Below are 109,931 nucleotides of genomic sequence, written 5' to 3' on the forward strand. Positions count from 1 at the left end.
CAGGAAGATCGCCGAGAACGACTTCGGCGCTCTGGGCGACATCTCGACGCTGGCCGATCCTTCGGTGGTGGACGACCTCATCGAAAACAGGATGAACAAAGGATGAGCCGCACCGAAGACGCCCCGGTCATGATCCTGCTCGGCCCGCCGGGGGCCGGCAAGGGCACCCAGGCGCGGATGCTGGAAGAGGAAGAGGGCCTCGTCCAGCTCTCGACCGGCGACATGCTGCGCGCCGCGGTGGCGCAGGGCACCGCGGCGGGCCTTGCCGCGCAGGCGGTGATGGCGGCGGGCGGGCTGGTCCCGGACGAGATCGTGCTGGCGATCCTGCAAGAGCGCATGGCCGCGCCCGACAGCGCGAAGGGGATCATCCTCGACGGTTTCCCGCGCACCGAAGGGCAGGCGGCGGCGCTGGATGCGCTGCTGGCAAGCGCCGGGCGGCGGGTGACGGCGGCGGTGAGCCTTGAGGTCGACGACGAGGCGATGGTGGGCCGGGTCTCGGGCCGCTTCACCTGCGGGAGTTGCGGCGAGGGGTATCACGACGAGTTCAGAAAGCCCGCGCAGCCGGGCAGCTGCGACAGATGCGGCGGCACCGAGATGAAACGCCGGGCCGACGACAACGCCGTAACGGTGCGCGAAAGGCTGAAAGCCTACCACGCCCAGACCGCGCCTCTGATCAGATGGTACGAGGAAAAAGGCGTGCTGGAGCGGATCGACGCGATGGCCCCCATCGCCGAGGTCCGCGAGGCGCTCGGCCGGATCACCCGGGGCGTAACCGCCTGAAACGAAACCTTCCGGGGCGGCAGCAAAAGCCCCGGGCGGAAGAGACTGACATGAGGCGCAAAAGGTGCGCGCACAGACCGGAGCCGCCGGCAGCCAGAAAGCCGCCCGGGACGGGGCGGCTTCCGGTCCTGAGCCCGCGCCTCAGTTCACCTGATCGAGCGCCGCATCCATCCGCTCACGCGCTTTCTTCGGCATTTTCAGCGCCTTGAGTTCATCGACATTGGCCGGAGCCTCGCCGACCTGCACCGCCATCACCATGCCCATGGCGAAATGCGGGGTGCATTTGACGCCGTAGATGCCGGGCTCGGTCACGGTCAGCGAGAATTCCTCGTTGATCTTGCTTTTGAAGGCTTCGACGCCATCGGGCAGCATCTCCTTGATCGCCTCGACGTTGTGGCTCTTGTCAGTGGGGATGAAGTGGATCACGTCACCGGGTTCGGCCTTCACGAAATTGGGCTCGAACACCATGGTGCCGGCCTCGCCCTTGTTCATCATATGCACCTCATGCTCGGCGGCAAAGACGGGGGCGGTGAAGGCGAGCGCCAGAACGGATGCGGCCGCAAGCAGGGACATGGATTTCATTTCGGTTCTCTCCTGAGTCGCGGGCCTGTCGCGGCCCGTTGAGAGTGGGAATAGCGCCGGAGCGCCGCGCATTCCTTGAGCAAGGTCAAACAGCGGCAGGAAATCCTCTCTGTCGGACACAGGTTTGTGAGGACGGGGCAGAGGCCGGGTCGCGCGCGCCGCCAGAGCCATGCTGCACGGGGGCGGGGCACGATGTTTCGTCCGGGCACCTGGCCTCCCTTCCTGGGTGCATTCGCGGAACTTACGCGGCTATTCACAGGTTCCGGGCGGATGCCCAATACCGGGGTGCGGGGCTCTGACCGGATGATGCAATCTGTGGCAGCAGCCTGGCTTTCCGGTTGGCGGCGCTTTTCGGATCGCCATGGGTCGGCTTCGGCCGGATGATCGGCTGACCCTCGCGCCCTGCCACAAGGAACCAGCGTTTGAGTATCCCGGGTGCGCCGTGATCGCAGGCGCGCAGTTTCTTGCGTCTGACCTTGTGTCGGGCCTTCTTCAGGCGCCTGATCCGGAGCTCAAAGATCTGGCCGGCGAATTCCCGGAGCGGCCGTCCCGGCAGGGCGCGGACAATGCCCGGATGGCAGGGGCGCCGCGATGGCCGGGCAGGTGCTCAGGCTTCATGACCGCCATCGGCGGAGCGGCCTCATCCCCGGAAATGCAGCCCGCCGCCGGAGAGGGCCTCACGATGGACGGGAACCTCGTAAAGGGCCGACAGGCGTTCCGCGGTCATCACCCCGCGCACCGGGCCGTCGCCAAGAACCTGGCCCCGGCCCACCAGCAGGGCGCGGTCGCCCAGGGTGGCGGCCTGATCCGGATCGTGGGTCGACAGGATCACAGCCGTGCCCCGGTCCGCCAGGTCGCGGATCGCCCGGCCCACCCGGATACGGTTGGCGAAATCCAGGCTGGCGGTCGGTTCGTCCATCACCACGGTGCGCGCGCCCTGCGCCAGGGCCCGGGCGATCAGCACCATCTGGCGCTGGCCGCCGGAAAGGCGCGTGATCTCTTCCTCCGCCAGTGCGGCGATGCCGAGCGTCTCCATCGCTTCGGTCGCGCGCAGGGTCTCGGCCGCTCCGGGGCGGGCAAAGGGGCCGAGGCGGATCGCGGCGCCCATCAGCACGAGGTCCAGCGCCCGGAAAGCGAAAGGGGTGGAGAGCGATTGCGGCACATGCGCCAGCAGGCAGGCGATCCGGCTGCGGGGCATCATGGCAAGCGGCTGGCCCTCCAGCAGCACATCGCCGGCCACGGCGGGCAGCAGGCCCAGAAGGGTGCGGAAAAGCGTGGTCTTGCCCGCGCCGTTGGGGCCCAGAAGGCACAGCACCTGGCCCGGCCCGAGTGACAGGTCGATGCCGGACAGCACCGGGCGCCCGCGATGGCCGACGCTCAGGCCGCGGGTCTGCAAAAGCGGGATCATTCCGCCCATCCGCGGCTGCCCCGCGCCAGCAGCCACACGAAAACCGGGGCGCCGATTACCGCGGTCAGGATGCCCAGGGGCACTTCCGTCAGGGCGATGGAGCGGGCCGCGGTATCTGCCGCCACCATGAAGGCGGCGCCTGTCAGAATGGCGGCGGGCAGCAGCCGGTCGAAGCGCGATCCGGTCAGGAGCCGCGCCATATGCGGCACCATCAGCCCGATCCAGCCGACCACTCCGGCCATGGAAACCGCAGCCGAGGTCATCAGCGTGGCGCAGACGATGATCATCAGCCGCAGGCGGGTGGCCTCGATCCCCAGCATCTTTGCCTCATCATCGCCAAGCGCCAGCAGGCCGATCCGCCAGCGCAGCAGGACCAACGGCAGCAGCCCCGCCAGTATGGCGGGCAGGGCGGCAAGGACATCGGCGCGTTTGGCTCCGGCCAGGCTGCCCATCAGCCAGAAGGTAATGGCGGGCAGTTGCTGCTCGGGATCGGCCAGCAGCTTGACCAGCGAAATCCCGGCCCCCGCCAGAGCGCCAACCGCAATGCCGCACAGCACCATGACCAGCACCTGGCCGCCGCCGCGCAGCGAGAAGGACAGGAACAGAACCAGCGCGACCGTGGCCAGCCCGGTGGCGAAGCCGGTCAGCTGGATCGCCAGCACCGGCAGGCCGAGAAGGATCCCGAGCACCGCGCCGAACCCCGCGCCCGCCGAGACGCCGAGGATATCGGGCGAAACCAGCGGATTGCGGAAGGCGGTCTGATATGCGGCGCCAGCCGCCGCCAGCGCCGCCCCCACCAGGGCCGCGGCGAGGACCCGGGGCAGACGGATGTTCCACAGCACGGTTGCGGACTGGCTGTCGCCTCCGCCGCTCAGCACGGCCGCAATCTGGCGCAGCGACAGCGGGAAGGGGCCGATCGCCACTCCGGTCAGCAACACCGCCACCAGACCCGCAAGCAGCAGGGGGGTGAGCCTGCGTTCACTCACCCAGAAGCACCGAAAGGGCGGCCTCGTCGGGTGTCACGCCGTAGAAGAGGCCGTAGAATTCCGCCACTTCCGCCCGAAGGTCGCCCTGGGCGCGGTCGGGAAAGAATTTGTGCGCCAGCCATTTCAGCCCGATCAGCCGGTTGACCGAGGGCGGCGCGTCGATGAAGCCGAAAGGCGCGTCGGGGGCCAGGTAGACACGGCCGTTTGTCACCGCCGGAATGCCTTGCCATTCCGGCATCATGCCGACATTGGCGGCGAAATCCCGGTCGATGGTGATGATGATGTCCGGCGCCCATGCCTGCACCTGCTCGGCGCTGACGGTGGCAACATTCCCGGCCCCTCCGGCGGCGACGTTGCGCCCGCCCGCCCGCTCGATGATCTCGGCATTGATCGAGCCGCTGATGGCGGTCTCCAGCCCCTCGGGCCCGCGGGCGAGATAGACCCGGGGCCGCTGATCCCCGGGGATTCCGGCCAGCAGCGCGTCGGTTTCTGCCAGGGTGGTCTCGGCATAGGCGGCCAGCATCCCGGCGCGGTCGGGCACCGCCAGCACATCGCCCATCTGGCGGATCGAGCCGGGCAGCGCCGCGAAAGAGCCGTCGATCAGGACATAGGGTATACCGGACTGCTCCTGCACCCGGGCCGCAAGGTCGGTATAGGTGGCGTTCACCGTGCCGTAATCGACGATCAGCTCCGGTGTTGCGGTCAGCAGCACCTCAAGGTTCAGCGTGTCGCCCTTGCCGGTCAGCCGGCCGAGTTCGGGCAGCGCCGCCGTCCCGGGCCGCAGAAAGGGCAGGTCATGCGCGTCGGGCGCCTGGACCCAGCCGACCATGGCTTCGGGCTTCAGCACATAAAGCAGGGTCGAGGCCGGCGGACCGGCGGCAAAGACCCTGGCGGGGTTCGCCGGGACCTGCACCTCGCGCCCGGTCGCATCGGTGACGCTGCGGCCGTCCAGCGCCAGCGCCGGCAGGGCCGCCAGCGCGGCAAAAACCGCGGCTTTCAGCGCGGTTGCGGAGAAGGATCGCACCAGAGGGCTCCGAATTCGGGTTTGAGATCGATCAGCGGCGTGCCGTCCACGCAGTCCAGCCCGCGGACGATCAGCACGCTGCCCTCGACCGCCAGCAGCCGCACCACCGAGGAGGCGACAGGATTCGGCCGCAGCGGCGAGCGGATGGCGAAAGTGCCGACGGAACTGTCGGCGAAGGCCGGATTTTGCCGCACCGCATCGCGGCGCGACAGGTGCATCCAGTAAAGCACCTGAAGGTTCTGATGCCTGCCGATTCCCTCCAGCGCCGCGGCCCAGCGGTCGTCGATCTCGATCCGGCAGGGCGGTCCGTTCCCGATATCCCCGCGCCTGGGACAGTCGCTGCGCTGCTGCCAGGGCGTGCGGATGCGGCCGATGAACCACAGCCCGGCGTCGAAGGCGCCGGGCAGGGCGACGGCTTCCTCATGCGGGCGCAAAGGATCGGTCAGGGTCTCAGTCATCGACCCCGACCATCACATCCGAGGCCTTGATCACGGCGGCCGCGGGCTTGCCGACCGCCAGATCCAGTTCCTGCACCGCCGCATTGGTGACCGAGGCGGTGACGATGGCGCCGCCGATGTCGATCCTGACATGGCTGGTCACCGCGCCGGTGACGATCTCGACCACCTTGCCGCGCAGGATGTTCCGGGCGCTGAGCTTCATCGGTATTCTCCCTTTCGGACAGGTCGGTTCTGGCAGGTCAGGCTTCGGGCAGGTCAGGCGGCCTGCGCGCGGCAGGCGGCGCGCAGCCAGTCCATCACCAGGCCGGCATCGGCTTCCAGCGGCTGTGCGGCGCCGCCCGCGAAGGCGAGGAAGGCCGCACGCCATTCCGGCGCGACGCCGACAAGCACCGGCTGCCCGGCGGCGCAGGCGCGGCCGATGGCCTCGACCAGCCCGCGGCCCGCCGCCTCCTGCTTGCCGAACTTGTTCACCACCAGCGCCTGAGCCATCGGCAGACGGTCGTGAACCTCGATCACCGCCTCTTCCAGCGCCCCCGCGTCCAGCCGGCAGCCGGTGGCGCCGGGGCCTAGGTCCATGCTGATGCTGCGCAGCGGTCCGTCGGGCAGCAGATGCAGCACGATCTCGCATTTCTGCTGCGGTTCGGGGCCGACGGGCTGAACCGTCCCGGCCAGCCGGATGCCTTCGCGCGCTGCGCGTTCGGCCACTTCGGACAGGATGGCGTTGGTCTGCTGGTCCTGGTCGGAACTGACGTATCGGATGTCCATCTTCGGCCCCCTGCGAGTCGGCCCCCTTGTCGGGGTTCGTTATATATGATGATACATATCTGTTCCGGGTTGCAAGCCGGAAGCTGCCCGGACGCCGCCGATGCAGCAAAACCACAGTTATGCCGCCACCACGAAAGACGGGTCTTGCCGGACTGATCGGATATGTTTCTTTAAACATAACGATTCGCCAGACCTTCTCCGAAGGCTGTGCCCGAGGAGGAGGAAACCCGCCGATGAGACTGCCCGAAAGCCTGCTGCACCGCCTGATCCTTGCCGGGATGATGATCCCCGACCTGTCGCTTACCCCGCTGATGGCCGAGACGACGGCAAAGGACACTTTCTTCCTCGGCACCATCTATCTGGGCCAGGAACAGGACGGCCAGGGCGGCACCACCGCCAAAGTCACCGGCGAAGAGGCCAGGAAGGCGGGCCGCTCCACGCTGAACGATACGCTTGCGACCCTGCCCGGGGTGTCGACGATCAACACCAGCGGCGGCAGCCGGAACGAGCCGATGGTCTTCGTGCGCGGCTTCGGCCGCTGGCATGTGCCGCTGTCGATCGACGGCATCCGCATCTTCCTGGCCTATGACAACCGTCTGGACTACGGCCGCTTCCTGACGCCGGACCTGGCGGAGATCCAGGTGCAGAAAAGCTATGTCTCGGTGCTGAACGGCCCCGGCGGCATGGGCGGCGCGATCAACCTCGTGACAAAGAAGCCCACCGAGGTTTTCGAGGGCGAGGCACGGATCGGCATCGAGGGCGGCCAGGGCGATGTCAGCGGCAGGAACGGCTATCTCTCCTTCGGCACGAAGCAAGAGAAATGGTATGCCCAGGCGAGCTGGATGAAGCGCAAGAGCGACGGATTCTGGCTGTCCGGGGATTTCGTTCCGGTGCCGAACGAGGATGGCGGGCTGCGCGACAATGCGGATAGCTCGGATGACCGCGTGAACCTGAAATTCGGCCTCACGCCCAATGCGACCGACGAATATGTGCTGAGCTACACCAGACAGACCGGCTCGAAGAATGCGCCCTACAGCACCCGGCAGCCGATGCGCGGCGTGACCTGCGGCGCCCCGGTTTGCGTGGGCAGCACACAGCGCGACTGGACCTGGCCGGAATGGGACATCTCCAGCCTTGCGCTTTATACCCATACCGATCTGGGCGGCAGCTATGTGAAGACGAAGGTCTATTACAACACCTTCGACAACACGCTTTCGGCCTGGGACAATCCGGCCCACACGACCCAGCTGACCGATGCGCCGCGGATTTTCGATTCCGTCTATGACGACCATTCCGTCGGGGCGAGCGCCGAATACGGCCTGACGATGGCGGCGCATGAATTGAAATTTGCGGTGCATTTCCGGCGCGATGTCCATCTGGGAACCGATTATCCGGTGCCGGGTCTGGCCCTGAATCCGAAGCCCACCGAGCGGAACGAGTCGGAAACCCTCTCCTTCGCGGTCGAGGACAGCTGGCAGGTCTCCGACCAGCTTCGCGTCATCGGCGGTTTCAGCTTCAACAAATCAAAGGTGATCGAGGCTCTGCGGACCCTCACCCCCTCGGGCGTATCGCCCAGCACGCCTCCCGCATATTCGCAGGTGTCCTATCCCCAGGTATCCAGCGAGGCGCTGGACTGGCAGCTTGCCGCCATCTGGGCGCCCGATGCGGGCGGAGAGGTTCACGCCAGCGTTTCGTCCCGGACCAGCTTTCCGACCATGTTCCACCGCTACAGCACCCGTTTCGGCCTGATGGAGCCGAACCCGGATCTGAAGGCCGAGCGCGCGGCGAATGTCGAGATCGGCTACAGCGGCGATATCGGCCCGGTCAGGGTGGAGGGCGCGCTCTTCTACAGCCGCGTGACCGATCTGATCCAGTCGGTGGTCTATGACGCCTCCACCAGCCCCGCGACCTTGCAGCAGCAGAACGTCGGCAAGGGCGTCTACAAGGGCGTGGAGCTTGCGGCGAGCTGGGCGATGAATGATCGCCTCGGCCTGTCGGCGAACTACACCTATATCGACGCCGGTATCGAGGATCCCGCGATCACCGGATTGCGGATCACCGATATTCCGCGACACAAGGTCTATCTGGCGCTCGACTGGCAGGCGACCGATAGTCTGACCGTCACACCCTCGGTCGAGATCTACGGTTCCCGCTGGTCGGACCCGGCCGCCGGACAGCCGGGCGGGGCCAGCCCTGCCTATGCCTATACCAGGATGCCCGGCTTCGCCCTGGCCAACTTCAGCGCAAGCTGGCAGATGAGCGAGAATGCCACCATGGATTTCGGCATCCGCAACATCTTCGACCGCGATATCCAGGTGGTCGAGGGCTTCCCCGAGCCGGGCCGGACCTTCTTCCTGACCTCAGGCATCCGGTTCTGAGGCGGGCAATCCCCGTCTGCCACTCCGGCACGTCGGAAAGCGGCACGGCGCGCGGTGATCATTGCGGATACATCGCGCGCCGTGCCGAACCGTCCCTGGTCTCCCCCGGTTGTCCCCTGATCACGGGAATCCCCGGGGGACCGTTTTAGGATCTGGAAGGGGTTTGCAGCCCCCTCGCTTCGGCGGGCGGTTCCCGGCTTATGGCGGCGCGCGGGGGATCGCATGAAGCCCGCCCCTCTGTTCCGAACGACGCACCTTCCCGGTGACTGCAAGGCCCTGAAGCGCCGCGGCTGGTGGCGCGTGTGGCCTGCGCCCGGGAGGCCGCGGTTTGCCCCCCCGGGCGGCAAGCCGGGCCGCTTTTGCCGGCGTGAGGCGGGGGCATGGTCAGAAACCTCGACGTGCGGGACAGGGGATCCGGTGCCGCATCGCAGGGAGGAGGGCTTCCCTCCGGCGCGAAAACCGGCGGCCGGGCCGGGCAAGCCGGGTGTTTTCTCTGCTCCGGCGCGAAAGACCGGCTGCCGCCCGCCGATCGGTGGGGGCCGCCCTTGACCCCCGCGGTCCGATTTCGCCTTATCGCGGACGAGCCGATTGCAGAAAGATCCTCCATGTTCTCGAAAACTGATCCGACCTCCGAGCCCGCCGCCGCCCGCCCGGGCGGCAGCAACGCCAGCCGCTCGGTTCTCGGCCCCGATCTGAAAATCACCGGCGAGATCACCTCGACCGGCGCGCTGGAAGTGCTGGGCGAAATCGACGGTAATGTGGTGGCGGATGCGCTGATCGTCGGCCAGCAGGGCCGGATCTCGGGGGCGGTCAGCGCCCAGACCGTCGAAGTGACCGGCCGGCTGGACGGCAAGGTCGAGAGCCGGAGCTTCACCATGCGCGCCTCGGCCCAGGTCGCGGCGGATGTGGTCTATGAAAAACTGGTGATCGAAAGCGGCGCGACGATCGAGGGCCGGTTCTCGAAAACCCGCAGCTGAGAGCGGCGGGCCGGATCCGGCGCGGTCCGGAACGGCTGCGCGATCATGCGCCATCCGGGCGGCGGATTGCGGGCCGCCCGAAGCGATGGGCGTTTTCCTGGCCGGAAACTCTGCTGGCGCAACCGGCCCCGCGCGCCCGAGAGGCGACGGGATTTACCGTTTCGCTGCTTGCCGGAGGATGTTCGCCGGGAAGAATGTCTGCCCGGACCAGGATGCTGAGCGGCGCAGAAGGCGCCGTCTGCACAAAGCCTCTGCGCGGATCGGGGAAACGGAAGGCATGCCGGTGGTCCCGCCGGGCGGGCGTTCTGGCTTTGCGGCGTGGGGTGCTGCGGTGCGGCCGGATCCGGGATCTCATGCCGCCTGATCCGCAACCTCAGCGCAGGCCGATCTCGGCCAGCGCGCGGGCGAGGGCGGGCGGCAGGGTTTCCTCGGCGCCGCGGGCCTGGGGCAGGTCGCGCGGGGCTTCGTCGGGGGAAAGGTAGCGCCAGCCCTGGAAGGGGCGGCGCGGTGCGGCATCGGTGCGGATGATCTCGCGGTCCATCACGATGGCGCAGCGCGTGATACCGTCGGCGCCGGTGACTTCCTCCAGCCCCAGCAGGCGCTGGCGGCACAGGATCACGCCCTTGATCACCCAGTAGAGCGAGCCGCCCGCCAGCAGTTCGGCCTCGCGTTTGGGCCACATCCGCGTGACATGGACGCTTGTTCCCGCCGGCCAGCGCGCGGCGTTCTGCTCTTGCCATTCGGCAAGATCGGCGACGCTTTCGGCGCCGACGCAGAGCTTGAGCAGATGAACGAATCCCATGGCCGGATCATAGGCGCCGGGCAGGCGGGCGCAAGCGCCGGCGCGATTGACCCATGGCCGCGCGAGGCCTATCCTGTGGGTCTGGCCGGGCGGACCGCTACCTCTGCCCCTTTCCGCCCCGTCCGGCCCCGGGGGTCCAGGACCATGCCGCGCTTTTCCGCCCCGTTTGCCGCTGCTGTGGCCGAACAGATCTGGGACATGAAATACCGGCTGAAAGAGGCCGACGGCACCCCTGTGGATCTGACGGTCGAAGACAGCTGGCGCCGGGTGGCGCGCGCGCTGGCGGCGAACGAGCCCGATCCGGCGGCGCGCGAGGCCGAATTCCTGGCCGCGCTGGAAGGTTTCCGCTTCCTGCCCGCGGGGCGCATCCTCTCGGGCGCGGGCACCGGGCGGGCGGTCACTTTGTTCAACTGCTTCGTGATGGGCACGATCCCGGATTCGATGGAGGGGATCTTCCAGGCGCTGAAAGAGGCGGCGCTGACCCTGCAACAGGGCGGCGGCATCGGCTACGATTTCTCGACCATCCGGCCCAAAGGCGCGCTGGTGCGCAGCGTGGCGGCGGATGCCTCGGGGCCGCTGTCCTTCATGGATGTCTGGGACGCGATGTGCCGCACCATCATGTCGGCCGGCTCGCGGCGCGGCGCGATGATGGCGGTGATGCGCTGCGATCACCCCGATATCGAGGCCTTCATCGCCGCCAAGGAAGACCCGGCGCGGCTCAGGATGTTCAATCTCTCGGTGCTGGTGACGGATGCCTTCATGGAGGCGGTGAAGGCCGACGCACCCTGGGAGCTGCGCTTCGGCGGCGAGGTCTGGCGCAGCCTGCCCGCCCGCGCGCTGTGGGACCGGATCATGCGCTCGACCTATCACTTCGCCGAGCCGGGGGTGATCTTCATCGACCGTATCAATGCGATGAACAACCTGCATTATGCCGAGACCATCGCCGCCACCAACCCCTGCGGCGAGCAGCCGCTGCCGCCCTATGGCGCGTGTCTCCTGGGTTCGGTGAACCTTGCGGCGCTGGTGCGCGCGCCTTTCGCTGCGGGCGCGCATATCGACGGCGGGGAACTCGACGCGCTGGTGCGCACGGCGGTGCGGATGATGGACAATGTGGTCGATGTCTCGCGCTTTCCGCTGCCGGAGCAGGAGGCCGAGGCGCAGGCCAAGCGCCGCATCGGTCTTGGCGTCACGGGCCTCGCCGATGCGCTCTTGATGACCGGGCTGCGCTACGGCTCGGAAGAGGCCGCGGCGCAGACCGGGGAATGGCTGCATGCGATCTCGCGTGCGGCGTATCTCGCCTCGGTGGGTCTGGCGCAGGAGCGCGGCGCCTTCCCGCTGTTCCAGGCCGAGGGTTTCCTGAACTCGGGCAATATGCGCGGGATGGATGAGGATATCCGCGCCCTGGTGCGCGAACATGGCATCCGCAACGCGCTGGTGACTTCAATCGCGCCCACGGGGACGATCTCGCTTTACGCGGGCAATGTGTCCTCGGGGATCGAGCCGGTCTTTGCCTGGAGCTACACCCGCAAGGTGCTGCAAAAGGACGGCACGCGCAGCGAGGAGGAGGTGACCGATCACGCTTTGGCGCTGTGGCGCGCGGAAAACGGCGATGCGCCGCTGCCCGGTCATTTCGTCACCGCCCAGGATCTGACGCCGATGGAGCATCTGCGGATGCAGGCCGCGGCGCAGAGATGGGTCGACAGTTCGATCTCGAAGACGATCAACTGCCCGGCCGATATCTCCTTCGACGATTTCCGCGATGTCTATCTTGCGGCCTGGGATATGGGCTGCAAGGGCTGCACCACCTACCGGCCGAATGCGGTGACCGGCTCGGTGCTGACCGCCACGACGGAAGGCGGCGAGGCTCCGGCGCTGTTCAGCGACCCGCTCGCCCGCCCGGCGACGCTCTCGGGCGAGACCTACAAGATCCGCTGGCCCGGCTCGGAACATGCGCTCTACATCACCATCAACGACATTCTGATCGAGGATCGCCGCCGCCCGTTCGAGGTGTTCATCAACTCGAAGAACATGGAGCATTTTGCCTGGACGGTGGCGCTGACCCGGATGATCTCGGCGGTGTTCCGGCGGGGCGGCGACATCTCCTTCGTCGTCGAAGAGTTGAAAGCGGTGTTCGATCCGCGCGGCGGGGCCTGGATCGAAGGCCGCTACATCCCCTCGATCCTTGCCGCGATCGGGGGCGTGATCGAGCGCCATCTGATCGCCATCGGCTTCATCGCGGGCGAGGGGCTGGGGCTGAAGAGCGACCCTGGCGCGGGCCTTGCGGCGGGGGTGCCGCAAAGCTCCTGCCCGGCCTGCGGCGCCTTCGATCTGCGGATGATCGAGGGCTGCCTGACCTGCGCCGCCTGCGGCTTTTCCAAATGCGGCTGACCTAAACCCCGGCGCGGATCAGATGCCGGGTGACGGGCCCGTCCTCTTCGGCGCCCAGATAGGCATGGCCGCTTTGCGCGCAGAAATGCGGCAGGTCGATCAGCGCCATCCGGTCGGTCGTGCGCACCGCCAGCACCTCGCCCGGGCGCATCGCCATCAGCCGCTTGCGCGCGCGCAGGACGGGCAGGGGGCACAGAAGCCCCTCGCAGTCGAGGTCGTGGTGGTCTGTGGTCATGCCCGCCTCTTAGCCGCCTGCGGCAGAATGTGACAGGCTTTTCCCGGCAAAGTGAGCGCGCAGAGGATGACGAAACGCCGCGCGGCGGCTATGAGAGGGACATGTTCGGGATCGATCTTTTCGACGCAGGCCTCGGGCCGGCCGCGCTGGTGGCGCTGGCGGCGGGGATTTTGTCCTTCCTCTCGCCCTGCGTGCTGCCGGTGGTGCCGCCCTATCTGGCCTATATGGGCGGGATCTCGGTCGGTGAGATGAAGGGCGGCGCGGCGGCGCGGCGGCGCATCATCCTGCCGGCGCTGTTCTTCGTGCTGGGGCTGTCGGTCATCTTCCTGCTTCTGGGCTTTACCGCCTCGGCTTTCGGCGCGTTCTTCCTGCAAAACCAGGTCATGTTCGCCCGCGTGGCGGGGATCATCATCATCGTCTTCGGCCTGCATTTCACCGGGGTGATCCGCATCCCGATTCTCGACCGCGAGATGCGGCTCGATGCGGGCGACCAGGGCGGCTCGGCGCTCGGGGCCTTCGTCCTTGGCCTTGCCTTCGCCGCCGGGTGGACGCCCTGCATCGGCCCGCAACTTGGCACCATTCTCAGCCTCGCCGCGCAAGAGGCCTCGGTGGCGCGCGGCACTTTCCTTCTGGGCGTCTACGCCATCGGCCTCGGCCTGCCGTTCCTGTTGTCGGCCCTGTTCATCACCCGCGCCATGGGGCTGATGAACCGCCTCAAGCGCCATATGAAATGGATCGAGCGCGCGATGGGGGCGCTTTTGCTGATCGTCGGCGTGATGATGCTGACCGGGGCGTTCACCGATTTCAGCTTCTGGCTTCTGAACATCTTCGAGACGCTCGGTATCCCCGTGCCCGGCTGATCCCTTATTTTCGCCGGATTTCCGCGCCAGACTGGGCGCGAGGCAGGGGAGTGCAGGGTGACAGAGGAACCGCAGATATTCCGGCGCCGGGTGTTCTACATCCCGGGCTATGACCCGTTCCACCCGCGCCGCTACCGCGAGCTTTACCGCAAGGAGGGCGCGGAACAGGCGCGGCTTTCCGGCTATGATCTGCATCTGAAACCGAAATCCGGCAAGGGCAGCTACGGCTGGCGGGTCGATGCGCAGATCGAGGGCCGGCAGGTCGCAAGCGAGATCGACGTGCTGGTCTGGTCCGACCTCGTGCGATCGAGCATGTCGAACTCGATCCCGGCGACCTATTGGCAACTGCTGCGCACCGCCTGGGCCTATATCGGCTCGGGCGCCTTGTTCCGGCTGATGCGGCTGAGGAAAGGGCCGACCATCGCCGCGCTCTATCCGGTGGTGTTCCTGCTGGCGCAGCTCGCGCTCGCGCTGCTGGCGGGCGGGCTGGCGGCCTGGGCTGTGGGGCGGCTGACGCATTGGGCGGCGGGGATTCCGGTCCTTCTGGCGGTCGCGGTGCTGGTGCTGCGCTGGTTTCGGGCGAAGGACAACAAGATCTTTGCCTGGTATCTGATGCATGATTATGGATACTCGGCCCAGGGTAACGGCGCTTATCCGCCCGAGATGGAAGCCAGAATGTTCGATTTTGGCAAGCAGATTCGCCAAGCGCTGGACGGAGGCCATGACGAGGTTCTGGTGGTCGGCCATTCCTCGGGCGCGCATCTGGGGATCTCGATCCTCGCCGATCTGACGCGCGAGGGGCTGCCGGCAGACCATCCGCCGCTCTCGTTCCTGAGCCTTGGCCATGTGGTGCCGATGATCTCCTTCCTGCCCGGTGCGGCGCGGCTGCGCGGCGATCTGGCGCATCTGTGCCAGAGCGATCAGATCGCCTGGATCGACGTGACCGCCCCCGGCGACGGCTGCGCTTTTGCTTTGTGTGATCCGGTTTCCGTCTCGGTCGAGCCGCCGCCGGGCAAGCGCTGGCCGCTGGTGCTCTCGGCCGCCTTCACGCAGACGCTGAGCGCGGAGAAATGGCGCGCGCTGCGGCGGCGGTATTTCCGGCTGCATTTCCAGTATCTCTGCGCCTTCGACAATCTGACCGGCCAGCCCGGCGAATACGATTATTTCCGCGTGACCGCGGGCCCCCTGACGCTGGCGCAGCGTTTCGCCGCGCGTGCCCCGTCAAAAAGCCGCATTGAGCAGACGCTGAACCGCTTTAGAAACGTGGCATGAGAGATAATTTGCCCGAGGCCCCCGTTCCGCCGAAACCCGCCCCAAGGGCGGATCGCGTCTCGCTGCTGACCTATCTGCGGCTGTTCCGCCGCGACATCCTCTCGGCGCAGCCCGCGCGGCTCTACCGCGCCTGGATGGCCGAGTTCCGCACGCCGTTCTTCCGCTCATACCTTTGCAACGACCCGGCGCTGATCGACCGGGTGCTGAAGGAACGGCCCGACGATTTCCCGAAATCGAACCGGATCCGCGCCGGGCTGGAGCCGCTCCTCGGCAATTCCGTCTTCGTCACCAATGGCGAGACCTGGAAAAGCCAGCGCCGCATCATCGACCCGGCCTTCGAGGGTGGGCGGCTGAAGGACACGTTTCCCGCCATGGTCGCGGCCGGGCAATCTGCCCTCGCCCGGATCGGCGCGGCCGGGGACGAGATCGAGGCCGAGGAAGAGATGAGCCATGCCGCGGCCGATGTGATCTTCCGCACGCTCTTCTCGATCCCCATCGGGCATGAGGTGGCGGCGAATGTGTTCCGCGAGTTCCGTGCCTATCAGCGGACACAGCCGATCCTGAACCTCGCGGCCTTCCTGCCGCTGCCGCGCTGGTTCCCGCGGCTTCACCGCCGGGGCACCCGCGCCTCGGCGAGGGTGATCCGCGGGCTGATCGCGCAACTGACGCGCGAGCGCGCGGTGGCAATCGCAGAGGGCACCGCCCCCGACGATCTGGCGACCAAGATCATGACCACCGAAGACCCACAGACCGGCCAGAGATTCACCCCCGCCGAGATGGTCGATCAGGTGGCGATCTTCTTCCTCGCCGGTCATGAGACCAGCGCCTCGGCACTGGCCTGGTCGCTTTATCTGCTGGCGCTCTGCCCCGATGTGCAGGAGCGGGTGGCGGCCGAGGCCAGCGCCTTGGGCGAGACGCCGGATTTCGCGGCGGTGGCGAAGCTGCGCTACACCCGCGACGTGTTCCGCGAGGCCCTGCGGCTCTACCCTCCGGTGCCGATGATGGTGCGCCAGAACCTGTGCCCCGAGGAGTTCCGCGGCCGCAAGGTGAAGCCCGGCGCGCAGATCGTGCTCTCGCCCTGGCATCTGCACCGGCACGAACGGTTCTGGACCAGCCCCGACAGCTTCTGCCCGGCGCGCTGGCAGACCGAAGAAGGCCGCCTTGCCGCGCGCGACGCCTTCATGCCGTTCTCGGCCGGCCCGAGGGTCTGCACCGGCGCGGGTTTCGCGATGATCGAGGGGGTGCTGATCCTTGCGATGCTGGCGCGCGCTTTCCGCTTCGCCCGTATCCCCGGGGCAGATCCGGTGCCGGTCGCGCATCTGACGGTCAGGGCGAAAGACGGCATCCGCCTGCGCGTGACGCGCCGGTGAAGGGGGCCTTGCCCCCTCGGGCCTCCGGCCCTCACCCCCAGGATATTTGGATCAGGGTGAAAGCCAGGCGTTTTTTGCTGCTTTCACCCTGACTTAAATACCCCCGGGGCAAGCCATTGGTTTCGCCATTGGTTCGGGAAACCGTATGGACTGCGACAGCAGACGGCCCCCGGCGTTCTTCACCGGGGAGAAGGGTGTCAGAGGATCTCGACCCGGTAGCTTTCGATCACCGTATTGGCGAGCAGCTTCTCGCACATCGCCTTCACCCCGGTTTCGGCCGCAACCTTGTCGGTCGCGGAAAGGTCGAGTTCGATCACCTTGCCCTGGCGCACGCCTTCCACCCCGGCGAATCCAAGCGCGCCGAGCGCGTGGCGGATCGCCTCGCCCTGGGGATCGAGGACGCCGTTCTTCAGCATGACGGTGACGCGGGCTTTCATAGGCGGCCTCCGGGCAGGGGGTAAGATCTTCGGCCTTCCCATAGCGCCCGGGCCGGGCCGGGGCAATATGGGGCGGCTCAGTTGATCAGCGAGGGTTTCGCCGGATGGGTCACGTTCGAGGGCAGCACCCCGATCCGGCGCGCGAGCTCGGCATAGACATCCCCGAGCGGGCCGGGATCGGGAACCGAGCCGTCGGCGCGCTCGGGCTGGCGCAGATCCCACAGCCGCATGGAATCGGGGGTGATCTCGTCGGCGAGGATCAGGCGCATGAAATCGCCCTCCCAGATCCGGCCCATCTCCAGCCGGAAATCCATCAGCCGCACCCCCACGCCCAGCATCACGCCCGAGAGGAAATCGTTCACCCGGAGCGCCAGCGCGACCATATCGTCAAGATCCTGCTGGTTGGCCCAGCCGAAGGCGATGATATGTTCCTCGGACACCATCGGGGTGCCGAGCTTCTCGTCCTTGAAGTAGTATTCGACGATGGGACGCGGCAGCGCCATGCCCTCGGGGATGCCGAGCCGATGCGAGATGCCGCCTGCGGCGAAGTTGCGTACCACCACTTCCAGCGGGATGATCTCGGCCATGCGCACCAGTTGCTCGCGCATGTTCAGCCGGCGGATGAAATGGGTGGGCACGCCGATGCCGTTCAGCCCGGTCATGAAGAATTCCGACAGCCGGTTGTTCAGCACGCCCTTGCCTTCGGACGCGGCCGAGATCGGCGCGACATTGACGCTCGCGGCGGCGGCCGTGGGTTCGTCGTCCTTGAAATACTGGATCAGCGTTCCGGGCTCGGGGCCTTCATAGAGGATCTTGGCCTTGCCTTCGTAGACCTTCTTGCGCCGTGCCATCGTTGCCCCTGAGCGGAAATGACGAAAGGGGCGGCGGCGCCACCCCGGGATACATCCGGCCTATAGCCTGGCCCCCGGGGGCCTGCAAGCGATGAGCCGGGCCTTTGCGGGGCTTTCTTCTTGCAGGCGCGCGCGCGCATGGGCATATGACGGGGGAAACCGATCCTTTGGCCCGGAGATCCGCCCATGACCACCTTCGATGATCGCGAAAACGCCTTTGAAGCCAAATTCGCCCATGACAGCGAAATGCAGTTCAAGGCCGAGGCGCGGTGCAACAAGCTGGTCGGGCTCTGGGCGGCGGGCCTTCTGGGCAAGACCGGCGACGAGGCCAATGCCTATGCGATGGAGGTCGTCGCCGCCGATTTCGAAGAGGCCGGCAACGAGGATGTGGTGCGCAAACTCGCCGCTGATCTGGCCGGCAAGGCCACTGCAGACGAGATTCGCGCCAAACTGGCCGGGATGCTGCCGGTCGCCAAGGCACAGCTGATGTCGGAAATCTGAGCGGCGGGGAAACCGCCCGATGCTTTCAGCGCCGCGCGGGGCCGCCCTGCGCGGCGTTTTGCTTTCGCGCCGCGCGCGAGTTCGCGATTGTGCGCGGCCCGGCGCCGTGGCAGGACAGTTGCACAACCGATCTGAAAGGGTTTCCCGATGAGCGACGACGCGCTGAGCCGGCTTCTCTCTGCCCGCGGCTGGCTGATGGCCGACGGGGCGACGGGGACCAATCTGTTCAACATGGGTCTCTCCTCGGGCGAGCCGCCCGAGTTGTGGAACATCGATCGGCCCGACAACATCCGCACACTCTACCGCAGTGCGGTAGAGGCCGGGTCGGACATTTTCCTGACCAACACTTTCGGCGGCAATGCCTCGCGACTGAAGCTGCACAACGCGCAGGGCAGGGTGCATGAGCTGAACCGGGTCGGCGCGGCTCTGGGGCGCGAGATCGCCGATGCTTCGGGGCGCGAGGTGGTTGTCGCGGGCTCGGTCGGGCCGACGGGCGATATTTTCGAGCCGATGGGCACGCTGACCCATGCGCTGGCGGTCGAGATGTTCCACGAACAGGCCGAGGGGCTGAAAGCGGGCGGCGCCGATGTGCTCTGGGTCGAGACCATCTCAGCACCCGAGGAATTCCGCGCCGCGGCCGAGGCGGCCGACCGCGCCGGAATGCCCTGGGTCGGCACCATGAGCTTCGACACCGCCGGGCGCACGATGATGGGGGTGACCTCGGCGACGCTGGCGGATCTGGTCGAAAAGCTGCCCAATCCGCCGCTCGCTTTCGGGGCGAATTGCGGCGTGGGCGCCTCGGATCTGATGCGCACGGTGATGGGGTTCCTCGCCACCGGCACCACGCGGCCGGTGGTGGCGAAGGGGAATGCGGGGATCCCGAAATACCACGACGGCCATATCCATTACGACGGCACGCCCGAGCTGATGGCGGTCTATGCGGTGATGGCGCGCGACGCCGGGGTGCGGATCATCGGCGGCTGCTGCGGCACCATGCCGGAACATCTGATGGCGATGCGCCGCGCGCTGGAAGAGACGCCGCCGGGGCCGCCGCCCTCGCTCGACGAGGTGGCGGCAAAGCTGGGGGCGTTCTCCTCGGCCTCGGACGGCACCGGCGAGGGCGAGGCGCCCCCGCGCCGCGAGCGTCGGGGAAGGCGCGGCTGACACCGCGCCGCAATTTTCTTCAAAGAAAATTGGCAAATTCCTTTGAAGGAATTTGGCTGCCCTAGGTCATGTTGACAAATGGCGCAGCCATAGGCTGATGCAAGCGAGGTCGATGAAGCCGAGGAAACTGTCTGCGGTTTTGTCGTGGCGGGTCGCGAGGCGACGGCTGTTCTTGAGCTTGTTGAAGCACCGCTCCACCATGTTGCGCAAAGTGTGGATGGTCATGTCTGCAGCTTTGCGCACCTTACGGTTCTTGCGCATGGGTATCATCGGCAGAGCATTGTGGCTTTCGATATCTTCTCGAATTTTATCAGACTCATAGCCCCTGTCGGCAACCAGAACGGCGGGCTGTGGCAAGTTGTCTGCCATTACCAAATCATAGCCGGTATAGTCGGAATCCTGTCCCGGCGTGATCCCGGTTCTCATCGGGAGGCCAACGCCGTTGATGCGGAGGTGGATCCTGGTCGGGAAGCCACCTCTTGAACGGCCAGGAGCCTCTTGTCAGCAGTCCCCCTTTTGCGCCCGCCGCATGATGATGGACGCGGATCACTGTGCTGTCGGCCATCTGCAGTTTGTATCGCGCAATCCTGGCGTGGTTCAGCGCGTCCAGGATGTCCTCCCACAACTCTGCGAGCGTCCAGCGGCGGAACTGGCGATAGACCGAGGACCACTTGCCGAACTCCGCGGGCAAGTCACGCCAAGGCGCGCCGGTGCGCGCTATCCAGAAAACTCCATCCGGAACAAGGCGATGATCGGAGGGATTACGCCCGTTCGGATGCCGAACCGCTTGGATAAACTGCTCGAAGAAGGCCCTTTCATCGTCGGATATCAGGTTGCGCGCCAAGATCTTCTCACACGTCGGGATGACCTTGAAGCACAGACCGTCAATAATCGGAAGCCATTTTGTCAACACGGCCTAGTCGGTCGGACGATTTTCCGGCGCTGTCGCGGGCTGCGGCCGCGTCGCTCCCCGCAGTCCATTGGTCCCCGACCGGCGAAACCCTACCCCAGAGGATATTCTGGTCGGGGTGAAGGCAAAACGCGCCTGGTTTTCACCCTGATATAAATACCCTGGGGGTGAGGGCCGGAGGCCCGAGGGGGGGGAACCCCCCTTTGCAACGCCAGGCCGCGCGGGCGGATGCGCTTTTGCCCTCGCCTCAGCGGCGGCGGCCCTTGGTTCCGGCCACGGCACGGGCGGCCTCGGCAGCGGCGCGCAACTCCTCGGCGATCTCTTCGGCCTCGTCGGGGTCGAAGTCGAGCGGCAGTTCGACCCCGCCCTCGGCCTCGATGTAAAGCCGCACCATGCCCGCGTCGGTCGGGCCGATCTGGAGATTGGCCGCAATGTCGCTTTGCTTGTTGATTCCCATGATGACCTCGGGGCTGGTTCACGCCCCTGCGGGTTAGCGGCCCGCGGCCCTTGCCGCAAGCATTGTCTCGCAAATATCGGGGAAGAAGTGGTACCGACTCCCCGGCTCGAACGGGGGACCCCCAGATCCACAATCTGGTGCTCTAACCAACTGAGCTAAGCCGGCACTTGGGGGCTGATACCGCCATGCGCCGGCTTTTGCAAGGCCGGGGTTTCAGGAATTTCGCCCGCCCCCGGGGGATGCGCGCGAAGGCGGGGCTTGCCCCGGGCGGCGGCATGGCTATGGTCGCGAGCCCCGGGTCCCGCGACCCGCGCCGAAGGAGGAATCGCATGTCCGTCGCCCGCATCCCCGAGATCATCGCCGCCGAGATCGGCGCCGCGCCGCGTCAGGTCGTGGCAGCGGTGGAACTGCTGGACGGCGGCGCCACCGTCCCCTTCGTCGCGCGCTACCGCAAGGAGGTGACCGGGGGCCTCGACGACACGCAATTGCGCAAGCTGGAGGAGCGGCTCGGATACCTGCGCGAGCTGGAAGCGCGCCGGGCGGCGATTCTCACCGAGATCACCGGCCAGGGCAAACTGACCGACGATCTGGCGCGCGCCATCGCCGGGGCGGGGACCAAGGCGGAACTGGAAGACATCTACCTGCCCTACAAGCCGAAGCGCCGCACCAAAGCGATGATCGCACGCGAGGCCGGGTTGCAGGCTCTGGTCGATGCGATCCTGGCGGACCGCTCGGCCGATCCGGCGGCGCTTGCCCAGGGGTTCCTCAGCGAGGGATTCGCCGATGCGAAAGCGGCGCTTGAGGGCGCGCGCGACATCCTCGCCGAGGGGCTGGCCGAGGATGCGGCTCTGCTGGGCCGGCTGCGCGATCACATGCGCAAGGTCGGGCGGCTGAGCGCGAAAGTGGTCGCGGGCAAGGAGCAGGCCGGGGCGAAATTCTCCGACTATTTCGACCATAACGAGCCCTGGTCGGACGCGCCCTCGCACCGGGTGCTGGCGATGCTGCGCGGCCGCAACGAGGATGTGCTGACGCTGGATCTGGAGATCGACCCCGAGGCGCCCCGCGGCGAGAGCCCGGCTGAGCGCGCCTGCGGAGCGCAGCTCGCGGCCTCGGGCAGCGGGCCGGGCGACAGGTTCCTGCACGAGGCGGCGGCCTGGGCCTGGCGGGTGAAGCTGAAGACCTCACTGACGCTCGATCTGATGGCCGAGCTGCGCGAGCGTGCCGAAGCCGAGGCGATCCGGGTTTTCGCCCGCAATCTCAAGGATCTGTTGCTGGCGGCTCCGGCCGGCGGCAAGGCGACGATGGGGCTCGATCCCGGGATCCGCACCGGGGTCAAGGTCGCGGTGGTGGATGCGACCGGCAAGCTGCTCGCGACCGATACCGTTTACCCGTTCCAGCCGAAGAACGATCTGCGCGGCGCGCAGGTGGCGATTGCGAAGCTGATCGGCAGCCATGGCGTGAAGCTGATCGCCATCGGCAACGGCACCGCGAGCCGCGAGACCGAGAAGATGGTTGCCGACCTGCTGGCGCTGCTGCCCGCGGGTGAGAACAGGCCGGTCAGGGTGGTGGTCTCCGAGGCCGGGGCCTCGGTCTATTCGGCGAGCGAGCTGGCGGCGCGCGAATTTCCCGGGCTGGACGTGTCTTTGCGCGGCGCGGTGTCGATCGCGCGGCGCTTGCAGGATCCGCTCGCGGAACTGGTGAAGATCGAGCCGAAGTCGATCGGCGTCGGCCAGTATCAGCATGATGTCGATCAGCACCGGCTGGCGAAAAGCCTCGACGCGGTGGTCGAGGATGCGGTGAACGCGGTGGGGGTGGATCTGAACACCGCCTCGGGGCCGTTGCTCGCGCGGGTCTCGGGGGTGGGGCCGTCGCTCGCCGAGGCCATCGTCGCGCATCGCGATGCGAACGGGCCCTTCGCCTCGCGCCGCGATCTGTTGAAAGTGCCGCGGCTCGGGCCGAAGGCCTTCGAGCAGGCGGCGGGATTCCTGCGCATCACCGGGGGCAAGGAGCCGCTGGATGCCTCGTCCGTCCACCCCGAAGCCTATGATCTGGCGCGGCGGATCGTCTCGGCCTGCGGGCGCGACATCCGCAGCCTGATGGGGGATTCGGTGGCGCTGAAGAAGCTGAACCCGGCGACCTTCGTCGATGAGGCCTTCGGCCTGCCGACGGTGAAGGACATCCTCGCCGAGCTGGAAAAGCCCGGCCGCGACCCGCGCCCGGGGTTCCGCACCGCCACTTTCGCCGATGGGGTCGAGGAGATTTCCGATCTGAAACCGGGCATGGTGCTGGAGGGAACGGTGACCAATGTGGCCGCCTTCGGCGCCTTCGTGGATATCGGCGTGCATCAGGACGGGCTGGTCCATGTCAGCCAGCTGGCCGACCGTTTCGTGAGTGATCCGCATGAGGTGGTGAAGGCGGGCGATGTGGTGCGCGTGACCGTGGTCGAGGTCGATGCGGCGCGCAAGCGTATCGGCCTGACCATGAAGAAGGACGGCGGCGCCTCTGCCAAATCCGCGCGCGAGGAGCGCGGGGCGGGGGGACGTGCGCCCGCGCCGAAAGGGCGGGCGCCGATGAGCGCGGAGCCGAAGGGCGGCAGTTCCGGCGGCAATGCTTTCGCCGATGCGCTGAAGGGCAGGTTCGGGCGCTGAAGCCGGCGCGTGCCGCGCCGGTGCCTCCGGCGGGGGTATTTGGGTCAGGATGAAAGCCGCGCGCGGGGCAGGGGAGGAATGCTGCGCGGGCGCGGTCGGGGTCTTCGTAAGGAGGCAGCGGGCAGGGGCGGTGGGTTCCGGCTGAGCGCGGCGCGTTGCGGGCGGGCGGCAGCGAACGCTCCCTCTGCCCATATTTGTTAAAAGACTGGCGGCGGATGATGGGGCCCTCACGGAAGCGGAGGGTTCTTTGCGACGGATCATCATCCACTGGACCGGCGGGCCGCATCGGCCGACGGGTCTGGATCTTCACCATTATCACTATGTGATCGACGGCGCGGGGGCGGTGCATCCCGGCCGTTTTGCGGTCTCGGCCAATGCGGGGCCGCTGGTGCCGGGCGCCTATGCCGCCCATACGCTGAACGCGAACACAGGCAGCATCGGCGTGGCGCTGGCCGCGATGGCCGGCGCACAGGAGAGCCCGTTCCGCGTGGGAACCGCGCCGGTCACGCCCGCGCAGGTCCTGGCGCTGGCGGATCTGTGCCGCGATCTGGCGGCGCGCTACGGGATCGCGGTCGAGCCGCGCTCGGTGCTGACCCATGCCGAGGTGCAGCCCACGCTGGGCATCGCGCAGCGCGGCAAATGGGACGTGACCTGGCTGCCGGGGATGGAGCGCCCCGGCGCGGCCCGCGCGGTGGGCGACCGGCTGCGCGCGCTGATCGCCGTGCCGGAACCCGAGCCCGAACCCGAACCCGCGCAGCCCCGCTGGATTGTCAGCCTGCTGGCGGCGCTGGCGAAATTTTTCCGGAACAGGAGATGATCATGACCGCAGTTATCGCACGGATCCTTGCCCGCTATGTCGCGGGCGCGCTGGTGGCTTACGGGCTTGTCGATGCCGCGACGGGCAGCGCGCTGGCGCTCGATCCGGATATCGCGCTGGCGCTTGGCGCGGCGCTCGGGGTGCTGGCCGAGGGCGCCTATGCTTTCGCGCGGAGGTTCGGATGGGCCACCTGATCCTGCGGCTGCTGTGGCGCCCCGTGGCGCTGATGCTGGCCGGGCTGTTCTTGGTCCTGCGCGGACGGGCCGGCGCGGGGCGGCAGGAAACCACCGATTATCGCGACACCCGCAGGAGGATGGATGATGCGGATCTTCTCGGCGACGATCCTGATGCTGCTCGGCGCTGGCTGCGTGAGCGGGCGCGCGACCAGCCCTGAGGCGCTTTGCGACGGCAGCCGCGCGGCGCGCGCCGATCACGCGGCGGCGCTGGCGGTCTCGGCGGACGACCGCGCCGCCGTCACCGGCGCGCGGCTGATCGCGCTGATCGACGCGGGTTGCGTTTAGGGGCCGTCAGCCCGCCGCCAGTTTTCCGGCGATGTCGTGGTCTATGATGATGGTCCGGGCGATTCCCGCCCGGATCGCCGCTTTCAGCGGCCCCACCTTTCGCGCGCCCGAGGCGACGATCACCGTCTCGGTCTCGCGCAGCGAATCGAGCGAGACGCCGATCCGGCGCTCGTTCAGCTCGGTTTTCGCCAGCTCGCCCTCTTCGGTCAGCCAGATCCCCACCACCTCGCAGCAGGCCCCGGCGCGCTCGGCCGCGCTGATCTCGGCCGCCGACAGGCGCGAGGCGCGGCAGAAGCTGTTCCTCGTCTCGATGGCGCCGCAACTGACCAGGTTGAGCGTGGTCTGCGCCGCCAGATCCAGCACCTCGCGGATCACCGGATCCGCTTCCAGCGCCAGCCGCGTCGCGACCCGGCCGACGAACAGCGGCGCGGGCAGGGTGCTGGCGCTGCCGCCCAGGGCCTCGGCCATGTCGCGCGCGATCTGGCAGGCGCTGGTGCCGTCGTCCTGGCTTGACGTGCCGGTCAGCGAGACCGCGCGCAGCCCGGCCTGCGACAGCGAGCGGATCGAGCCCACCACCTGCGCCAGCGTCCGTCCGCCGCCCACCCCGATCGCCATGCCGCCGCTGCTCTGCACCCGCCGCGTCAGATAATTGGCGGCGACGATCCCGACCGCCTGGCGGCCGATCTGCTCGGCGGTTTCGCCGCGGGCATCGGCCAGCACCGAGGGCGGCGTCAGCAGGCAGTTCTTCACCCCGTAGCGTTTGCAGATCCAGTCCGACAGCGCCAGCGTCTCGGAAAGCTCATGGTCGAGGGTGATCTTCACCCTTCCGGTGTCGCGCGCGCGGGCCAGCAGCCGCGTCACCTTGGTGCGCGAGATGTCCAGTTTGCGCGCCACCTGCTCCTGGCCCATGCCATGGACGTAATAGAACCAGGCGGCCATGACTTCCAGGTCGCGATCGTCGTTTCTGGGCCGTGACACGCGCCGTTCTCTCCCAGGATGCTGTGCCCATTCAGCCGGGCAGTGCCGAATATGACAAAACCGCCCCGCCAGCGCCAGAGTTTTCGCACATATGTGCATATATCGCGCGATTGACAGATGGCCCGGGTTTCCGCATCATTGTGCAGCATGCGCGCAAATGATCGCGGCGGACAACCGCGACCAGGCCGGAATACCGGCGCCCGGGAGAGAGGGGCAGCGAAGCGCATGCCGGAGAGGGAGAGATCCGGCATCCGCCGGAACGGGAGGAAATCATGGACAGCCTGCTTACAGGGCTGAAGACGGTGGTCGACGGGCTCGGCGCGACCGTTCTTCTGCCGGTCTTCATATTCATCATCGGTGTGATTCTGGGCGCAAAGCCGGGCCGGGCGTTCCGCGCCGGTCTGACCATCGGCATCGCCTTTATCGGTATCAATCTTGTGATCGGTCTGATGTGGACCAGCCTCAGCGACGTGGCCCAGGCCATCGCCGCCAATACCGGCGTCACCCGCGATGTGGTCGATGTCGGCTGGCCGTCGTCGGCGGCCATCGCCTTCGGCTCGTCGGTCGGGCTGTGGATCATTCCGGTCGGCATCGCCGTCAACGTGGCGCTGCTGCTGACCGGGCTGACCCGGACGCTGAACGTCGACATCTGGAACTTCTGGCATATGGCGTTCTTCGGCTCGCTGGTGGTCGCGGCGACCGGCTCTCTGGGCATGGGGATCGCCACCGCCGCGGTGATGGCGGGGCTGGCGCTGTTCGTGGCCGACTGGTCGGCAAAGCCCGTGCAGAAATTCTACGGCCTGCCGGGGGTTTCGGTGCCGCATCTGCTGTCGGGCGCGATCCTGCCCATCGCCATCGTGGTGAACTGGGTGATCGACCGCATCCCCGGCCTGCGCGACATCGACCTGTCGACCGATACGATCCAGAAGCGCTTCGGCGTCTTCGGCGAGCCGATCATGATGGGGCTGATCATCGGTATCGTGCTGGGGCTGATCGGCTTCTGGGACGGATCGAACATTCCCGGCACCATCACCCGGGTGTTGCAGACCGGCATGGCGCTGGCCGCGGTGATGTTGCTGCTGCCGCGCATGGTGAAGATCCTGATGGAGGGGCTGATCCCGATCTCGGAGGCCGCGCGCAGCTTCGTGCAAAAGCGCGCCGGCAACCGCGAGATCAACATCGGCCTCGATTCCGCCATCCTGATCGGCCATCCGGCGGCGATCTCGTCGGCGCTGATCCTGGTGCCGATCGCGATCCTTCTGTCGATCGTGCTGCCCGGGAACCGGGTGATCCTGTTCGCCGACCTCGCCGTGATCCCCTTCGTGGTGGCGCTGGCGGCGCCCATCGTGGGCGGCAACGTGCTGCGGATGGTGATCATCGGCGCGATCACGCTGGCGGCGGGCTTCTACATCGCCACCGCGCAGGCGCCTTTGTTCACCCAGGCGGCGGTGGCCTCGGGCTTCACCCTGCCGGAAAACGCCAGTCAGATCACCGCCATCGGCGACGGCTTCCTGTGGATCTCGCTCGTCGTCGTGGCGCTGGCAAGCTGGCTTGGCTATTTCGGCGTGGTGATCATGGCGGCGCTGGTCGGCGCGGGGCTTGCCGCGCTGAAGGGCGGCAGACTCGGCGATCATGCAGCAGGAGAAGAGCAGAGCTGATGAGCGAACTGTCGCAATATCTGGTGCCGGAGGGGGTCTTTACCGGGCTTTCTCCGGCCGGTGCAGAGGAGGTGATCGGCACGCTTGCCGCTCACCTTCAGCGAAACGGCAATGTGGGGCCGGGCTGGGCCGATGCGGCCCGCGCGCGCGAGGCCGAACTGCCGACCGGCCTGCCTCTGGGCGGCGGGATCGCGGTGGCGGTGCCCCATACCGACCCCGAGCATGTGCTGGCCTCGGGCATCGCCGTTGCGGTGCTGGCCACGCCGGTCGATTTCGGCAGCATGGACGATCCCGATGTGAGGCTGCCGGTGCGCGCGGTCTTTGCGCTGGCGCTGAAAAGCAAGGACGAACAGATCGGGATGCTCCAGGCCATCGTCACCCTGTTGCAGGACGAGGCGCGGCTGCGCAATCTGATCGCCGCCGCCACCCCGTCCGAGGCGCGCGCCGCTCTTGGCGCCGGGAAATAAGGAGAAGCCCATGCCCCGCAAGAAGATCGTCCTCGTCGCCTGCGGCACCGCCGTCGCCACCTCGACCGTGGTCGCCAACAGCATCGAAGAGGAGATGGCCGCCCGCGGCATTCCGGTGGAAACCCGGCAATGCAAGGCGACCGAGGTTCCCGGCCTGATCGAGGACGTGGACCTGGTGGTATCGACCACGCCCTTGCCGCCGAATCTACCGAAACCCGCCATCGTGACGCTGGCCTTTCTGACCGGCATCGGCCGCGACGCCGAGATCGAGAAGATCGCCGGTATCCTGAAGGGCTGAGACGGCCCGCGCGCGGCCTGACAAATATTGAGGGTAGGATGGAACTGGTCCGTCAGATCAGGCTCCGGGTCGAGGGTGGTCTGCATGCCCGGCCCGCGTCGGAACTCGTGCGTCTCGCGAAACGCTTTGCGGCGCGGGTCACGCTGAAGGCGGGCGGGCGCGAGGCGCTGGCGACGTCTTCGCTGAAACTGCTGACGCTGGGGGCGAAAGAGGGCGACGAGATCACCCTGCACGCTTCGGGCGAAGAGGCGGAGGCCGCCCTGGCGGCGGTTGGGAATTACCTTTCCGCGCCCGCACAGGGCGGAGAAACCGCCTCGCCCGGTCCCGCACCGGAAATCTTCCCGTCCGCGCCGGGGGCGGCGGGGCAGGGGCTGGGCGTCAGCCCGGGCCGCGCCATCGGCCCGGTCTTCGTGCTGCGTCAGCCGGAACTGACCCCGGAACCCGACACCATCGACCCCGCGGCTGTGGAAACCGAGACCGCCCGCGCGCTGGCCGCGCAGGCGGCGGTCGCCCGGCGCTGCCGCGACGGCGCCGCCGATCCCGCCGCCCGTGCGGTGCTGATCGCGCTGGCCGATCTGGCCGGGGATGAGGACTGGGCCGCCCGGATCGCCGCGCGGATCGCGGGCGGGGCCTCTGCACTGGCCGCGATCCTTGCCAGCGGCGACGAAATCTCCCGCGAAATCGCTGCGCTCGACGATGCCTATGCCGCCGCCCGGGCCGAGGATATGCGCGCCGCGACGCAACTCGTGGCGCTGGAATTGCAGGGCAAACAGCCGGTCTCGCTGGCCGATGCGCCCGATGGCGCGGTGGTGGTGGCCGATGAACTCGCGGCCATTCACCTCGGCCATGGCCTGTCGCGGCTCGGGGGCATCGTCACCGCGCGGGGTGCTGCCACCGGCCATGCCGCGATCCTTTTGCGCGCCGCGGGCGTGCCGGCGGTCTTCGGCGCGGGCGCGGCGCTGGCCCGCTGCGAGGCCGCAGAGATCCTCGCGCTCGACGGTGCCACCGGCGAGGTGATCGCCGATCCCGGCCCCGATGTGGTGCAGGCCTGGCACGCCGCCATCGCCGCGGCCCGGGACGAGGCCCGCGCGCTTGACGCTTTGCGCGACCGCCCGCCCGTCACCCGGGACGGCGTGGCGGTGGTGCTTGCGGCCAATATCGGCTCGGTCGCGGATGCCGAAAAGGCGCGTGAGGCGGGGGCGATGGGCGTGGGCCTCTTCCGCACCGAATTTCTGTTCCTCGACCGCGCCGATCTGCCCGGCGAAGAGGAGCAGCTCGCCGCCTATTCCCGGGTGCTGGAGCTGTTCCCGGGCCACGACGTGATCATCCGCACGCTCGACATCGGCGGCGACAAACCCGCGCGCGGCATTCAGGTCCCGCGCGAGGACAACCCGTTCCTCGGCCTGCGCGGCATCAGGCTGTGTCTCGCCCGGCCCGAGGTGTTCCGCATCCAGCTTCGCGCGCTGCTGCGCGCGGCACCGAGGGGGCGGCTGATGGTCATGCTGCCGATGGTGGCGGATGTGCACGAGATCCGCGAGACCCGGGCGATGATCGCGCAGGCGCGGGCGGAACTGGTCGCCGAGGGGCTGGCGCATGGCGATTTCGCGCTCGGGATCATGGTCGAGACCCCGGCGGCGGTGTTCTGCGCCGAAGACCTCGCTGCCGAGGCCGATTTCTTCTCGATCGGCACCAATGACCTGACGCAATATGTCATGGCCGCCGACCGCACCAATCCGGGCGTCGCCGGGCTGTGCCGCGCCGACAACCCCGCGGTGCTGGCCGCCATCGCCCGGGCCACGGCGGCGGCCACCGCGGCGGGCAAGCTGACCGGGGTCTGCGGCGAGGCGGCGGGCGATCCGGCGCTGATCCCGTTCCTCTTGCGCGCAGGTGTGCGGGAACTCTCGATGAGCCCCGCCGCTTTGCCGCGCGCGCGCCGGGCGGTGCTGGACCTGTCCGTGAGCGGCTGAGGCTTCCGGCCCGCGCGCGATGCGCTATACTGGGCCGAGATGTTGGGAGAACTGCCCGTGCCCGGCCATCAGGCCCCATTCCTGCCAGACCCGGTTCCGCTGCGCGAGGCGCTGCGGGGCCTGCGTCATTTGCTTCGTCGCGGCGGCGAGACGCTGCGCGACACGATCACCGGCACCGGCATGACCGAGGCCCTGCCGCGCCCCGCCGCCAGCCTTGCGCAATCCGTCCTGCGCGAGGCCGAGGGGATCGCGCGGCAGATGGACGAGGCCGCCTCGGATCTTGCCAAGACCGTGCTCGGCGGCGCCGATCTGTCCGCCGACGCGCGGCTTTCCGATCTCGACACCGGCCCGGCCTTTGCGGCGGTGATCTATCTGGCGCTGGCCCGCGTGCTCGACCGGCTGGGGATCCGCCCGGCCTTCATCAGCGAATCGGCGGCCCTGCGGGCGCTGAGTGCCACCTCGCCCGGGGCGGATGATGCCGGGACGGCGGCGCGGCTGACGCGGGCGCTGCTCGATTCCCGGGTGATCCGCGACATCGGCCCCGAGGCCGGGGCCGAGACGGGGGCGATTGCGGTCTTCGCCGTCATGCTTTGGCTGCAATCGGGGCGCGGCGACGGGGACGATACCGACGCGCTGGCCGCGGCCGCCGATCTGGCCCGCGCGCTCGCCCCCGAGATTGCCGCCGCCGGGGACGAGGCGGCGCTGGCGCAGCTTTACCGCAGCTGGGCGCCGCATGTCTGACCTGCCACACCGCGAGGCGCTGCCGCCCACCAACGAGCCGTTGCGCATCGCCGTGCGGCGGCTGCGCTGGTTCCGCAGCGCCTTTGCCCGCTATGCCGCGGCCTGCGGCGCGGGGCTCGGCTGCGGTTTCATGATCGACGAGCCCCGGCTGGCCCGCGCCTTCGCGAACTGGCTGAAGGCCATCGAGGTGCAGCGGCCGAAAGACAAATCCGAACGCCGCGACTTTTTTGAATTTGCCGCCGGGCTGATGCTGCGCGAGCTGATCGCCGAGATGCCGCTGGCCGCCACCTGCGCGCCGGGCCGGGCCGATCCCGCCTCGGCCGCGGCATTCTGGCCCGAGGGCTATGTCTGCACCCTGTTCTGCCTGACCGTCCACGCCGCGGCGCTGGAGGAGGAATTCCACGCCTCGCCCGACCTTGGCCCCCATATCTCATCGGACATCGCCGATCTGCGGCAGTGGTGGAGCCTGCGCGAAAACGCGCATCACGACCGCAGTTTCCCCGCCGGTTTCCTGCAAATGCTGCTCGGCCACCAGCCGAACTGGTCGATGCCCGACGTGTTCCGCGCCCGGTTGGAGCGCGAGATCGGCTGAGACCGATTCCCGGCGGAAGCGGCAGGCAACGTCGCGGCGGCGGCTCTCTGTCGCGATTGCGCTGCGTTCCCCGTCCGGTGTTGCACGAAAGCATCGCAATCCTGTGTCTTTCACTCAACTAAAAGGAGTGACTGTCGCAAAATGTTGACGGGGGGGCCGCGCGGGCTAAGAACCGGACTCAAGCCAATACAGGTCGCCGTCCGGCACCTGCCCGATAGTCTTACAGCAAGCCATTCGCCAGCTGCCACCGACGCCTCCGCCCTGCCCTGGGGCAGGGATATTTTTGCTTTTTGGGAGCACGACATGACCCCTTACGAGAAAAGGCCGGCAGCCGTCGATCAGACCGCGCGGCCCCTTCCCACCCTGGGCCTGCTGCCCGTTCTGGCCGTCTCGGCCGTGATGGCCGGCGAGGCCGGCGCCCAGACCGTGCGCACCGCCGACGAGCAGGATCTCGGCACGATCCTTCTTCAGGCCGGTGGCGAAGGCGGTGAGGCCGCCAACAGCTACAAAGTGACCGAGAGCGACAACGACAAGGCGACCGCCCCGCTGCTCGACACGGCCAAAACCGTCACTGTCATCACCTCGAAACAGATCAAAGAGCGTGGCGCGACCTCGCTGACCGAGATCCTGCGCACCACTCCCGGGGTCACGCTGGGAACCGGCGAGGGCGGCTCGCCCGCAGGCGACAAGCCGCTGATCCGCGGCTTCGATGCCCAGTTCGACATCATGGTGGACGGCATGCGCACCGGCGCGCGCACCAGCTATGAAGCCTTCAATCTCGAAACCGTCGAGGTCGCCAAGGGCCCCGACAGCACCTATGCCGGACGCGGCTCGGCGGGCGGTTCGATCAATCTGAACACCAAGGCCCCGGTCGAGGGCGAGTTCGACGAGGCTTCGCTTTCCTTCGGCACCGGCTCGTTCAAGCGCGCCACGCTGGATTCCAACCGGAGCTTCGGCGATCTCGGTCTGCGGCTGAATCTGATGGTCCAGGACGCCGACGACCTCGGCGGCCGCAAGGGCGTGACCTCGGAACGCTACGGCATCGCGCCGAGCCTGAGCTACCAGATCGGCGAGAATTCGAAGGTGACCGCCGGTCTCTACTATCTCAAAGACAACGACATGGTCGATTACGGCGTTCCCTTCACAGGGGCGAACACCGACCCGGCCTGGCGCCGCGGCTCGGGCACGATCGATGACCCTTACCTGCCGATGGATGTGCCGACCGACTGGTTCTACGGCATCCACAGCCGCGACTTCCGCGAGGTGGAATCCGCCTCGGGCTATCTGCGCTTCGAGCATGATTTTTCGGACAACCTGCGCTGGACCAGCGTTCTGCGCAAGAATCGCGACACCAATGTATATGTCGTGACCAAGCCGAACGCGAACCTTGCGGGCGTCGCCGGCACCCGGCTGGAATCGCGCAACGCCAACAAGCTGACCGAGACGCTTTCCTTCAACAGCCAGCTGTCGGGCAGCGCGAACTGGCTGGGCGTCGATCACAGCTTCGTCGTCGGCGTGGACATCTCGCGCGAAAAGACCTCATCGGGGGCGGTGACCATCACCAATCCCGACGGCTCGGCGATCGTGACCGGCGGCATTCCGGTGGTGGGCTGGGGCGATGCGCCCAACCCCTGGGTGAACTATCCGGTGCTTGTCACCGTCGGTCCCTATAACCAGTTCAGCACCACGAAGACCCGCGCGGTCTATGCGGTCGATACGATCAGCTTCTCGTCGCAGTGGGAGGCCACCATCGGCCTGCGCTACGACGATTTCCGGGTCAGCTTCGACGAAACCACCCCGGCGCGCCTCGACAACAACAGCTACATGCTGAACGGCTCGGCCGCGCTGAACTACAAGCCCGCCGAGAACGGCAGCGTCTATCTGGCTTTCAGCACCTCCTCGAACCCCTCCAGCGAGGGCGCGGGTCTGGGTGGCAACCCCTCTGCCGCGACCGTCAACCTCGACCCCGAGCGCAGCAAGAGCTACGAACTCGGCACGAAATGGTCGCTGTTCCAGGACAGACTGCTCCTGACCGGTGCTCTGTTCATGACCGAAAAGGACAACATGCGCGTCACCACCTCGCCTGGCGTCACCGAACTGGTCGGCAACACCACGGTCAAGGGTGTGGAACTCAGCGCCGCCGGCCAGATCAACGATCAGTGGGGCATCGTCGCCGGATACGTCTATACCGACGCCGAGCTGAAGGACGACGGCCCCACCGCCACCAACGACGGCAACATGATCGCGGGCGTGCCGAAACACAGCTTCTCGCTCTGGTCCACCTGGGATCTCGCCAATGGCGTGACCCTGGGCGGCGGCGCGACCTATATGAGCAAGCGCTACGTCAATGCTGCGAACACCGCGGCGGTTCCTGCGGCCTGGCGCGTCGATCTGATGGCCTCTTATGCCCTCAACGACGCGACCTCGCTGCGGCTCAACGTCAACAACGTGTTCGACGAACAGCTCTACGGCGGGTCGTGGAACGGCCAGTTCGTCAATGTCGAACCGGGCCGCAACTTCACGCTGTCGCTGAACCACTCGTTCTGAGCGGAGCTCGGTCCACGACGGAAAAGGGCGGCCCCGTGCCGCCCTTTTTCATGCGCCCTCCGCTTCGGCTGCGGCAATCCGCCGGGGGATGTGCGCGCAAATCCTGACGGAATTTCTTAACTTCCCCGGCCGGGGGCGCTATTCTCCGCCGCGGATCCACCCCGGAGAGCGCCATGCTTGTCACCATTCCCGATCTTCTGACCCCGGAAGAGGTCGCCTATATCCGCCAGGTGCTGGAAGGCACCGAATGGGTCGACGGGCGCATCACCGCGGGTGATCAGGCCGCTAAGGTGAAGCTGAACCTCCAGGTGCCGGTCGACAGCCCGGTCGCGCGCGAGCTTTCCGCCATCATCATGCGCGCGCTCGGCCGCAACCCGGTCTATTCCTCGGCCGCGCTGCCGCTGTATGTGCTGCCGCCGATGTTCAACCGCTATGACGAGGGCATGACCTTCGGCGCCCATGTCGACGGCTCGATCCGGGTGATCCCCGGCACCGGCCAGCGCATCCGCACCGATGTTTCCACCACCGTCTTCCTGACGCCACCCGAAGATTACGACGGCGGCGAGCTGGTGGTCCACGACACTTACGGCGAGCATAAGGTGAAACTGCCCGCGGGCCATGCGGTGGTCTATCCCGCGACGTCTCTGCATTCGGTGACGCCTGTCACCCGCGGCTCGCGCTGGGCCTCGTTCTTCTGGGCGCAGTCGATGGTGCGGGACGACTGGCAGCGCCATATGCTTTACGATCTGGATCAGTCGATCATGCGTATCCGCGCCATGCTGCCTGACGACGATCCGGCGGTGACGGGGCTGACCTCGCATTATCACAACATGATCCGCCACTGGGCCGAGACCTGATCCGGTGGAGCCGTTCCATATCCCGCCCGAGGCGGTCGCGCTCTGCGATTACGCGCGGATCAGTGCCGAGCGCCTGCCGCCGATGGTCTCGGCCTGGCTCGACGGCGCGGCGGCGGATGGCGTCACCCATGCGGCGAACCTGGAAGCCTGGAGCCGGATCCGGCTGAAGGGCAGGGTGCTCGCCGATATGCGCGGCGCCTCGACCGGGCTGACGCTGTTCGGCCAGGATCTGGAGCACCCGCTCTTGCTGGCCCCGGTCGCCTACCATCGCCTCGCGCATCCCGAGGGCGAACACGCGACCGCGCTTGGCGCCGCCGCCACCGGCACGGTGATGACGGTCTCGACCCTGGCGAGCGAGCGGATCGAAGACATCGCCGCGCGTGCCCAGGGCGACCTCTGGTTCCAGCTCTATGTCCAGGCCCGCCGCGCGGATACCGAGGCGCTGGTCGTCCGCGCGGAAGCGGCCGGATACCGCGCGCTGGTGGTCACGGTGGACGCGCCGGTGAAGCTCAGAAACACCGAGGCGCGGATCGGCTTTCGCCTGCCCGAGGGTGTCGCGGCGGTGAACACCGCCGGGATGCCAGGACCGGAACTGCGCGAGATCCCCGGCCGCAGCCCGGCCTTCCTCGGGCTGATGGACGCCGCCCCCCGCTGGGAGGACATCGCCTGGCTGCGCGCCCGCACGAGACTGCCGCTCATCCTGAAAGGCATCACCGCGCCCGAGGACGCGATGCGCGCCATCGACCTCGGCGTGGACGGCCTCGTGGTCTCGAACCACGGCGGCCGCGCGCTCGACAGCCTGCCGGCCAGCGCCGCTATCCTGCCGGCGGTCGCCGCGGCGGTGCAAAACCGCATTCCCCTGATCTGCGACGGCGGCATCCGCCGCGGCACCGATGTGCTCAAGGCGATCGCGCTTGGCGCCAGCGCGGTGATGCTGGGCCGCCCGCAGTTCCACGCGCTGGCGGTGGGCGGCGCCCGGGGCGTCGCGCATATGATCACCATCCTGCGCGCCGAGCTTGAGGTCGCCATGGCGCTGACCGGCTGCCGCGATCTGACAGCGATCAGCCCGGAGATCCTCTGGTCTTCATCCTGACGAAAATACCCCCGCCGGAGGCATCCGCGCCCGAAGGCGCGGAGCTTTTCAGGCGTAGCGCGAAATCCCCAGATCGCGCGCGTCGATCTCGGGCGCCCGCCCCGAGACCAGATCCGCGAGCAGCCGCCCCGAGCCGCAGCTCATGGTCCAGCCAAGCGTTCCATGCCCGGTGTTCAGATAGAGCCCCGTGACCTGCGTCGGCCCGATCACCGGGGTGCCGTCCGGCGTCATCGGGCGCAGCCCGCTCCAGAACTCGCCGCGCGCCAGATCGCCGCCGGGGAACAGATCGGTCACCGAATGCTCCAGCGTGCGGCGGCGCGGCGCCTCCAGCCGGTTGTTGTAGCCCGAGATTTCCGCCATGCCGCCGACCCGGATCCGGTCGCCGAGCCGGGTGATGGCGATCTTGTAGCTCTCGTCCATGATGGTCGATTCCGGGGCGCGGCCGGCGTCGGTGATCGGCAGGGTCAGCGAATAGCCCTTGACCGGATAGACCGGCAGCCGCAGCCCGAGCGGGCGCAGAAGCTGCGGCGAATGGCTGCCGAGGCAGACCACCACCGCGTCGGCGCGATGCGTGGCCTTGTCGGTGACCACCCCGGTCGCGCGGCCGCCCTCGCTCAACAGATGGCGGATCGTCTCGCCCCACAGGAACCGCACGCCCTTTTGCGCCGCCAGCCCGGCCAGAGCATTGGTGAATTTGAAGCAATCGCCGGTCTCATCCAAGGGCGTATGCAGCCCGCCGACGATCCGGTCGCGGGCATGGGCCAGCGCGGGCTCCACCCGGATGCAGCCCTCGGGGTCCAGCAGTTCGCAGGGCACGCCATCGGCGTTCAGCGCCTTCACATCCTTCACTGATCCCGCAAGCTGCGCCTCGGTGCGAAAGAGCTGCAAAGTGCCCTGCATCCGCTCGTCGTAGCCGATCCCGGTCTCGGCGCGCAGTTCTGCAAGGCTCAGCCGGGAATAATCGGCGATCCGCAGCATCCGGCTCTTGTTGACCGCATAGCGCGCCGAGGTGCAGTTCCTGAGCATCCGCACCAGCCAGGACAGCATCGCCCGGTCGATCTTCGGGCGCAGGATGAGGGGCGCATGCTCCATCATCAGCCATTTCACGGCCTTCATCGGAATGCCGGGCGCCGCCCAGGGGCTGCAATAGCCGAAGGAAACCTCGCCGGCATTGGCGAAAGAGGTTTCCAGCGCCGGCCCCTCCTGACGGTCGATCACCGTGACCTCATGCCCGGCTTTCGCCAGATACCAGGCGGAAGTGACCCCGACCACGCCGCTGCCCAGAACGATGACCTTCATTTTCTTCCCTGCGTTTCCATGGCCGGGGAAACCCCGGATCCGATGGCGCATGGTTGTCGATCATTGATCGAATGTCCTTCGCATCTGCGCAATGATCTGCGATACTGGGTGAGTCAGAAGAACATTCATGCGCAACACGCAATATCATGTCTGAGATCGACCGCATCGACCGCGCCCTGATTCGGGCTTTGCGCCGCAATGCGCGGATGACCAATGTGGCGCTCGCGGCCGAGGTGGGGCTGTCGCCCTCGGCCTGCCTGCGCCGGGTGCAGATGCTGGAAGACGCGGGCGTGATCCGCGGCTATACCGCGCTGGTCTCGGGTCCCGGCGCGGAAAACCGCCATGTGGTGATCGTGCGCATCAGCCTCGCGCGCCAGACCGAGGACATTCTGAACGCTTTCGAGGCCGAGGTTCTGAAGCACCCCGAGATCCGCCAGTGTTATCTGATGACCGGCGAGGAGGATTATCTGCTGCATCTCGAAGCCGAGAGCCCCGGCGATTACGAGCGCATCCACAAGGAGATCCTGTCGCGCCTGCCGGGTGTGACCCGGATCAATTCCAGCTTCGCGATCCGCAGCGTGATCTGAGGGCGGGGCTTCCGGTTCCTTCAAAGGAACCGGACCGATTTCTTCGAAGAAATCGGCGCGAAATCTTCAAAGATTTCGCTGCGCGGTTTCGGCGGCCCGCCAGCAGCACCTGGCCGCCGGAGGGATCGGATTCCTTACGGCTTTGTCGCTCATCCCGCGGGGCTTCGGGGGGAGTTGCAAGCAAACCGGAAACCCGCCCGCCGGTTCCGCGTCTCCCGCCGCCGGGCCCTTCACGAAAAAGCCCGGCCGGATGGCCGGGCTTTCGCGGGCGTCACATGCCCATCTTGATCAGTTCGAACTCTTCCAGCAGCCGCGAGCGCAGATCCGGGTCCATCGGCGTTTGCAGGAACAGGGTGGTTTCGACCGGATCGAGGAAGGCGCCCTCCAGGTCCGCCGCCGGGATCGCGTCGGTCGCCGCCGTATTGGTATTGGCATAGCCGATCGCCTCGATGATCGAGGGCAGGCTTTCCGGGGCGAACATCGAATTCACCCAGTCATAGACCTTTTCCTCTTTGCCGGGGCCGTTCTTCATGTTGACGAAGCCGCAGAAGAAGGTGGTCGAGCCCTCTTTCGGCGAACGGTTGAAGCCCACCGGGAAATTCTCGGCCTGAAGGATGGCGACCGGATCATTCCAGGACCAGGACACCAGAACCTCGCCCGATTTCATCATCTGCGCCAGTTCCGACGGGTCCGACCACCAGGTGCGCACATTCGGCGCGGCCTGGCGCAGCCAGTCGGCGGCGGCGGCGATCTGCTCGTCGGTCACATCGTCCCAGGAGGTGGTGCCGGTCGCGAGGAAGCCGAGCGCCCAGACATCGTCGGAATTGTCCGAGATCGCGATCCGTCCGGCATATTTCGGATCGAGGAAGACCGAAAGCGACTGGACCTCTTCCTCTGCCACTTCGGTCTTGTTGTAGGCGATGGCGGTATAGGCGAAATCATAGGGGATGAACCAGACGCCGCCGTCATCGCTGATATGCGGCGAGGCCAGCAGATCGGGGTCGATATTGCCGAAAGCCTCGATCTTCGAGGTGTCCCAGGGCTCGATCAGCCCGGCCTCGCGGTAGTTCGGCACCGCGCCGGGGCAGGGATGGACCACATCGGCGCGGAAGCCGGACGAGACCTTCTGGAACGCCTCGTCGTCGTCGGCATAGAAGGAATAGGTCGGCTTCTGGCCGTGTTTGGCGACATAGGGCGCCAGCGCGCCGTCGATTTCCCAGCCGGCCCAGTCGAAAACGGTAAGCTCGGGATCGGCCGCGAAGGCGGCGGAAGACAAGGCGAGCGCCGAGGCGGCTCCGGCGAGCGTGGAAAGGCAGCGGTTCATCGTGACTCCTCTGTCGTATGTCGGGTGAGATGGCCTCCGGGCGGAAGCCGGACCCTGTTGGCATGGCCCGAGGCTATGACAGGATTTTTGCTGCCACAAGCCGGATTGCGGGAAGTGCGCCGCGCCCGTGGCGCGCGGCAGCCTCCGGCGGGGGTATTTTGGTCAGGATGAAAGCGGGAAGGGGGCGTCGGGTGTGGCTGTGTGAGGGTGGCGAAGTTCTCCGCGCCCTTGTGGGCGTGGATGCCTCCGGCGGGGATATTTAAGGACAGAAAATGAGCCCCGGGGCGTTGCGGTTGCGGGAGGCCTGGCAAGGCGCGGCGGGGGCTTGCCTTGCGACGGGCCTGCGGCCTAATCTGCGCGCGACGCCCGGGCCTGCCGGGGTCTGGGCCGGCGGGAGACATCGCCGGTTCTGGCTGGAAGACCTGCCGCGATCCGGGATGGACCCTTTCGCGACAGGTCTGTTCCGCTTCGCGGCACCCTTGAAAAGGATGCCTCATGACCGCCCTCGATCTGGATTTCGTGCGCGCGCAATTCCCCGCCTTCGCCTCGCCGGTGCTGTCGTCCCATGCGTTTTTCGAGAATGCCGGCGGCAGCTATCCCTGCCGTCAGGTGGTCGAACGGCTGACGCGGTTCTACACCGACCGCAAGGTGCAGCCTTACGGGCCCTATCCGGGGGCGCAGGCGGGCGGCGCCGAGATGGACGAGGCCCGTGCGCGGCTGGCGGCGATGATGGGGGTGCGGGCGGCGCAGGTCTCGTTCGGCCCCTCGACCAGCGCGAACACCTATGTGCTGGCCCAGGGAGTGCGGGGCTGGCTGCGCGGGCAGAAGGCGGCGGTGGTGGTGACGAACCAGGACCATGAGGCCAATTCCGGCGTCTGGCGGCGCCTGGCCGATGAGGGTGTCGAGATCCGCGAATGGCGGATCGATCCCTCGACCGGCAGCCTGAACCCTGACGATCTGCGCACTCTGCTGGCGGATGGCAGGGTGCGGCTGGTCTGCTTCCCGCATTGCTCGAACATCATTGCGGAAATCAATGATGTTGCTGAGATTTCCGGGATCGCGCGTGAGGCCGGTGCGCGCACCGTGGTGGACGGGGTATCCTATGCGCCGCATGGTTTTCCGGATTTCAACGCGCTCGGCTGCGATGTCTATCTGTTCTCGGCCTACAAGACCTATGGGCCGCATCAGGGGATCATGATCCTCGATGAGAGCTTCGGGATGGAACTGCCCGGCCAGGGCCATTTCTTCAACCAGGATGCGCTTTATAAACGCCACACCCCGGCCGGGCCGGATCACGCCCAGGTCGCCGCCTGCGCGGGGATGGCGGATTACATCGACGCGCTGGCGGCGCATCACGGGCTTGGCGGCGATCCGCTCGCGCGCAACCAGGGGGTGCATGAGCTGATGCGCGCGCAGGAGACTGCGGTGATCCGGCCGCTGCTCGACTACCTTGCGGCGCGCAACGATCTGCGGCTGATCGGACCGCGCACGGCAGAGCGGCGCGCGCCCACCGTCGCGGTGGAGTTGCCGGGCGCGGCGGAGCCGGTGTCGGAAGAGCTTGGCCGGCGCGGCATCGCCTGCTGGGCGGGCGATTTCTACGCGGTCCGCCCGCTCGACGCGCTTGGGGTGCCTCGCGACAAGGGCGTGCTGCGGCTCTCGGCGGTGCATTACACCAGCGCGGAAGAGGTGGTCCGGCTGATCGCGGCGCTGGATGCGGTGCTGTAGGGGGCTGGGCGTCTCCTCTTCGGGAACGCATCTTCCCCGGGATCGAAATGCGCCGGGGGCAGGCAGGCGGCATGGCGGGCTGCCCCCCGCCGCGCGGGCGGCTTCCCGTCGGACTTTCGCATCCTGCGAAGGAAAGGCTTGAGCCAAAGGGATTTCTCTGGAAGTCTCGGGGGCGGAATTTCTATCGGCGACCGGATGCGGCAGGCAAATCGGGGGAGTCATGGAGAGTTTCGCCTCGACCGAAGGGCAGGACGGGCTGCCCCGTTACTTTCCGCAGGTCTTCGCCAGGGTGCGGCATCTGCGGCAGGGCTGGCTGGATTTCGTAATGCCGGACGGGCGCCGCTTTCGCGCCGGGGGCGCGGCGCCGGGCCCGGTGGCCGAGGTCCGCGTGGTCAGCCCGGACCTGTTCGCACGGCTCGTGCGCGAGGGCGATCTGGGCTTTTGCGAGGCCTATATCGACGGCGACTGGGAAACCCCCGACCTTCAGGCCTTTCTCGATCTGATCCTGCTGCCGGGCAACCTGGTGGTGCCCGACGCCTTCCCCGGCGCCGGGCTGGTGCGCGCCTTCGAGCGGCTGCGGTTCTGGCTGCATTCCAACACCCGCCGCCAGGCGAAGAAGAACATCGCCGCGCATTACGATCTGGGGAACGAATTCTACGCCAGATGGCTCGACGACAGCATGACCTATTCCTCGGCCCTGTTTCTGACCGGGCAGGAGAGCCTGGAGCGCGCCCAGGAACAGAAATACGCCGCCATGGTCGACCGGATCGGGGCCGCGCCGGGAGAGCATGTGCTGGAGATCGGCTGCGGCTGGGGCGGTTTCGCCGAATATGCCGCCGCCAAACGCGGGCTGCGCGTCACCGGGCTGACGATCAGCCAGGCGCAGCACGATTACGCGACAGAGAGGATCCGCCGCGCAGGCCTTTCGGACCGGGTCGAGATCCGGCTTCAGGATTACCGCGACCATCAGGGCCGCTATGACGGCATCGCCAGCATCGAGATGTTCGAGGCGGTGGGCGAGAAATACTGGCCGGTCTATTTCCGCGCCCTCTCGGACCGGCTGAACCCAGGCCGCAACGCCGTGCTCCAGATCATCACCATCGCCGAGGACCGCTGGGCGCGTTACCGCAAATCGGTGGATTTCATCCAGAAATACATCTTCCCCGGCGGGATGTTGCCCGCGCCTTCGGTGCTGCGCGAGCAGGCGGCGCGGGCGGGTCTTGCCTTCCGGGGCAGTTTTGAATTCGGCCAGAGCTACAGCCAGACGCTGCGGCGCTGGCACGAGACCTTTCTCGCCCGCTGGGACGAGATCCGCCCGCTCGGCTTCGACGAGCGGTTCCGGCGGCTGTGGGAATTCTACCTGACCTCTTGCGCGGGCGCCTTCAACGGCGGAAACTGCGATGTGACGCAGATCACCCTGACCCGCCGGGGCTGAGGTTCAGTGAACGGCCCGGGACCGGGCCAGAGGAGTTCCATGCCCACATCCGCGAAGCTCGTCGCCGCCGTCTGGTTCGCCCTGATGGGCTGGCTCGCGGCCAATGCGCATATCCCCGCTTTGGGCGAGAGCGCCTCTTTCGGCCGTTTCCGCGAGATCACCGCGCTGATCGGCCTGATCTGCGGCTGGCGGATCCTGGGGGGGCAGGTCGGCAAGGGCTATGCCGATTCCATCGGCACCGGCCTCAAGACCTCGATCGTGCTGGCGTTTTTCGCGGTGCTGGGCTTCTCGGCGTATCAGATGGTCGGCGAGGCGATGCGGATGCACTACGACGGGCCGATGGGCGCGATGCTCGGCTGGGTCGAGCTGATGATGGCAAACGCTAAAAACATGGCGACGGTCGGGGTGCTGGGGGTGCTGATCTTCGCCGGCGTGGTGGGCGGACCGCTGGCGGAATGGACATGGCGGCGCTGGAAGTGAGCGGGCGGGACGATCCCCGGCTGGACGATCCCGCCCTTCTGGCGCTGATCCTGGGGCCGGGCGGCACCGGGGGCGCGGCGCGGCTCGCGTTCTGGCAGGCGGCGACGCTTGGCCAGGCGGCGCCGGATCCGGCGCTGGAGCGCAGGCTGGCCGGGGACATCCTCGCGCTGATGGGGCGGTATCCGGCGGACAGGCTGGCGCAGTTGCGCGGCCCGATGCTGTCGCGGGCGGCCTCGGCCCTGCGCGCGGACAGGCGGGCGGCGAATGGCCCCCTGGACGGTGCGGTGGAGGTGTCCGAATGGGCGCATCCGTTTCGCGGCTTTTTCGCGGTGGAGGTGGCCGATCTGCGCCACCGCCGGTTCGCGGGCGGCATGACCGGGCCGATCCGGCGCGAGATGTTCGTCGCCACCGATGCGGTGACGGTGCTGCCTTACGACCCTTTGCGCGACCGGGTGCTGCTGGTCGAGCAGTTCCGCGCCGGGCCGCTTGCGCGCGGCGAGGCGCGGCCCTGGCTGATCGAGGCGGTGGCCGGGCGGATCGACGCGGGCGAGACGCCGGAACAGGCCGCCCGGCGCGAGGCGGCGGAAGAGGCGGGGATCGCGCTCGGCGCGCTGATCCCGGTCGCGGATTACTACCCTTCGCCGGGGGCGATGACCGAATATCTCTATTCCTATGTCGCACTCGCCGATCTGCCCGAAGGGACAGGCGGGCTGCATGGGCTGGAGAGCGAGGGCGAGGACATCCGCACCCATGTGATCCCCTTCGATCAGGCGATGCGCTGGATGGCGGAGGGGCGGCTCGCGAATGCGCCGCTGATCCTGAGCCTGTTCTGGCTCGCGCGCGAGCGGGAGCGGCTGCGCGGCACGGCGCGGGGCCTTTGAGAATATGATCATCTTCCGGCGGCCCCTATTGATTGCCGGGGGATCCTGGTCATAACTGGCCCGAACGGCGCGGCGAGGGGCGGAAGAGCAGGCATGGACGAGGACGGCCGCAAGATACCGACCCATGAGGTCACCTATGCGCGGCTGCGCGACATGATCCTGTTCGGGGTGCTGGCGCCGGGCCAGCCGGTGACGATCCAGGGGCTGACAGCGGAACTCGACGCCGGCATGACTCCGGTGCGCGAGGCGATCCGCCGGCTGACCGCCGAGGGCGCGCTGACGCCGCAAGGGAACCGCCGGGTCTCGGTGCCGCAGATGACGGAGGCGGTGCTCGACCAGCTGGCCTGGGCGCGGCTGGCGATCGAGCCGCAGCTGGCGCGGCTGGCGATGCGGCGGCTGACGCCCGGGCTGATCGCGCGGCTGACGGCGCTGGACGACGAGGTGAATGCCGCAATCGGGGCGGGCAACCTGGCGGGTTATCTGCGCGCGAACCACGCCTTCCACTTTACCCTCTACGAGGCGGCCGAGGCTCCGGTGCTGATGGATATCGCGCAATCCCTCTGGCTGCGCGCCGGCCCGTCGCTGCGGCTGGTGATGGGACGGTTCGGCAGTTCCGGCCTGCCCGACCTGCATGCCGAGGCGTTGGAGGCGATGCGCGGCGGCGAGGGCGAGGCCCTGTCGGCCGCCATCGCCCGCGACATCCAGCAGGGCGTGGATCAGGTGCGCCTCGCGCTTTCCGAAGGCGCCTTCTAAGCGGAGCGGGCTGGCGCCCGCAGGTCTTTTCCTCGCCTCTGGCCTGCGGCCAACCGGCTCGGGCGCCCCGCCGTTCCGGCGGGGTAGTGCCTCTGGCGGGCGTATCCGGATCAGGAGAAAAGGCCGGGCGCGGTGGCGGGCGCAAGAGGTCCGCGCCTTGCGGCGCGGATGCCTCCGGCGGGGATATTTAAGGACAGAAAATGAAGCAGAGAGAGTCGCAGCTGCTCATTTTCTGTCTCTAAATATCCCAGGTCGTCCATCGGTTTCGCCATCGGTTCAAGGAACCGATGGACGGGGGGCCCGTAGGGGCCGAGGGGGCAAGGCCCCCTTCCTTCGCCGGGGAAGCGCGCCCGTCCTGGATAATTTGATCAAATTTCTTGCCGCCTTTACGGATTACCTCTATTCTGATCCCGGGGCGCCCCGGCGCCGATACCGATTCCCGATGCGAGAAGGTGGCCGTCATGAACATGATCAACAACAACACGCCGACCGCCGAGCTGCAAAAGCTCGACGCGGCGCATCATTTCCATCCGTTCACCGACAAGGCGGGGCTCGCGAAGAAGGGGGCGCGGGTGATCCTGCGCGGCGAGGGCTGCTGGCTGACCGACTCGGAAGGCCACCGCATCCTTGACGGTATGGCCGGGCTCTGGTGCGTCAACATCGGCTACGGGCGGCGCGAACTGGGCGAGGTGGCGGCGCGGCAGATGATGGAGCTGCCCTATTACAACACCTTCTTCCAGACCACCCATGTGCCCGCCATCGCGCTGGCCGCGAAGCTTGCCGAACTGGCGCCGGGCGATCTGAACCACGTGTTCTTCGCGGGCTCGGGCTCGGAGGCCAATGACACCAACATCCGCCTCGTGCGGCGCTACTGGCAGGTCAAGGGTCAGCCCGAGCGGCGGATCCTCATCGCGCGCTGGAACGGCTATCACGGCTCGACCATGGGCGGCGGCAGCCTTGGCGGCATGAAGCCGATCCATGCCCATGGCGGCCGGATCGACGGGGTCGAGCACATCGGCCAGCCCTATTGGTGGGGCGAGGGCGGCGACATGTCCGAGGACGAGTTCGGCCTGATGCGCGCGCGCGAGCTGGAGGAGAAGATCCTTGAGCTCGGCGCCGACAAGGTGGCGGCCTTCATCGGCGAGCCGGTCCAGGGCGCGGGCGGCGTGATCATCCCGCCGAAAACCTACTGGCCCGAGATCCAGCGCATCTGCAGGAAATACGGCATCCTGCTGATCGCCGATGAGGTGATCACCGGATTCGGCCGCACCGGCAACTGGTTCGGCAGCCAGACCTTCGGCATCACGCCCGATATCATGACCATCGCCAAGGGGCTCTCGTCGGGCTATGCGCCGATCGGCGGCTCGATCATCTCGGACGAGGTGGCGGAAGTCGTCGGCTCGGGCGGCGATTTCAACCATGGCTATACCTATTCCGGCCACCCGGTCGCCGCCGCCGTGGCGCTGGAAAACCTGCGCATCCTTCAGGACGAGAACATCGTCGAGCATGCCGCGAATGTCGCGCATCCCTATCTGGCGGAACGCTGGGCGAAACTGGCCGATCATCCGCTGGTGGGCGAGGCGAAGCTCGTCGGCCTGATGGGGTCGATCGTGCTGACCCCGAACAAGGCGCGCCGCGCGCGTTTCGCCAGCGAGGAGGGCACCGTGGGCCTGCGCGCCCGCGAGCGTTGCTTCGCCAACGATCTGATCATGCGCCATGTCGGCGACCGGATGATCATCTCGCCGCCGCTGGTGATCACCCCCGCCGAGATCGACGTGCTGATCGACCGCGCGACGAAGAGCCTTGACGAATGCTATGCCGGGCTGAAGCAGGACGGGCTGCTGGTCGAAAAGCAGGGCTGAGCGGCCCCGGGGAACCGCGCAAGCGTGTTCCCCGAAAACCGGCTTTCGCGAAACGCCGCACGCGCCCGGTGCCGTGCAGGGAAATTCTTCTCCTTCCTTTTGCCGGGCTGCCGCCGCGATGGCTGCGGGCGCTTGAGTTTGCGCCCCGGCACTTTTACACCTGTGGAAAAGAGGAAGGCTTTTCTCCCATGCGCATCCACAGCGATCTGGCCGATACGATCGGCAACACGCCGCTTCTGAAACTCCGCCGCGCCAGCGAGCTGACCGGATGCACCATCCTCGGCAAATGCGAGTTCATGAATCCGGGCCAGTCGGTCAAGGACCGCGCCGCGCTCTACATCATCCGCGACGCGGTGGCGAAGGGGCAGCTCAAGCCCGGCGGCACCATCGTCGAGGGAACGGCGGGCAATACCGGGATCGGTCTGGCGCTGGTCGGCAATTCGCTCGGCTTCCGCACGGTGATCGTGATCCCGGAAACCCAGAGCCAGGAAAAGAAGGACATGATCCGGCTCGCGGGCGCGGAACTGGTCCAGGTTCCGGCCGCGCCCTACAAGAACCCGAACAATTACGTGCGTTACTCGGGCCGGCTGGCCGAGGCGCTGGCGCGGACCGAGCCGAACGGCGCCATCTGGGCCAATCAGTTCGACAATACCGCCAACCGCCAGGCCCATGTCGAGACCACCGGCCCCGAGATCTGGGAACAGACCGGCGGCAAGGTGGATGGATTCGTCGCCGCCGTCGGCTCGGGCGGCACGCTTGCGGGCGTGGCCGAGGCGTTGCAGCCCAAAGGTGTGAAGATCGGCCTCGCCGATCCTGAGGGCGCGGCGCTTTACAGCTTCTACACCGAAGGCAGGTTCGACAGCCCCGGCACCTCGATCACCGAAGGCATCGGTCAGGGCCGGATCACCGCCAATCTGGAAGGCTTCCGCCCCGATATGTCTTGGCGCATCCCCGATGCCGAGGCTTTGCCCATCGTCTTCGATCTGGTGCAGGAAGAGGGGCTCTGCCTCGGCGGCTCGTCCGCGATCAACATCGCCGGCGCGATCCGCATGGCGAAGGAAATGGGGCCGGGCCATACCATCGTGACCGTGCTCTGCGACTACGGCAACCGCTATCAGTCGAAACTGTTCAACCCGGTTTTCCTGCGCGAAAAAGGCCTGCCGGTGCCGGAATGGCTGGCGCGCGGCGCGCGGGCGCTGCCCTCGGTCTATGAGGACGTCTGAGGCGATGGGGCGCTTGCGCGCGGCCTTCGCGGCGCTCTGGCTCGGGCTTTGTCTGGCGCTGACGGTGCCTGCCGCGGGCTTCGCCCAGGGCGAGGGCGACAGCCAGCAGGTCGATTATCGCAACTGGGAACGGGCAGCGAAAGCCGCCGAGGCGGAACTGAGCGGCGGATCGGTCTCCGACAGCCGGCTTGATGAATTGCGCGCGGGGCTTGCAGAGTGGCGCGGGCGGCTGAACGCCGCGCAGAACGCCAATGCCGAGCGCATCGCCACCGTGCGCGAACAGATCGCCGCGCTTGGCCCGGTGCCCGAGGGCGATTCAGGCGAAGCGCCTGAAATCGCGCAGAAACGCAAGGAACTGAACGAGCAGCTTTCTACGCTGCTGGCGCCGCGCATCGCCGCCGAAGAAGCCTACCGCCGCGCCGACGGGCTGATCCGCGAGATCGACCGCACCATCCGCGACCGCCAGGCCGATCACCTGCTGCAACTCTGGCCCGCGCCGGTCAATCCGGCGAACTGGCCCGAGGCGGCGGTGGGAATGAGCGATACCTTCCTGCGCATCTGGAACGAGATGTCCCAGGGCTGGCAGGATGGCCGCGCGCGGGCGCAGTTTTTCGATTCGCTGCCGCTGATCCTGGTGCTGCTGGCGATCGCGGTCGCGACGACGCTGTTCGCCCGGCCGTGGATCGAGGCCTTCGCCGACCGGCTGCGCCTCGGCCGGACCGAGGCGCGGCGCCGCATCTTCGGCCTGATCGCCTCGCTCGGCCAGGTGATCGTGCCGACCATCGGCATGGTGGCGCTGTCGGTGGCGCTGATCCGCACCGGCTTTCTGGGCCCGCTCACCATCGGCGTGGCGCAGGCGCTGCCCTGGCTGGGGCTGACGCTGTTCTTCGCGGTCTGGCTGGGCGCGCGGGTCTTCCCGCGGGTCGAATCCGGCGAAGAGATCCTGGCGCTGCCGGTCGAGAACCGGGCCGAGGGCCGCTTCATGGCCGCCGCCATGGGCGCGGTGGTGGTGATCGAGGCGTTGCGCCGCATCACCATGGGAAGCCAGAACTATTCCGACGCGGTGACGGCAGTGGCCAGTTTCCCGGTGCTTTGTGCCGGGGGCGTGATGTTGTGGCGGATGGGCCGCATCCTGCGCCGCTCGCGCGAGGATGGCACCGTGGTCAGCTACGGGCGGCGGCTTCTGGGCTTTCTGGGCCGTGCCATCGGGGTGATCGGCATCGCCGCGCCGCTGCTCGCGGCCTTCGGCTATGTCGCGGCGGGGGCGGCGCTGGTGTTTCCCTCGATCATGTCGCTGGGGCTTCTGGCGCTGCTGATCATCCTGCAACGCCTGCTCTCGGACCTCTGGGCGGTGATCTACCCGGCCGAGGATTCCGTGGCCGAGAACGAGCGGCTCGTCCCGGTCCTGCTCGGCTTCGGCCTTGCGCTGGCCTCGGTGCCGTTGTTCGCGCTGATCTGGGGCAGCCGGGTTTCCGACCTTTCCGAGATCTGGACCCGCTTCCGCGAGGGGTTCCAGCTGGGCGAGACCCGGGTTTCGCCGACCGATTTCCTCTTGTTCGCGGTGATCTTCGTCATCGGCTATCTGGTCACCCGGCTGTTCCAGGGCGCTTTGCGCAACTCGATCCTGCCGCGCACCAAAATGGACCGCGGCGGGCAGAACGCGCTGGTCTCGGGCACCGGCTATGTCGGGATCTTCCTTGCCGCGCTGGTCGCGATCAACGCCACCGGGATCGACCTTTCCGGCCTTGCCATCGTCGCCTCGGCGCTGTCGGTCGGTATCGGTTTCGGCCTGCAAAACATCGTGCAGAACTTCGTTTCGGGCATCATCCTGATGATCGAGCGCCCGGTGTCCGAGGGCGACTGGATCGAGGTCGGCACCACCCAGGGCATCGTCAAGACCATCTCGGTGCGCTCGACCCGGATCCAGACTTTCGACCGCAACGTCGTGGTGGTGCCGAACGCCGATCTGGTCAGCCAGAGGGTGACGAACTGGACCCGTTTCGGGCTGGCCGGGCGGCTGATCGTGCCGGTCTCGGTGATCTGGGGCGAGGACAGCCGCAAGGTCGAGCGCCTCCTGCGCGAGATCGCCGAGGCGCAGCCCCTCGTCGTGCTGAACCCGCCGCCCGCGGTGGTGCTGCAAGGGTTCGGCGCCGGAGTGCTGAATTACGAGATCCGGGTGATCCTGCGCGACGTGAATTTCAACACATCGGTGCGCAGCGAGATCAACCATATGATCGCGGCGCGTTTCCTCGAAGAGGGCATCGCCATGCCCGGCGCCCCGGCGGCGATCGGCGTGGCCCCGTCGGCCCGCGCCGCGGAAGAGGAGGAGGCCGAAGCGCCGCCCGCCCCGGCCTCCGCGCCGCGCCGCAAGGCCGAAAAGCCCGGCCCCGCCGCCGAGGAAACCACATGACGGAGCTGCTGTTCCGCGACGATCCCTGGTTGCAGGAGGCTGTCGCCACCGTCACCGGCCATACGCCCGAGGGCGGCATCCTGCTCGACCGCGTGCTGTTCTATCCGACCGGCGGCGGCCAGCCCGGCGATTCCGGCATGCTGATCTGGCCGGGCGGGCGGATGGCCATCGCCACCGCCACCCGCAACCCCGACGGCGCCGTGGTGCTGGTGCCCGCCGATCTGGCTGCGCTGCCGCCGGTGGGGGCCGGGGTTCGCCAGGTGCTGGACTGGGACCGGCGCTACCGCCACATGCGCCTGCATACCGCGCTGCATCTTCTGTCGGTGGTGATTCCGCTGCCGGTCACCGGCGGCCAGATCGGCGCGGAACGGGCGCGGCTCGATTTCGATATGCCGGATCCGCCCGAGCCCGCGGCGGTGCTGGAAGAGCGGCTGAACGCGCTGATCGGCCGCGATCTGAAGGTGAGCGAGAGCTGGATCACGGATGAGGAACTGCGCGCGAGCCCGGCGCTGGTGAAGACGCTTTCGGTGCGCCCCCCGGCGGGGCAGGGCCGGGTGCGGCTGGTTCGCATCGGCGAGGGGGCGGGGCAGGTCGATCTGCAACCCTGCGGCGGCACCCATGTCGCGCGCACCGGAGAAATCGGCGCGGTGACGGTCGAGAAGATCGAGAAAAAGGGCCGCATCAACCGCCGCGTCTCGATCCGGCTGGAAAGCTGAACGCCGGCGGGACCGGGGGGCCGTCCGGTGAGACCCTTCCGGGCCGCAGGGCTGCATGTTCTGTGAGCGGGGCTGGGCCGACCGGAAATCCGCCGCTGTCAGTTGCACGGGCGGTTCCGGCTGAAGGATGAAGAAACCCGTCTTCCTCGCAGCCTGCCCCCGATCATTCGGAACCGGCGGCGCCCGGACGGTGCTGGCAATAGTTCAGCAGTTCTCCGGCGATCCGGTTCAGCGGCAGGCTGCGCTCCGCCGCGCCGAGTTCGGCCGCGGCGCGGGGCATGCCGTAGACGACCGAACTGGCCTCGTCCTGGGCCAGTGTCATCGCCCCCGCCGCGCGCAGTTCCAGCAGACCCTGCGCCCCGTCGCGGCCCATCCCGGTCAGCAGCGCCGCCGCAACCGAGCCGGCCAACGGCACCGCCGAGCGAAACAGCATGTCGACCGATGGCAGATGCCCCGTGACCGGCGCGCCGGGTGCCAGTTCGCTGCGCAACGGGCGCCGGGCGGCAAGGCGCAGATGGCCGGCACAGCCTGCGCCCACCATGATCACCCCGGGCTCCAGCAGGGTGCCATGCGCGGCGGGGATCACCCGCGCCGCCGTGCAGCGGGCGAACAGCCGGATCAGACTGTCGGAAAAGGCGGGCCCGGTATGCTGGACGATGGCCGTGGGCGGGCAATCGGCGGGAAAGGCGGGCAGGATGGTCATCAGCGCGTCGATCCCGCCGGTCGAGGCGCCGATCAGGATCAGCCGGTCGGGCAGAAAGCCGCCGCCCGCCAGCGGCCGCGTCTCGCCGCCCGCCACCCGTCCCGGCACCGGCGGCAGGCTCTGCGCCGTGTCGAGCCAGGCCGCGAGCCCGTCCTCTGCAAGCTGACCGGGCCCGGACGCCGGCAAGGCTTCGGGAATCTCCAGCCAGGAGGTGCCGGTCACCCGGAACATCGACAGCAGCCCCTCGAATTCCGGCTGGCGGGCGAGTTCGGGACCGATCAGCGCCAGCCCGGGCTCGCACCCTTCGGTCAGCATATAGGCCGAGGACAGGTCCGGCGCGAGACCGGCGATCTCGTAGCCCGGCAGCGCCGCGATCCGGCGGCTGAGCCGCGCGGCGGAAATCGCCCGGGTGGTGATGAGGATGATCTTGCGCGGTTTCATCGGCGGCGCCCTCGCGGCGGGCATCCGGCGGCGGTTCGCGGGGCGGGATCAGAGCAGCCAGGTCGCATCCGCATCCCCGGTTTCGCAATCTGTGACGGCGTCAGGCAGGACGAGCGCACGGATCTCGGCGAGGTTAAGTCCTGCCGCAAGCCGCGCGGGGTCGGGCGGCAGAGCACCACCCTGTTCGGCAAGCGCCGCCAGCAGCGTGGCCAGATCCGCCAGCCGCTGGCCCAGCCGGTCGATCCCCTGCAAACCGGCGAAAGCGCCCGGCGCCGCCCCGGATGTGCAGCAGCCCGCGATGGCCGCCTCGATCCCATGCAGCATCCGGCGGCTGGTGTCGATCTCGCGCGCGATGGCGGCCAGCAGCGGGCTGAGAGCCGGAGAGTGAGGCGCGCTCACAGCGGCCCCACCACGCGCTCAATCGCCGCCTTCACCGTGGCGGGGGTGAAGGGTTTGCGGATCAGATTGTTCAGCCCCAGTTCCTGGCCGCGCTTCATCACCTCGGGCGTGGGGGTGCCGGTGATCAGGATGAAGCCGATGCGCTGCGTCGCGGTATTTTTTCGCAACGCCGCCAGCAGATCCAGCCCCGACAGCCCCGGCATGTTCATGTCGGAAATCACCAGATGGACCGGATGCGATGCCAGCTTGTCCAGCACGGCCATACTGTCGGATTCGGTGGCGAAATGGCGGATGCCGATCTCTTCCAGCGATTGCGAGATCAGCGCCCGGCTGACCGACATATCATCGACCACCATCACGCGCAGATTGTCTTTCAGGCTCATGAGCCGGTCCTTTCCGCGGCGCTGGTCAGTTGGTAGGCGGTGATTCCGGCGCTGCTCAGCAGGCCGGCGGCCGGGCCGCTCACCCGTTCGGAATGGCCGATGAACAGCATGCCGCCAGGGGCCAGCAGCTCTGCGAAGCGGCTCCACAGCCGGGCCTGTGTCGGCTTGTCGAAATAGATCGCCACGTTGCGGCAGAAGATCGCGTCGAACGGGCCGCGCAGGGGCCAGGATTCGACGAGATTGAGCGCGGCGAAGCGGATCATTCCGGTGACCCTCTCGTCCAGCGCGAAATGATCCGCTCCGGCAGGGCGGCTGAAGGCGGCGCGCAGCGTGGCGGGGATGCTCTGCGCCTCCGCGACGGGATAGCGGCCGATGCGCGCGCGGGCGAGGATTTTCGCGTCGATGTCGGTAGCGAGGATGCGGATGTTGAGGCGCGGCGCCTCGGGCAGCAGGTCGAGCACGGTCATGGCGATCGAGCAGGGTTCCTGGCCTTCCGAGCAGCCCGCCGACCAGATCCTGAGCCGTCCGCCCCGGCGCAGATCGCCCAGCCGGGGGTGCAGCACGCCGTCGCTGAACTGACGGAAATGATGCGCCTCGCGGAAGAAGCTGGTGACATTGGTGGTCAGCGCCGGGATCAGCGCCTCGCGCTCGGGCCCGCCCACGCCGGATTCGAGCCGGTCGAGGAAGGTCGCGATATCGGGGCAGTCCAGATCCGCCAGCAGCCGCAGCAGCCGCGAATGCAGCAGCTGGCGCTTGTTCTCCTGCTGGAACAGACCGAATTCGCGGCGGGAATATTCCGCGATCCGCGCGAAATCCGCATCGGAAAGCAGCGCCTCCGCCGGGCTGTCGCGGGGGGCGAGCAACGTCATGCGGCGGGCCTCGTCCCGCAGCGGATCACCGCGGCAAGGTCGATCACCCGGGTCATGCCCTCCTCTGCTCCGATGATGCCGATGATGCCGGTGATGCCGGCGCGGGTGGCATCGGAGCGCAGATCGGGCGTCTCCTGGATGCTGGACCGGCTGACCGAGAGGATTTCCGAGACCGCCTCGACCAGCAGGCCCAGGGTCTGGCTGCCGATCGTCGCCACCACCACCACATTGCGCGGGTTTTCCGGCGTGGGGCCAAGGCCGAACCGCGCGGAAAGATCGTAGATCGGGATCACCGATCCGCGCAGGTTCATCACCCCCAGCACCTCTTTCGGCACATGGGGCAGCGGGGTCACCGCGCTCCAGCGGCGGATCTCGCGCACATGGGCGATGTCGAGCGAGAAGCTCTGCCCTCCGGCGAAGAAGGTGACGAATTCGGCGTCGGGGCCGGTGTCCGGGTCAGGCGGGGGCATGGCAGGTTCCGGTTTCGGTCGGGGAGGGAATGCGGGGAGGCGGGGGCGCCAGGCGGTTCGCGGCCAGCGCTTCGGCGTCGAGGATCAGCGCGATCTGGCCATTGCCCAGCACGGTGGCGGCCGAGACGCCAGGAACCGCGCCGTAATTCGCGTCCAGCCCCTTGATCACCACCTGGCGCTGATCATGCACGGCGTCGACGATCAGCGCGCACTGGCTCTGGCTTTCGGTTTCGACCAGCAGGGCCAGCGGCGGCAGCCGGGCGTCGCGGGGGGGGAAGCCCAGCGATTGCGCCACATCGATCACCGGCAGGAAGCGGCCGCGCACCGAAAGCAGCCGTTCCGCGGTGCCGGCCGCATGCAGATCGGACGGAGCGGGGCGGACCGTCTCGATCACCGGGGCAGTGGGGATCACCATGGTCTGGCCCGAGACCGAGATCACCATCCCGTCCATCACCGCGAGCGTCAGCGGCAGCGAGATGGTGAATTCGCTGCCCTGGCCCGGATCCGAGGCGATGGTGATGCGCCCGCCAAGCGCCGCCACCGCATTGCGGACCACATCGAGGCCGACGCCGCGCCCCGAAAGGTTCGACACCTTTCCCGCCGTGGAAAATCCGGGCAAAAACAGCAGGTTGTCGATCTCGCTCTCGCTGAGATCGGCATCGGCCGCGATCAGGCCGCCGGCCACCGCCTTGTCGCGGATGCGGATGCGGTCGAAGCCGGCGCCGTCGTCGCGCAGCGTGATGACGACGCTGCCCGAGCGATGCGCGGCCGAGAGGCGGATCGTGCCCTCGGGGTCCTTGCCCGAGGCCGCGCGGGCGGCGGGGCTTTCGATCCCGTGATCGACCGCGTTGCGGATCATATGGGTCAGCGGATCGGCCAGCCGCTCGATCACCGTCTTGTCGACCTCGGTCGCCTCGCCGGTGCAGATAAGCCGTGCGGATTTCCCGGTCGCCGCCACCGCCTCGCGCAGGATGCGCGACATGCGCTGGAACAACGGCCGGACCGGCTGGGCACGGATCGCCATCACCGCTTCCTGAAGGTCGCGCGCGAGCAGGCGGTAATCCTCGGTATGGGCGATGATCCCCGAATCGCCCGGCAGAGACAGATCGAGCACATGCTGCTCGATCATCGCCTGGTTGATGATCAGCTCGCCCACGGCATTGATCAGCCGGTCCACCCGCTCCAGATCGACGCGCAGAGTGGGGCGGGGCGTGCGGTCCTCTTCTTCGGCCGCGGGCTGCGGGGCGCGCGAGGGAGCCTCAGGAGCACTGGCATCCTGCGGAGCGGGATCTGGCGGAAGAGCGGCGGCGGGCGGAGCGGGCGGCTCTGCCGGGGTTTGCATGTCGAGCGGAGAGATCGTCAGATCACAAAGCCCCTGGGCGAAATCGAAATAGCTTTCGATCGCCTCCCGGGGCTGCGCGCAGGGCAGGCGGATGGTCCAGCCGAGCCAGGGCAATGAGGGATCGCAGGTGTCGAAGGCGGGCTGCGCCGAGAGATCGGGCGTGACCGCGGGCGCGCCGAAATCCGCGAGACCGGCGATCAGATGCAGCGGCTCATGCCCGTGGGCCAGCAGTTCAGGATGCGGGCGGAACCGGATCAGCCAGCCCGCCGGATCGCCGGGGGCATCCGGGGGGGGCGGGTCGGGGAACAGATCGAGCGGCACGGCGGCGAAGCTGAAACAGAAATCCTCGTCTTCTTCGGCAGGGGGGCCGCCCAGGCAGGCATCGAGGCTGTGCAGAAATCCCGCCGTCAGTGCCGCATCCATGCCGCGGCCATCGCGCGCCGCCTCGACCTGATCGGCGAGATGGTCGGCCGAGCGCAGCAGGACGTGCATCACCTCGTCGCCGGGCGTCAGCCCGCCGCCGCGGATCGCGTCCAGCACGGTCTCGAACCGATGGGCGAAAGTCACCAGCGCGTCGAGCCCGAAGGCCCCGGCGCCACCCTTGATCGAATGCACCGCGCGGAACACCGCATTCACGACCTCGTGATCCGCCTCGGCGCATTCCATCAGCGCGAGCCCCGAGGCCAGGGCCTCCAGCAGATCCTCGCATTCCTGAAAGAAGGTGTCGCGGATGCTCTGGTTCGTGCTCATCGCGCGGCCCCCCCGCCCAGAAACCGGCGCAGGATCGGGATCAGCACCGCATTCTCGAAGGGTTTGGTCAGCCAGCCGGTCGCCCCGGCGGCGCGGGCGCGGGCGCGCAGGGTCGCGGCGCTTTCGGTGCTGAGGACGAGAATCGGCACCCGGGAATGGCTGGCGCCGGCGCGGATCGCGCCGATCACCCCGAAACCGTCCATCCGGGGCATGTTCAGATCGGTGATCACCAGGTCGGGCGCATGTTCGGCAAAACGCTCCAGCCCTTCGACCCCGTCGTCCGCGGTCACGCAGGCGAATCCCGCCGCCTCGATCGCCTGGCGCAGCAGGAGGCGGATGGTCAGGGAATCGTCGATGGCGAGAACCAGCGTCATGCCGCGCCCCCGCCGCTGTGATCGAGGATCCCCGGCCCGATTCCCAGCAGGGCCAGCAGATCCGCCTGGGACGGCGACAGGCCGCTCAGCCGGAAGGACAGCCCCCGCGCGCGCCAGTCGGCCGCCGCCACGATCAGGAACTGCAGGAGCAGGCTGTCGATCCGCCGCAGCGCCCGGGCCGAGACCTCGACCGGCCGCTCGCGATGCGTCCGCAGAAACTCGGCAATCGCCGGATCGCCGGCCAGATCCACCCGTTCGGGCAAGGCGAGAGTGATGCTGCCGGTCATATGCGGGCCTTTGGCTGTAAGATGCCGTTCGCCCCATCCATAGCCGTTGGGGATTTAAGAATTCCTTGCCGCGCCCGGCCCCCGAGGGCAGGATTTCCTTCAACCTTTCCGCGTTTTCGCTGCTTCGGCCTCTGGCTATAATACGGCCAGCGTTCTGGCCCTAATCCCGGCCGGGGTTTTCCGCGATAATCGCGGCAACGAATTCTGGTCGGGAAAGGCACGGGCCATGGAAGGCATTCAGGGCATGAACGACATGGGGCGGGTGATCGAAGCCGACCGCGCCCATGTCTGGCACCATCTGGTGCAGCACAAGGCGTTCGAGACCGCGGATCCGCGGGTGATCGTCGAGGGCAAGGGCCTCAGGGTCTGGGACGCGAAGGGCAAGGAATATCTCGACGCGGTGTCGGGCGGGGTCTGGACCGTGAACGTCGGCTACGGCCGCGAATCGATTGCCCGCGCGGTTTACGAGCAGCTGCTGAAGATGAACTATTTCGCCGGGGCGGCGGGCTCGGTGCCGGGCGCCCTGTTCGCCGAGAAGCTGATCGCGAAGATGCCGGGCATGAGCCGGGTCTATTATTCCAACTCGGGCTCGGAGGCGAACGAGAAGGTCTACAAGATGGTGCGCCAGATCGCGCATCGGGTGCATGGCGGCAGGAAGTGGAAGATCCTCTACCGCGACCGCGACTATCACGGCACCACCATCGGCACGCTCGCCACCTCGGGCCAGGATCAGCGCGCCGAGCAATACGGCCCCTATCCCGAGGGTTTCGTGCGGGTGCCGCATTGCCTTGAATACCGCAAGCAATGGGATGTCGAGAACTACGGCGAGCGCGCGGCGGATGCCATCGAAGAGGTGATCCTGCGCGAGGGCCCCGACACCGTGGGCGCGCTGGTGCTGGAGCCGGTCACCGCCGGGGGCGGCGTGATCGTGCCGCCGAAAGGCTATTGGGAGCGCGTGCAGGAGATCTGCCGCAAATACGATATCCTGCTGCATATCGACGAGGTGGTCTGCGGCATGGGCCGGGCGGGCGCCTGGTTCGGCTATCAGCTTTACGGCGTGAAGCCCGATTTCGTGACCATGGCCAAGGGCGTGGCCTCGGGCTATGCGGCGATCTCCTGCACCGTCACCACCGAACGGGTGTTCGATCTGTTCAAACAGGACGCCGCCGATCCGATGAGCTATTTCCGCGACATCTCGACCTTCGGGGGCTGCACCTCGGGGCCGGCGGCGGCGCTGGAAAACATGCGCATCATCGAGGACGAGAACCTGATCGAAAACACGCAGAAGATGGGCGAGCGCTGCCTCGGCAACCTGACTGCGCTGATGGAGAAGCACAGGATCATCGGCGATGTGCGCGGCAAGGGCCTGTTCCTCGGCGCCGAACTGGTGGCCGACCGCGCGACCAAAGAGCCCGCCGATGAAAAGCTGGTGCAGCAGGTGGTCGCGGAATGCGGCGCCCAGGGCGTGATCATCGGCGCGACCAACCGCTCGGTGCCGGGGTTCAACAACACGCTCTGCCTGTCGCCGCCGCTGATCGCCACCGCCGACGACATCGACGAGATCACCGGCGCCATCGACGTGGCGCTGACCCGCGTCTTCGGCTGAACGGCCAGATCCGAACGGCTACGCCCAACGACAGCCGCGGGGGAAACCCCGCGGCTTTTCCCTGCGCGGCTGGACGGGCTGCGGGGCCTCGCATAACCTGCGGGCCGGGTCTGGAGGCGCGATATGCTCAAGGGAATCGATCACCGGCTGAACGCGGATGTGCTGCACGCCCTGCGCGCCATGGGCCATGGCGACATGCTGATCCTGACGGATGTGAATTTCCCCTCGGATTCGGTCGCGCGCCACACCACTTTGGGCCGCGCGCTGACGATGGAGAACCTGAGCGCCACGGATGCCGCGCGGGCGATCCTGTCGCTGCTGCCGCTGGATGATTTCGTCCCCGATTTCGCCGGGCGGATGGAGGTGGTGGGCGATCCCGCCGCCCTGCCCGAGGTGCAGCGCGAGGTCCAGGCCGAGGTCGACCGCGCCGAGGGCCGCGCCCGCCCGCTGCCGGGGATCGAACGCTTCGCCTTCTATGATCTCGCGAAACAGGCCTATGCGGTGATCGCCACCGGCGAGCGCCGGTTCTACGGCTGTTTCATGTTCCGCAAGGGCGTGATCGCGCCCGACGCCTGACCCCCGGAGGCCCCATGCCCGCAAAGCCCGTCGTCATCCTCGGCCTGTTCAACGCCGATGCGGTCTACCGCGCCGCCCGCCAGCCGAAGCTGGGCGAGACGGTGATGGGCCAGGATTTCCGGCTGGAGCCGGGCGGCAAGGGCTCGAATCAGGCGGTGGCGGCGGCGCGGGCCTCGGGCGGCCCGGCGGTGCATTTCATCACCCGGCTGGGGCGCGACGATTTCGCCCGGCTGGCGCGGGGGGTCTGGCAAAACGCAGGCGTCATCCCCGAGGTGACCGAGGATGCGCAAAGCCATACCGGATCGGCCTTCATCTTCATCGAGGCTGCCACCGGCAACAATGCGATCATCGTCGCGCCGGGGGCGGGGGGGCGGATCGGGCCGGAAGACCTCGACGCCCGCGCGGATCTGATCCGTGGGGCGGCGGTCTTCGTGACCCAGCTGGAGCAACCCCTTGCCGCCGCGCGCCGCGGGCTGGAGATCGCCCGCGCCGGGGGCGTGACCACCATCCTGAATCCCGCCCCGGCGGCCGCGCTGGACGACGATCTGCTGGCGCTTTGCGACTATATCACCCCGAACGAATCCGAGGCGGAACTGCTGACCGGCCTGCCGGTGAGCAGCCTGCCCGAGGCCGAAGCCGCCGCCGACGCGCTGCTTGCGCGCGGCGTGGGGGCTGTGGTGGTGACGCTCGGCGCGAACGGCGTGCTTTTCCGTGACCGCCACCGCAGCCTGCATGTCCCGGTGGTGCGGGTGGGCGAGGTGGTCGAGACCACCGGCGCGGGGGATGCCTTCAACGGCGGCTTCGCGCTGGCCCTGGCCGAGGGCCGCAGCGTGGACGAGGCCCTGCGCTTCGGCAACGCCACCGCCGGGCTGAGCGTGACCGGCCCCGGCGCCGCAAGCGCCATGCCCGCGCGCGCGGAAATCGACAGGCTGCTGGCCTCGTCCGGCTGAGGGCGAAGGCGGGCGGGTATATGACATCCGCTGCTTTCCGGCGCCGCCTGTCCCCCGCGAGGGACCGCCCTCGCGCGGCCCGGATGGGTCCGGCAAAGGCGGACAGCGGCCCCGGCGCCGGGCGGCGCGCTATCTGCACCAGGAAATGCGGCGGTATTTGCCGCCACCGGCTGGAGGGTCCGGCAGCGGCAAGCACCTCGCGCCGCGCGGCGTGAAAGCCAGCCGGAATGCGGGGCGGGAACTGCCACGGCTCTGGCGCCTCCGCGCCCGGGGCGTCGCGGCAAGCCCTGGCGTCCGCCCTCGCGGGAAATCTGTTTCGGAGATAAGGGCAGGGACGGGGACCGGCGAGAGCATCCCCCAGACAGCCGGGGATCCGGCCCGCGCGGGTTTTCCTTGCGCGTGAGATGGGGCCGGGCGCGCAGAGCGCGGGGCAGGCGCCCGGGTCGCGCGGCGGGCGCTGTCGTCACGGGGCACCGCCCGCCGCGCGCGGCCCCGGCCTTGCGCGGCCAGGAACATCCCCCCGCCGCGCATGTTTTCGGAAAAGTGTCACACGCGGGTTACAAAACCGCAGCATGACGACCGCAGAAGGGAGTGGCCCGGCAGACGGGCTCCCGCAACCCGAACGGACGTGGTCATGACGGTCCTGCTTCTTCTGACGATCCTCGCGGTGCTGGCCGCCGCCGGATATGTCCTCGGCCGCCGGCGTGCGCTGGCTGTCGCCGGGGGCGATCCGAAACAACTGCATTCGCTGCCCGGCTTCTACGGCTGGCATACCGCGATCCTGGCCTTCGTGCCGGGCTTTCTGGTGCTGCTTCTGTGGCTGGTGATCCAGCCCCTCGTGATCGAGCGGGGCGTGGCGGCGCACCTGCCCGAGTCGGTGCAGGCTGACCCGGCGGCGCGGCAGCTTGCGCTGGCGGATGTGCGCCGGGTGGCCTCGGGCCTTGATGTGGCGCTGTCGCAGGGCGCGCTGACCGAGGGCGCGATCGCCGCCCTCGACGCTTCGGCCACCGATCTGCGCGCGAAACTGGGCGAGGTGGGCGTGGCGCTCGGCGCCGCGGTCTCGCCCGAGGTGCTGGCGGCCGCAAAGGACTACCGCGAGGCCACCGCGCGCGCCGCCACCCTTCGCGCCGTCGTGATCATCGCGCTGGCGCTTGGCGGGCTGGCCTGGGCGCTGAAACGGATCGCGCCGGATTTCTGGGCCCGCAACCGGGTGGAGAAGGTGGTGCTCTGGCTGCTGATGCTGGCCTCGCTGATCGCCATCCTGACCACCATCGGCATCATCTGGTCGATGCTGTCCGAGAGCATCAACTTCTTCCGCCAGTATCCGATCGGGGATTTCTTCTTCGGCCTGACCTGGAGCCCCAAATTCGGCGGCGGATCCGAGCTTGGCTTCATCCCGCTGTTCTGGGGCACGATCTATATCACGGTGATCGCGCTCCTGGTCGCGGTGCCGCTTGGCCTGTTCGCGGCGATCTACCTGGCGGAATACGCCTCGAAACGCACCCGGTCCTGGATCAAGCCGATGATCGAGGTGATCGCCGGCATTCCCACCGTGGTTTACGGGTTGTTCGCGCTGATCACCGTGGGGCCGTTCCTGCGCGATGTCTTCGCCCAGCCCTTCGGCCTCGGCTCGTCGGGGTCTTCGGTGATGACGGCGGGGGTGGTGATCGGCATCCTGAACATCCCCTTCATCTCGTCCTTGTCGGACGACATCATCAACGCGGTGCCGCAGTCCTTGCGCGACGGATCGTTCGGGATCGGCGCGACCAGATCGGAAACCATCCGCCAGGTGGTGCTGCCCGCGGCGCTGCCGGGGATCGCAGGCGCGATCCTGATGGGCGCCAGCCGCGCCATCGGCGAGACGATGATCGTGGTGATGGGCGCGGGCGCGGCGGCGAAGCTGAGCCTGAACCCGTTCGAGGCGATGACCACGATGACGGTGAAGATCGTCGGCCAGCTGACCGGCGACACCGATTTCCACAGCCCCGAGACGCTGGTGGCCTTCGCGCTTGGCATGACCTTGTTCGTCATCACGCTGTGCCTGAACGTGCTGGCGGTCTGGATCGTGCGCAAATACCGGGAGCAATACGAATGAGCGATACCACCGCAACCCTCCCGGGCGAGCCGAAGCGCGGCTCGATCCTGGTCGCCAGCGACCGGATGAGGCGCCGCAACCGCATCGAGGGCATCTTCCGCTGGCTCGGCCTTACCGCGATCGTCGCAAGCCTCTCGGTGCTGGCGCTGATGCTGTTCACCATCTTCCGCGACGGCAGCTCCGCCTTCTTCCAGGCCAAGCTGAGCTTTCCGGTCACGCTGGAGGCGCAGGTGCTGGACCCGGCCGGGAACCGCAGCCGCGACGAGATGGTGAAACAGACCACCGTCACTTACGGCAAGGTTCTGGAAGGCGCCTTCCTCGCCGCGCTGGCAGAGAAGGGCATCCAGACCGCGGATATCCCCGAAAAGGATATCAGGACGATGCTGTCCAAGGCGGGGCCGGGCGAATTGCGCGCGCGCGTGCTGGCAGAGCCGGGCCTTCTGGGCCAGACCATCGAAGTGACGGTGCTGGCGGGCGGGCGGATCGACGGCTATCTGAAGGGCCGCGTCACCATGCAATCGGCCGAGCGCGACGGCAATGTCACCACCGAACAGCTTGTCCTTGCCGACCGGCTGAAGGATGCGGGCATGCTGGGGCTGTCCTGGAACTGGAACTTCCTGACCAATCCCGACGCCTCGGACCAGCGGCCCGAAGCCGCGGGGCTTGGCGTCGCGATCATCGGCTCGGCCTTCATGATGGTGCTGGTGCTGATCATGTGCGTGCCGGTCGGCGTGGCCTCTTCGATCTATCTTGAGGAATTCGCGCCGAAGAACAGATTCACCGATCTGATCGAGGTGAACATCGCCAACCTGGCCGCGGTGCCCTCGATCGTCTACGGCATCCTCGGCCTTGCGATCTTCATCAATTTCGCCGGCTTTCCGCAATCGTCCTCGCTGGTGGGCGCGCTGGTCCTCAGCCTGCAAACCCTGCCCACGGTGATCATCGCCACCCGCGCCTCGATCCGCGCGGTGCCGCCCTCGATCCGCGACGCGGCGCTCGGGGTGGGGGCGTCGAGAATGCAGACCGTGTTCCACCACGTTCTGCCGCTGGCGATGCCCGGCATCCTGACCGGCACCATCCTCGGCCTCGCCTCGGCGCTTGGCGAGACGGCGCCCCTGCTGCTGATCGGCATGGTGGCCTTCGTGTCCAACCATCCGTCGGGCCCGCTCGACGGCGGCATCCTCGATCCCGCGACCGCGCTGCCGGTGCAGGTCTATTCCTGGGCCACGCGCTCGGACCCGGCCTTCATCGAACGCTCGAACGGGGCGATCATCGTGCTGCTGGTCTTTCTTCTTGCCATGAACGTCACCGCGATCCTGCTGCGCCGCAAATTTGAACGCCGCTGGTAACGCGCCCGGGAAAAATGAGTATATCATCATGAACGACATGCGAACTGTGGAGCGCGCCGTGGACAATACCGAGGCGAGGATCACCGCGCGGGACGTGCAGGTGTGGTATGGCGAGGCCCAGGCCATCCGCGATGTGAACATCGACATTCCCGACAAGGCGGTGACGGCGTTCATCGGCCCCTCGGGCTGCGGGAAATCGACTTTCCTGCGCACGCTGAACCGGATGAACGACACCATCCCGATTTGCCGCGTCCTCGGCACCATCGAGCTTGAGGGTGAGAACATCTACGACAAGCGCGTCGATCCGGTGCAGTTGCGCGCCAAGGTCGGCATGGTGTTCCAGAAACCCAATCCCTTCCCGAAGTCGATCTACGACAACGTGGCTTACGGGCCGCGCATTCACGGGCTGACCCGCAACCGGGCCGAACTCGACGAGGTGGTGGAGCAGAGCCTGCGCAAGGCGGCGCTGTGGAACGAGGTGAAGGACCGCCTGCATGCGCCCGGCACCGGGTTGTCGGGCGGCCAGCAGCAGCGCCTGTGCATCGCGCGCGCGGTGGCGACCAGCCCCGAGGTTCTGTTGATGGACGAGCCCTGTTCGGCGCTCGACCCGATCGCCACCGCCCAGGTCGAGGAACTGATCGACGAATTGCGCTCGAATTTCAGCGTGGTGATCGTGACCCATTCGATGCAGCAGGCCGCCCGCGTCAGCCAGAAGACCGCCTTCTTCCATCTGGGCAACCTGGTGGAGCAGGGCGACACCTCGCAGATCTTCACCAATCCGAAGGATCCGCGCACCGAAGCCTATATCACCGGCCGCATCGGCTGAGCGCGCAGGAGAGCACAGATGAACGACCGTCATATCGTAAGCGCCTTCGACAAGGATCTCGAAAGCGTCCAGGCCCAGGTCATGAAGATGGGCGGGCTGGTGGAAAAGGCCCTGCTCGATGCCTCCGAGGCGCTGGATCTGCGCGACGAGGCCCTGGCCGAAAAGGTGCGCGCGGGCGACAAGGCGATCGACGCGCTGGAAGAGATGATCCAGACCGAATGCGCCCGCATCATCGCGCAGCGCGCGCCCGCCGCGCGCGATCTGCGCACCGTGCTGACGGTGATGCGTCTGGCGTCCGCGCTGGAACGGGCGGGGGATTATGCCAAGAACCTGGCCAAGCGCAGTCTCGTGCTGATGCAGACGCCGCCGGTCGGCACCGCCACGGGCACGGTGCGGCGGATGGCGAAGCTGGTGGTGCAGCAGATGTCGGATGCGCTGGACGCCTATATCGCCCGCGATGCGGTGAAGGCGCGCGAGGTGCGGCTGCGCGACCAGGAGATCGACCAGATGTATGGCGGGCTGTTCCGCCAGCTTCTGACCTATATGCTGGAGGATCCGCGCACCATCACCGCCAGCATGCATCTGCATTTCATCGCCAAGAACATCGAGCGGGTCGGCGATCACGCCACCGGCATCGCCGAGCAGGTGATCTATCTGGTCGAGGGGGAACTGCCCTCGGACGACCGGCCCAAACACGATGCGGTCGCAGCGGCCGACTGACGGACAGGAGCGGAATATATGGCGCAGGATGGCAGGCCGGTTGTGCTTCTGGTCGAGGACGAGCCCGCGCAGCGGGAGGTCCTGGCCTATAATCTCGATGCCGAAGGCTTCCGGGTGGTTACCGCCGACAATGGCGAGGATGCGATGCTTCTCGTCGAGGAAGAGGTGCCCGACATCATCATTCTCGACTGGATGATGCCGAAACTCTCGGGGATCGAAGTCTGCCGGCGGCTGAAGATGCGGCCCGAGACACGGGGGATTCCGATCATCATGCTCTCGGCCCGGGCCGAAGAGGTGGACCGGATCCGCGGGCTGGAGACCGGGGCGGATGATTACGTGATCAAGCCCTATTCGGTGCTGGAACTGATGGCGCGGGCGCGGGCGCAATTGCGCCGGGTCCGGCCCTCGGTCGCGGGGGTGGTGCTGGAATACGACGATATCCGGCTCGATCCCGAGACCCATCGGGTCTACCGCTCGGACAAGGTGCTGAAACTGGGCCCGACCGAGTTCCGGCTGCTGACCACGATGATGGAAAAGCCCGGAAGGGTCTGGTCGCGCGAGCAGTTGCTGGACCGGGTCTGGGGCCGCGACATCTATGTCGACACCCGCACGGTGGACGTTCATGTCGGGCGGCTGAGAAAGTCGCTGATGCAGTTCGGCGGCGAAGATCCGGTGCGCACGGTGAGGGGCGCGGGCTACGCGCTCGGCTGAGCCGGTCGTCTGCCGCCGGGCGGCGGATGCCTCCGGCGGGGGTATTTGGGTCAGGATGAAAGGGCTTGCGGCGGGTCTTGTTCGGGGCCGGGGCTGCGGCGGACGCCCGTTGCCGGGCGGCGGATGTATTTCGGCCAGGGTGAAAGCTGCTTTGTTTTGGGCGGGGAGAGGGGCCGGAGCGGCCCTTCTTTTGTTTCAGCCGCGCGGGTTCAGCAGTTTGCCGAGGATGCCGCCGGCGCGGACGGTGCCGATCCTTGCGCCGCCTTCGACCACGGCGAGGGTTTCGGTGCCCGAGGCGATCGCCTCCATCACCGCGCGGACCGGGGTTTCCGGGCCGATCTCGCGCCCGGCGGGCAGGGGGGCGGCGCCGGTCTCCATCACGTCGCGCGCGGTCAGCACGCCGAGCGGGTTCATATGCGCCACGAAATCGGCGACGTATTCCGAGACCGGATTGGCGATGATCTCGCGCGCGGTGCCGCATTGCACGATCCGCCCGCCCTCCATCAGCGCGATGCGGTTGCCGATCTTGAACGCCTCGTCGAGATCGTGGCTGACGAAGACGATGGTGCGTTTGAGCTTGGCCTGAAGGTCGAGCAGCTCGTCCTGGAGCCGGGCCCGGATCAGCGGGTCGAGCGCCGAGAACGGCTCGTCCATCAGAAGGATCGGCGCTTCGGTGACGAAGGCGCGGGCGAGGCCGACGCGCTGCTGCATCCCGCCCGACAGCTCGCCCACCTTGCGGCCGGCCCACTGGCTGAGGTTCACCAGTTCAAGCTGGCGGTCGACGCGCGCGCGCCGCTCGGCTTCCGCTATGCCCGCGAGTTCGAGGCCGAGGCCCACGTTGTCCCTGACCGTGCGCCAGGGCAGCAGGCCGAACTGCTGGAACACCATGGCGATGCGGGTGGCGCGCAGGCGGCGCAGCGTCACCGGATCGGCATGGGTGACCGAGACCATGCCGTTGCCGTCATGGACCCGCACCTCGCCCCTGACCACCGGATTGAGCGCGTTCACACCCCGCAGCAGCGTGGACTTGCCCGAGCCCGACAGGCCCATCAGCACGAGGATCTCGCCCTCGGCCACCGTCAGGCTGCAATCGTGGACGCCGAGCACCTGGCCGGTCCGGGTCTGGATCTCGGCGCGCGACAGGCCCTGATCCATCAGCGGCAGCGCGCGTCCGGGGTGATCGCCGAAGACGATGGACACTTTGTCGAATTCGACGGCGTTCTTCACGGTCATTTCTGCCTCACCCGCAGCATCCGGTCGAGGACGACCGCCACCACCACAATGATGAACCCCGATTCGAACCCGAGCGCGGTATTGCCCTGTTGCAGCGCGCGCACCACCGGGATCCCCAGCCCGTTCGCGCCGACCATCGCGGCGATCACCACCATCGACAGGGACAGCATGATGGTCTGGTTCAGCCCGACCATGATCTGCGGCAGCGCCCAGGGCAGTTCCACCTTAAGCAGCTTCTGCCGCGGTGTGGCGCCGAACGCGGTCGCGGCCTCGGTCAGCGCGGTCGGGGTCGAGGAGACGCCGAGATACGTCAGCCGGATCGGCGCGGGCAGCACGAAGACCACCGTCGCCAGCAGCCCCGGCACCATGCCCAGCCCGAAGAACACCACCGCCGGGATCAGATAGACGAAGGTCGGCAGCGTCTGCATCAGATCGAGCACCGGCGACAAAGCGGCGTAAAGCCGGGGCCGGTGGGCGGCGGCGATGCCGACCGGCACTCCGATCGCCATGCAGAAGATGCAGGCATAAAGCAGCAGGACAAGGCTTTCGGTCGTGGCCTTCCAGTAGTTCTGGTTCAGGATGAACAGGAAGCCGACCAGCACGAGGAGGCAGATCTTCCACGACCGCTGAAACCACCAGGACAAAGCCACCAGGATCGCCACCACCACCAGCGGATGCGGATATTGCAGCAGATCGAGCGTGGCACTGATCAGCCAGCTCAGCCCGTCGCTGATCGCGTCGAACAGCCCGCCCAGATGCGTCTTGAGCCAGTCCACCACGGATTTCGCCGTGGGGCCGACCGGAATTTTTGGAATGTCGAAATCCATGCCCGCCTGTCACCCGCAAAAGGAGGCGGGGGCGCGGCGGCCCCCGCCCGATGAGGTCAGTTCAGCGCGGCTTCGACCGCGGCCACGGCATCGCCGCCATCCTTCGCGGTCACGCCGTCGAGCCAGGGCTTCCATGCGTCGGGATTGGCGGTGAGCCAGGCCTTCGCCGCATCGGCGGGATCGGCGCTGTCATTGAGGATCGCGCCCATGATCTCGTTTTCCATCGCCAGCGAGAATTGCAGGTTTTCGAGGAACTTGCCGGTGTTCGGGCATTCGGCGACATAGCCCTTGCGGGTGTTGGTGTTGACGATGGCACCGCCGAAATCGGGGCCGAACACATCGTCGCCGCCCGAGAGATAGGTGATCGCGAAATTGGCGTTCATCGGATGCGGCTCCCAGGCGAGGAAGACGATCGGCTTGTCGCCCGAGGTGTTGCGGTCGACCTGCGCCAGCATCCCCTGTTCCGAGCTTTCGACGATATCGAAGCCGCCAAGGCCGAACTGATCGCCCTCAATCATCTCGATGATCAGGCGGTTGCCGTCGTTGCCGGCCTCAATCCCGTAGATCTTGCCGTCCAGCGCCGCGGCCTGGTCCCTGATATTGGCGAAATCGCTGATCCCGAGCGCGGCGCCCGGTGCATTGGTCGCCAGCGTGTATTTCGCGCCTTCCAGATTGGTGCGCACGGTGTCGACGGTGCCGGCCTCGCGGTAGGGGGCGATGTCGCCCTCCATCGTCGGCATCCAGTTGCCGAGGAAGATGTCCACATCGCCGTTGGCCAGACCCGCATAGGTCACCGGAACCGAGAGCACCTTGATCTCGGTCTCGTAGCCGAGCGCGCTCAGCACCAGGGTGGTGGCGGCGGTGGTGGCGGTGATGTCGGTCCAGCCGACATCGGAAAACACGATCTTGTCGCAGCCCGCGGCGAAGGCGCCGCCGGCCATGCCGATGCTCAGGGTGGTGGCGAGAAGGATGGAACGAAGTTTCATTTCAGCTCCCGGTGTCAGTTATCAGGTTATTGTTGATTGACGAGTCAATAAACTTCATGCTCTTCCCGTAATGCAAGAGTTTTGTTGGGTCCGGGATATGCCGAAGCTTGGAATGGAGCCTATCCGAAAGGATGCGCTGATCAAAGCCACCATCGTCGAGATCGGCCGCTCGGGCTCGCTCGACGTGACGGTCAGCCAGATCGCGAAACGCGCGGGCATGTCGCCTGCGCTGGCGCATCATTACTTTGGTTCCAAAGAGGAAATGTTTCTTGCCGCCATGCGCCATGTTCTCACGCTTTACGGGGCCGAGGTGCGCGGCGCGCTTGCCGTGGCCGAAGGCCCCGAGGCGCGGGTGAGGGCGATTCTGCGCGCCTCGTTCAGCGCAGGGAATTTCCGCCGCGAGGTGGTCGGGGCCTGGCTGAACTTCTGGGTGCTGGCGCAGACCTCGGACGGCGCGCGGCGGCTGCTGGCGATCTACCAGGGGCGGCTGCGGTCGAATCTGCTGACCGCGCTGCGCCCGATGGTGGGTGGGCGCGCGCGGGAACTGGCCGAGGCGCTCGGGGCGATGATCGACGGGCTTTATCTGCGCGAGGTGCTGAAATCCGGCACGCCCGACGGGCGGGCGGCGGTGACCATGGCGCTGTCATATCTGGATGCGGAACTGATGAAGGCGGGACGGGAATGAAGGCGCAACCGAAGGCCAGCCATTTCATCGGCGGCGAATATGTCGAGGACACGGCGGGGGCGGTGATCGAGGTGCTCTACCCGGCGACCGGCGAGGTGATCGCCCGGCTGCACGAGGCGACGCCCGCGCTGATCGAACGCGCGCTGGCCGCGGGCGCGCAGGCGCAGAAGGCCTGGGGCGCGCTGCGCCCGGTCGAACGCGCCCGGGTGCTGTCACGCGCCGCCGCGATCATCCGCGAGCAGGGCGAGGAACTGGCGCGGCTGGAGACGCTCGACACCGGCAAGCCGATCCAGGAGACCCGGGTGGCCGACTGGCCGAGCGGCGCCGATGCGCTGGAATATTTCGCGGGCCTGGCGCCGACCGTCACCGGCGAGACGATCCCCCTGGGCGGCGATATGGTCTACACATTGCGCGAGCCGCTCGGCCTTTGCGTCGGCATCGGGGCCTGGAACTATCCCAGCCAGATCGCCTGCTGGAAATCCGCGCCTGCGCTGGCCATGGGCAATGCGATGGTGTTCAAACCGTCCGAGACCACGCCGCTTGGCGCGTTGAGGCTGGCAGAGATCTTCATCGAGGCGGGCCTGCCGCCGGGCCTGTTCAACGTGGTGCAGGGCAGGGGAGCGGTGGGCGCCGCGCTGATTTCCGACCCTCGGGTGGCCAAGGTCTCGCTGACCGGCTCGGTTCCGACCGGGCAGAAGGTCTATGCCAAAGCGGCCGAGGGGCTGCGCCACGTCACCATGGAGCTTGGCGGCAAGTCGCCGCTGATCATCTTCGACGACGCCAGCCTTGAGGATGCGGTCGGCGCGGCGATGCTGGCGAATTTCTACTCGGCGGGCCAGGTCTGCTCGAACGGTACCCGCGTTTTCGTGCAGAAGGGCATCCGTGAGCGCTTCCTCGCGCGGCTCTCCGAACGCGCGCAGGCGATCCGCCTTGGCGATCCGATGGACGAGGCCACCCAGATGGGCCCCCTCGTCTCGGCGGCGCAGCTTGAGAAGGTCATGGGCTATGTGACCCGCGCGACGGCGGAAGGCGCGCTTCTGGTCACCGGCGGCGGGCGCGGCCCGGCGAACGGTGGCTGGTTCGTGGAACCCACGGTCTTCGCGGATGTCACCGACGGGATGGAACTCGCCCGCGAAGAGGTGTTCGGCCCGGTGATGGCGGTTCTGGATTTCGACAGCGAGGACGAGGTGATCGCCCGCGCCAACGCCACGGATTTCGGCCTCGCCGCCGGGGTGTTCACCCGCGACATCGCCCGCGCCCATCGGGTGATCGGCCAGCTTGAGGCCGGCACCTGCTGGATCAACGCCTATAACCTGACGCCGGTCGAGGCGCCCTTCGGCGGCGTCAAACTCTCGGGCGTCGGGCGCGAGAACGGCCATGCGGCCATCGGGCATTATTCGCAGATCAAAAGCGTCTATCTGGGCCTGAACCCGGTGGACGCACCTTACTGAGCGGCCGGAGCGCCCGGCAAAAACATCGCGGACAGGGGCGAACGCCCGGAGCCGGAACCCGTTTTCCGGCTGCGGCAGAAGTTTGCCCGAGGGACAGGGGAAGCGCGGCATGGATGCGGAATATGTGATCGTAGGCGCGGGGTCGGCGGGCTGCGCCATGGCTTACCGACTGGCCGAGGCCGGGAAAAAGGTGACGGTGATCGAACACGGCGGCTCGGATTTCGGGCCGTTCATCCAGATGCCGGGCGCTTTGTCCTATCCGATGAACATGGGGATCTACGACTGGGGTTTTCAGTCCGAACCCGAGCCGCATCTGGGCGGCCGCCGCCTCGCGACGCCGCGCGGCAAGGTGATCGGCGGCTCGTCCTCGATCAACGGCATGGTCTATGTGCGGGGCCATGCGAAGGATTTCGACACCTGGGCCGATATGGGCGCCACCGGCTGGTCTTACGCCGATGTGCTGCCCTATTTCAAACGGATGGAGCAGTCGCATGGCGGCTCGGGGCCTGACTGGCGCGGCACCTCGGGGCCGCTCCACATCACCCGCGGCCCGCGCAGCAATCCATTGTTCGATGCCTTCATCCGCTCGGGCGAGGCGGCGGGCTATCCCGTCACCCAGGATTACAACGGCCGGCAGCAGGAGGGCTTCGGCCCGATGGAGGCCACGATCTGGAAGGGCCGCCGCTGGTCCGCCGCCAATGCCTATCTGAAACCGGCGATCAAAACCGGCAATGTCCGCGTGACGCGTGGCTTCGCCCGCCGGGTGGTGATCGAGAATGGCCGCGCCACCGGGGTCGAGATCGACACCAAGGCCGGGCGCCAGGTGATCCGCGCCGGGCGCGAGGTGATCCTTGCGGCCTCCTCGATCAATTCGCCGAAACTGCTGATGCTGTCGGGGATCGGCCCGGCGGCGCATCTGCGCGAACACGGGATCGAGGTCGTCGCCGACCGCCCCGGCGTCGGCGCCAATCTCCAGGACCATATGGAGATCTACATGCAGTTCCAGGCCGCGCAGCCGGTCACTTTGTATAAATACTGGAATGTCTTCGGCAAGGCCTGGGTCGGCGCCAACTGGCTGTTTCTGGGCCGCGGCCCCGGCACCTCGAACCAGTTCGAGGCCTGCGCCTTCATCCGCTCGCGCGCCGGGATCGAATACCCCGACATCCAGTATCACTTCCTGCCGATCGCCGTGCGCTACGACGGCAAGGCGGCGGCGGGCGGCCATGGCTTCCAGGTCCATGTCGGGCCGATGCGCTCGAAATCGCGCGGCAGCGTGACTTTGCGCTCTGCCCGGCCCGAGGACGCCCCGGTGATCCGCTTCAACTACATGTCGGACCCCGGGGACTGGGAGGATTTCCGCGCCTGCGTGCGGCTGACGCGCGAGATCTTTGCCCAGGGCCCGATGGCGCCTTTCGTGAAAGCCGAGATCCAGCCGGGCCCCGGGGTGCAGACGGATGACGAGATCGACGCCTTCATCCGCGACCATGCGGAAAGCGCCTATCACCCCTGCGGCACCGCCCGGATGGGGCGGCGCGACGATCCGATGGCGGTGGTCGACCCCGAATGCCGGGTGATCGGGGTCGAAGGGCTGCGGCTCGCCGACAGTTCGATCTTCCCCCAGGTGACGAACGGCAACCTCAACGGCCCCTCGATCATGACCGGCGAGAAGGCCGCCGACCATATCCTCGGCCGCGCGCCGCTGGCGGCGTCGAACCAGGAGCCCTGGATCAACCCGGCCTGGGCCACCAGTCAGCGCTGATTTGATCAGGGTCAAAGTGATGTCGCGGATCGCGCTTTAGCCTGAGGGCAACCAAGGAAGGAGACGATTCATGTCGAACACACCGCATACGCTGCAAGAGGAATTCCCGGGCGAGGCCGCCCGCATCACCGAGCTGAAGACCTCGAACGCGCGCTTTGCGAAACTGCTGGAGGAATATGACGAGGTGAACGACAAGGTTCACCGCGCCGAGAGCCGGATCGACGCGGTATCGGAAGAGCACGAGGACGGCCTGCGCCGCAACCGCTCGCGGATCAAGGATCAGATCTGGGCGATGATCCGGGGCTGAAGGGCCCGCTGCGAACAGGGAGGGCCGGTTTTCCGCCCGCCCCTGCGCTAAATGTTGACCCCACCCGCAAACCTTGCGGGTGGGGTATTATGTTCGGGCTGGCCAGGTGTTGTTGCAGAAGTCTTTTTAGGCAGGCTTTTCGCTGCGGATCTGTGCTGTCAGGCCGATGTCATGAGCAAGCCTGCTGCCGCAGGACGACCCGGCAGCCCGCAACGACGCCCTGAAGCAGCGCCGCTCTCTGCTGATCTGGCCGGACAACCGGGGCCGCTCACAATGGACGCCCGCCGCTATGCAGCGCGGAGGAAGATCGGAAAGAACTCCGGGGGAGCGTTTTCCTGACGATGGCCATCCGGTTCTGTGATGCTGCCCGGCCTGCCACTGAGGCAAACGGCCGGGGGTGCAGGCGACGCTATCGCCCGGCCAAAATCGCGCTGCTGCAAGCCTTTCTGTCAAACCGTGCAAAATTCCGTGTCACGCTACAGCTACAACAGCGGATGCGCGCAGGATATTGCTGTTGGTGCCGAGAAGCCGCTTGACATGAAAAAGTAAATCAGTCAGGAATTTTTGACGCAGCCAGACCCGCTCCGCCGTGAGCCGGGCCAGCCAGACCTTCACACGCGATGGAGAAGACCATGCCCCGATCCGACACGGGTGAGCGGTTTCCTTTGGCCGAACTGCTGCATCGGGCGGCTGCCGGAACGGCGCCTGCGGCGGCGCTTGAAGCATTGATCGAACGTATGGGAGCCGCGAAATGAATGCACATCCTGAATCCATCCTGACCCCCTGGCTCCAGGGCGACGCCACGCCGGTGCATGAGGCCCGCGTGCTGACCGAGGGCGGCTCGCTCGCCAAGATCGTGCTCGACGGTCAGGTCTATACCCTGCGCATCACCCGTCAGGGCAAGCTGATCCTGACCAAGTAAGAACCGGCGGCGGGGCAGGGTCCCGCCGCTGTCATCGGGCTTTTGCCGGACGGCGTTCCCTCGCGTCGGCCGGCAAAAGCCCTGCGGGCGTCAGGGGGTGAGGGAATGCGCCCCGGACGCCCGCCGGTTACCCGGGATCAGCCGCCGGTGTGGCTCATGTGGCGGCTCATCTGGCCGCGGACCCTTTGGCGGGTATAGTCGAAATCGTGACCCTTCGGCTTGCGCGCGATCGCCGCGCGGATCGCCTGTTCCAGCGGGCGCGGATCGTCCGGGTGGGCGCGCAGCGGCGCGCGCAGATCGGCCATATCCTCCTGGCCGAGGCACATATACAGCTCGCCCGTGCAGGTCAGCCGCACCCGGTTGCAGCTTTCGCAGAAATTATGCGTGAGCGGCGTGATGAAGCCGATCTTCTGCCCGGTCTCCATGATCCGCACGTAGCGCGCCGGGCCGCCGCTGCGCTCGGCCAGATCGGTCAGGGTGAAACGCCCGGACAGTCGGTCGCGCAGATCGCGCAGGCTCCAGTACTGGTCGAGCCGGTCCTCGCCGCCCAGATCGCCCATCGGCATGACCTCGATGAAGGTCAGGTCGTGATCCTCGCGCGCGCACCAGTCAAGCAGCGGGAACAGCTCCTCCTCGTTCACGCCCTTCAGCGCCACGGTGTTGATCTTGACCCGGATCCCCGCCGCCTTTGCCGCCGCGATGCCGTCGAGCACCTGGGCGAGCCGCCCCCAGCGGGTGATCGCGGCGAATTTCTCGGGTATGAGCGTGTCGAGCGAGACATTGATCCGCCGCACCCCCAGATCCGCCAAAGGCTGCGCGTAACGGGCAAGCTGGCTGCCGTTGGTGGTCAGCGTCAGCTCGTGCAGGGCGCCGCTTTGCAGATGCCGGGCCATCGATTCGAAGAAGGTCATGATGCCGCGCCGCACCAGCGGCTCGCCCCCGGTGACGCGCAGTTTCTGCACCCCGAGACCCACAAAGGCCGAGCAGAGCCGGTCCAGTTCCTCCAGCGTCAGCAGGTCGGCCTTGGGCAAAAAGGTCATATGTTCCGCCATGCAATAGGTGCAGCGGAAATCGCAGCGGTCGGTGACCGACACCCGCAGATAGCGGATGGCGCGGGCGAACGGGTCGATGAGCGGGGCAAGGTCCTCCATTCCCCCAAGGTAAGATCAGCGAAGCCCCGCCACAAGGCGCAATCCGGAGCATTGCGGCAGTTGCGGCGGCAGGGGCGAGGCCCTATCGTCGGGCCCATGATGATGCGCGCCCTTTTCCTCGTTTCGCTTTCGCTGGCCCTCGCGGGTTGTTCGGTCTTCGAGAAGGACGCGGCGCCCGCGAATCCTCAGATGGCGACCGAATTCGCGCCCGCGGTCTCGACCACGGCGCTTGGCGCGGCGGGTCATGCGCCGGCGGCGCTGGACAAGACCTCGGATGCGGAAAAGGCGGCGGCGCTTTCCGCCCCGGTGGCCAGCGGCGAGCGCGCGCTCGGCAAGGCGGTGGTGGCGCTCGGGCCGCCGGCCGAGGCCGGGATCTGGGTCCAGAGCGTGCTGATTTCCGCGCCGGGCCAGGGCCGGGTGGTGGCGCCGAACGGCCAGGCGCTGGCGGTGGAACTGCGCCCCGGCAGCGGCGGCGCGCTGATGTCGCTCTCGGCCTATCAGGCGCTCGGCCTGCCGCTGACCGACCTGCCCGAGATGACGATCTACGGCCCCTGACGGATTGGGGCGGCCTGATCGGGGAAGGGGCTCTTTCCCGCCCGTCGGCACTGGCCCGGGCCAGGCCGATCCGTGGGGCATTTTTTGAACGGCTGTGGAAAAGCCTCGCTGTGCTTTGCCCTCACGATCTGTCCGCCGGTGAGCCGCAGGCCGGCCCGCGGCTGCGGGAAAACGCAGAAGCCGGTCCTCGGGCAGCCCCGCGGCAGCAAACTCGCGCAATCCGATACGCCACGAAAACCGCCAGCGCCATGGACGCCCGGGGGCAGATGCCGGTCGCGCCCCATTGGATCACATCGGGAGCGAACCGGGCCGCCGCCGGGACAGACTAAGGCGGCGAGCCCCTCTCGCGCCGGTATCGGGGGCGCCAGCCATGAAAATCAGGCGAAAATCTCGATCATGATCCGGTTCGCGATCTGCTCTGGGTCGGTCGAGGCATGCGAGGCCGGTCAGTTCCAGACACTCGCCCCTTCTGGTCGGTGAACGGTTGTCTCCGGGGGATGTGTTGATGCGGCCAGCCGGAAATGGAAATCCTTCAGCCGCCGGAGCGGGGCGGAGTGTTCGGGACGCTGACCCGTGACCGGGACAATGACCTGATGAATGACGCCCGATTGTCCGGGCATCGCTGCCAGGAGCGGAGTGATCCGGCGACTGCGGGGCGGATCGCCGCCGGTATCGCGCTTACCTTTCCTGCCTCGCGCTTCCTGGGAAGACGCATGATACGGAAGGCGCGGCGCAGGCCTTGCAAGGCGGGCGGCGCCTGCCGGTCCTGAAACAGGAAGGCGGAATCATCCGGCCATCCGTCATCGTCGCCCTTGCCGCGTTTTCCGGGGACGCGGCGGGCCGGAAGGGAACCACCACGGCGGGCTGACCCCTGTGACCCTGCGGGCGGACGAGGGCTTGCCATAAACCACCCGGTGCCCCGCCGGGCAGATCCTGCGCAAAGCGGTCGTTCTGGTCCCCCGAGCCGGAGGGTGAGGGGGGCGAGGCTATCGGAGTGCGGGCCGCGCCCCGGCGAAGACATTGCACCTGTGGAAGCGATCATCCCGCCGGCAGGACGCAGGCCCTCGGGCTGAGGGGGGGGCCGAAGGGCGGGATCAGCGCAGTCTGCTGAACAGGGCGCTCAGGCGGGCGGCCTCTTCGCTCAGGCCATAGGGCGGGTTGACCACGAACATCCCCGAGCCCACCATCCGGTGCCCCTCGCGCGCGGGGGGGAAGCGGACCTCGTGGCGCAGCGCGCCTTCGTGCTGGCGCATGAGCGCGGTCAGCATCGGGGCATGGGGCGCGTCGCGCAGAATCGGATACCAGAGCATCAGAACACCCACGTTCCATTTGCGCGCGATCTGGGCGAAGAGCTTCGGGATGCGGTCGTAATCCTCTTTCACCTCGTAAGGCGGGTCGACCAGCATCAGCCCGCGCCGCGGCGTGGGCGGCGTCAGCGCCAGCGCCATGGCGAATCCGTCCTCCCTACGGATATGCGCCCCCCAGGAACCAAGCGCCTCCTGGAGAGCGGCATGTTCCTGCGGATGCAGTTCCGCCAGATGCAGCCGGTCGCCCTCGCGCAGCCCGAGCGCCGCGATCAGGGGCGAGCCGGGATAGGCGTCGGCGCCATACATGCCGCGGGCCTCGTCGAGCCGCTCGCGGTAGGGATGGCCGGGCGGAAAGGCCGCCTCCAGCCGGGCGATGCCCTGCGCCGCCTCGCCGGTCTTCGCGGCTTCGGCGGAACCGAGCCAGTAGAGCCCGCGCCCGGCATGGGTCTCGATATAGCTGACGGGCTTGTCTTTGCGGGTCATGTAATCCAGCACGAAGGCCAGAAGCGCGTGCTTCTGCACATCGGCGAGATTCCCGGCATGAAAGGCGTGCTGATAGGAAAGCATGAAAGCGGCTTAGCCCCGGCGGGGCCACGCCGCAAGGGTCATGGTGGCAGGATCCGGCGGAAGGTCGTGTGCGGAGCGGCGGCAGAGCAACCGCCGCCCGCAAGCGTCTCGGAGATGGACGGGAGGGGGCTTGCGGCCCCGCCCCGCAGCCGCGTCTGTCCCGCTGGGGAGGGCGGTGAAGTTCCGGCGTTCCCCGGCATGATCCGGACGGGCTTGCCGGGAAAGGCTTGCGCCGCCGGGCAGGGAACATCCGCGCGGCGCCGGGCTCAGGTGCAGGTATTGCCCACGCCTTTGGCGACCTGCTCCTGCCAGGTGGCGCCCAGCACCTCTCGCGCCGAAAGTGCGTTGCCCGCCTCGGCAGAGCCCCCGGCGATCATGCGCACCACCATGCCCTGATCGTAATTCTGCTGCATGTTGAAGAGGTTGCCCTGGAGACCGCTGCCGGAACTGTCCTGCTGGATGATGAATTTGTCGCCGCCCTTGCGGATCACCTCGACCGCCGCGGCCCTGAACGCCACGTCGCGCGCGCCCGACGGCCCGCAGGCGGGCGCCGCATGGGTCTGCACCTTGAACGTGTCCTTGCTCATCTGCTGGATGTCGGTATTCGCGCAGGCCGCAAGGGTGAGCGCAACGAGAACGAGGGAAAGCCGGGCGATCATGATCTTCCTGCAAAGTTGTGGCCGGTCTGCCAGCCGCGGAAGGATCCCGCCGTCCCGGCCTTGCAGGCAGAGAATCACATAATTGCTTATCGCTGGTTAACCGGGCCGCATTCGATGGTTGCAGGGGCCAGGCCCCGAACGATGCCGGGTCTTGCCGCCACCGGAGAAATTTCTCCGGCCTGCCGAGAGGAAAGCTGAACAGAGGGGGGGAAGGTGCAGGATTCTGTTGCCAGGCTCCTGCGGGCCCCGCCTTACGCGGCTAAGCGCAAGGACTTAGGTTTGGTATTGAGAGCTGCTTACGCAGCCATCGCCACCGGAGCACGGTTGTCGTTGGCAACTGTGATCATGCACCGATAACGGTGGTAGCTCACCGGGCGAAAGCTGGCCTCTTTGAACGTCCGTCGATCCTGTTTCGGCCCCATTTTCCCGCAACGCCGGGGAGAGTGGTGGAGCCGCCGGGTACCGCCCCCGGGTCCGAGCCGTCTATTGCAGGTGCGTTTATCGCCATAGTCCGGACTTACGCCCGGACAGGGGCAATATAGGCGCCACGGCGCTGGGGTGCAAGCGCGGGCCAGGGGCTGAATTGACGAAGCGCGAGGCGGCTGCGGTCTGCAAATAATATTCTTGCTGTGAAATCATGTGAACCCTCAGGAAATTTCTTGCCCCCTTACATACCGAGCGGTATGTAAGGGCAATGAAAGAGACACGTCGCCGCCAGCCCGAAATCCTGCGCCGCAAGCTGCTTGATGCGGCGACGGCGCTTGCCGTGCGCGAGGGGGTGCATTCGGTGACCATCGGTGGCGTGGCCCGTGCCGCGGGCGTCACCAAGGGCGGATTGTTCCACCATTTCCCCGACAAGGACGCGCTGCTGCAAGCGATGTTTCTCGGCCAGCTTGAGGAACTCGACGCCGCGATCGACGCCGAAATGGCGGCGGACGAGGGGACCCCGGGCTGTTTCACCCGGGCTTATGTCCTTGCCACGCTGCAACACAGCGCCTCGCCCGCCGCGCCGCTGTTCGCGGTGCTGCTGATGAGTCCGGCCATGCGCGCGATCTGGTCGGACTGGCTGCGCGCGCGGCTCGGGCGCCATGCCGGCACCGACGGGGGCGCGGGGCTGGAACTCGTCCGCTATGCCGCGGACGGGATCTGGCTTTCCGATCTCTGGCAGGTCGACCCCGGTCTGCGCGCCTCCCGCGCCGAGTTGCGCGACACATTGCTGCAATCCACCCGAAGGAACCCGACCTGATGCATCCGATGCTCATGACCTATGGCGCCCTGTTCTTCGCGGTTTCGCTGGAGGTGGTGGGAACCTCGCTTCTGCCGCAGACGCAGCATTTCACCCGGCCGCTGCCGACTTTGGGCACGGCACTTTGCTACGGCGGGGCGTTCTGGCTGCTGACCCATGCGATGGGGCAACTGCCGGTGGGTGTGGTCTATGCGATCTGGAGCGGCTTCGGCATCGTGCTGATCTCGGCCATCGCCTGGATCTGGCTGCGCCAGTCGCTGGATCTGCCGGCGGTGATCGGCATCGGCCTGATCCTGAGCGGGGTGCTGGTGATCAACCTGTTCTCGAAATCCGGCGCGCATTGAGCGCGAAGATGTAGCTCTGCCTCCCCCCGGAGCGCCGGATACCGGAGTTTTCTGACCTGGTTATGGCGACGGGCCGGCTGTGTCGCCGGGATAATGCAGGGCAACCGGGACGTTGTATCCGATCGCGCTGTGGGGGCGGTCTTCGTTATGCTGTCGACCCCAATCCTCCAGCTTTTCCCGGTCACCCGCCAGGCTCACGAACCAGTGCGCGTTCAGGCACTCCGGGCGGAGCTTGCTGTTGAACGCTTCGATGAAACCATTCTCCGTTGGCTTGCGGGGGCGTGAGAAGTCCAGGGTGACATCTCTGACGTAAGCTTACCGGCCGAGGTCGCGCGGGATGAACGCGCTGCCGTTGTCGACCCGGATGGTTCCATGCCGGCCGGGTTGGGTGCAGACCCGTTCCAGAGTCTGGACCACATCTTCGCCACGGCAGGTGAAGCGGGGGGCGGCCACTGGACAGAAGCGGGAAGGGGTATCAATGATGGTCAGGATGCGCAGCATGTTGCCCGGGGCCAGCCGGTCATGGACAGAATCCGTGGCCCAGACATCATTCGGCCCGACGGCCTCGGGCCGATCATCGCGCAGCTTCGCCTTGACCCGCCGCTTGGGGTGCTTGTTGCGCAACTGGAGCCCCAGCTCTTTGTAAACCCTATGGGTCTCCTGATATTCACCTGCAAGCCCTCCGGCCGCAGCAGGACGTGGATGCGCCGGTATTCCGCGCCCACCGGCTGGAAGGCACCATGCAGCGCCTGTCCCTCGAACTGCTGATCTACACAGGCCTGCGCCGTAGTGACGTTGTTTGGCTCGGCGGCAGCACCTTCAGGGCAATTTCATCGTGATCAGCACGAAAAAGAGCCAGGAGCTTGTGGATCTGAATATACCGATCCAATCCGACTTCAGGGCGGTGCTGGAAGGGATCAAGCACAATCATGAAAGCCTCATCATCACCCAGCTGGGGGAGGCCCGTTCCGAGAAATCTTTCACAAACGGGATCATTGAGGCCGCGAAAGAGGCAGCGCTGTCCCCGCATCGTTCACCTCATGGTCTGCGCAAGGCAGCCTGCCGAAGACTCGCAGAGGCTGGGTGCACTGCCCTGGAAATCATGTCCATCACCGGGCACTCGAACATTAAAGAGATAGAAACCTACTGCGCCGCCGTGAACGAAAAGAGGCTGGCATAGGCCGCTATGACAAAGCTGAAAGGTGCAGCGTGGGGACAAAACGGAAACAGAAACTGGTTAACGCATCACACACGTTAGCCAGAACGCCCCATAACCAGTTGAAAAATAATAATCTGAAAAGGGGTTTGGTAGGCCCGGAGGGACTCGAACCCCCAACCAAGGCGTTATGAGCGCCCTGCTCTGACCATTGAGCTACAGGCCCCCTGGAACTCGTCAGGAGATGACGCCTGCCTAGCAGATGCTGCGCAAGGGTCAAGCGGACTGCTTGGCGGGGTGCTCCGCGGCGGCACGGTGGGGGTTTGCTGCCGGCAGAGCGGTCTGCGGCGCAAGGGGGGCTCCGTCTGCGGCAGGGCGGGGACGGAGCAGGGAAATGCTCCGGCTCTGGCGCGCCGGGCGACGTTGCGCTTTCGGGTGCTATCGTCTAAGCGGGCGTCAGGAATCCGGGCCGGGAGACAGGCGAGATGAGCACAGGCAGCACCACGGGCCAGAATGGTCTCACCTATGCCGGGGCGGGGGTCGATATCGACGCCGGCAACCGGCTGGTCGACCGCATCAAACCGGCGGCGAAATCCACGGCGCGGCCGGGGGTGATGGGCGGGCTCGGCGGTTTCGGGGCGCTGTTCGATCTGAAGGCCGCGGGCTATCAGGATCCGGTGCTGGTCGCCGCGACCGATGGCGTCGGCACCAAGCTGCGGATCGCGATCGACACCGGAAATGTCGACACGATCGGCGTGGATCTGGTGGCGATGTGCGTGAACGATCTGGTCTGCCAGGGGGCGGAGCCGCTGTTTTTCCTGGACTATTTCGCGACCGGCAAGCTCGATGTCGACCAGGCCGCGCGCATCGTCGAAGGGATCGCGAAAGGCTGCGCCGATTCCGGCTGCGCGCTGATCGGCGGCGAGACCGCCGAGATGCCCGGCATGTATCACAAGGGCGATTTCGACCTTGCCGGTTTCGCGGTCGGCGCGATGGAGCGCGGCACCGCGCTGCCCGAGGGCGTGGCCGAGGGCGATGTGCTGATCGGGCTGGGCTCGAACGGGGTGCATTCCAATGGCTACAGTTTCGTGCGCAAGGTGGTGGAGCTTTCCGGCCTGAGCTGGAGCGATGCCTGCCCTTGGGGCGAGGGCTCGCTCGGCGAGGCGCTGCTGGCGCCGACCCGGCTTTACGTCAGACAGGCGTTGGCGGCGATCCGGGCGGGCGGCGTGCACGGGCTCGCGCATATCACCGGCGGCGGTCTGACCGAGAACCCGCCGCGCGTGCTGCCTGGCGACAACCTCGCCTGCGAGATCGACCTTTCGGCCTGGCAGCTTCCGCCGGTGTTCCGCTGGCTGGCCTCGACCGCGAACATGTCCGAGCCGGAACTGCTGAAGACCTTCAACTGCGGCATCGGCATGATCCTGGTGGTCGCGCCCGGGCGCGCCGATGCGATTGCGTCGCTGCTGGCCGAAGCTGGCGAAAGCGTCAGCCGCCTCGGCCGCGTGATCGCGCGCGGGGAGGGCGACGAGGGCGTGATCTACAAGGGCCGCCTGCTGTGAAACGTGTCGCCATCCTGATTTCCGGGGGTGGCTCGAACATGGTCGCGCTGGTGCAGTCGATGACCGGCGATCATCCGGCGCGGCCGGTGCTGGTGGCCTCGAACGATCCGGCCGCCGCGGGGCTGGCGAAGGCGGAGGGCGCCGGGATCGCCGTGGCGGCGGTGGATCACCGCCCGTTCGGCGCGGACCGGGCCGCTTTCGAGGCCCGGCTTTTGCGCCATATCGAAGCGGCCTCGCCGGATATCCTCTGCCTTGCCGGCTTCATGCGGGTGCTGACGCCGGAGTTCGTTGCGCGGTTCCAGGGGCGGATGCTGAACATCCATCCCTCGCTTTTGCCGAAATATCCGGGGCTGCACACCCATCGGCGCGCGATTGAGGCGGGCGACGCCGAGGCGGGTTGCACCGTGCATGAGGTGACGCCGGTCCTGGACGACGGGCCGATCCTCGGCCAGGCGCGGGTGCCGGTGCGGCCGGGCGATACCGCTGACAGCCTTGCCGCGCGGGTGCTGGTCGAGGAGCACCGGCTTTATCCGGCGGTGCTGCGCCGCTTTGCTTTGGGCGAGCGCGGGCGGCTCGACCTCTGAGCGCCTGCGAGAGGAGCCCCGCTGGCGCGGGGCTTGCGCTCCGCGCGGGGGTATTTTCGTCAGGATGAAGAGGGCAGGGCGCGGCTGGCTTTGCATCGGGCCGCTTGCCTTGGGGGGCGCGGCGGACGCCTGCGGCGGGATATTTGCGGACAGAAAATGAGCCCCCGCGGCGCGGACCGGGGCATGGGGTGGCAGTGGTGCCTTGCGTCGGGGCCGCGCGTCAGACCGCGCGCAGGAGGCCGGCTTCGCGCCGCGTCAGGCAGCGGTGCGCGGTTTGCACCCCGGCGATTTCGGCCAGCAGCTCGGGGAAGAGTTCCTCCAGTTCCGCCCGCGCCTCGGGTGAGACCGCTTCCAGCGCCATCGGTCCGGGCAACAGGCTTTCGGCGAACATGCCCTCGGCGCAGACGATTTCGTGTCGCGCGAACGCGATATGCCAGTATTCCGCCTGCGCCCGCGGCACCTGGCGGATCCCGGCGCCGTCGGTCAGATGCACCGCTGCCGCCAGCACCTCGTCCTCGCCGAAATGCAGCTGCGCCCGCCAGCCGGTCAGCAGCACCCGGTGCTGCGGCGACAGGAACACCGGCCGCTCGTTGCCGAGGACGCCGCGCCCGATGCGCACCGGCGCCATGCGCCCGAGCCCCGAGGTGGTGCTGCGCCCGATCCAGCGGATCGGCTGCATGCCGCTCTCGCGGGTCCAGACGATGTCGCCGGTTTTCAGCTTCTCGACCGGCCTCAGCCCGTTCGGGGTCAGGATCCGCGTGCCGCGCAGGAAGCAGATCACCGGCGGCAGGAGCACGGTCGGATCGGTGGCGAGGCCCGAGAACGGCAGCCGCGCGTTCATCGGCTCGTTCTGTTCCGAGCCATAGGTGACGGTGCCGCTGCCCACGCCGCGCAGGTCGATCAGCACCGGCGCGGATGAGCCGAAGATCTGGTAGTTCTCCCCCGAGGCGCGGCCCTGATACATGTCGTCCTGGGGGTTGAGCCAGGTGAAGACCGGGGTGCCGGTGGGGTTCTCTTCGGACCAGGTATGGATCGAGACCCACATCCCGTTGCGGAAATGGGTGTCGTTCGCATTGGCCTGGGTGATCACCACGCGGTAGATGTCGTTCTCGGTGCCAAGCGCCTGGACGTTGGTCAGGGTCACGACCATCTGATTGCCGTTGCCCTGGCCGCTGGCCGAGGAATAGGTGCCGATCTGATCACCGGTCAGGTAAAGGGTAAAGGTCGCCATTTCCGTATCCAGACAAAGGACGTGCCCGAAGGCAGAGAACAGATCCTGCGACCCCCCGATCGCGGACCCGTGGCAACTGCTGCAACTTTAGGGCGCCGTCCAGTGTGCCGCAACGTCACGAAGACGCCGCCGCCGCGCAGCCCGGGCCTGAGTCTTTTTTGCCACAGGCCGCGCCGGGGCCGCTCAGCCGGTTTTGGGCCCGTCCGGGCGGGTCGCGATCCAGCTTCCCATGGCCACCAGCACCAGGCCCTGGGCCAGCAGCGCCCAGTAGGGAACCCCGAGCGCGAGGCTGATCACAAAGGCGCCGGCCATGGCGATCAGCGCGAATTTCTTGCCCCGGGGCGAGATCGCGCGATGTTCGCGCCAGTTGCGGATCGCGGGGCCGAAGCTGCGGTGGTTCAGCAGCCAGTCGTGCATCCGTTCGGACGAGCGCGCGAAACAGGCGGCGGCAAGGATCACGAAGGGCGTGGTCGGCAGGAGCGGCAGGAAGATCCCGATGATCCCGAGCACCAGCGCCAGCGCTCCGGCGGTGAACCACAGCGGTTTCATCGCCGCGCCCCGCTGCGGGCCGGAAGGGGGAAAGAGGGGCAGGTTCTGGTCATCCGACATATTTCCCGCGCGCAGGGCGCGTCTCCCCAGGGGGGTGGGGATCCGAGGGAAATACTAAGGATTTTTCGGCCAAAGAAAAGAGCGACCCGCCGCCGCGCCCCTCACGAAAGCCGGAGCGCGCGCTTTCATCTTGCCGCAAATATCCCCGCCGGAGGGCTCCGCCGCCTTTGCCGAGGCCGCCTCCGCGGCCCGGGCGCCTCGCCCCTTTCCATTTCGCGCATCCGCCATTAAAACCGGCTGATCAGGGCCGCGCGGCGGGTCATATGCCGTCGCCCGCTTCCACGCGGGATGACCCCGCAAATGCCGCGAGGAAAGATGCGCACAATCACCACGACCGAAGACCTGGCCTCGTTCTGCGCTGCCGCGAAAGCCGCCCCCTATGTCACGATCGACACCGAGTTCCTGCGCGAGCGGACCTATTGGTCGAAGCTCTGCCTGATCCAGATGGCTTTGCCCGGCAAGGACGGCGAGGCGGTGCTGGTCGATCCGATTGAGGGCGTGGATCTGTCGATGGAACCGCTTTACGATCTGTTCCGCCACGAGGCGACGGTCAAGGTGTTCCACGCCGCGCGCCAGGATCTGGAGATCTTCTTCGTCGAGGGGGGCGTGTTTCCGGTGCCGCTGTTCGACACCCAGGTCGCCGCCATGGTCTGCGGCTTCGGCGAGCAGGTCGGCTACGAGACGCTGGTGCGGAAGATCGCCCGGGCCTCGCTCGACAAGACCTCGCGCTTCACCGACTGGTCGCGCCGGCCCTTGTCCGGGGCGCAGAAGGAATATGCGCTGGCCGATGTCACCCATCTGCGGGTGATCTATGAATGGCTGGCGGCGCAGCTGGAAAAGAACGGCCGTGGCCCCTGGGTCGAGGAAGAGCTGGCGGTGCTGACCGATCCCGCCACCTATACCGTCCAGCCCGACGAGGCCTGGAAACGGATCAAGACCCGCACCTCCTCGGGGCGGTTCCTGGCGGTGGTGCGCGAACTGGCGCGGTTCCGCGAGGCTTACGCCCAGGGCCAGAACGTGCCGCGCTCGCGGGTGATGAAGGACGACGCGCTGCTGGAGCTGGCCTCGACCCGGCCCGCGACGATGGAGGAGCTGGGGCGCTCGCGGCTTCTCTTGCGCGAGGGCAGGAAGCCCGAGATCGCCGAGGGCATCCTCGCCGCGGTGAAGGCGGGCCTTGAGGCGCGGCCCGAGGATCTGCCGAAGGTCGATCATCAGCCCGATCAGCCGCAGGTGAACGGCGCGCTCGCGGATCTGCTGCGGGTGCTGCTCAAGGCGAAATCCGAGCAACTGGGCGTGGCGCCGCGGCTGATCGCCTCGGCCGCCGATCTGGACGCCATCGCCGCCGGAGGCCGTGAGGTCGAGGCGCTGAAGGGCTGGCGGCGCGAGGCCTTCGGCGACGAGGCGCTGCGGCTGTGCAAGGGCGAGATCGCGCTGACCGCGCGGGGCACCGAAGTGCGTACGATCCGCATTTGACTTCGGTCGGAACGGGGGGCCGTCTGCCCCCCGGAGCGGCCGCTGGCCGCTCTCCCCCCGAGAGTATTTGCATCAGGGTGAATGCAGGAAGGGGAAAGCAGGACCGGCCTGCTCATTTTCTGTCTGAAAGTATCCTCGGGGGGAAGCGCGCTATAGCGCGCGCGGGGGGCAGACGGCCCCCCGTTCCGGCGCCGGCAATCTGCTTTGACCTCAGGTCAGCGTCCCGCCGCACGGGCGTCGTTCGCGCCCTGGACCACGATCTGGCGCACGCCTGCGAGTTTCACCTGCGACAGATGCAGCGCCACCGTCACCTCGCGCGAGCGCGGCGTGCTGACGGCGGTCTGTTCCGGCGGCGGCTCGATGCGGAAATCGAGGACCAGAACGCCGTCCGCGGTGACCGGCTGTTCCACCAGTTCGGCCTTCCACCAGCCCTGGCTCGGCGTGCGGCCCGTCGCGCGCACGATCGCGCCCGAGCGGATCGGCTCCACCGTCAGGCTCAGGACCGACTCGACGCGCTGCCGCCCGTCCTGCGGCATCTCGGGCAGTTCGGCCTGCTGGACCGGCTCCGAGCGGCCGAACCAGTTGAACGGGTTCAGACGGCTGTCGCGCACCGCGCCGCAGGCGGCAAGGCTGAAGGCGAGGCAAAGGACGGCAACGGGGCGGATCATCCGGCATTCTCCATCTTCCGCCCTTGGCCTAACCCGAAAGCGGCGCTTTGAAAAGCCGCCTGCGTCGCGCGGCGGGGGCTTTCGCGCTCTGGACCTCGGCGTCGTGCGGCGCTACCTGAAAGGGCAAAGGAGATCCGCCATGGCCACCGCCGCCTTCGAGGACATCGCCGAGACGCTGGAATTCCTCGACGACTGGGAGGAGCGCTACCGCCATGTCATCGAACTGGGCAAGGCGATGCCGCCGCTCGACGACAGTTTCCACGTTCCGGCCTACAAGGTCGAGGGCTGTGCGAGCCAGGTCTGGCTGCGCCCGATGCTCACCAAAGAGCGGTTCGACTTCCAGGGCGACTCGGATGCCATGATCGTGCGCGGGCTGATCGCCATCCTGCATGCGCTTTATTCCGGGCTGACGCCGGCAGAGGTGCTGAAGGTCGATGCGCTGGCGGAATTTACCCGGATCGGGCTGAAGGACAACCTCTCGGCGCAGCGCTCGAACGGGCTGCGCGCCATGGTCGGGCGGATCCGCGACCTCGCGGAAGCCGCCGCCTAAAGCGCCGCGCAGGCGGTTTCCAGCCAGGCCCTGGTCGCGGGCGAGATCCGGGGGCCGAGCTTTTCCAGCACTTCGGCATGATAGGCGTTCAGCCAGGCGCGTTCCTCGGGGGCCAGGGTTTCGATGCGGATCAGCCGCCGCTCGAACGGGGCGAAGGTCAGCGTTGCGAAACAAAGCTGATCGCGCCCGTCGCCGAGCCGGGGCGCCTCGCGCACCAGGATCAGGTTCTCCAGCCGGATCCCGAAGGCGCCCTCGCGGTAATAGCCGGGCTCGTTCGAGAGGATCATCCCCGGCTCCAGCACCACGTCCGAGAGCCGCGACAGCCGCTGCGGCCCCTCATGCACCGAGAGGAACGCGCCGACGCCATGGCCGGTGCCGTGGTCGTAGTCGAGCCCCTTCGCCCAGAGGAACTGCCGCGCCAGCGCGTCGAGATCGCGGCCCGAGCAGCCCCGGGGCCAGCGCGCGCGGGAAATCGCGATCAGCCCGCGCAAGACCGCCGTATAGCAGTCGCGCGCTTCCTCGCCGGGATCGCCGATCGCCATGGTGCGGGTGATGTCGGTGGTGCCGTCCTTGTATTGCGCGCCGGAATCCACCAGCAAGAGCTCGCCCTCGCCGAGGGGCCGGTCGGTCTCGCGCGTCACCCGGTAATGGATGATCGCGCCATGCGGACCGGCGCCGCAGATTGTGTCGAAACTGATGTCGTGCAAGGCATTGGTCGCGCGGCGGAAGCCTTCCAGCGCTTCGACCACCGCGATCTCGGTCAGACTGCCGGGGGCGCTGCGCTCCAGCCAGCTCAGGAATTCGCAAAAGGCCGCGCCGTCTCTCAGATGCGCTTCGCTTGTGGCGGCGATCTCGGCGGCGTTCTTGCGCGCCTTCGGCAGGATGCAGGGATCCGCGCCGGGGCTGACCGCGATCCCGGCGGCTTCCAGCTCAAGCGTGACGGCGAGCGGCGCGGTGGCGCGGTCCACCCGCACCGGGCCGGTAAGCGACCGCAGGGCGGGGACGAAATCTCCCGGCGGGCGGATCGCGACGCCGGCGCCCAGATGCGCCCGCAGATCCGCGCCGAATTTCGCGGGATCGGCGAAGACCGTCACCTGGCCGTCATCGGCGAGGATCGCGAAACCCTGGACCACCGGATTGCGCGGCACGTCGCCGCCGCGGATGTTCAGAAGCCAGCAGAGCGAATCCGGCAAAGTGATCACCGCCGCCGCCTCGCCCTTCGCGCGCAACTCTGCCGCCAGCCGCGCGCGCTTGTCGCCCGCGCTCTCGCCCGCCAGCACCTCGGGATGGGCGAAGGCGGGGGCCGCGGGCGGGGCAGGGCGGTCAGACCAGATCGCATCGACCGGATTGGTCACCGGCTTCAGCGTGACCCCGCCCGCCAGCGCCGCTTCGATCCGGGCGATCTCGTCGGCGGTATGCAGCCAGGGATCGAAACCCACCACGCCCCCGGCCAGATGCTGGCGCAGCCAGTCGCCGGGCTTCACCTCGGGCCAGTTGATCGGGGTGAAATGCGCCATATCCACCTGCGCCTTCACCTGGGTGCGGTAGCGTCCGTCCACGAACACCCCCGCCACATCCGGCAAGACGATGCAGAACCCGGCCGAGCCGGTGAAGCCGGTCAGCCATTCCAGCCGGGCGTCGCAGGGCGCGACATATTCGCCCTGATGGGCATCGGCGCGCGGCACGATGAACCCCGCCAGCCCCTGAGCCGCCAGTCGCTCGCGCAAAGCCGCCAGCCGGGCGGGCCCCTGTCCGGGCGAAACGGAACTGTCGAAGCTCTGAAACACGGCTGCCCTCATTTTCTGTCTGAAAATATCCTCGGGGGTCCGGGGGCAGACAGCCCCCGGGGCGTCCACCCTTACCCGGCCCGACGCTGCGCGGCCCGTTTCGCCCCGCGCGGGTTCTTGTCGAACAAAGCGGCAAGCTGCTCGGTCATCGCGCCCGCCAGTTGCTCGACATCGGTGATCGTCACCGCGCGCTGGTAATAGCGGGTCACGTCATGGCCGATGCCGATGGCGATCAGTTCCACCGCCCGGCGCTTTTCCACCATGGCGATCACGTCGCGCAGATGCTTTTCGAGGAAACTCGCCGGATTCACGCTCAGCGTCGAATCGTCCACCGGCGCCCCGTCCGAGATCACCATCAGGATCTTCCTCGCCTCGGGGCGCGAGACCATCCGGCGATGCGCCCATTCCAGCGCCTCGCCGTCGATGTTCTCCTTCAGGAGCCCCTCTTTCATCATCAGCCCCAGATTGGGCCGGGCGCGCCGCCAGGGGGCGTCAGCGGATTTGTAGATGATATGGCGCAGATCGTTCAGCCGCCCGGGCTGCTGCGGCCGCCCGTCGGCCAGCCATTTCTCGCGGCTCTGGCCGCCCTTCCAGGCCCTTGTGGTGAAGCCGAGGATCTCGACCTTGACCGAGCAACGCTCCAGCGTGCGCGCCAGAACATCGGCGCAGATCGCGGCGATCGAGATCGGCCGGCCGCGCATCGAGCCGGAATTGTCGAGCAGAAGCGTCACCACCGTATCGCGGAATTCGGTGTCCTTCTCCCATTTGAACGACAGCGGCGTCGTGGGATTGGCCACCACGCGGGCGAGCCGCCCGGCGTCGAGGATGCCCTCCTCCAGGTCGAACAGCCACGAGCGGTTCTGCTGCGCCTGAAGGCGGCGCTGCAGCTTGTTCGCAAGCCGCCCGACCGCACCCTTCAGGGGCTCAAGCTGCTGGTCCAGATAGGCGCGCAGCCGTTCCAGCTCCGCCGGTTCGGCCAGATCCTCGGCGCGGGTCTCCTCGTCGAACTCGGTGATATAGACGGCGTAGTTCGGATCGGCGTCGGAATGGGGCGCAGGCGGCGGCGGCTCCAGCGGGGCTTCGCCCTCGGGCAGCTCGGTCTCGTCGCCGAGCTCCATCTCGGCATTGTCCTCCATCTGGACCTGGGCCTGGGATTCGTCCTGCTGCTCTTCCTGGCTCTGCTCGGGGCTGGCCTCGGCCTCTTCGCCGTCCTGGTCTTCCGCGGCTTCGCTCTCGGGGCTGTCCTGGTCCTCTTCGGCCTCGTCCTCGCCTTCGTCCCCGGTCTGGTCGGGGTCGTCGCCGAGCTGATCGCCATAGCCGAGATCCGAGATCACCTGACGCGCGAGCCGGGCGAAAGCGGACTGATCGGCGAGCGCCGCGTCGAGCCCGTCGAGCGTGCCGCCCGCCTGTTCCTCGATGAAGCCGCGCCAGAGGTTCATGACATTCTCGGCCCCGGCCGGCAGATGCCGCCCGGTCGCCAGCGCGCGCACCAGATAGCCCGCCGCCACCGGCAGGGGCGCGTCCTGCGGCGCGGTGACCTGACCATAGCCCTTGCGCTCGGCCTCCTGGGCGATCTTTGCGTCGATATTCGTCGCGGTGCCGGGCATGACGCGCGCGCCCATGGCCTCGCAGCGCGCGGTCTCCATCGCCTCATAGATGTCGCGCGCCAGCGTCCCGGTGGGGGCGTATTTCGCGGCCACCCCTTCGTCGTGGAACTTGCGACGCAGCGCGAAAGCGTCGGCGGTGCCGCGCGCCAGCATCACCTCGTCGCGCGTCATCCGGCGCGAAACCTGCGGCAGCCGCACGCCGTCGCGGTTCATCCCCGGTGGATCGACCGAATAGGAAACGCTCATCTCCGGGTCATTGGCGAGCACTTTCGTGGCTTCGGCCAGAGCCTTCTTGAACGGATCGGCAGGGTTGTCGGCGGGTTTGGTCATGCGCGCATGGTCCCGGTCAGTGCATCGGTTTCACCCCGCGGACGGGGGGCTGTCTGCCCCCCGGCTTCCTTGCGGAAGCTCCCCCCGAGGATATTTTCAGACAGAAAATAAGGGCGCAGGGCTGTTCATTTTCTGTCCGCAAATATCCTCAGGGGGGTGAGGCCGCAGGCCGAGGGGGGCGCGAGCGCCCCCCTGCGACAGTCACTTCATCGCCATCGAGGCGGCGCTTTCGGGCAGTTCCTCGTTGAAGCAGCGCTGGTAGAACTCGGCCACGGTCTGGCGCTCCAGCTCGTCGCATTTGTTGAGGAACGAGAGCCGGAAGGCATAGCCGACATTGCGGAAGATCTCGGCGTTCTGCGCCCAGTTCAGCACGGTGCGGGGCGACATCACCGTCGAGAGGTCGCCGTTCATGAAGGCGGTGCGGGTCAGATCCGCCACCGTCACCATCTGGCCGATGGTCTTGCGGCCCTTCTCGGTATTGTAATGCGGGTTCTTGGCCAGAACGATCGCGCTTTCGGCGTCATGGCTGAGGTAGTTCAGCGTGGCGACCAGCGACCAGCGGTCCATCTGGGCCTGGTTGATCTGCTGCACCCCGTGGTAAAGCCCGGTGGTGTCGCCCAGCCCCACGGTGTTCGCGGTGGCGAACAGGCGGAAACAGGGGTGCGGCGTGATGATCTCGTTCTGGTCGAGCAGCGTCAGCTTGCCGTCATGTTCCAGCACGCGCTGGATCACGAACATCACATCGGCGCGGCCCGCGTCGTATTCGTCGAAGACGATGGCGACGGGGTTGCGCAAAGCCCAGGGCAGGATGCCCTCGTGGAACTTCGTCACCTGCTTGCCGTCTTCCAGCCTGATCGCATCCTTGCCGATCAGGTCGATCCGGCTGATGTGGCTGTCGAGGTTGACCCGGACGCAGGGCCAGTTCAGCCGCGCCGCCACCTGTTCGATATGGGTGGATTTGCCGGTGCCGTGATAGCCCTGGATCATCACCCGGCGGTTGTAGGCGAAGCCGGCGAGGATCGCGAGCGTGGTGTCGGGGTCGAATTTATAGGTCGGGTCGATCTCGGGCACGCGGTCGGTGCGCTCGGCGAACCCCTTCACGCGCATGTCGGTTTCGATGCCGAACACATCGCGGACAGAGATTTCTTCGGTGGGCTTCATCACGGTGTCCAGCATGGTTCGCGTCCAGAGTTCAGGCTACCATGGGTTCATGGAACATTCCGCACAAGGGTGCAAGGGGAGGGTGGTGCAAGGGGACGGTGCGGCGCGCGGCCAAATGCTTTGATCCGGGCGGGCAGACGCCTTAGCCTCGCGCCGAAGGAGGAGGGCGCGATGCGCGACCGGTTGATCCTCGGCGCGATCACGGCGGCGGCGGCGGTTGCGGCGGTGCTTGCTTCGGCTGTCCTGCTGCCCTGGGCGGCAGGCGGGGTGGAGGCTGTGGCCTGGCCGCGCGACCCCGGGCATCTCATGCTCCGGACCGCCGCCGCGGGGCTGCTCACCGGCGCCGTGCTCGCGCCCCTGTGGTGTGACGAGGACGGGGCCGGGCGGATCCTTGCGGCGCTGGTCACGCCGGGGCTGATCGCGCTCCTCGTGCTGGTTCTGACCCTGGCACTGGCGCCGTCTTCCGCGGGCCGGGCGCCGGGGTGGATCGGCGGGCTTCTGCTCATGGTGTTTTTCGCCCCGTTTTTCCTCGCGATCGCTCTGCCATGGATCGGGATCTGCTGGCTTGCCGGCGGGATCGCCGCCTGGCGCTATGGTGCGCGGGTCGCGGCGCGTGGCGGCGAGAAAGCCTTTGACCGGACGGGGCGGCCATGAGCGCGGGCGGCAGCGGCCTCGGCGACTGGCTGATCCTTGGCGCGATCACCGGGGGCGCGGCGGCGGCGAGCCTGCTTGTGCCCGCAATCCTCGGCTGGCGGATGGACGGTGCCCTGTCTCCCGCGCTGAACATGGCGCTGGCGGGGCTGGCCGCCGGCGCGCTGCTTGCGCCCCTGTGGCGCGGCGGCGCGGGCGCGCGGGTGGTCGCCGCGGTCCTCACGCCGTATCTCGTGCTGTTCCTCGCGCTGCCGGGACAGGCGGTGGGGCGGCTTCTCTCCGAGGGGCCGGCCGCGCTCCTGTGGATCCTCGGCGCGCCGCTCTGGACCCCGGTGGGGCTGGCCTTCGCGGCGATCCTCAATCCCTGGTTCGGGCTTTGCTACGCCGCGGGCCTCGTCGCGGCCTGGTGCTATGGCGAGCGGCGCGCTCAGTCCCTGAAATAGCGGCTGTCGCGGATCTGGTCCCAGGCCCAGACCACCTCTTGCAGCATTTCCTCCTGGCTGCGGTCGCCGCCGTTCATATCGGGGTGCAGCACCTTGATCAGGCCCTTGTATTGCTTGCGGATCTCGGTCTTGGTCATGGTGTCGCGCGAGTCGAGGATTTCAAGCGCGCGCCGCTCGGTCGGCGGCAGTTTGCGGGTGGCGCCGGAGACCGGCTGCGCGCCGGGGTTGCGGGTGCCCTTTTCGCCGAGGATCTCCAGCGGGTCGCGCACCCCCATCCGGGCCCAGGCGTTGCCGTCGTCTTTCTTCGAGAAGGGTTTGGTCTCGCGCTCCCACAGCCGGTCCTTCTCGACGATGCGGCGGAATTCCTCGTCCGAGGTGCCGTCGAAGAAATTCCACTTCAGGTTGTATTCGCGGATGTGATCCTTGCAGAACCAGAAGAATTCATCGAGCTGCTCGCGCGATTTCGGGGCGCGGAACTGGCCCTCGGCTTTGCAGCCTGGATAGTCGCAGCCGCGCCCGCCGGTTGCGGCGGCGGGCCCCCCGCGACGTCCGGCGGATTTGCGCTTTTTGTCCGACGAGACGCGGATGTCGAATTCGAATGGGGGTTTGGTGACCATAGGTTGCGGGGCCTGTGCTGCCTTTCCGACTCGGGCCGCTCAGTTTAGGTGTTTTGCCAGCGGATTGAAGAGGCCGGAGGCAAAAATGGCTGTGAGCGATGAAATGGCGGAACGGCTGCGCGCGGCTTTTGCGCCGGACGAGCTGGAAATCGTCAACGAAAGCGGGCTGCATGCCGGGCATGGGGGCGATGACGGCAGCGGCGAGAGCCATTTCCGGCTGCGCATCCGCGCGCCCGTCTTTGCGCCGATGAGCCGGGTGGAGCGCCACCGCACGGTGATCCGCGCGCTTGGCGATATCCCTTCGCGCATCCATGCGCTGGCGCTGGACATCGGCTGAAATCCCCGCCCCGTCGGGCGGGGCAGGGCGTCCCGGCGCCCGGGGTGCTACCTTTCGGCGGATGGAGACGCGAGGGAGGGCGCGATGAGCTTCGATCCGGCCACCGATCTGGAACTGACGCGGCGGTTTGCGGCCGCCCCCGCCACGGTCTGGCGCTGCCTGACCGAGCCCGCGCTGATCGAACGCTGGTTCGCGCCGCGCCCGGTGGTGACGCGCGACGTCAGCCTCGATCTGCGCCCGGGCGGCAGTTTCCGCTCGGTGATGGATGTGCCCGGCCATGGCGAGATGCCGGGCCATGGCTGCGTGCTGGAGGTCGATCCGGGCCGGCGGCTGGTCTGGACCGATCTGATGCGCGGCGGCTGGCACCCGAATGCGGGCAGTTTCGGCTTCACCGCGGTCCTGACGCTGGAGCCGGAGGGCGAGGGCACGCTTTACCGCGCGCAGGCGCTGCACCGCAGCCAGGAACAGCGCGCCGGGCATGAGAAGATGGGCTTCCATGAGGGCTGGGGCGCGGCGGCCGATCAGCTGGGCGAACTTGCGGCCAGCCTCTGAGCCGTGCCTGTCAGCCCTTCTGCGCCACCGGATGCCCTGCCGCCTTCCAGGCGGTGAAGCCGCCCGAAAGGCTGGCGCAGCGCAGGCCCATCTCCTGGGCGATCTCGGCCGCCAGCGCCGAGCGCCAGCCCGAGGCGCAGTAGAATACGAATAGCCGGTCTTCGGCCAGCCAGGGCTTGTGATAGGGGCTTTCGGGGTCGATCCAGAACTCCAGCATCCCGCGCGGCGCGTGGCGGGCGCCGGGGATCATCCCCTCGCGCTCCAGCTCGCGCGGGTCGCGGATGTCGACGAAGACCGCCTCGCCCGCGGTGTGCAGCGCGGGCGCCGCTTCGGGCGCGACGGATGTGATCCGGGCCGCGGCCCGCGCCAGCAGATCCCGATAACCGAGCGGCATGGACTTCCCTCCTGATTCTGGTGCCATTCTGCCCCCGGCCCGTGCCTGATGCGAGGCCCGATGGAGATGTGATGTCAGACCGCCCCTTGCCCCGTCTCGCCGTTCTGGCCGTTACCCTGCACGAGGACCATGCGCTGCTGGTCAGGCGGCGCAATCCGCCCGATGCCGGGCTCTGGGGCTATCCGGGCGGCAAGGTGCGCTATGGCGAGACCGTGGCCGAGGCCGCGATCCGCGAATTGCGCGAGGAAACCGGGGTGCGGGGCGAGGCCATGGGCCAGCTCGGCACGCTGGATCTGATCCTGCGCGACGATCTGGGCGCGGTCTCTCATCATTATTACCTCGTGGCCATCGCCTGCCGCTGGCTTGCGGGCGATCCCGTCGCCGCGGATGATGCCGCCGCCGCCGCCTGGATCCCCTTCGCCGAGGTGCTGGACCAGTCCCTTGCCCTGAGCGAGGACGTCGACACGCTTCTGCACGAGGCGATCCGCTTCGCGGGCACCGAAATGTGAGGCGGGTTCCTGTTGAAACGCCGCCCGCGCGGGTCCAGGCTCGGGACGTTGAGAAGGAAATGCCATGACCGAAGCCGCCAGAGACCCCCGCACCGTCTATCTCGCCGACTACCGCCCCTGGAGCCATCTGGTCGACCGGGTGGAGCTGTGTTTCCGCCTGGCCCCCAAAGGCACGAAGGTCGCCGCGAAACTGCATATGCGGCCAAATCCGGCGGCGCGGGGGCGGCATGTGCTGAGGCTCGACGGCGAGGGGCTGCGGCTGATCACGCTGAAGCTCGATGGCGCGCTGCTCGACCTGACGCCGGATGAAACCGGGCTGACGGTGCCCGCCGATCTGCTGCCCGAATGCCCGTTCCTGCTGGAGACCGAAGTCGCCATCGACCCGGAGACCAACACCGCGCTGGAAGGGCTGTATATGTCGCGCGGCATGTATTGCACCCAATGCGAGGCCGAGGGCTTCCGCAAGATCACCTTCTACCCCGACCGCCCCGATGTGATGGCGCGGTTCCACGTGCGGATCGAATCCGACCTGCCGGTGCTGCTGTCGAACGGCAATCCGACTGCCTCGGGCGAGGGCTGGGCCGAATGGGACGATCCCTGGCCCAAACCCGCCTATCTCTTCGCTCTGGTCGCGGGCGATCTGGTCGCGCATCGGGGCGGCTTCACCACCCGCTCGGGCCGGAGCGTCGATCTGGCGGTCTGGGTGCGGCCGGGGGATGAGGACCGCTGTGCCTGGGCGATGGACAGCCTGATCCGCTCGATGAAATGGGACGAGGAAGTCTATGGCCGCGAATACGATCTCGACGTGTTCAACATCGTCGCGGTCGACGATTTCAACATGGGCGCGATGGAGAACAAGGGGCTGAACATCTTCAACTCCAAATACGTGCTCGCCAGCCCCGAGAGCGCCACCGACGACGATTTCGCCCGGATCGAGGCGATCATCGCCCATGAATATTTCCACAACTGGACCGGCAACCGCATCACCTGCCGCGACTGGTTCCAGCTTTGCCTGAAAGAGGGGCTGACCGTGTTCCGCGATCAGCAGTTCTCGGGCGACATGCGGTCCCACGCGGTGAAGCGGATCGAGGATGTGGCGGTGCTGCGCGCGCGCCAGTTCCGCGAGGATCAGGGCCCGCTCGCCCATCCGGTGCGCCCCGAGAGCTTTGTCGAGATCAACAATTTCTACACGGCGACGGTCTACGAGAAGGGCGCCGAGCTGATACGCATGCTGAAAACCCTGGTCGGGGATGAGGGCTATGCGAAGGCGCTGAACCTCTACTTCAGCCGCCACGACGGCGAGGCGGCCACCATCGAGGACTGGCTGAAGGTGTTCGGGGACGCGACCGGGCGTGACCTCACGCAATTCGCTTTGTGGTATTCCGAGGCCGGAACCCCGCGGCTGAAAGTGGCCGAGGCCTGGCAGGACGGCAGCTATACGCTGACCTTCACCCAGGAAACGCCGCCCAGTCCGGGCCAGCCGGTGAAAGCGCCGAAGGTGATCCCGATCGCAGTGGGGCTCCTGAACCCGAACGGCGACGAGGTGCTGCCGACGACCGTGCTGGAGATGACCGGGGCGACCCAGAGCTTCCGCTTCGACGGGCTTGCGGCGCGGCCGGTCCCTTCGATCCTGCGCGGCTTCTCGGCTCCGGTGGTGCTGGAGCGCGAGACCAGCGCGGACGAGCGCGCCTTCCTGCTCGCGCATGACACCGACCTGTTCAATCGCTGCGAGGCGGGCCGCTCGCTCGCGCGTGAGATGCTGATCGCGGGGCTGACCGGCGGCGAGGATCTGCTGCCGGCCTGGCGCGATGCGCTGGCGCGGCTGATCCGCGACGATACGCTCGATCCGGCGTTCCGGGCGCTGGCACTGCGGCTGCCCTCCGAAGACGATATCGCGCAGGCGCTGCATCAGCGCGGCCACACGCCGGATCCGGCGGCGATACATGCGGCGCGGCGGGCGGCAGGCGATGCGCTGGCGCAGGCTCTGGCCGCGGATCTGCCCGGGATGATCGCCGGGCTGGGGGCGGGTCGCTTCGCTCCCGACGCTGCCGGCGCCGGCCGGCGCGCCTTGCGCAACGCGGCGCTCGCTCTGCTCGCTCGTGTCGACGGTGGCGCTGCGGCGCAAAGCGCCTTCGCTGCGGCGGACAATATGACCGACCAGACCGGCGCTTTGGCGGCACTGCTGGACATCGGGCAGGGGGCGGCGGAACTCGCGCGCTTCCGCGATGAATGGGGCCATGACGCCAATGTCATGGACAAATGGCTGTCGTTGCAGGTCGCGCTCGCCGCGCCGGACCGCGCCGCGGCGCAGGCGGAGACGCTGGCCGCGGATCCCGGTTTCGACTGGAGGAACCCCAACCGCTTCCGCGCGGTGTTCGGCGCGCTCTCGGGCCATCACGCAGGCTTCCACCAGGCAGGCGGCGCGGGCTACCGGCTGCTCGCGGACTGGCTGTTGCGGCTCGATCCGCTGAACCCGCAGACCGCCGCCCGGCTTTCCACCGCTTTCGAGACCTGGCCGCGCTACGACGCCGCACGCCGCGATCTGATCCGGGCGGAGCTGGAGCGCATCCTCGGCCAGCCCGGCCTCAGCCGCGATCTGGCCGAGATGGCGGGACGGATGATCGCCGCCGCGCCTTGACCTTGCCGCATTCGGACGCTGAAATGCCCCCCGGATGCGGTTTTGTAAGAGGTGAGCCATGCCCGTTCTGATCGGCCTGATCGGCATTCTGGGAGCGGCGCTGATCTGGTATTGGCGGGTGAAGGCGGCGGGTCAGGCGGCGCAGGATCTGGCGGGCGCGGCGCAGGACGTGCTTTCCGCCGCGCGCCGCTTCGGCTTTCGCCGCCGCTACAACGAGCATCCGGTCGACAGCCTCCAGGACAGCGATGTGGCCATCGCCGGGATCGGGCTGGCCTTCCTCGAACTTTCCGGCCTGCCCACGGCGGCGCAGCAGGATGCGCTGCTCGTCTCGCTGCAACGCCATCTGGGGCATGACGTGGCAAAGGCCGAAGAGGCGGCGATCCTCGGGCGCTGGCTGATCAGTGAATGCGGCGGCCCCGCGCCCGGCCTGACCCGGCTGACCAGACGGCTTTACAAGCTGCGCCGGAGCGAAGGCTTGCAGCCGTTGATGCAGGTGCTCAACGATGTGGCGGCCGCCTCGCGCGACGGCACGCTCGCCCCCCGCCAGCGCGAGGCGCTGGACGAGGTCGCCCGCCTCTTCAGACTGGGTTGAGAAAAAGGCGCCGCTGCCCCTTTCATCCTGATCCAAATACCCGAAAACCGCTCCCGCAAGGGAGCGGCCTCTTTTTCGCCCGAACGAGGATCAGATCTTCGCGCCCGAACACCAGGGCTGGGCCGCGGTCCAGGCCGCCATTTCGGCGCGCTTGCCGGATTCGCGGAACGGGCCCCAGTCGCGTCCGATGCCGCGGTTGCCCGCCCCCGCGACCACGCCGTCCTGCGCCACATTCCCGGCGAAGATCTCCACCGCGCAGGACAGATTTTCGCCGCCGTCCTTCAGCGCGGCGGCCGATTGCGCCTTGCAGCCGGCATTCGCGGCGGTGCGGGGAGAGATCTGCATCAGCCCGATATAGCGCCCGCCACCGCCCGCCGCCGCCGGGTTCCAGGTGCTTTCATGTTTCGCGACCGCATGCATCAGCCCGACCCAGAAGGCGCGGCGCTGCTCGATCGGGGCATCCTTGTAGGCGGGGCACCAGGAATCGATATCGGCGGGCACTTTCGCCGCAAGCGCCGCATCCTTGTCGGTGACGGCCTCCAGCGCCTCGAAGGTCCATTCCTTGCTGCCGGAATAGCGTTCCCATCCCATGGAAGAGGCGGTGAGGAAGCTCTCGGCCGGGCCGTTCAGCTTACCGCCATTGCCGGATCCGACACAGGCGCCCAGCAGAAAAACCGCCATCAGCGCCGCAACACTGCCAGAACCCGGCATGGAAATCTTCATGAGGGGATGCCTTCTGTTGCCCCGGGACGATGCCGGAGATCCGCGGAAAGCGACCGTCCGGCGGGGGGGCAGATAGCCGGAAAAGCCGGGGCTGACCAGTTTCGCCGCGCTGCGGCGGCGAAATCCCGCCACCCCGCCGGGGCGGCGCCAGGCGATTTCCCGCCATCGCCAGAGCGGGCGCGGGCGGCTCTGCCCCCTTGTCCCGGCGGCCCTTGCGGCCTAAACGCAAGGCACGAAACCGCTCCTGACGCCGGAAGGATGCCATGCTCGACCTGACCTTTACGCCGCCCGCCCCCAAAGTCATCGCCGGGGCGAAGCATGACTGGGAACTGGTGATCGGGATGGAGATCCACGCCCAGGTCGCCTCGAACGCGAAACTGTTCTCGGGCGCCTCGACCGCGGTGGGGGCCGAGCCGAACACCAATGTCTCTTTCGTCGATTGCGCCATGCCGGGCATGCTGCCGGTGATCAACGAATTCTGCGTCGAACAGGCGGTGCGCACGGGGCTGGGGCTGAAGGCCGCGATCAACCTGACCTCGGCGTTCGACCGCAAGAACTATTTCTACCCCGACCTGCCGCAGGGCTATCAGATCAGCCAGCTCTACCACCCGATCGTCGGCGAGGGCGAGGTGATCGTCGAGATGTCGCCGGGCGTCGCGCGCCGCGTGCGCATCGAGCGCATCCATCTGGAGCAGGACGCCGGCAAGTCGATCCACGACATCGATCCGAACCTGAGCTTCGTCGATTTCAACCGCACCGGCGTCGCGCTGATGGAGATCGTCTCGCGCCCCGACCTGCGCGGCCCCGAGGAGGCGGCGGCCTATGTCGCGAAACTGCGCCAGATCCTGCGCTACCTCGGCACCTGCGACGGCAATATGCAGAACGGTAACCTGCGTGCCGATGTGAACGTCTCGATCTGCCGCCCCGGCGCCTATGAGCGCTATCAGGAGACCCAGGATTTCGGCCATCTCGGCACCCGCTGCGAGATCAAGAACATGAACTCGATGCGCTTCATTCAGCAGGCCATCGAATACGAGGCGCGGCGCCAGATCGCGATCGTCGAGGACGGCGGCAAGGTCAGCCAGGAAACCCGGCTCTACGATCCCGACAAGGGCGAGACCCGCTCGATGCGCTCGAAAGAAGAGGCGCATGATTACCGCTATTTCCCCGACCCCGACCTCTTGCCGCTGGAGATCGAACAGGGCTGGGTGGACCATATCCGCGATACCATGCCGGAACTGCCCGACGCGAGGAAAGCCCGCTTCATGGCGGATTACGCGCTGACCGATTACGACGCCTCGGTGCTGACCGCCGAACTGGATTCGGCCGCCTATTTCGACGCGGTGGCGCAGGGGCGCGACGGTAAGCTGGCGGCGAACTGGGTCATCAACGAGCTGTTCGGCCGGCTGAAGAAAGAGGGGCAGGAGATCGGCGAAAGCCCGGTCTCGGCGGCACAGCTCGGCGGGATCGTCGATCTGATCTCCGACGGCACCATCTCGGGCAAGATCGCCAAGGATCTGTTCGAGATCCTCTGGACCGAAGGCGGCGATCCGGCCCGGGTGGTCGAGGAGCGCGGTATGAAACAGGTCACCGACACCGGCGCGATCGAGGCCGCGGTGGACGAGATCATCGCCGCGAACCCGGCCCAGGTCGAGAAGGCGAAGGCCAATCCCAAGCTCGCGGGCTGGTTCGTGGGCCAGGTGATGAAGGCCACCGGCGGCAAGGCCGCCCCCGCGGCGGTGAACGAACTGGTGATGAAGAAGCTGGGCCTCTGATCCGCCCGTGAGTCGCCCGGGACGGGCGGCGGAGCCTCCGGCGGGGGTATTTGGATCAGGGTGAAAGCCATGGGCGAGGGCGCCTGTCTTCGGGCGGAGGGCAGGGCCATGGCGGCGATATCCGGGGCCAGGTGAAAGCCGCAATCATTTGGATTGCGCGGGCTGAGGGCCGAGGTTGACCCCCGGCGCCGGGATGCTATCTTTGGCACTGCGGGTGGAAACCGTGCCCGCGTCGTGGGGACGGCCCCGCGGGTTCATCTCACTGACCGGGACGGCCCGGCTCTTGCAGCAGGAGCGCCGTCATGGCCTGGATTTTTCTTATCGTCGCCGGAGCGCTGGAGGTCGTCTGGGCCTACAGCATGAAACTGTCCGAGGGGTTCTCGAAACCCGGGGCCTCGGCCGTCACCATCGTGGCGATGATCGCGAGCTTCGCGCTGTTGTCGATGGCGATGCGGCAGCTGCCTCTGGGAACCGCCTATACGATCTGGACCGGGATCGGCGCGGTGGGCGCCTTCGCGGTGGGCGTGGTGGTGCTGGGCGAGCCGTTCTCGGTTATGCGCATCATCGCGGCGGTGATGATCATCGGCGGCCTGGTGCTGATGAAGATCTCGTCCTGAGGCGCGGGCAGCGGCGGACCACCATGGGTTGCGTGTGGCGCCCAGGCGGGCCACAAGATCGGCGGCTTGTGGCGCCGCCGCTGCTCACGCGGCGAAAAGCCTTTTGTGATTTGGACTTACGCCGCGATCTTCTGTAGGATGCGCGGCAAAGAAACCGCGCGGGCCGGGGGAAACGGATGCAGCGTTACGAATACAGGGTCGTTCCGGCGCCACGCCGCGGCGAGAAGGCGCGCGGCGTCAGGACCACCGAAGAGCGTTTCGCGCTGGCCCTGACCTCGCTGATGAACGAACTGGGCGCCGAAGGCTGGGACTATCTGCGCGCCGATGCTTTGCCCTGCGACGAGCGCGCCGGGCTGACCGGCACGAAAACCAGCTTTCAGAACATGCTGGTGTTCCGCCGCGCGCTGGCAGAGGCCGCCGTGGTGGTGCCGCCGGTGGTCGCGGCACCCGCACCCGTAGCCCCGGCGGCGGAGCCCGCAACGCCCGAGAGCCGCCCGCTGCGGCTTGGCGCTGCGATCACGCCCGAGGGGCCGGCGCCGTCCCTTGGTCCGGCGAAGCCCGATCTCGCTGCGGAGTGAGGCTCAGCCCCGGGCCGCCGCCAGCGCCTGCGGCAGCACCCCGGCCACCACATCCATCGCGGGTTCCGGTCCGAGGCTGATACGGATGCAGCGGTCGAGCGGCGCCACTCCGGGCATGCGGATGAACAGCCCGCGCGCAAGGCTTTCCGCCAGCACGCGGCGCGCGAAATCGCCGTCACGCCCGCAATCCACCGCGACGAAATTGGTGGCCGAGGGCAGCGCGCTCAGCCCGTTTTCCTGCGCGATTGCCGCGATCCGGGCGCGGGCGCGCGCGACCTGATCGCGCACATGCGTAAGCCATTCCCGGTCTTCCAGCGCCGCCAGCGCGCCGGTCTGGCTGATCCGGTTCATGCCGAAATGATCGCGCACCTTGTCGAAGGCCAGCGCGAGGCCGGGTTCGGCGATGGCGTAGCCCACCCGCGCCCCGGCCATGCCGTGCCCCTTCGAGAAGGTGCGCAGCCGGATCACCTGCGGGTGATCGGCCGGAATCCGCGGCAGCGCGCCTTCGGGGGCAAGATCGGCGTAAGCCTCGTCCAGCACCAGCAGCGTCTGCGGCGGCAGATCGGCCAGCAGATCCTCGATGACGGGGCCGGGGTGGTGGCTGCCCATCGGATTGTCGGGATTGGCGAGATAGAGCAGCCGCGCGCCTTCGCGCTCCGCCGCCGTCAGCAGTGCCGCCGGATCCTCGAAATCGTCGCGGTAGGGCACCCGGATCAGCCGCCCGCCGTAGCCTGCGACATGAAAGGCGAAGGTCGGATAGGCGCCGAGGCTGGTGACGACCGGCGTGCCGGGCTCCAGCGTCAGCCGGCACAGAAGGCCCAGAAGCCCGTCGATCCCCGGCCCGACCACGATATTTTCAGGCGCGCAGCCGTGATGCCGCGCCAGCGCCTGTTTCAGATCGTGGTTCTCGGGGTCGCCGTAGAGCGGGACCTCTTCCACCGCCGCCCGCATCGCGGCGAGAGCCTTCGGCGAGGCGCCGAACAGACTCTCATTGGCGCCGAGGCGGGCGCGGAAGGGGGCGCCCTGGCGGCGCTCCAGCGTTTCCGGCCCGGTGAAGGGCACCGATGAGGGCAGGAGGGCGGCGTGCGGGGTGAGAAATCGGCTCATGATGCGCGAGAATGGCCGCGCGCCCGCGCGCCCGCAAGGGGGTCAGGGCGCAGGCAGGATATCGATTTCCTGGCGCAGGCTGCCGTCGGGGTTGAAGATCAGGATGCGGTCGCTTTCGGTGACCACCGCGGTCCAGCCCCGGCCGAAGGTGACGGCGCTGGCGGCCTCGCCCGCGGGCAGGGCGACCGTCTCGGGCAAGCCAGGGGCCAGCGGCGCGCGCAGGCGGGTGACAAGCAATCCGGTCACGGTTATGACGCCGAGGATCATGCTCAGCATCAGCACGATCACCAGCGCCTTCAGGAACCTCAGCGAAGGCGGCAGCGCATTTTCTTCCGGGGCAGGGGCCATGGACGAACCTTTCGAAGATGGACCATCGGCGGTGATCGAGGTGACCCTCGGCCCGGACAGCCCGCCGCGCCTTGATAAGGCGCTCAGCCTTGCTGTGCCAGAGGAAGCCGCTCTGTCGCGCTCGCGCCTCGCACGGCTGATCAGTGAGGGCGCGGTCAGCCGGGGGGGCGAGGTCGTCACCGACCAGAAGGCGAAGGTCGCGCCCGGCGAGACCTGGCAGATCTGCCTCGGCCCGGCAGTGGCGGTCGAGACGCTGCCCGAGGCGATCGCGCTGAACGTGGTTTATGAGGACGCCGATCTGATCGTGATCGACAAGCCCGCGGGCATGGTGGTGCATCCCGCGCCCGGCTCGCCCTCGGGCACCCTGGTCAATGCGCTGCTGCATCACTGCGGCGACAGCCTGTCGGGGATCGGCGGCGAGAGGCGGCCCGGCATCGTGCACCGGATCGACAAGGAGACCTCGGGCCTCTTGGTCGCGGCGAAATCCGACCGCGCGCATCACGGCCTTGCCACCCAGTTCGAGGCCCATAGCGTGACGCGGCATTATCTTGCGGTCTGCCATGGCGTGCCGATGGGCTCGGACCCGCGCCTGCGCGGCACCAGGGGGGTGAGTTTCGAGGCGGGCGGCGTGATCCGCATCGCGACGAACCTCGCGCGGCACCGCACCGACCGGCAGAAACAGGCGGTGACCTGGCCGCCCGAGGGCCGCCATGCCGTCACCCGCGCCCATGTGGTCGAGGCTTTCGCCGGTCAGGCCGCGCTGATCGACTGCTGGCTGGAGACTGGCCGCACCCATCAGATCCGCGTCCATCTGGCCCATGCCGGCCACGGGCTGATCGGCGATCCGGTCTATGGCGGGCGGCGGAAGCTGTCGGAAAAGCTGATGGGCGAGGGGGCGCAGGCGGCCGCGGATTTCCCGCGCCAGGCGCTGCATGCCGCGAGCCTTGGGTTCGATCATCCGGTAAGCGGCGCGCGGCTCGATTTCACCTCGGCGCTGCCTGCGGACATGCAGGCGCTGATCGGGGCGCTGCGCGGCTGTTATCGCTGACATTCGCGTGATCACATCTTTTTCGCGGGATCTTTCATGCCCATCTCGCGTTCACGTGTCACTGGTAACGCCCTGTTAAGGGGATCCGGCGATACAGGAAGTAACGCGATCCTCCGGGGGCTGATGGCACCGGCAGGAGAACAGGGGGCAGAATGAGCACCTATCAGAACCTTCCCGCACCCAGCCCTGAACAGGGGCTGAACCGCTATTTGCAGGAAATCCGCAAGTTTCCCCTGCTCGAACCCGAGCAGGAATATATGCTGGCCAAGGCCTGGGCCGACCGCCAGGATTCCGAGGCCGCGCATAAGCTGGTCACCTCGCATCTGCGGCTGGCCGCGAAGATCGCCATGGGCTACCGCGGCTACGGTCTGCCACAGGCCGAGGTGATTTCCGAGGCCAATGTCGGCCTGATGCAGGCGGTGAAACGCTTCGATCCCGAAAAGGGGTTCCGGCTGGCCACCTATGCGATGTGGTGGATCCGCGCTGCGATCCAGGAATATATCCTGCGGTCCTGGAGCCTTGTGAAGATGGGCACCACCTCGGCGCAGAAGAAGCTGTTCTTCAACCTGCGCAAAGCCAAGGCCAAGGTCGGCGCGCTGGAAGACGGCGATCTGCGCCCCGAGAATGTTGCGCGGATCGCGAAGGATCTTTCCGTGACCGAGCAGGAGGTGGTCGAGATGAACCGCCGTCTGTCGGGTTCCGACGCCTCGCTGAACGCGACGGTGGGCTCGGACGGTGACGGCTCGGCGCAATGGCAGGACTGGCTGGAAGACGAAGACAGCGACCAGGCCGGCGCCTATGAGGAAAAGGACGAACTCGATACGCGGCGGGAATTGCTGGCGCGGGCGATGTCTGCGCTGAACGACCGCGAGAAGGACATCCTGATGCAGCGCCGGCTTTCGGAAGATCCGGTCACGCTTGAGGAACTGTCGGAAAGCTACGGCGTCTCGCGCGAGCGGATCCGCCAGATCGAGGTCCGTGCCTTCGAGAAGCTCCAGGCCAGGATGCGCGAACTGGCGCGCGGCAAGGGCATGGTGGTGCCGGCCTGAGGCATTTCCGCTGCAAGGCCCCCCGCTTCCATAACCCGGCGCCCAAATCGGGGTCCTGGCGCGGCTGTTCCGCGGTGCCGGTTTTCGCGAGGATTTCAGGACAGGAAGGGGCCTTCACGGCCCCTTTTCCTTGTGAACCCAGGCCGGAGATCCGGAGCAGGCTGGCATCACGCGGCGGCTTTGACGGAATTTTGGCGCGGGGGCTATCGTCACCCTGCTTCCCTCCTGAACGAGATTCGGGATCCCGGCCGGGGCAAGGCAACGGCCCTCCGGGCAGGCCTTCGCGGCTTCTCTTTTCCATGATGAACCGAGGCTGTATCAAAATCCGACCGGGCATGGCTGGCTGGGGAATGATGTTTTTGGAGCATCGGCGCCGGTCTTTCGTTTCGCTGCGAGGCGGTTTGATTGGGATTCAGCGGAAGTACTTCTTCGCGGGTTCTTAAACCCGGAGTTTTGGCACAGCCTCGGGCCCGTGGTGCCGTCCCGACGCCATGGTGTCGTGGGGAAGGGCTGAGACTGTGTGAAAGCGCCAGCTTCTCCCGCGAAGGCATCGCCCGGTTCTCCGGCATACTGCTTTTCGGCGGGGCGCGGGGTCGAGCGGATTTCGTCTGAATCTTCTTCCTTAAGCCCGGGATCTTGCGCCCGGAAACGACATGCTCCGGCAACCGGAGCAGCGGGAGTTGCAGAGGATGGGTGTCCTTTCCGCCGTCCATGCCGAATAGGGGTGGCCCTTTCCCTCACCGATCCGCCACAGATCAACACGGCGCATATGGGGCTCGCGGGTCGGGCGCCCCCGGACGGAACGCGTGGCGGATCCGACCGGGGCCGGTGGGTGCGGATCGCGCATCGCCGCGGATTTCAGCCTCGCACAGCGGATTGCTGCGCCGGGGCGAGAGCAAGAACACCCCGCCTGCTGGCGGCTTGTGGGGCAATCGGGATGACAGCAGGCCGCTTCTCCGGCTCATCACGGAAGGCCGCGCGCAGGCACCTGCCGCCCTTCCGGCGATCCGGATGCCCGTTACGCCGGACAGTCTCGGCCCGGTTTCGCCGCGAGGCGCGCGCGTCGCGGATGAGCGGGGATTCAGCGGGCGGGTGGCAGATGGCCGCGATGCGTAAGAGAAGCCTTCTGCCCGGATCATCGCGGCGGATGGTGACCCGGCGGCTGCCTCGCCGCTTCGCGGGCGCTGGTGCGCGGGCGGCGCAGCCGGTAAGCTGACGGCCCGTTTCCCCGTCACGCGCCGGTGAGGACGGGAACGCATCCCCGCCAGAGCGGTTGTATGGCTGCGCCCGAGGCGGTAGGAGCAGGGAAAACAACAGCCAGGGGAACGAAGATGAGGATGACCGAGACCTTCATCAAGCCGATGCACCGCGAGGGGATTCCCTTCGTCGCGATCTTTGCCGCGGTGACGCTGGTGCTGTTCCTGATCTGGGAACCGCTCGGCTGGATCGGCGTCGGGCTGACGGTCTGGTGCTACTACTTCTTCCGCGATCCCAAGCGCGCGGTGCCCGAGAACAAGGGCCTGATGGTCAGCCCCGCCGACGGCGTGGTCAGCATGATCGTGCCGGCGGTGCCGCCGGTGGAACTCGGCCTCGGGCCCGAGCCCCTGACCCGGGTCTCGGTCTTCATGTCGGTGTTCAACTGCCACGTGAACCGCACGCCGATCTCGGGGAAGGTCACGGCGGTGGCCTACCGGCCGGGGAAATTCCTCAACGCCTCGCTCGACAAGGCGTCCGAGGACAACGAGCGTAACGCGCTGGCGATCGAGCTTGAAGACGGCCGCCGGATCGCGGTGGTGCAGATCGCGGGCCTCGTCGCGCGCCGCATCGTCTGCTGGACCCGGCCCGGCACCGCGCTGCGCACCGGCGAGCGGTTCGGGCTGATCCGCTTCGGCTCGCGTCTCGATGTCTATCTGCCCGAAGGGGTCGAGCCCCAGGTCGCGGTCGGCCAGACCGCGGTGGCGGGTGAGACGGTGATCGCGGTGATCGGCGCCGACGCCCCCGCCCGTCATGCCAGGATCGAGTGAATGGAAGACGAGCCGCAGGATATCACCGGGACCGCCGGGGGCGAGCGCCAGCTTCTCTTGCTGCGGCTGTTGCCGAACCTCGTCTCGATCCTCGGGCTCTGCGCCGGGCTGACCGCCATCCGCTTCGCCATCGCCGGGAACGTCAGCACTGCGGTGCTGCTGATCGCGCTGGCGGCTTTCCTCGACGGGCTGGACGGACGGCTGGCGCGGATGCTGCGCAGCGAGAGCGCGATCGGCGCCGAACTCGACAGCCTGTGCGATTTCGTCAACTTCGGCGTTGTTCCGGCGCTGGTTCTGTATTTCTGGGGGCTGAGGGGTGACGCCTCGCTGGGCTGGATCGCGGTTCTGATCTATGCTGTCTGCTGCATGCTGCGGCTGGCGCGGTTCAATGTCGGCAGCCGGGCCGAGGTGCCGCAGGAGAAGACCACCTTCACCGGCGTGCCCTCGCCCGCGGGGGCGATGCTGGCGCTGATGCCGGTTTACCTCGCCCATGTGAGCGGTTTTCGCCTGCCTGAGGCCGCGATTTCCTTCTGGATGGTGGCGGTCGGCGCGCTGATGATCTCACGCCTGCCGACGCCCAGCCTGAAACGTGTGCGCATCCCGGCCTCGGCTGCGGCCTTCGCGCTGGTGGGCGCGGTGGCAGGGGTGGCGCTGGTGATCACCTACCCCTGGGTCACGCTGCTCATGCTCTCGGCCGGCTATTCCGGGACGCTGATCTGGCACGCTTTCCGCTGGCTGCGGCGCAGGCAGGAGGCCGCTCAGGAGGCCGCGCCCGCCGATCCGCAGGAGTGAGCGGGAGGCGGGTTTCGGGACCTGGCTGCCGTTTGCAGGTGCCGAGCGACAAAGCGTAATCTCGCCCCCGAACCGACCCGCTTTGGGCCGTGATCGACGCTGCACCTGCAATGTTCAGGTCATGCTGCCGCCTGTCCGAGTGTCGGTGAAGGGCTGGAAACCGGCCCCCGGACCTGTCCGGCCCGGGGGGGCTGTGTCACTCCATCGCCTCCAGCTCGTCGATGAAGCCCGCGATCATCGACAGGCCCTTGTCCCAGAACTTCGGGTCCGAGGCGTCGAGGCCGAAGGGCGCCAGCAACTCCTTGTGGTGGCGTGAACCGCCAGCCTTCAGCATGTCGAAATATTTCGCCTGGAAGTCGGGCAGGCCGCCCTCGTAGGCGGCATAGAGCGCGTTCACCAGTCCGTCGCCGAACGCATAGGCATAGACGTAGAACGGCGAATGGACGAAATGCGGGATATAGGCCCAGAAGGTCTCATAGCCGTCCATGAAGTCGAAAGCGTCGCCAAGGGACTGCGCCTGGACCGACATCCACAAAGCGTTGATGTCGTCGGGCGTCATCTCGCCCTCGGCCCGCGCGGCGTGCAGCTTGCATTCGAAATCGTAGAACGCGATCTGGCGCACCACGGTGTTGATCATATCCTCGACCTTGCCCGCGAGCAGGGTCTTCTTCTCGGCGGGCGTCTTCGCCTCGTTAAGCAGTTTGCGGAAGGTCAGCATCTCGCCGAACACGCTCGCGGTTTCGGCCAGAGTCAGCGGGGTCGAGGACAGAAGTTCGCCCTGGCCCGCCGCCAGAACCTGATGCACACCATGGCCAAGCTCATGCGCCAGGGTCATCACGTCGCGCGGTTTGCCAAGATAGTTCAGCATCACATAGGGATGCACCGTGGTCACGGTCGGATGGGCGAAGGCGCCGGGCGCCTTGCCGGGCTTCACGCCCGCGTCGATCCAGCCGCTCTCGAAGAAGGGCTTCGCGAGCGCCGCCATCTCGGGCGAGAAGGCGGCGTAAGCCTCGGTCACCGTCCGCTCTGCCTCGGCCCAGTCCACCAGTTTAGGCTGCTCGATCGGCAGGGGCGCGTTGCGGTCCCAG

At 67.6% G+C, this 109,931-nt stretch carries 111 protein-coding genes, 2 tRNA genes, 1 other RNA gene and 1 pseudogene (1 of these 115 running past the window's edge); 68 read left to right on the forward strand and 47 right to left on the reverse strand.

Annotated elements, in window-relative coordinates; all coding sequences use genetic code 11:
* Window positions 1–102: 102 nt before the first annotated feature.
* Window positions 103–780, forward strand: a complete 678-nt coding sequence (locus XINFAN_RS13200; RefSeq protein ID WP_124087337.1) for an adenylate kinase — start codon at window positions 103–105, stop codon at window positions 778–780.
* A gap of 141 nt (window positions 781–921) precedes the next feature.
* On the opposite strand, the gene XINFAN_RS13205 is transcribed toward XINFAN_RS13200, so the two are convergent.
* From XINFAN_RS13205 to XINFAN_RS13235, 7 genes are all read right to left on the reverse strand, one after another.
* Window positions 922–1,362 (reverse strand): pseudoazurin, encoded by a 441-nt coding sequence (locus XINFAN_RS13205; RefSeq protein ID WP_124087338.1) that lies wholly within the window; start codon window positions 1,360–1,362, stop codon window positions 922–924.
* A gap of 640 nt (window positions 1,363–2,002) precedes the next feature.
* Window positions 2,003–2,770: an ABC transporter ATP-binding protein gene (locus XINFAN_RS13210; protein WP_233352207.1), complete on the reverse strand. Its 768-nt coding sequence runs from the start codon at window positions 2,768–2,770 to the stop codon at window positions 2,003–2,005.
* Window positions 2,767–3,756 carry a FecCD family ABC transporter permease gene (locus tag XINFAN_RS13215; protein WP_233352208.1) on the reverse strand — a complete coding sequence of 330 codons (990 nt, stop codon included), beginning with the start codon at window positions 3,754–3,756 and terminating at the stop codon, window positions 2,767–2,769. The genes XINFAN_RS13210 and XINFAN_RS13215 overlap by 4 nt, the downstream gene beginning before the upstream one ends.
* Window positions 3,749–4,780: an ABC transporter substrate-binding protein gene (locus tag XINFAN_RS13220; protein ID WP_124087340.1), complete on the reverse strand. Its 1,032-nt coding sequence runs from the start codon at window positions 4,778–4,780 to the stop codon at window positions 3,749–3,751. Before XINFAN_RS13220 ends, XINFAN_RS13215 begins: the two co-directional genes overlap by 8 nt.
* Window positions 4,753–5,238, reverse strand: coding sequence for an SAM-dependent methyltransferase (locus XINFAN_RS13225; RefSeq protein ID WP_124087341.1), 486 nt, complete (start codon window positions 5,236–5,238; stop codon window positions 4,753–4,755). The genes XINFAN_RS13220 and XINFAN_RS13225 overlap by 28 nt, the downstream gene beginning before the upstream one ends.
* Complete coding sequence (locus XINFAN_RS13230; RefSeq protein ID WP_124087342.1) at window positions 5,231–5,440, reverse strand: TOBE domain-containing protein; 210 nt, start codon at window positions 5,438–5,440, stop codon at window positions 5,231–5,233. The genes XINFAN_RS13225 and XINFAN_RS13230 overlap by 8 nt, the downstream gene beginning before the upstream one ends.
* Before the next feature lie 53 nt (window positions 5,441–5,493).
* Window positions 5,494–6,003, reverse strand: a complete 510-nt coding sequence (locus tag XINFAN_RS13235; protein ID WP_124087343.1) for a DUF2478 domain-containing protein — start codon at window positions 6,001–6,003, stop codon at window positions 5,494–5,496.
* 233 nt (window positions 6,004–6,236) lie between these two features.
* Between XINFAN_RS13235 and XINFAN_RS13240 the strand changes: the two genes are divergently transcribed.
* Entirely contained in the window at window positions 6,237–8,381 is a 2,145-nt protein-coding gene (locus tag XINFAN_RS13240) for a TonB-dependent receptor plug domain-containing protein (protein ID WP_160144615.1), read from the forward strand.
* Window positions 8,382–8,986: 605 nt separating this feature from the next.
* Window positions 8,987–9,358 (forward strand): bactofilin family protein, encoded by a 372-nt coding sequence (locus XINFAN_RS13245; protein WP_124087345.1) that lies wholly within the window; start codon window positions 8,987–8,989, stop codon window positions 9,356–9,358.
* A 373-nt stretch (window positions 9,359–9,731) separates the two neighbouring features.
* Here XINFAN_RS13245 and XINFAN_RS13250 read toward each other — a convergent pair whose 3' ends face one another.
* Window positions 9,732–10,160 carry a DUF1489 family protein gene (locus XINFAN_RS13250; protein WP_124087346.1) on the reverse strand — a complete coding sequence of 143 codons (429 nt, stop codon included), beginning with the start codon at window positions 10,158–10,160 and terminating at the stop codon, window positions 9,732–9,734.
* 144 nt (window positions 10,161–10,304) lie between these two features.
* Here XINFAN_RS13250 and XINFAN_RS13255 point away from each other — a divergent pair, with 144 nt between their 5' ends.
* A complete protein-coding gene (locus XINFAN_RS13255; RefSeq protein WP_124087347.1) occupies window positions 10,305–12,548 on the forward strand; it encodes an adenosylcobalamin-dependent ribonucleoside-diphosphate reductase in 2,244 nt (747 codons plus the stop codon).
* Window position 12,549: 1 nt separating this feature from the next.
* On the opposite strand, the gene XINFAN_RS13260 is transcribed toward XINFAN_RS13255, so the two are convergent.
* On the reverse strand, window positions 12,550–12,783 hold the full coding sequence (locus tag XINFAN_RS13260) for a sulfurtransferase TusA family protein (protein WP_124087348.1): 234 nt from the start codon (window positions 12,781–12,783) through the stop codon (window positions 12,550–12,552).
* A gap of 101 nt (window positions 12,784–12,884) precedes the next feature.
* On the opposite strand from XINFAN_RS13260, the gene XINFAN_RS13265 reads away from it, so the two are divergent.
* From XINFAN_RS13265 to XINFAN_RS13275, 3 genes are read left to right on the forward strand one after another with little or no spacing between them, the layout of a single operon-like run.
* The gene (locus XINFAN_RS13265; protein WP_124087349.1) at window positions 12,885–13,643 is read left to right on the forward strand and encodes a cytochrome c biogenesis CcdA family protein; all 759 of its coding nucleotides are present in this window, start codon (window positions 12,885–12,887) and stop codon (window positions 13,641–13,643) included.
* Between the two features lie 57 nt (window positions 13,644–13,700).
* A complete protein-coding gene (locus tag XINFAN_RS13270) occupies window positions 13,701–14,915 on the forward strand; it encodes a hypothetical protein (protein ID WP_124087350.1) in 1,215 nt (404 codons plus the stop codon).
* Window positions 14,912–16,285, forward strand: a complete 1,374-nt coding sequence (locus XINFAN_RS13275) for a cytochrome P450 (RefSeq protein ID WP_124087351.1) — start codon at window positions 14,912–14,914, stop codon at window positions 16,283–16,285. The genes XINFAN_RS13270 and XINFAN_RS13275 overlap by 4 nt, the downstream gene beginning before the upstream one ends.
* 197 nt (window positions 16,286–16,482) lie before the next feature.
* Here the strand turns inward: XINFAN_RS13275 and purS are convergent, their stop codons facing one another.
* Window positions 16,483–16,722, reverse strand: a complete 240-nt coding sequence (purS, locus tag XINFAN_RS13280; RefSeq protein ID WP_124087352.1) for a phosphoribosylformylglycinamidine synthase subunit PurS — start codon at window positions 16,720–16,722, stop codon at window positions 16,483–16,485.
* Window positions 16,723–16,799: 77 nt separating this feature from the next.
* Complete coding sequence (locus XINFAN_RS13285; RefSeq protein WP_124087353.1) at window positions 16,800–17,573, reverse strand: phosphoribosylaminoimidazolesuccinocarboxamide synthase; 774 nt, start codon at window positions 17,571–17,573, stop codon at window positions 16,800–16,802.
* 186 nt (window positions 17,574–17,759) lie between these two features.
* Between XINFAN_RS13285 and XINFAN_RS13290 the strand changes: the two genes are divergently transcribed.
* Together XINFAN_RS13290 and bmt are read left to right on the forward strand one after the other, a co-directional pair.
* Window positions 17,760–18,074, forward strand: coding sequence for a DUF1476 domain-containing protein (locus tag XINFAN_RS13290; RefSeq protein WP_124087354.1), 315 nt, complete (start codon window positions 17,760–17,762; stop codon window positions 18,072–18,074).
* Window positions 18,075–18,221: 147 nt separating this feature from the next.
* Window positions 18,222–19,238: a betaine--homocysteine S-methyltransferase gene (gene bmt, locus XINFAN_RS13295; protein ID WP_124087355.1), complete on the forward strand. Its 1,017-nt coding sequence runs from the start codon at window positions 18,222–18,224 to the stop codon at window positions 19,236–19,238.
* A gap of 66 nt (window positions 19,239–19,304) precedes the next feature.
* Here bmt and XINFAN_RS13300 read toward each other — a convergent pair.
* The 3 genes from XINFAN_RS13300 to XINFAN_RS13310 all read right to left on the reverse strand — a co-directional run bounded on the left by XINFAN_RS13300 (window position 19,305) and on the right by XINFAN_RS13310 (window position 20,770).
* A protein-coding gene (locus tag XINFAN_RS13300; RefSeq protein WP_435530873.1) for an IS5 family transposase occupies window positions 19,305–20,085 on the reverse strand; the annotation gives its coding sequence in 2 pieces (ribosomal slippage) (window positions 19,305–19,727 and window positions 19,729–20,085; 780 coding nt in all).
* A 310-nt stretch (window positions 20,086–20,395) separates the two neighbouring features.
* Window positions 20,396–20,605 carry a DUF6324 family protein gene (locus XINFAN_RS13305; protein WP_124087356.1) on the reverse strand — a complete coding sequence of 70 codons (210 nt, stop codon included), beginning with the start codon at window positions 20,603–20,605 and terminating at the stop codon, window positions 20,396–20,398.
* A gap of 88 nt (window positions 20,606–20,693) precedes the next feature.
* Window positions 20,694–20,770: transfer RNA gene (locus XINFAN_RS13310), tRNA-His, on the reverse strand.
* 164 nt (window positions 20,771–20,934) lie between these two features.
* On the opposite strand from XINFAN_RS13310, the gene XINFAN_RS13315 reads away from it, so the two are divergent.
* The 4 genes from XINFAN_RS13315 (at window position 20,935) to XINFAN_RS21760 (ending at window position 24,591) form a co-directional block, all read left to right on the forward strand.
* Window positions 20,935–23,253: a Tex family protein gene (locus XINFAN_RS13315; protein WP_124087357.1), complete on the forward strand. Its 2,319-nt coding sequence runs from the start codon at window positions 20,935–20,937 to the stop codon at window positions 23,251–23,253.
* Between the two features lie 247 nt (window positions 23,254–23,500).
* Window positions 23,501–24,070: a peptidoglycan recognition protein family protein gene (locus XINFAN_RS13320; RefSeq protein ID WP_124087358.1), complete on the forward strand. Its 570-nt coding sequence runs from the start codon at window positions 23,501–23,503 to the stop codon at window positions 24,068–24,070.
* Between the two features lie 2 nt (window positions 24,071–24,072).
* On the forward strand, window positions 24,073–24,264 hold the full coding sequence (locus XINFAN_RS13325) for a hypothetical protein (RefSeq protein ID WP_124087359.1): 192 nt from the start codon (window positions 24,073–24,075) through the stop codon (window positions 24,262–24,264).
* Between the two features lie 123 nt (window positions 24,265–24,387).
* Window positions 24,388–24,591, forward strand: a complete 204-nt coding sequence (locus XINFAN_RS21760) for a hypothetical protein (RefSeq protein ID WP_160144616.1) — start codon at window positions 24,388–24,390, stop codon at window positions 24,589–24,591.
* Window positions 24,592–24,597: 6 nt separating this feature from the next.
* On the opposite strand, the gene XINFAN_RS13335 is transcribed toward XINFAN_RS21760, so the two are convergent.
* Window positions 24,598–25,569, reverse strand: coding sequence for a sugar-binding transcriptional regulator (locus XINFAN_RS13335; protein ID WP_160144617.1), 972 nt, complete (start codon window positions 25,567–25,569; stop codon window positions 24,598–24,600).
* Window positions 25,570–25,841: 272 nt separating this feature from the next.
* Here XINFAN_RS13335 and XINFAN_RS13340 point away from each other — a divergent pair, with 272 nt between their 5' ends.
* The 9 genes from XINFAN_RS13340 to XINFAN_RS13380 all read left to right on the forward strand — a co-directional run bounded on the left by XINFAN_RS13340 (window position 25,842) and on the right by XINFAN_RS13380 (window position 35,789).
* A complete protein-coding gene (locus XINFAN_RS13340) occupies window positions 25,842–27,227 on the forward strand; it encodes a PTS galactitol transporter subunit IIC (RefSeq protein ID WP_124087362.1) in 1,386 nt (461 codons plus the stop codon).
* On the forward strand, window positions 27,227–27,694 hold the full coding sequence (locus XINFAN_RS13345) for a PTS sugar transporter subunit IIA (RefSeq protein ID WP_124087363.1): 468 nt from the start codon (window positions 27,227–27,229) through the stop codon (window positions 27,692–27,694). Before XINFAN_RS13340 ends, XINFAN_RS13345 begins: the two co-directional genes overlap by 1 nt.
* 10 nt (window positions 27,695–27,704) lie before the next feature.
* Window positions 27,705–27,992 (forward strand): PTS sugar transporter subunit IIB, encoded by a 288-nt coding sequence (locus XINFAN_RS13350; RefSeq protein ID WP_124087364.1) that lies wholly within the window; start codon window positions 27,705–27,707, stop codon window positions 27,990–27,992.
* 38 nt (window positions 27,993–28,030) lie between these two features.
* A complete protein-coding gene (ptsP, locus tag XINFAN_RS13355; RefSeq protein ID WP_124087365.1) occupies window positions 28,031–29,959 on the forward strand; it encodes a phosphoenolpyruvate--protein phosphotransferase in 1,929 nt (642 codons plus the stop codon).
* A 57-nt stretch (window positions 29,960–30,016) separates the two neighbouring features.
* A complete protein-coding gene (locus tag XINFAN_RS13360; RefSeq protein ID WP_124087366.1) occupies window positions 30,017–30,700 on the forward strand; it encodes a hypothetical protein in 684 nt (227 codons plus the stop codon).
* Window positions 30,693–31,292, forward strand: coding sequence for a hypothetical protein (locus XINFAN_RS13365; protein ID WP_124087367.1), 600 nt, complete (start codon window positions 30,693–30,695; stop codon window positions 31,290–31,292). The genes XINFAN_RS13360 and XINFAN_RS13365 overlap by 8 nt, the downstream gene beginning before the upstream one ends.
* 303 nt (window positions 31,293–31,595) lie before the next feature.
* Entirely contained in the window at window positions 31,596–33,839 is a 2,244-nt protein-coding gene (locus XINFAN_RS13370; RefSeq protein ID WP_160144618.1) for a TonB-dependent receptor, read from the forward strand.
* A 173-nt stretch (window positions 33,840–34,012) separates the two neighbouring features.
* On the forward strand, window positions 34,013–34,696 hold the full coding sequence (locus XINFAN_RS13375; RefSeq protein WP_124087369.1) for a Fe2+-dependent dioxygenase: 684 nt from the start codon (window positions 34,013–34,015) through the stop codon (window positions 34,694–34,696).
* Between the two features lie 4 nt (window positions 34,697–34,700).
* Window positions 34,701–35,789, forward strand: a complete 1,089-nt coding sequence (locus tag XINFAN_RS13380) for an alpha-hydroxy acid oxidase (protein ID WP_233352209.1) — start codon at window positions 34,701–34,703, stop codon at window positions 35,787–35,789.
* 48 nt (window positions 35,790–35,837) lie between these two features.
* Here XINFAN_RS13380 and XINFAN_RS13385 read toward each other — a convergent pair whose 3' ends face one another.
* Window positions 35,838–37,088, reverse strand: coding sequence for a D-amino acid dehydrogenase (locus XINFAN_RS13385; protein WP_124087370.1), 1,251 nt, complete (start codon window positions 37,086–37,088; stop codon window positions 35,838–35,840).
* Window positions 37,089–37,234: 146 nt separating this feature from the next.
* Between XINFAN_RS13385 and XINFAN_RS13390 the strand changes: the two genes are divergently transcribed.
* Window positions 37,235–37,675, forward strand: coding sequence for an Lrp/AsnC family transcriptional regulator (locus tag XINFAN_RS13390; protein ID WP_124087371.1), 441 nt, complete (start codon window positions 37,235–37,237; stop codon window positions 37,673–37,675).
* 271 nt (window positions 37,676–37,946) lie between these two features.
* On the opposite strand, the gene XINFAN_RS13395 is transcribed toward XINFAN_RS13390, so the two are convergent.
* A complete protein-coding gene (locus XINFAN_RS13395; protein WP_124087372.1) occupies window positions 37,947–38,999 on the reverse strand; it encodes an ABC transporter substrate-binding protein in 1,053 nt (350 codons plus the stop codon).
* Between the two features lie 495 nt (window positions 39,000–39,494).
* Between XINFAN_RS13395 and XINFAN_RS13400 the strand changes: the two genes are divergently transcribed.
* The 9 genes from XINFAN_RS13400 (at window position 39,495) to XINFAN_RS13440 (ending at window position 50,484) form a co-directional block, all read left to right on the forward strand.
* Window positions 39,495–40,724 (forward strand): aminotransferase class V-fold PLP-dependent enzyme, encoded by a 1,230-nt coding sequence (locus XINFAN_RS13400; protein ID WP_124087373.1) that lies wholly within the window; start codon window positions 39,495–39,497, stop codon window positions 40,722–40,724.
* 220 nt (window positions 40,725–40,944) lie between these two features.
* Entirely contained in the window at window positions 40,945–42,159 is a 1,215-nt protein-coding gene (locus XINFAN_RS13405) for an SAM-dependent methyltransferase (protein ID WP_124087374.1), read from the forward strand.
* A gap of 39 nt (window positions 42,160–42,198) precedes the next feature.
* Window positions 42,199–42,639, forward strand: coding sequence for a TrgA family protein (locus XINFAN_RS13410; protein ID WP_124087375.1), 441 nt, complete (start codon window positions 42,199–42,201; stop codon window positions 42,637–42,639).
* Complete coding sequence (locus XINFAN_RS13415) at window positions 42,621–43,520, forward strand: NUDIX domain-containing protein (RefSeq protein ID WP_160144619.1); 900 nt, start codon at window positions 42,621–42,623, stop codon at window positions 43,518–43,520. The genes XINFAN_RS13410 and XINFAN_RS13415 overlap by 19 nt, the downstream gene beginning before the upstream one ends.
* A gap of 93 nt (window positions 43,521–43,613) precedes the next feature.
* Complete coding sequence (locus XINFAN_RS13420; protein WP_124087377.1) at window positions 43,614–44,273, forward strand: GntR family transcriptional regulator; 660 nt, start codon at window positions 43,614–43,616, stop codon at window positions 44,271–44,273.
* Between the two features lie 461 nt (window positions 44,274–44,734).
* Window positions 44,735–46,135, forward strand: a complete 1,401-nt coding sequence (locus XINFAN_RS13425; protein WP_124087378.1) for an aspartate aminotransferase family protein — start codon at window positions 44,735–44,737, stop codon at window positions 46,133–46,135.
* A gap of 188 nt (window positions 46,136–46,323) precedes the next feature.
* A complete protein-coding gene (locus XINFAN_RS13430; RefSeq protein ID WP_124087379.1) occupies window positions 46,324–47,358 on the forward strand; it encodes a cysteine synthase A in 1,035 nt (344 codons plus the stop codon).
* Window positions 47,359–47,362: 4 nt separating this feature from the next.
* The gene (locus XINFAN_RS13435; protein ID WP_160144620.1) at window positions 47,363–49,768 is read left to right on the forward strand and encodes a DUF3772 domain-containing protein; all 2,406 of its coding nucleotides are present in this window, start codon (window positions 47,363–47,365) and stop codon (window positions 49,766–49,768) included.
* On the forward strand, window positions 49,765–50,484 hold the full coding sequence (locus XINFAN_RS13440) for an alanyl-tRNA editing protein (RefSeq protein ID WP_124087381.1): 720 nt from the start codon (window positions 49,765–49,767) through the stop codon (window positions 50,482–50,484). The genes XINFAN_RS13435 and XINFAN_RS13440 overlap by 4 nt, the downstream gene beginning before the upstream one ends.
* Before the next feature lie 163 nt (window positions 50,485–50,647).
* Here XINFAN_RS13440 and XINFAN_RS13445 read toward each other — a convergent pair whose 3' ends face one another.
* From XINFAN_RS13445 to XINFAN_RS13480, 8 genes are read right to left on the reverse strand one after another with little or no spacing between them, the layout of a single operon-like run.
* Entirely contained in the window at window positions 50,648–51,628 is a 981-nt protein-coding gene (locus XINFAN_RS13445; RefSeq protein ID WP_160144621.1) for a CheB methylesterase domain-containing protein, read from the reverse strand.
* Window positions 51,629–51,676: 48 nt separating this feature from the next.
* Window positions 51,677–52,027 carry a hypothetical protein gene (locus tag XINFAN_RS13450; protein ID WP_124087383.1) on the reverse strand — a complete coding sequence of 117 codons (351 nt, stop codon included), beginning with the start codon at window positions 52,025–52,027 and terminating at the stop codon, window positions 51,677–51,679.
* Window positions 52,024–52,410: a response regulator gene (locus XINFAN_RS13455; protein WP_124087384.1), complete on the reverse strand. Its 387-nt coding sequence runs from the start codon at window positions 52,408–52,410 to the stop codon at window positions 52,024–52,026. Before XINFAN_RS13455 ends, XINFAN_RS13450 begins: the two co-directional genes overlap by 4 nt.
* Window positions 52,407–53,279: a CheR family methyltransferase gene (locus XINFAN_RS13460; RefSeq protein ID WP_124087385.1), complete on the reverse strand. Its 873-nt coding sequence runs from the start codon at window positions 53,277–53,279 to the stop codon at window positions 52,407–52,409. Before XINFAN_RS13460 ends, XINFAN_RS13455 begins: the two co-directional genes overlap by 4 nt.
* On the reverse strand, window positions 53,276–53,749 hold the full coding sequence (locus XINFAN_RS13465; protein ID WP_124087386.1) for a chemotaxis protein CheW: 474 nt from the start codon (window positions 53,747–53,749) through the stop codon (window positions 53,276–53,278). The genes XINFAN_RS13460 and XINFAN_RS13465 overlap by 4 nt, the downstream gene beginning before the upstream one ends.
* Window positions 53,736–55,841: a chemotaxis protein CheA gene (locus XINFAN_RS13470; RefSeq protein ID WP_124087387.1), complete on the reverse strand. Its 2,106-nt coding sequence runs from the start codon at window positions 55,839–55,841 to the stop codon at window positions 53,736–53,738. Before XINFAN_RS13470 ends, XINFAN_RS13465 begins: the two co-directional genes overlap by 14 nt.
* On the reverse strand, window positions 55,838–56,215 hold the full coding sequence (locus tag XINFAN_RS13475; protein ID WP_124087388.1) for a response regulator: 378 nt from the start codon (window positions 56,213–56,215) through the stop codon (window positions 55,838–55,840). The genes XINFAN_RS13470 and XINFAN_RS13475 overlap by 4 nt, the downstream gene beginning before the upstream one ends.
* Window positions 56,212–56,502: an STAS domain-containing protein gene (locus XINFAN_RS13480; RefSeq protein ID WP_124087389.1), complete on the reverse strand. Its 291-nt coding sequence runs from the start codon at window positions 56,500–56,502 to the stop codon at window positions 56,212–56,214. The genes XINFAN_RS13475 and XINFAN_RS13480 overlap by 4 nt, the downstream gene beginning before the upstream one ends.
* A 226-nt stretch (window positions 56,503–56,728) precedes the next feature.
* On the opposite strand from XINFAN_RS13480, the gene tpa reads away from it, so the two are divergent.
* The 8 genes from tpa to phoB all read left to right on the forward strand — a co-directional run bounded on the left by tpa (window position 56,729) and on the right by phoB (window position 65,335).
* A complete protein-coding gene (gene tpa, locus XINFAN_RS13485) occupies window positions 56,729–58,108 on the forward strand; it encodes a hypotaurine--pyruvate aminotransferase Tpa (RefSeq protein WP_124087390.1) in 1,380 nt (459 codons plus the stop codon).
* 123 nt (window positions 58,109–58,231) lie between these two features.
* Window positions 58,232–58,684 (forward strand): RbsD/FucU family protein, encoded by a 453-nt coding sequence (locus XINFAN_RS13490; protein WP_124087391.1) that lies wholly within the window; start codon window positions 58,232–58,234, stop codon window positions 58,682–58,684.
* Between the two features lie 14 nt (window positions 58,685–58,698).
* Window positions 58,699–59,634 carry a ribokinase gene (gene rbsK / locus XINFAN_RS13495; RefSeq protein WP_124087392.1) on the forward strand — a complete coding sequence of 312 codons (936 nt, stop codon included), beginning with the start codon at window positions 58,699–58,701 and terminating at the stop codon, window positions 59,632–59,634.
* Between the two features lie 634 nt (window positions 59,635–60,268).
* Window positions 60,269–61,729 (forward strand): phosphate ABC transporter permease subunit PstC, encoded by a 1,461-nt coding sequence (pstC, locus tag XINFAN_RS13500; protein WP_124087393.1) that lies wholly within the window; start codon window positions 60,269–60,271, stop codon window positions 61,727–61,729.
* Entirely contained in the window at window positions 61,726–63,078 is a 1,353-nt protein-coding gene (gene pstA / locus XINFAN_RS13505) for a phosphate ABC transporter permease PstA (RefSeq protein WP_124087394.1), read from the forward strand. Before pstC ends, pstA begins: the two co-directional genes overlap by 4 nt.
* 28 nt (window positions 63,079–63,106) lie before the next feature.
* Complete coding sequence (pstB, locus tag XINFAN_RS13510) at window positions 63,107–63,904, forward strand: phosphate ABC transporter ATP-binding protein PstB (RefSeq protein ID WP_124087395.1); 798 nt, start codon at window positions 63,107–63,109, stop codon at window positions 63,902–63,904.
* 18 nt (window positions 63,905–63,922) lie between these two features.
* A complete protein-coding gene (gene phoU, locus XINFAN_RS13515; protein WP_124087396.1) occupies window positions 63,923–64,624 on the forward strand; it encodes a phosphate signaling complex protein PhoU in 702 nt (233 codons plus the stop codon).
* 18 nt (window positions 64,625–64,642) lie between these two features.
* Window positions 64,643–65,335 carry a phosphate regulon transcriptional regulator PhoB gene (phoB, locus tag XINFAN_RS13520; protein WP_124087397.1) on the forward strand — a complete coding sequence of 231 codons (693 nt, stop codon included), beginning with the start codon at window positions 64,643–64,645 and terminating at the stop codon, window positions 65,333–65,335.
* A 195-nt stretch (window positions 65,336–65,530) separates the two neighbouring features.
* Here phoB and choV read toward each other — a convergent pair whose 3' ends face one another.
* Genes choV through choX form a run of 3 tightly spaced genes read right to left on the reverse strand, consistent with a single transcriptional unit; the run spans window position 65,531 to window position 68,381 of the window.
* Window positions 65,531–66,568: a choline ABC transporter ATP-binding protein gene (gene choV, locus XINFAN_RS13525; RefSeq protein ID WP_124087398.1), complete on the reverse strand. Its 1,038-nt coding sequence runs from the start codon at window positions 66,566–66,568 to the stop codon at window positions 65,531–65,533.
* Window positions 66,565–67,395 (reverse strand): choline ABC transporter permease subunit, encoded by an 831-nt coding sequence (gene choW / locus XINFAN_RS13530; RefSeq protein ID WP_124087399.1) that lies wholly within the window; start codon window positions 67,393–67,395, stop codon window positions 66,565–66,567. The genes choV and choW overlap by 4 nt, the downstream gene beginning before the upstream one ends.
* A gap of 56 nt (window positions 67,396–67,451) precedes the next feature.
* Complete coding sequence (choX, locus tag XINFAN_RS13535; protein ID WP_124087400.1) at window positions 67,452–68,381, reverse strand: choline ABC transporter substrate-binding protein; 930 nt, start codon at window positions 68,379–68,381, stop codon at window positions 67,452–67,454.
* 97 nt (window positions 68,382–68,478) lie between these two features.
* On the opposite strand from choX, the gene betI reads away from it, so the two are divergent.
* The 4 genes from betI (at window position 68,479) to XINFAN_RS13555 (ending at window position 72,583) form a co-directional block, all read left to right on the forward strand.
* Complete coding sequence (gene betI / locus XINFAN_RS13540; RefSeq protein WP_124087401.1) at window positions 68,479–69,066, forward strand: choline-binding transcriptional repressor BetI; 588 nt, start codon at window positions 68,479–68,481, stop codon at window positions 69,064–69,066.
* Window positions 69,063–70,517 (forward strand): betaine-aldehyde dehydrogenase, encoded by a 1,455-nt coding sequence (gene betB / locus XINFAN_RS13545; protein ID WP_124087402.1) that lies wholly within the window; start codon window positions 69,063–69,065, stop codon window positions 70,515–70,517. The genes betI and betB overlap by 4 nt, the downstream gene beginning before the upstream one ends.
* A gap of 109 nt (window positions 70,518–70,626) precedes the next feature.
* Complete coding sequence (gene betA, locus XINFAN_RS13550; RefSeq protein ID WP_124087403.1) at window positions 70,627–72,276, forward strand: choline dehydrogenase; 1,650 nt, start codon at window positions 70,627–70,629, stop codon at window positions 72,274–72,276.
* Between the two features lie 70 nt (window positions 72,277–72,346).
* A complete protein-coding gene (locus XINFAN_RS13555) occupies window positions 72,347–72,583 on the forward strand; it encodes an HP1242/YdcH family protein (RefSeq protein ID WP_124087404.1) in 237 nt (78 codons plus the stop codon).
* Window positions 72,584–73,054: 471 nt separating this feature from the next.
* Here XINFAN_RS13555 and XINFAN_RS21765 read toward each other — a convergent pair whose 3' ends face one another.
* A complete protein-coding gene (locus XINFAN_RS21765) occupies window positions 73,055–73,198 on the reverse strand; it encodes a hypothetical protein (RefSeq protein ID WP_160144622.1) in 144 nt (47 codons plus the stop codon).
* A gap of 136 nt (window positions 73,199–73,334) precedes the next feature.
* On the opposite strand from XINFAN_RS21765, the gene XINFAN_RS13560 reads away from it, so the two are divergent.
* A complete protein-coding gene (locus tag XINFAN_RS13560; protein WP_124087405.1) occupies window positions 73,335–73,505 on the forward strand; it encodes a hemin uptake protein HemP in 171 nt (56 codons plus the stop codon).
* A gap of 137 nt (window positions 73,506–73,642) precedes the next feature.
* On the opposite strand, the gene moaA is transcribed toward XINFAN_RS13560, so the two are convergent.
* Window positions 73,643–74,656: a GTP 3',8-cyclase MoaA gene (gene moaA / locus XINFAN_RS13565; RefSeq protein WP_124087406.1), complete on the reverse strand. Its 1,014-nt coding sequence runs from the start codon at window positions 74,654–74,656 to the stop codon at window positions 73,643–73,645.
* Between the two features lie 102 nt (window positions 74,657–74,758).
* Here moaA and XINFAN_RS13570 point away from each other — a divergent pair, with 102 nt between their 5' ends.
* The gene (locus XINFAN_RS13570; RefSeq protein ID WP_124087483.1) at window positions 74,759–75,211 is read left to right on the forward strand and encodes a hypothetical protein; all 453 of its coding nucleotides are present in this window, start codon (window positions 74,759–74,761) and stop codon (window positions 75,209–75,211) included.
* Window positions 75,212–76,305: 1,094 nt separating this feature from the next.
* Here XINFAN_RS13570 and XINFAN_RS13575 read toward each other — a convergent pair.
* The 3 genes from XINFAN_RS13575 to ssrA form a co-directional block, all read right to left on the reverse strand.
* Window positions 76,306–77,085, reverse strand: a complete 780-nt coding sequence (locus tag XINFAN_RS13575; RefSeq protein ID WP_124087407.1) for a 23S rRNA (adenine(2030)-N(6))-methyltransferase RlmJ — start codon at window positions 77,083–77,085, stop codon at window positions 76,306–76,308.
* A gap of 266 nt (window positions 77,086–77,351) precedes the next feature.
* Entirely contained in the window at window positions 77,352–77,744 is a 393-nt protein-coding gene (locus XINFAN_RS13580) for a hypothetical protein (RefSeq protein ID WP_233352210.1), read from the reverse strand.
* 212 nt (window positions 77,745–77,956) lie between these two features.
* Window positions 77,957–78,312, reverse strand: a transfer-messenger RNA (tmRNA) gene (gene ssrA, locus XINFAN_RS13585).
* 126 nt (window positions 78,313–78,438) lie between these two features.
* Here ssrA and XINFAN_RS13590 point away from each other — a divergent pair.
* A complete protein-coding gene (locus XINFAN_RS13590) occupies window positions 78,439–78,990 on the forward strand; it encodes a TetR/AcrR family transcriptional regulator (protein WP_124087408.1) in 552 nt (183 codons plus the stop codon).
* Window positions 78,990–79,334, forward strand: coding sequence for an SMR family transporter (locus XINFAN_RS13595; protein ID WP_233352211.1), 345 nt, complete (start codon window positions 78,990–78,992; stop codon window positions 79,332–79,334). Before XINFAN_RS13590 ends, XINFAN_RS13595 begins: the two co-directional genes overlap by 1 nt.
* A 60-nt stretch (window positions 79,335–79,394) precedes the next feature.
* Here XINFAN_RS13595 and XINFAN_RS22255 read toward each other — a convergent pair.
* A pseudogene (locus XINFAN_RS22255) lies at window positions 79,395–80,047 on the reverse strand (integrase core domain-containing protein); the annotation flags it as partial.
* Between XINFAN_RS22255 and XINFAN_RS21770 the strand changes: the two are divergent.
* On the forward strand, window positions 80,033–80,173 hold the full coding sequence (locus XINFAN_RS21770; protein ID WP_160144623.1) for a hypothetical protein: 141 nt from the start codon (window positions 80,033–80,035) through the stop codon (window positions 80,171–80,173). The pseudogene XINFAN_RS22255 and the gene XINFAN_RS21770 sit on opposite strands and share 15 nt — an antisense overlap.
* The gene (locus XINFAN_RS13610) at window positions 80,170–80,514 is read left to right on the forward strand and encodes a tyrosine-type recombinase/integrase (protein WP_160144624.1); all 345 of its coding nucleotides are present in this window, start codon (window positions 80,170–80,172) and stop codon (window positions 80,512–80,514) included. The genes XINFAN_RS21770 and XINFAN_RS13610 overlap by 4 nt, the downstream gene beginning before the upstream one ends.
* Window positions 80,515–80,640: 126 nt before the next feature.
* Here the strand turns inward: XINFAN_RS13610 and XINFAN_RS13615 are convergent.
* A tRNA-Ile gene (locus XINFAN_RS13615) sits at window positions 80,641–80,716 on the reverse strand.
* A 259-nt stretch (window positions 80,717–80,975) separates the two neighbouring features.
* On the opposite strand from XINFAN_RS13615, the gene purM reads away from it, so the two are divergent.
* Window positions 80,976–82,049 carry a phosphoribosylformylglycinamidine cyclo-ligase gene (purM, locus tag XINFAN_RS13620; protein ID WP_124087411.1) on the forward strand — a complete coding sequence of 358 codons (1,074 nt, stop codon included), beginning with the start codon at window positions 80,976–80,978 and terminating at the stop codon, window positions 82,047–82,049.
* Entirely contained in the window at window positions 82,046–82,633 is a 588-nt protein-coding gene (gene purN / locus XINFAN_RS13625; protein ID WP_124087412.1) for a phosphoribosylglycinamide formyltransferase, read from the forward strand. Before purM ends, purN begins: the two co-directional genes overlap by 4 nt.
* A gap of 220 nt (window positions 82,634–82,853) precedes the next feature.
* Here the strand turns inward: purN and XINFAN_RS13630 are convergent, their stop codons facing one another.
* Together XINFAN_RS13630 and XINFAN_RS13635 are read right to left on the reverse strand one after the other, a co-directional pair.
* On the reverse strand, window positions 82,854–83,864 hold the full coding sequence (locus XINFAN_RS13630) for a Hint domain-containing protein (RefSeq protein ID WP_124087413.1): 1,011 nt from the start codon (window positions 83,862–83,864) through the stop codon (window positions 82,854–82,856).
* A 183-nt stretch (window positions 83,865–84,047) separates the two neighbouring features.
* Window positions 84,048–84,413: a YbaN family protein gene (locus XINFAN_RS13635; RefSeq protein WP_124087414.1), complete on the reverse strand. Its 366-nt coding sequence runs from the start codon at window positions 84,411–84,413 to the stop codon at window positions 84,048–84,050.
* Between the two features lie 375 nt (window positions 84,414–84,788).
* On the opposite strand from XINFAN_RS13635, the gene rnd reads away from it, so the two are divergent.
* Window positions 84,789–85,946, forward strand: coding sequence for a ribonuclease D (rnd, locus tag XINFAN_RS13640; protein ID WP_124087415.1), 1,158 nt, complete (start codon window positions 84,789–84,791; stop codon window positions 85,944–85,946).
* A gap of 215 nt (window positions 85,947–86,161) precedes the next feature.
* Here rnd and XINFAN_RS13645 read toward each other — a convergent pair whose 3' ends face one another.
* Entirely contained in the window at window positions 86,162–86,614 is a 453-nt protein-coding gene (locus tag XINFAN_RS13645) for a hypothetical protein (RefSeq protein WP_124087416.1), read from the reverse strand.
* A 139-nt stretch (window positions 86,615–86,753) separates the two neighbouring features.
* Here XINFAN_RS13645 and XINFAN_RS13650 point away from each other — a divergent pair, with 139 nt between their 5' ends.
* Window positions 86,754–87,164 (forward strand): SufE family protein, encoded by a 411-nt coding sequence (locus XINFAN_RS13650; RefSeq protein ID WP_124087417.1) that lies wholly within the window; start codon window positions 86,754–86,756, stop codon window positions 87,162–87,164.
* Here XINFAN_RS13650 and XINFAN_RS13655 read toward each other — a convergent pair.
* From XINFAN_RS13655 to cobS, 3 genes are all read right to left on the reverse strand, one after another.
* Window positions 87,161–88,963: an aminopeptidase P family protein gene (locus XINFAN_RS13655; protein WP_435530872.1), complete on the reverse strand. Its 1,803-nt coding sequence runs from the start codon at window positions 88,961–88,963 to the stop codon at window positions 87,161–87,163. The two genes, XINFAN_RS13650 and XINFAN_RS13655, sit on opposite strands and share 4 nt — an antisense overlap.
* Window positions 88,964–89,022: 59 nt before the next feature.
* Entirely contained in the window at window positions 89,023–90,888 is a 1,866-nt protein-coding gene (cobT, locus tag XINFAN_RS13660; protein WP_124087418.1) for a cobaltochelatase subunit CobT, read from the reverse strand.
* A gap of 201 nt (window positions 90,889–91,089) precedes the next feature.
* Complete coding sequence (gene cobS / locus XINFAN_RS13665) at window positions 91,090–92,064, reverse strand: cobaltochelatase subunit CobS (protein WP_124087419.1); 975 nt, start codon at window positions 92,062–92,064, stop codon at window positions 91,090–91,092.
* Between the two features lie 156 nt (window positions 92,065–92,220).
* Here cobS and XINFAN_RS13670 point away from each other — a divergent pair, with 156 nt between their 5' ends.
* Window positions 92,221–92,703 (forward strand): hypothetical protein, encoded by a 483-nt coding sequence (locus XINFAN_RS13670; RefSeq protein ID WP_124087420.1) that lies wholly within the window; start codon window positions 92,221–92,223, stop codon window positions 92,701–92,703.
* Window positions 92,700–93,143 (forward strand): hypothetical protein, encoded by a 444-nt coding sequence (locus XINFAN_RS13675; RefSeq protein ID WP_124087421.1) that lies wholly within the window; start codon window positions 92,700–92,702, stop codon window positions 93,141–93,143. Before XINFAN_RS13670 ends, XINFAN_RS13675 begins: the two co-directional genes overlap by 4 nt.
* On the opposite strand, the gene XINFAN_RS13680 is transcribed toward XINFAN_RS13675, so the two are convergent.
* Window positions 93,128–93,760, reverse strand: a complete 633-nt coding sequence (locus XINFAN_RS13680) for a J domain-containing protein (protein WP_124087422.1) — start codon at window positions 93,758–93,760, stop codon at window positions 93,128–93,130. The genes XINFAN_RS13675 and XINFAN_RS13680 overlap by 16 nt on opposite strands.
* Before the next feature lie 85 nt (window positions 93,761–93,845).
* Between XINFAN_RS13680 and XINFAN_RS13685 the strand changes: the two genes are divergently transcribed.
* Both XINFAN_RS13685 and XINFAN_RS13690 read left to right on the forward strand, forming a co-directional pair.
* A complete protein-coding gene (locus tag XINFAN_RS13685) occupies window positions 93,846–94,097 on the forward strand; it encodes a BolA family protein (protein WP_124087423.1) in 252 nt (83 codons plus the stop codon).
* Window positions 94,098–94,181: 84 nt separating this feature from the next.
* The gene (locus XINFAN_RS13690) at window positions 94,182–94,649 is read left to right on the forward strand and encodes an SRPBCC family protein (protein WP_124087424.1); all 468 of its coding nucleotides are present in this window, start codon (window positions 94,182–94,184) and stop codon (window positions 94,647–94,649) included.
* Between the two features lie 10 nt (window positions 94,650–94,659).
* Here XINFAN_RS13690 and XINFAN_RS13695 read toward each other — a convergent pair whose 3' ends face one another.
* Window positions 94,660–95,043, reverse strand: coding sequence for a rhodanese-like domain-containing protein (locus XINFAN_RS13695; protein WP_124087425.1), 384 nt, complete (start codon window positions 95,041–95,043; stop codon window positions 94,660–94,662).
* 71 nt (window positions 95,044–95,114) lie between these two features.
* Here XINFAN_RS13695 and XINFAN_RS13700 point away from each other — a divergent pair, with 71 nt between their 5' ends.
* The 3 genes from XINFAN_RS13700 to XINFAN_RS13710 all read left to right on the forward strand — a co-directional run bounded on the left by XINFAN_RS13700 (window position 95,115) and on the right by XINFAN_RS13710 (window position 98,782).
* Window positions 95,115–95,552, forward strand: coding sequence for an NUDIX hydrolase (locus tag XINFAN_RS13700; protein WP_124087426.1), 438 nt, complete (start codon window positions 95,115–95,117; stop codon window positions 95,550–95,552).
* Between the two features lie 64 nt (window positions 95,553–95,616).
* The gene (gene pepN / locus XINFAN_RS13705; RefSeq protein ID WP_124087427.1) at window positions 95,617–98,190 is read left to right on the forward strand and encodes an aminopeptidase N; all 2,574 of its coding nucleotides are present in this window, start codon (window positions 95,617–95,619) and stop codon (window positions 98,188–98,190) included.
* A 58-nt stretch (window positions 98,191–98,248) separates the two neighbouring features.
* Entirely contained in the window at window positions 98,249–98,782 is a 534-nt protein-coding gene (locus XINFAN_RS13710) for a hypothetical protein (RefSeq protein WP_124087428.1), read from the forward strand.
* A 90-nt stretch (window positions 98,783–98,872) separates the two neighbouring features.
* Here XINFAN_RS13710 and XINFAN_RS13715 read toward each other — a convergent pair whose 3' ends face one another.
* Complete coding sequence (locus XINFAN_RS13715) at window positions 98,873–99,505, reverse strand: lytic transglycosylase domain-containing protein (protein WP_233352212.1); 633 nt, start codon at window positions 99,503–99,505, stop codon at window positions 98,873–98,875.
* Window positions 99,506–99,768: 263 nt separating this feature from the next.
* On the opposite strand from XINFAN_RS13715, the gene gatB reads away from it, so the two are divergent.
* From gatB to XINFAN_RS13730, 3 genes are all read left to right on the forward strand, one after another.
* Window positions 99,769–101,280, forward strand: coding sequence for an Asp-tRNA(Asn)/Glu-tRNA(Gln) amidotransferase subunit GatB (gene gatB / locus XINFAN_RS13720; protein WP_124087429.1), 1,512 nt, complete (start codon window positions 99,769–99,771; stop codon window positions 101,278–101,280).
* A gap of 302 nt (window positions 101,281–101,582) precedes the next feature.
* On the forward strand, window positions 101,583–101,897 hold the full coding sequence (locus XINFAN_RS13725) for a DMT family transporter (RefSeq protein ID WP_124087430.1): 315 nt from the start codon (window positions 101,583–101,585) through the stop codon (window positions 101,895–101,897).
* 176 nt (window positions 101,898–102,073) lie between these two features.
* Entirely contained in the window at window positions 102,074–102,475 is a 402-nt protein-coding gene (locus XINFAN_RS13730) for a DUF4177 domain-containing protein (protein WP_124087431.1), read from the forward strand.
* A 3-nt stretch (window positions 102,476–102,478) separates the two neighbouring features.
* On the opposite strand, the gene XINFAN_RS13735 is transcribed toward XINFAN_RS13730, so the two are convergent.
* The gene (locus tag XINFAN_RS13735; RefSeq protein ID WP_124087432.1) at window positions 102,479–103,582 is read right to left on the reverse strand and encodes a pyridoxal phosphate-dependent aminotransferase; all 1,104 of its coding nucleotides are present in this window, start codon (window positions 103,580–103,582) and stop codon (window positions 102,479–102,481) included.
* Between the two features lie 42 nt (window positions 103,583–103,624).
* Window positions 103,625–103,930, reverse strand: a complete 306-nt coding sequence (locus XINFAN_RS13740; protein WP_124087433.1) for a DUF6476 family protein — start codon at window positions 103,928–103,930, stop codon at window positions 103,625–103,627.
* Here XINFAN_RS13740 and XINFAN_RS13745 point away from each other — a divergent pair.
* From XINFAN_RS13745 to pssA, 4 genes are all read left to right on the forward strand, one after another.
* Window positions 103,929–104,978 (forward strand): RluA family pseudouridine synthase, encoded by a 1,050-nt coding sequence (locus XINFAN_RS13745; RefSeq protein WP_124087434.1) that lies wholly within the window; start codon window positions 103,929–103,931, stop codon window positions 104,976–104,978. The two genes, XINFAN_RS13740 and XINFAN_RS13745, sit on opposite strands and share 2 nt — an antisense overlap.
* Window positions 104,979–105,130: 152 nt before the next feature.
* Entirely contained in the window at window positions 105,131–106,027 is an 897-nt protein-coding gene (rpoH, locus tag XINFAN_RS13750) for an RNA polymerase sigma factor RpoH (protein WP_124087435.1), read from the forward strand.
* Between the two features lie 1,331 nt (window positions 106,028–107,358).
* Window positions 107,359–108,051 carry a phosphatidylserine decarboxylase gene (locus XINFAN_RS13755; protein ID WP_124087436.1) on the forward strand — a complete coding sequence of 231 codons (693 nt, stop codon included), beginning with the start codon at window positions 107,359–107,361 and terminating at the stop codon, window positions 108,049–108,051.
* Window positions 108,052–108,843 (forward strand): CDP-diacylglycerol--serine O-phosphatidyltransferase, encoded by a 792-nt coding sequence (gene pssA / locus XINFAN_RS13760; protein ID WP_124087437.1) that lies wholly within the window; start codon window positions 108,052–108,054, stop codon window positions 108,841–108,843. It abuts the gene before it with no gap.
* A gap of 196 nt (window positions 108,844–109,039) precedes the next feature.
* On the opposite strand, the gene XINFAN_RS13765 is transcribed toward pssA, so the two are convergent.
* Window positions 109,040–109,931 carry the 3' end of a M3 family oligoendopeptidase gene (locus XINFAN_RS13765; RefSeq protein ID WP_124087438.1) on the reverse strand. It continues 932 nt past the right edge of the window, so the window shows 892 of its 1,824 coding nt (coding positions 933–1,824); the start codon falls outside the window, past its right edge; the stop codon is at window positions 109,040–109,042.

It is taken from the genome of Pseudogemmobacter humi (assembly GCF_900609055.1).
In the GTDB taxonomy this organism is placed as follows: Bacteria; Pseudomonadota; Alphaproteobacteria; order Rhodobacterales; family Rhodobacteraceae; genus Pseudogemmobacter; species Pseudogemmobacter humi.

Bases quoted from the DNA above. Each gene is read 5' to 3' on its own strand.
- XINFAN_RS13200 (WP_124087337.1), top strand. From the start codon at position 103: ATGAGCCGCACCGAAGACGCCCCGGTCATGATCCTGCTCGGCCCGCCG.
- XINFAN_RS13205 (WP_124087338.1), bottom strand. From the start codon at position 1,362: ATGAAATCCATGTCCCTGCTTGCGGCCGCATCCGTTCTGGCGCTCGCC.
- XINFAN_RS13210 (WP_233352207.1), bottom strand. From the start codon at position 2,770: ATGATCCCGCTTTTGCAGACCCGCGGCCTGAGCGTCGGCCATCGCGGG.
- XINFAN_RS13225 (WP_124087341.1), bottom strand. From the start codon at position 5,238: ATGACTGAGACCCTGACCGATCCTTTGCGCCCGCATGAGGAAGCCGTC.
- XINFAN_RS13230 (WP_124087342.1), bottom strand. From the start codon at position 5,440: ATGAAGCTCAGCGCCCGGAACATCCTGCGCGGCAAGGTGGTCGAGATC.
- XINFAN_RS13235 (WP_124087343.1), bottom strand. From the start codon at position 6,003: ATGGACATCCGATACGTCAGTTCCGACCAGGACCAGCAGACCAACGCC.
- XINFAN_RS13240 (WP_160144615.1), top strand. From the start codon at position 6,237: ATGAGACTGCCCGAAAGCCTGCTGCACCGCCTGATCCTTGCCGGGATG.
- XINFAN_RS13245 (WP_124087345.1), top strand. From the start codon at position 8,987: ATGTTCTCGAAAACTGATCCGACCTCCGAGCCCGCCGCCGCCCGCCCG.
- XINFAN_RS13250 (WP_124087346.1), bottom strand. From the start codon at position 10,160: ATGGGATTCGTTCATCTGCTCAAGCTCTGCGTCGGCGCCGAAAGCGTC.
- XINFAN_RS13255 (WP_124087347.1), top strand. From the start codon at position 10,305: ATGCCGCGCTTTTCCGCCCCGTTTGCCGCTGCTGTGGCCGAACAGATC.
- XINFAN_RS13260 (WP_124087348.1), bottom strand. From the start codon at position 12,783: ATGACCACAGACCACCACGACCTCGACTGCGAGGGGCTTCTGTGCCCC.
- XINFAN_RS13265 (WP_124087349.1), top strand. From the start codon at position 12,885: ATGTTCGGGATCGATCTTTTCGACGCAGGCCTCGGGCCGGCCGCGCTG.
- XINFAN_RS13275 (WP_124087351.1), top strand. From the start codon at position 14,912: ATGAGAGATAATTTGCCCGAGGCCCCCGTTCCGCCGAAACCCGCCCCA.
- purS (WP_124087352.1), bottom strand. From the start codon at position 16,722: ATGAAAGCCCGCGTCACCGTCATGCTGAAGAACGGCGTCCTCGATCCC.
- XINFAN_RS13285 (WP_124087353.1), bottom strand. From the start codon at position 17,573: ATGGCACGGCGCAAGAAGGTCTACGAAGGCAAGGCCAAGATCCTCTAT.
- XINFAN_RS13290 (WP_124087354.1), top strand. From the start codon at position 17,760: ATGACCACCTTCGATGATCGCGAAAACGCCTTTGAAGCCAAATTCGCC.
- bmt (WP_124087355.1), top strand. From the start codon at position 18,222: ATGAGCGACGACGCGCTGAGCCGGCTTCTCTCTGCCCGCGGCTGGCTG.
- XINFAN_RS13305 (WP_124087356.1), bottom strand. From the start codon at position 20,605: ATGGGAATCAACAAGCAAAGCGACATTGCGGCCAATCTCCAGATCGGC.
- XINFAN_RS13315 (WP_124087357.1), top strand. From the start codon at position 20,935: ATGTCCGTCGCCCGCATCCCCGAGATCATCGCCGCCGAGATCGGCGCC.
- XINFAN_RS13325 (WP_124087359.1), top strand. From the start codon at position 24,073: ATGACCGCAGTTATCGCACGGATCCTTGCCCGCTATGTCGCGGGCGCG.
- XINFAN_RS21760 (WP_160144616.1), top strand. From the start codon at position 24,388: ATGATGCGGATCTTCTCGGCGACGATCCTGATGCTGCTCGGCGCTGGC.
- XINFAN_RS13340 (WP_124087362.1), top strand. From the start codon at position 25,842: ATGGACAGCCTGCTTACAGGGCTGAAGACGGTGGTCGACGGGCTCGGC.
- XINFAN_RS13345 (WP_124087363.1), top strand. From the start codon at position 27,227: ATGAGCGAACTGTCGCAATATCTGGTGCCGGAGGGGGTCTTTACCGGG.
- XINFAN_RS13350 (WP_124087364.1), top strand. From the start codon at position 27,705: ATGCCCCGCAAGAAGATCGTCCTCGTCGCCTGCGGCACCGCCGTCGCC.
- ptsP (WP_124087365.1), top strand. From the start codon at position 28,031: ATGGAACTGGTCCGTCAGATCAGGCTCCGGGTCGAGGGTGGTCTGCAT.
- XINFAN_RS13365 (WP_124087367.1), top strand. From the start codon at position 30,693: ATGTCTGACCTGCCACACCGCGAGGCGCTGCCGCCCACCAACGAGCCG.
- XINFAN_RS13370 (WP_160144618.1), top strand. From the start codon at position 31,596: ATGACCCCTTACGAGAAAAGGCCGGCAGCCGTCGATCAGACCGCGCGG.
- XINFAN_RS13375 (WP_124087369.1), top strand. From the start codon at position 34,013: ATGCTTGTCACCATTCCCGATCTTCTGACCCCGGAAGAGGTCGCCTAT.
- XINFAN_RS13385 (WP_124087370.1), bottom strand. From the start codon at position 37,088: ATGAAGGTCATCGTTCTGGGCAGCGGCGTGGTCGGGGTCACTTCCGCC.
- XINFAN_RS13390 (WP_124087371.1), top strand. From the start codon at position 37,235: ATGTCTGAGATCGACCGCATCGACCGCGCCCTGATTCGGGCTTTGCGC.
- XINFAN_RS13395 (WP_124087372.1), bottom strand. From the start codon at position 38,999: ATGAACCGCTGCCTTTCCACGCTCGCCGGAGCCGCCTCGGCGCTCGCC.
- XINFAN_RS13400 (WP_124087373.1), top strand. From the start codon at position 39,495: ATGACCGCCCTCGATCTGGATTTCGTGCGCGCGCAATTCCCCGCCTTC.
- XINFAN_RS13405 (WP_124087374.1), top strand. From the start codon at position 40,945: ATGGAGAGTTTCGCCTCGACCGAAGGGCAGGACGGGCTGCCCCGTTAC.
- XINFAN_RS13410 (WP_124087375.1), top strand. From the start codon at position 42,199: ATGCCCACATCCGCGAAGCTCGTCGCCGCCGTCTGGTTCGCCCTGATG.
- XINFAN_RS13415 (WP_160144619.1), top strand. From the start codon at position 42,621: ATGGCGGCGCTGGAAGTGAGCGGGCGGGACGATCCCCGGCTGGACGAT.
- XINFAN_RS13420 (WP_124087377.1), top strand. From the start codon at position 43,614: ATGGACGAGGACGGCCGCAAGATACCGACCCATGAGGTCACCTATGCG.
- XINFAN_RS13425 (WP_124087378.1), top strand. From the start codon at position 44,735: ATGAACATGATCAACAACAACACGCCGACCGCCGAGCTGCAAAAGCTC.
- XINFAN_RS13430 (WP_124087379.1), top strand. From the start codon at position 46,324: ATGCGCATCCACAGCGATCTGGCCGATACGATCGGCAACACGCCGCTT.
- XINFAN_RS13435 (WP_160144620.1), top strand. From the start codon at position 47,363: ATGGGGCGCTTGCGCGCGGCCTTCGCGGCGCTCTGGCTCGGGCTTTGT.
- XINFAN_RS13440 (WP_124087381.1), top strand. From the start codon at position 49,765: ATGACGGAGCTGCTGTTCCGCGACGATCCCTGGTTGCAGGAGGCTGTC.
- XINFAN_RS13445 (WP_160144621.1), bottom strand. From the start codon at position 51,628: ATGAAACCGCGCAAGATCATCCTCATCACCACCCGGGCGATTTCCGCC.
- XINFAN_RS13455 (WP_124087384.1), bottom strand. From the start codon at position 52,410: ATGAGCCTGAAAGACAATCTGCGCGTGATGGTGGTCGATGATATGTCG.
- XINFAN_RS13460 (WP_124087385.1), bottom strand. From the start codon at position 53,279: ATGACGTTGCTCGCCCCCCGCGACAGCCCGGCGGAGGCGCTGCTTTCC.
- XINFAN_RS13465 (WP_124087386.1), bottom strand. From the start codon at position 53,749: ATGCCCCCGCCTGACCCGGACACCGGCCCCGACGCCGAATTCGTCACC.
- XINFAN_RS13470 (WP_124087387.1), bottom strand. From the start codon at position 55,841: ATGAGCACGAACCAGAGCATCCGCGACACCTTCTTTCAGGAATGCGAG.
- XINFAN_RS13475 (WP_124087388.1), bottom strand. From the start codon at position 56,215: ATGACGCTGGTTCTCGCCATCGACGATTCCCTGACCATCCGCCTCCTG.
- XINFAN_RS13480 (WP_124087389.1), bottom strand. From the start codon at position 56,502: ATGACCGGCAGCATCACTCTCGCCTTGCCCGAACGGGTGGATCTGGCC.
- tpa (WP_124087390.1), top strand. From the start codon at position 56,729: ATGGAAGGCATTCAGGGCATGAACGACATGGGGCGGGTGATCGAAGCC.
- XINFAN_RS13490 (WP_124087391.1), top strand. From the start codon at position 58,232: ATGCTCAAGGGAATCGATCACCGGCTGAACGCGGATGTGCTGCACGCC.
- rbsK (WP_124087392.1), top strand. From the start codon at position 58,699: ATGCCCGCAAAGCCCGTCGTCATCCTCGGCCTGTTCAACGCCGATGCG.
- pstC (WP_124087393.1), top strand. From the start codon at position 60,269: ATGACGGTCCTGCTTCTTCTGACGATCCTCGCGGTGCTGGCCGCCGCC.
- pstA (WP_124087394.1), top strand. From the start codon at position 61,726: ATGAGCGATACCACCGCAACCCTCCCGGGCGAGCCGAAGCGCGGCTCG.
- pstB (WP_124087395.1), top strand. From the start codon at position 63,107: ATGAACGACATGCGAACTGTGGAGCGCGCCGTGGACAATACCGAGGCG.
- phoU (WP_124087396.1), top strand. From the start codon at position 63,923: ATGAACGACCGTCATATCGTAAGCGCCTTCGACAAGGATCTCGAAAGC.
- phoB (WP_124087397.1), top strand. From the start codon at position 64,643: ATGGCGCAGGATGGCAGGCCGGTTGTGCTTCTGGTCGAGGACGAGCCC.
- choV (WP_124087398.1), bottom strand. From the start codon at position 66,568: ATGACCGTGAAGAACGCCGTCGAATTCGACAAAGTGTCCATCGTCTTC.
- choW (WP_124087399.1), bottom strand. From the start codon at position 67,395: ATGGATTTCGACATTCCAAAAATTCCGGTCGGCCCCACGGCGAAATCC.
- choX (WP_124087400.1), bottom strand. From the start codon at position 68,381: ATGAAACTTCGTTCCATCCTTCTCGCCACCACCCTGAGCATCGGCATG.
- betI (WP_124087401.1), top strand. From the start codon at position 68,479: ATGCCGAAGCTTGGAATGGAGCCTATCCGAAAGGATGCGCTGATCAAA.
- betB (WP_124087402.1), top strand. From the start codon at position 69,063: ATGAAGGCGCAACCGAAGGCCAGCCATTTCATCGGCGGCGAATATGTC.
- betA (WP_124087403.1), top strand. From the start codon at position 70,627: ATGGATGCGGAATATGTGATCGTAGGCGCGGGGTCGGCGGGCTGCGCC.
- XINFAN_RS13555 (WP_124087404.1), top strand. From the start codon at position 72,347: ATGTCGAACACACCGCATACGCTGCAAGAGGAATTCCCGGGCGAGGCC.
- XINFAN_RS13560 (WP_124087405.1), top strand. From the start codon at position 73,335: ATGAATGCACATCCTGAATCCATCCTGACCCCCTGGCTCCAGGGCGAC.
- moaA (WP_124087406.1), bottom strand. From the start codon at position 74,656: ATGGAGGACCTTGCCCCGCTCATCGACCCGTTCGCCCGCGCCATCCGC.
- XINFAN_RS13570 (WP_124087483.1), top strand. From the start codon at position 74,759: ATGCGCGCCCTTTTCCTCGTTTCGCTTTCGCTGGCCCTCGCGGGTTGT.
- XINFAN_RS13575 (WP_124087407.1), bottom strand. From the start codon at position 77,085: ATGCTTTCCTATCAGCACGCCTTTCATGCCGGGAATCTCGCCGATGTG.
- XINFAN_RS13580 (WP_233352210.1), bottom strand. From the start codon at position 77,744: ATGATCGCCCGGCTTTCCCTCGTTCTCGTTGCGCTCACCCTTGCGGCC.
- XINFAN_RS13590 (WP_124087408.1), top strand. From the start codon at position 78,439: ATGAAAGAGACACGTCGCCGCCAGCCCGAAATCCTGCGCCGCAAGCTG.
- XINFAN_RS13595 (WP_233352211.1), top strand. From the start codon at position 78,990: ATGCATCCGATGCTCATGACCTATGGCGCCCTGTTCTTCGCGGTTTCG.
- purM (WP_124087411.1), top strand. From the start codon at position 80,976: ATGAGCACAGGCAGCACCACGGGCCAGAATGGTCTCACCTATGCCGGG.
- XINFAN_RS13630 (WP_124087413.1), bottom strand. From the start codon at position 83,864: ATGGCGACCTTTACCCTTTACCTGACCGGTGATCAGATCGGCACCTAT.
- XINFAN_RS13635 (WP_124087414.1), bottom strand. From the start codon at position 84,413: ATGAAACCGCTGTGGTTCACCGCCGGAGCGCTGGCGCTGGTGCTCGGG.
- rnd (WP_124087415.1), top strand. From the start codon at position 84,789: ATGCGCACAATCACCACGACCGAAGACCTGGCCTCGTTCTGCGCTGCC.
- XINFAN_RS13645 (WP_124087416.1), bottom strand. From the start codon at position 86,614: ATGATCCGCCCCGTTGCCGTCCTTTGCCTCGCCTTCAGCCTTGCCGCC.
- XINFAN_RS13650 (WP_124087417.1), top strand. From the start codon at position 86,754: ATGGCCACCGCCGCCTTCGAGGACATCGCCGAGACGCTGGAATTCCTC.
- XINFAN_RS13655 (WP_435530872.1), bottom strand. From the start codon at position 88,963: ATGAGGGCAGCCGTGTTTCAGAGCTTCGACAGTTCCGTTTCGCCCGGA.
- cobT (WP_124087418.1), bottom strand. From the start codon at position 90,888: ATGACCAAACCCGCCGACAACCCTGCCGATCCGTTCAAGAAGGCTCTG.
- cobS (WP_124087419.1), bottom strand. From the start codon at position 92,064: ATGCTGGACACCGTGATGAAGCCCACCGAAGAAATCTCTGTCCGCGAT.
- XINFAN_RS13670 (WP_124087420.1), top strand. From the start codon at position 92,221: ATGCGCGACCGGTTGATCCTCGGCGCGATCACGGCGGCGGCGGCGGTT.
- XINFAN_RS13675 (WP_124087421.1), top strand. From the start codon at position 92,700: ATGAGCGCGGGCGGCAGCGGCCTCGGCGACTGGCTGATCCTTGGCGCG.
- XINFAN_RS13680 (WP_124087422.1), bottom strand. From the start codon at position 93,760: ATGGTCACCAAACCCCCATTCGAATTCGACATCCGCGTCTCGTCGGAC.
- XINFAN_RS13685 (WP_124087423.1), top strand. From the start codon at position 93,846: ATGGCTGTGAGCGATGAAATGGCGGAACGGCTGCGCGCGGCTTTTGCG.
- XINFAN_RS13690 (WP_124087424.1), top strand. From the start codon at position 94,182: ATGAGCTTCGATCCGGCCACCGATCTGGAACTGACGCGGCGGTTTGCG.
- XINFAN_RS13695 (WP_124087425.1), bottom strand. From the start codon at position 95,043: ATGCCGCTCGGTTATCGGGATCTGCTGGCGCGGGCCGCGGCCCGGATC.
- XINFAN_RS13700 (WP_124087426.1), top strand. From the start codon at position 95,115: ATGTCAGACCGCCCCTTGCCCCGTCTCGCCGTTCTGGCCGTTACCCTG.
- pepN (WP_124087427.1), top strand. From the start codon at position 95,617: ATGACCGAAGCCGCCAGAGACCCCCGCACCGTCTATCTCGCCGACTAC.
- XINFAN_RS13710 (WP_124087428.1), top strand. From the start codon at position 98,249: ATGCCCGTTCTGATCGGCCTGATCGGCATTCTGGGAGCGGCGCTGATC.
- XINFAN_RS13715 (WP_233352212.1), bottom strand. From the start codon at position 99,505: ATGAAGATTTCCATGCCGGGTTCTGGCAGTGTTGCGGCGCTGATGGCG.
- gatB (WP_124087429.1), top strand. From the start codon at position 99,769: ATGCTCGACCTGACCTTTACGCCGCCCGCCCCCAAAGTCATCGCCGGG.
- XINFAN_RS13725 (WP_124087430.1), top strand. From the start codon at position 101,583: ATGGCCTGGATTTTTCTTATCGTCGCCGGAGCGCTGGAGGTCGTCTGG.
- XINFAN_RS13730 (WP_124087431.1), top strand. From the start codon at position 102,074: ATGCAGCGTTACGAATACAGGGTCGTTCCGGCGCCACGCCGCGGCGAG.
- XINFAN_RS13735 (WP_124087432.1), bottom strand. From the start codon at position 103,582: ATGAGCCGATTTCTCACCCCGCACGCCGCCCTCCTGCCCTCATCGGTG.
- XINFAN_RS13745 (WP_124087434.1), top strand. From the start codon at position 103,929: ATGGACGAACCTTTCGAAGATGGACCATCGGCGGTGATCGAGGTGACC.
- XINFAN_RS13740 (WP_124087433.1), bottom strand. From the start codon at position 103,930: ATGGCCCCTGCCCCGGAAGAAAATGCGCTGCCGCCTTCGCTGAGGTTC.
- rpoH (WP_124087435.1), top strand. From the start codon at position 105,131: ATGAGCACCTATCAGAACCTTCCCGCACCCAGCCCTGAACAGGGGCTG.
- XINFAN_RS13755 (WP_124087436.1), top strand. From the start codon at position 107,359: ATGAGGATGACCGAGACCTTCATCAAGCCGATGCACCGCGAGGGGATT.
- pssA (WP_124087437.1), top strand. From the start codon at position 108,052: ATGGAAGACGAGCCGCAGGATATCACCGGGACCGCCGGGGGCGAGCGC.